Below are 112,589 nucleotides of genomic sequence, written 5' to 3' on the forward strand. Positions count from 1 at the left end.
GGCGGCGGCAACTCCGAAGAGACCGCCTAGCCGGCCTTGGCGAGCGCGACGACGGGGATGGGCCGGCCGGCGCGCTCCTCGTGCTCGGCGAAGAACGGGAACCGGTCCTTGACGGCCGCCCACGTCCGGTCGTAGTCGTCACCCTCGAGCGGCGTAGCCCGGGCCTGGAACGTGCGGCCGGGCACCTCGACCGTGACCGTCGGGTCGGCGAGCAGGTTGCGGTACCACAGCGGGTCGGCGGCCGCGCCGGCGTTCGAGGCGACCACCAGGTAGCGGTCCGGCTCGTCGATGTACATCATCGGGCTGGTCCGGCGCCGGCCGGTGCTGCGGCCGACCGTGGTCAGCAGGAGCAGCGGCCGGTCGCCCATCGAGCGCCCGCCGTCGGCCCGGAACTCCTCGATCAGCTTCGCGTTGTGGGCCAGCAGGTCGTCCGGCATCGTCACGGCGGTTCTCCTTCCAGGTAGAGCTGGGCCAGGCCGCGGGTCGTCTCGGCGAGCATCTCGCGGAGCGGCGGGGGCGCCAGCACCTCGACGTTCGCGCCGAGTTTCAGCAGCTCGGTGTGGCCGTGCTTGATCGACTCTATGGGGACCTCGGTGACCACGCGCCCCGACTCGTCGGGCTCACCGGCCCGCTCGCGGGCCACCCGGGACATCTCGGGCGGGAAGACGAAGGCCATGAAGCGCAGGGCGTCGGCCGTCATCCGGATGGTCGCGGTGCCGGTGTAGACGCTCCGCTCGTACCGCTCGGTCCACTCCTGCCAGAACGTGGCCAGGTCGAAGCCGGGCGGCCGGACCGCGGGCAGGTCGAGCACCTCGGCGTCGAGCACGCTCGCCACCCGGTAGGCGGTGATGCGGCCGTCGGGAGCGGAGGCGCGGGCCGCCACCAGGTACCACCGACCGGCCTTGAGCACCACGCCCAGCGGCGACAGCGTCCGGCTCACCTCGCGCGGGGCCTTCCACCGCCGGTAGCGCACCGACACCTGCCGCGCGTCCCACACCGCGCCGGCCAGCGCGGCCAGGTGGGGCACCGGCTCGTCGGCCCGGAACCAGCCGGGCGCGTCGAGATGAAACCGTTCGCGTACGCCGTCAGCCCGCCCCGCGAGCTCACCCGGCAGGGCCGCCCGCAGTTTGAGCTCGGCCGCCGCCAGCACCGACTTGAGCCCCAGCTCGGCGGCCGCGCCCGGGATGCCGGCCAGCACCAGGGTGGCCGCCTCGTCGCCGGTCATCCCGGTGAGCCGGGTCCGGTAGCCGTCCAGCAGCTGGTAGCCGCCGGCCGGCCCGCGGTCGGCGTAGATCGGCACCCCGGACCCGTTCAGCGACTCGACGTCGCGGTAGACGGTCCGCACCGACACCTCGAGCTCCTCGGCCAGCGCCTGCGCGGTCATCCGCCCCCGGGTCTGCAGGAGCAGCAGGAGGGAGAGCAGGCGGCCGGCGCGCATGGCCCGAACGATAGCGCCGATGACTGACAGTGGGTGTCAGTCATCGGCGCGGTGGCACGGGACGGTCAGAGCCCGATGATCCGGTTGAAGATCTCCCGGTAGCCGCGCAGCTCGACGCGCAGCTTCTCGGTGTCCTCGGTGCTCTCGCCGCCGAACTGCTCCTTCTGGCTCCGCAGGCTGGCGGTCAGCTGCTCCACGGCGTCGTCGACCAGGGTGGCCGCCTCGGCGGTGGCCTCCTTGGGGCTGTCCACGAACCGCAGCTGCACGTCGCGCCACCGGTCCTGGAAGGCCTTCGCGTCGCCGGCGTCGAAGATCGTGGTGACCGCGGGCGCGTCGACCTCACCGGGCTTGGCCGCCGTGTCCGTGCCGGGCGCGTCCGGCGCGACCGGCGCGCCGGGCACGGCCGCGGTGGTGGCGGCGGGCACCGGCTCGGGCTCGGCGACGACGACCGCGGTGTCCGTGGTCGTCACCTCGTGGGAGACAACCTTGGGGTCGTCGAAGTCGCCGCCGTCCCGGAGGGTCGCGCCCTTGCCGTCGGTGGTCTCGTCCGCGTCGGCCACCTTGGGGTCGTCGAAGTCGCCGCCGTCGCGGAGCGTCGCGCCCTTGTCGTCGGAGGTCTCGTCGTCGTCGGCCCGGTCGCCGGCGGCGGTCGGCCCGGCCCAGCCCTTCTCGGCGCTGTCGGTCGTCGGCTCGGCGACGGTGTCGGGGTCGGAGTCGGCCCGGGCGTCCGGCGCGGTGTCCGCCACCGCGTGGTCCGGCGGCGTCGGGTCCTCGATCAGCGGCTCGTCATCGGCGTCCCAGCGGTGGCTGCCGCTGGCGTCGGGTGCGGTGGTGGCGTCCGGGCCGGCGTCGTGTTCGGGGGTGCCGTCCGGCGTGGACGACCACGGTGAGTTGCCGCGTTGCTGCGGCAGCGCGACGGTGTCGGCCGACTCGGTGGCGTCATTGTGGGAGCCGCCACGCTCCTTGACGTCGACGTCCTTCGGGTCGGTCTCGTCCTTGTTCTCGTTCGTGAAGAAACGCATCACCGGCTCCTCAGCGGCTGGTGGCGTCCGGGCGCGGGCCCGTGACGTCGCTGTTGTTGACGGTCTTGGTGGTGGTGGCCGGCTGCACCGGCTCCTCGCCCAGCAGGTCGGCGAACAGCGCCCGGTAGTGCACCAGGGCCTGGCGCAGGTCTTCGGTGCTGGCCTCGCCGTTCCGGCTGCGGGTGCTGATGTCGTGGGCGTCGCGGTAGTGGCTCAGCGTGCGGGCGTGCTCGACGGAGAGGTTGGCGAGCTGGTCGTCGTAGTCGGCGGTCGGGTAGCCACGGTCGGCGACCAGCCGGGTGACCAGGTCGTCGGCGGTCGCCACGGCTTCGCCGGGGTTGTCGACGAACTGGATCTGCACTTCTTCCCAGGACTCGCGGTAGCGCGCCGAGTCTTCCGGGCTCAGGTCCTTGAGCTCCAGCTCGGCGTGCCGCTTCTGACGCTCCTGGAGCTCCTTCTCGGCGTCGGCGCGGTTGCCCGTGTCGGCGACGACGCGGTCGTATTCGGGCCCGAAAGTGCTCTGCAGCTTGCGGCGGCGGGCCGCGCGGACGGCGAAGACCGCGACCACGGCCAGCACCAGCAGGACGATGACGAGGACGATGACTTGTCCACCGGACATGGGCTCCTCCTTCTTCGCTCTGGGTATTCCCACTCAGCGGTGGTCGTCAATCCCGTCCAGCCGATGCGTTTACTTGACCTGTTCCAGAAGGAGATGGTCGGATGTCCCGATGCCGACCGCCTTTGGTCACGGACCGTTGACCAGCCACTTCGGACGGGTGACGCCGTAGTGTCGGGTTCATGCCAATCGCGCGGTGCATCCGGACCAAACGCGCGGTGCGTCGGTACAAAGCGGCGATACCGGGCAAGGCGCGGGTTCCTCGCTCCGCGTCGATTTCGTATCCTCTGCCGAGGTGCACGCTCCAACTTCAGGACGGAGTGCCGGTCCATGCCGTACCCGTCGGGCGGAGCTAGATGAAATCCCGGTACTGGTCGATCCGGTCGAAGATCATCGCGCTGGTGGTGGTGCCGCTCACGGCCCTGCTGGCGCTGTGGGTCTTCGCCACGGTGCTCACCGTCGGGCCGGCGTTCAACCTGCTGTCCGCGCAGACGCTGCTGGACACCGTCGGCCGCCCCGGTGAGGTCCTGGTCGGTGAGCTGCAGAAGGAGCGCCGGCTCGCGGTCATCCAGCTGTCCGGCGAGGGCAACGCGGTCACCCCCGCCCTCGCGGCGCAGCGGGCGGCCACCGATCGCGCGGCCGCCGACTTCCGGCGCTCGGCGGGCGGCGAGGACGCCGAGAACGCGGCCAGTGACACCCTGCGTACCCGGATCGACCAGGTTTTCGCCGACCTCGACGGCCTGCGCGCCAACCGCGCCCATATCGATGCCCGTGAGGTCGACGTGGTCGGCGCGCAGAACCTCTTCAACGGGATGATCGACGCCGGCTTCCTGATGTTCTCGGCCACCGCGTCGTTCGGCGACGACACCGTCGACCGGCAGATCCGCGCGCTCATCACGGTGGGCCGGGGCCAGGAATATCTGAGCCGCGCCGACGCCCTGCTGGCCGCCGGCAACACCCGCGGCCGGTTCGAGGCCGACGTGCACGACGACCTGGTCGCGGCCATCGTCACGTCCCGCTTCCTGCTCGCCGAGGGCATCGCCGACCTGCCGTCCAGCGACCGCACCACCTACCAGGTGCTGAGCAACTCGGCGTCCTGGAAGAAGCTCGAGGAGATGCAGTACACGCTGCTCAACCGGGCCCGGCCGGACGGCGCGCCGCCGGTCGCCGACGAGGTCTGGAAGCCGGTCTACGACACCGGGGCCCAGCAGCTGCGCGCCTTCGAGATCAACGCCACCCAGGCGCTGGCCGAGCGGTCCACCCCGGTGGCCGTGCGCGTCCTGGTCCGCCTGGGCGTGGCCGGTCTGCTCGGCCTGGGCGCGCTGGTCATCTCGATCATCGTGTCGATCCGGGTGGGCCGGTCGATCGTCGGCCGCCTGGGCCGGCTCCGCAAGGAGGCCCTGGAGTTGGCCGGCGAGCGGCTGCCCTCGGTGGTGCGCCGGCTCCAGCGCGGCGAGCCGGTCGACGTCGGCATCGAGACCCCGCCGCTGGAGTACGGGCGGGACGAGATCGGCCAGCTCGGGCGCGCGTTCAACGAGGTGCAGACCACCGCCGTGCAGTCGGCGGTCGACGAGGCCGCCGTACGCAAGGGCCTGAACGAGGTCTTCCTCAACATCGCCCGCCGCAGCCAGACGCTGCTGCACCGCCAGCTCGCGATGCTCGACAAGATGGAGCGGCGCGAGACCGAGCCGGACGAGCTCGAAGACCTCTACCGCGTCGACCACCTGGCCACCCGGATGCGGCGGCACGCCGAAGACCTGGTCATCCTGACCGGCGCGGTGCCCGGCCGGGGCTGGCGGCAGCCGGTGGCGGTGATCGACGTGATCCGCGGCGCGATCAGCGAGGTCGAGGACTACAAGCGGGTGGACATCACCACGGTGGCCGGGGCCGCGGTGGTCGGCCGGGCCGTCGGCGACGTCATCCACCTGCTGGCCGAGCTGCTCGAGAACGCGGCGTCGTTCTCGCCGCCGCAGACCCGGGTCCAGGTCACCGGCAACCTGCTGCCCAACGGGTACGCCCTGGAGATCGAGGACCGCGGCCTGGGCATGTCCCAGGAGTCGCTGGACGAGGCCAACCACAAGATGATCGAGCCGCCCGACTTCGACCCGTCGGACAGCGCCCGGCTCGGTCTGTTCGTGGTGGCGCGGCTGGCCCACCGGCACGGCATCAAGGTGTCGCTGCGCCCGTCGGCGTACTCCGGCATCGTCGCCGTCGTGCTGGTCCCGGGCGAGCTGATCACCGCCGAGCCCACCCCGCCCGGCCTGATGCCGCCGGCGCCGGTGGCCGGCGCCACGGCCTGGGAACACCCGGCCGCCGCCCTCCAGTGGGAGGACGTGGAGGCCACCCAGCCGGTGCCGCTCCAGTCGCCAGGCCCGGTGGTGCCGCGGCAGCGCGGCGCGTCCGAGCCGATCTCGTCGGCCGGCCCGCCCTTCAGCAGCAGTTCGGTCGCCGACGGCCTGTCGCCGGAAGGACTGGTACGCCGCCGGCGCAAGGCCCGGCCGGCCGCCGACGAGCCCGCGGCGGCACCGCCGGGGGAGACCACCAGGGAGGGGTTGCCCAAGCGGGTCCGTCAGGCCAATCTCGCGCCACAACTGCGCGAGGCGGCACCGGAGGACGACGCCGACACGGTGCCCACCCGGTCGCCGGACGAGATCCGCAGCATGATGTCCGCCCTCCAGCGCGGGTCAACGCGTGGCCGTCAGGCCGCCGCCGGCATCGATCCGGAACCCCGCCCACCCGCCCTCGACAACGCTTTGGATGAAGCGGCTACCGTCAATCTCCCGGTGGTACGCGACGAGAAGGACGCATAAGTGGCACAAGCGAAGCAAGGCGCGAACCTCACCTGGCTCCTCGACGAGCTCCTGGAGCGCGTGCCGCCGGCGAAGCAGGCTGTGGTGCTGTCCGCGGACGGGCTGATGATGGGCTCGTCAACCGGCATGGCCCGGGACGCGGCCGAACACCTGTCCGCGATGGCGGCGGGCTTCCAGAGCCTCGCCAAGGGCGCGAGCCGGCACTTCCGGGCGGGTCCGGTGCGGCAGACCGTGATCGAGATGGACAGTGCCTTCCTCGTCGTCACGGCCGCCGGGCAGGGCGCCTGCCTGGCCGTGCTGGCCGCCAGCGACGCCGACCTGGGCGTGCTGGCGTACGAGATGGCGATGCTCGTCACCCGGGTCGGCGAGTTCATGCAGGCGCCGACCCGGTCACCGCTGGACGGGTGACGATGGCCGATCCGCTGCGCGCGCCGCACGACTGGCTCGACCGCGAGGCCGGGCCGGTGGTGCGCCCGTACGCGGTCACCCAGGGCCGGGTGGCGCCGTCGGCGACCGAGTACGACCTGGTCGCCTTCGTCGAGTCGACCGGCGCGGCCGACGCCGCGCCGGGCATGCACCTCCAGCCCGAACACCACGCGATCGTGTCCGCCTGCTGGGACCCGGTGACCGTGGTCGAGCTGGCCTCCCGGCTCGACCTGTCGATCGGTGTTCTGCGTGTCCTGCTGGGTGATCTACGCTCGGCGGGTCTGATCTCCCTGTCCCAGCCCGCGGCGGCCGAGCAGCCGCCCGACGTCGACGTTCTCAAGGCGGTTGTCCATGGTCTCCGAGCGCTCTGACGGCTCGCGTGTCCCGGTTGCGCTCAAGATTCTGATCGCCGGTGGTTTCGGTGTCGGCAAGACCACCCTGGTGTCGTCGGTCAGCGAGATCCGGCCGTTACAGACCGAGGAGGTCCTGTCCGGCGGCGACGACGCCGACGACACCGGTCTGGTCGAGGGCAAGACCACGACGACGGTGACGATGGACTTCGGACGCATCACGATCACCGACGACCTGCTGCTCTATCTGTTCGGCACGCCCGGCCAGGACCGCTTCTGGTTCCTCTGGGACGAGCTGTCGCAGGGCGCGCTGGGCGCGGTGGTGCTGGCCGACACCCGCCGGCTGGCCGACTGCTTCCCGTCGATCGACTACTTCGAGCAGCGTGGCACCCCGTTCGTGGTCGGCGTGAACACGTTCGACCAGGACAAGCGGTTCACCCCCGACGCGGTGGCCGGGGCGCTCGACCTCGACCCCGGTGTGCCGGTGGTGCTCTGCGACGCGCGTGACGCCTCGTCGGCCCGCAACGTGCTGATCGAGCTGGTCGAGTACGTCGCCCGTAAGCAGCTGACCAGCGCCGGCCGCCGGTAGCCGGCCGGTGGAGCTCCTGTACGTCGGCAGCTACACCGGCGAGAGCGGCGGCCGGGGCGAGGGCATCACGCTGCTCCGCCGCGACCCGGCCACCGGCGAGCTGTCCGGCGCCGGCCTGGCCGCCCGCACCCGGTCGCCGTCCTTCCTGGCCCGGCACCCGGTGCTGCCGGTGCTGTACGCCGCCAACGAGCTCGAGGCCGGCACGGTCTCGGCGTTCGCGGTCGGTCCGGATGGCGCGCTGACGCCGCTCGGGGCGGCGGGCACCGGCGGCGGACACCCGTGCCACGTGGCGGTCACCCCGGACGGCCACCATCTGGTCGCGGCCAACTACACCAGCGGCAGCGTCTCGGTGCACCCGCTGGACGCCGAGGGGCGGCCGGGCGAGCGGACGGATCTGGTCCATCTCGAGGGTCAGGGCCCCGACCCCGAGCGGCAGAAGGGCCCGCACGCGCACATGGTGTCGCCGGACGCGACCGGCCATGTGCTGATCGCCGATCTCGGCTCGGACCGGGTCTGGCGGGCCCGTCTCGACCCGCTGAGCGGTCGCCTGCTCGATCTTTCGCCCGCGATCGTGACCGCGCCCGGCTTCGGGCCACGACACCTTCTGCGTACGCCGGACGGCGCCGTCCTGGTCGCCGGTGAGCTGTCGGCCGAGCTGAGCTGGCACCGGCCCGGTCCCGGCGGCCTGGAGCCCGTGGGCGCCGTCCCGGCCACGTCGGCGACCGGCGAGGCGTACCCGTCGGAGGTCACCGGTGGCCCGGACGGCCGCTTCGTCTATCTGGCGACCCGCGGCCCCGACACCGTGACGGTGTTCGGCTGGGACGGCGAGCGGGCCACCCGGCTCGGCGAGACGCCCACCGGCGGGGTGTGGCCCCGTCATCTCACGGTGGCCGGCGACCACCTCTATGTAGCCAACGAGCGTTCACACACCGTGACGATCTTCCACATCGACGCGGCCGACGGGTTGCTCCGTGACCAGGATGCGCCGACGGCTGTGCCGAGTCCCACCTGCGTGCTTCGCTGGCTTCCGATCTAACCTTTACGGGCGCTTAAGTCGTCTACGGGTTGCCACGGTCCGATCACATTGAGTTGAAATCGTGACAGTAATTTTCGATGTGAGTAACTTTCGTCCGAACGTGTATGGCATTCGGTCTCTCCTATGCGCAGTATGGAGCCCGTGTCAGGACGCCATCGCCGAAACTTCAATCTCAGGGGCGCCGGGGTCATCGGAGCCGCGATGGCGATCATCGTCGTCCTCACCGGTTCCTACTTCGGTTACCAGCAGCTCACCGACAAGGGGTGTACCGGTCAGATTCCGCTGAACGTCGCCGCCGCCCCGGAAATCGCCGGGGCGATCGAACAGGCTGCCCAGCAATGGGTGACCGACGGCGCCAACGTCAACGGGACATGTGTCGCCGTCAACGTCTCCGGGGTCAACCCGGCGACGATGGCCGCCGCCGTGGCCCGCGAGCACGGTGTCACGATCAACGGGCTCGGCAACGCCCCGCAGTCGGTGACCGTGCCGGACGTCTGGGTCTCCGACTCACAGACCTGGCTGCTCCGCCTCAAGAAGGAGGCGTCGGGCTTCACGCCGTCCGACGGCACGCCGATCGCGCAGAGCCCGATCGTGGTGGCCATGCCCACCCCGGTGGCCGAGGGCCGGTTCGGCTGGCCCAACCGCAAGCTGACCTGGAAAGACCTGCTCGGCAAGATGCTGACCGACACCAACATCCGCACCGGCATCGTCGACCCGAACCGGGACGCGGCCGGTCTGGCCGGTCTGCTGGCCCTCGGGGCCTCGGCCGGTGAGGGCGCGCAGGCGCAGCAGGCCAAGGTCGGCGCGCTCCGCGCGCTGGCTCTGGGCAGTTCGGCGCTTCGTGACGACCTGCTCCAGAAGTTCCCGCGGTCGGCCGGTGAGGCCGATCTCTCGAGCTCGCTGAGCGCCGCGCCGCTGTCCGAAGAAGACGTGATCGCGTTCAACGCCGAGCAGCCGGCCGTGCAACTGGCCGCGCTCTACCTCGACCCGTCCCCACCGGGACTGAGCTACCCGTTCGCGATCATGCCGGGGGTCGACCTGCAGCGGCAGGCCGCGGCCACCGGCCTGCGCGGGCAGCTGTCCGGCGCGAACTTCAAGAATCTGCTGGCCAAGGCCGGTCTCCGCGGGCCGGACGGCACGGTCGGCGACGGCTTCAGCATGCCGGTGGGCGCTCCGGCGGCCAGCAAGGCCGCTTCGGCCCCGGCCGACCCCTCCAAGGGCGGCGCGGCCGCGTCCGGCGTCGACGCCGGCGCGATCAGCCAGGCTCTGGGTAGCTGGTCGGCGATCACGCTGCCCGGCCGCGCGCTCGCCGTGTTCGACGTCTCGGGCTCGATGAAGAAGCCGGTGCCGACCGCGCGGGGCCTCAGCCGCGCCGCCGTCACGCAGAAGGCCGCGCAGCAGGGTCTCAGTCTCTTCGACGACAAGTGGTCGGTCGGCGTGTGGGTGTTCTCCACCGACATGGTCGGCAAGCGACCGTACAAGGAGATCGTGCCGATCAGCCCGCTCACCTCGTCGCGTCAGGAACTCCTCCAGGCCACCGGGGCGATCGTGCCGAAGGACGGTGGCGACACCGGTCTCTACGACACCGCGCTGGCGGCCTACAAAGAGGTCCAGAACGACTGGGTCGACGGCCGGATCAACTCGGTGCTGCTGTTCACCGACGGCGAGAACGACAACCCGGGCGGGCTCGAGCTGCCGCAGCTGGTGGACGCCCTGAAGAAGGCGAACGACCCGAAGCGCCCGGTCCGCATGGTCATCATCGGCATCGGCGGCGAGGTCAACCGCAAGGAGCTGGAGGCGATCACCAACGCGACCAGCGCCGGCGGCGTCTTCATCGCCCCCGACCCGGCCAAGATCAGCGACATCTTCCTCGAGGCCATCTCCAGCCGGAACGGCGCCAACGGGTAAAAAGTTACGAACTGCGAGCCGCTGCGGGACCGAGCGGAGCGAGGCCATTCAACTCAGCCATTCAGCTCAGCCGGACCAGTCCAGGACGACGGCCACGGCGTCGTCGTCCAGGTCGGCCTCGCCGAGGTGGATGCGCAGGTCGCCGAGCAGCGACCGCACCGCCTCGAGCGGGGCCATCGGCCCGATCCGGCGCAGGAAACGGCCCAGCGCCACGTTGCCGTAGGCCGCGGCCTCGGTGATGCCGTCGCTGACGACCAGCAGCCGGTCGCCCGGGCGCAGCTGAACCTTCTCGGGGTGGTACTCGGTGCTCTCGAACATGCCGAGCGGGAACTGCGCCTCGAAGTCCTGGGTGCGGGCCTCGCCGTCGCGCAGCACCATCAGCGTCGGTGAGCCGGCGTCCACCGCGGTCAGCTCGCCCGACCTGAGGTCCAGTTCCAGGAGCAGGGCGGAGACGTGCCACGCGCCCGCGTGCTGGGCGAAGATGGCCTGGTCGGCGAGGGCGGCCTGGTCGGCCAGGGGCAACCCGGCCCGGCGCGCGTTGCGCAGGGCGTAGGTGGCCAGCGAGGTGAGCAGCGCGGCGGTCATGCCCTCGCCCATCCCGTTCAGCACGGCCAGGGACAGCCGCCCGTCGTCCTCGGCCCAGTCGAAGCTGTCGCCGTTCACCGCGTACGACGGCTCGAGCTGTCCGGCCAGGCCGAACGAGGGCCGGATCCGGCACCGCCCGGGCAGCAGCTCCCACTGCATCTCGGCGGCCAGGGTCAGCCGCCGGGTCCGCGCCGCCATCGTGTAGCGGTCGGTGCCGACGACCGCCGCCTGGAGCTCGTGTCCCAGCGCGAGGGCCAGCTCGGCCAGCTCGGCGCGGTCCTCGGCCGGGTCGGGGGCGGGCCGGCAGCGGAGCACCCCGATCCGTTCGCCGCGCACGTTCACCGGCAGGTGCAGGACGCTGCCGGCCAGCACCTCGGTCTGGTGGTCGAAGCAGCGCCAGGCCGGATCGCCCGGCCGGGTCACCGGCGCGCCCCCGGCCAGCGGCAGCAGGGCGGCCAGCCGGTAGTCGACGAGCAGCAGGTCCGCGTCCTCGATGCCGTACTCGGCCCGGAGCGCGTCGGTCATCGCCTCCACGACCCGGTCGGCCGGAGCGCCGGTCAGCGCCCGCCGGACGGACACACTTCGCCTGGACACGGTTTCATCCCTTCGGCTGCGTGGACGGTACGGGTAGTGTCCGAGGCACCATGGGCGAACACCATGGGCCGGTCGTACCGGACCCGATGCGCGCCGCGGCGCTTGATGACGCCGCGCAAACCTTGCTGGCCACCTGGGAGGCGGCCCGCGAACAGAGCACGCCCCGGTTGTCCGCGGCGCAGTTGAACGCGCTGATCGTGGTCGAGAAGGACGAGGGCATCAATCTGCGTACGCTGGCCGGCCGGTTACGCATGATTCTGTCCTCGGCGAGCCGGCTGTGTGACCGGTTGGTGGCCGCCGGCCTGGTCGATCGGGCGCCCGGGCGCATCGACCGTCGTGAGATCGCGCTGTACCTGACACCGTACTCGCGGCAGCTGCTCGACGAGCTCCGCGCGTCCCGGCTGGCGCTGCTGGGCTCGGCGCTCGACCGGATGTCCCCGGCGGGCCGGGCGGCGCTGGTCCGCGGCCTGTCCGAGTTCGCGGTGGCCGCCGCGGAGAGCCCGAGCGACACGTCCCGGCGCACGGCCTGAAACTACGTCGTCCGGGTCAGGAATGTCGCGGGGTCGTCGAGGATCGACCGGATCACCGACTCGGCCGCGCCCCGCATGGCCGCGTCGGCGCCCAGGGCCGCCGCCCGCAGCGTGACCGGGGCCAGGCCGGCGGTCAGCACCCGCCGGCCCAGTTCGTGCTCGATCGACGGCCGTAACCGGGGGAGCAGCGGGCCGTAGATGCCGCCGAGCACGATGGTGTCCAGGTCGAGCAGGTTGATCACGCCGGCCAGCGCGATGCCCAGGGCGGCGCCGGCCTCGCCCAGGTCGGCGTCGTCCGGCAGGCCGGCGAGCGTCGCCGCGCCGGCCGCCCGGAGCAGCGCTTCCTGGCCGGCGTACTGCTCGAGGCAGCCCCGCGCCCCGCACCGGCAGGGCCGGCCGTCCGGATGCACCGGCAGGTGGCCGATCTCGCCGCTCCAGCCGCGTACCCCTCGGTAGAGCGCGCCGTCGAGCACCAGGCCCGCGCCGATGCCGATCTCGCCGGACACGTAGCCGAAGGTCGGGCGGCCCCCGGCCGCGCGCAGCTCGCTCAGCGCGGCCAGGTTGGCCTCGTTCTCCACGGCCACCGGCAGGCCCAGCGCCTCGCTCAGGTAGCGGCCGGCGTCGACGTCCTGCCAGCCCAGGTTGGGGGCGACCCGCACGATCCCGTCCGCGGAGACCAGCCCGGGAACGGCCAGCGCGGCGCCGGACACGCCGCCGGCCGGGGTCAGCCGGACGAGCCGGGCGAGCGTCTCCTCCCACGAACTGCTCCGTTGGTCGGCGTGCGCGACGACCCGGTGGCGGACCTGACCGGTGAGATCGATCACGCAGGCGGCCAGGTAGTCGACGTTGATCTCGAGGCCGAGCCCGAAGGCGCCGTCCGGGGCGAGCGCGAGGCCCGCGGCGGGCCGCCCGGCGCCGGACCGTGGCGCCGGCTCGCGCTCGACCAGCAGCCCGCGGACGATGAGGTCGTCGACGAGCGCCGAGACGGTGGCCCGGGTGAGCCCGGTGGCCGCCGAGGTGGAGGCCCGTGAGATCGGATTTTCGCTGGTCGCGACGGTTTGCAGGACGAGCGCGAGATTATGGGCGCGGACGCTGGACTGGCGCACGGGGACCGTCGAGGAGGCCTGGATGCGCGCGGTCACGCCCTTGACATTGCCATACCGCGCTCAAATAATTCAACCATTGAACAAATCCACGACGTTTCCCGGAGGTAACCGTGTCGCTCCAACCCACCCGCGAGGACAAGTTCTCATTCGGCCTGTGGACCATCGGGTGGCGGGCCCGCGACGCCTTCGGTGAGGCGTCCCGCCCCAAGCTCGACCCGATCGAGGGTGTGCACAAGCTCGCCGAGCTCGGCGCGTACGGCATCACGTTCCACGACGACGACCTGGTGCCCTTCGGCTCGGACGCGGTGACCCGGGACGGGATCATCGCCGGCTTCAAGAAGGCGCTGGAGGAGACCGGCATCGTCGTCCCGATGGTGACCACCAACACCTTCGAGCACCCGCTGTTCAAGGACGGCGCGTTCACCAGCAACGACCGTTCGGTCCGGCGGTACGCGCTGCGCAAGATCCTCCGCCAGGTCGACCTCGCCGCCGAGCTGGGCGCCAAGACCTTCGTGCTCTGGGGTGGCCGTGAGGGCTCCGAGTACGACGTGGCCAAGGACATCTACGCCGCCCTCGACCGCTACCGCGAGGGCCTCAACCTGATCGCGCAGTACTCCGAGGACAAGAACTACGGTCTCCGGTTCGCCATCGAGCCCAAGCCGAACGAGCCTCGCGGCGACATCCTGCTGCCCACCGCCGGCCACGCCATCGCCTTCACCCAGGAGCTGGAGCGGCCCGAGCTGTTCGGGATCAACCCCGAGGTCGGCCACGAGCAGATGTCCAACCTCAACTACACCCACGCCATCGCCCAGGCGCTGTGGCACGACAAGCTGTTCCACATCGACCTCAATGGCCAGCACGGCCCCAAGTTCGACCAGGACCTGGTCTTCGGTCACGGCGACCTGCTCAACGCGTTCTCCCTGGTCGACCTGCTCGAGAACGGCAGCTGGGGCGGCGGCCGAGGCTACGACGGCCCGCGCCACTTCGACTACAAGCCGTCGCGCACCGAGGACTTCGCCGGCGTGTGGGACTCGGCGGCCGCCAACATGCGGATGTACCTGCTGCTCAAGGAGCGTGCCGCGGAGTTCCGGGCCGACCCGGCGGTGCAGGAGGCGCTGGCGTACAGCAAGGTCAAGGACCTGTCCACGCCGACCCTGAACCCCGGCGAGACGTACGCCGACCTGCTGGCCGACCGCAGCGCCTGGGAAGACTTCGACGCCGACGCGGCCGGCGCACAGGGATACGGATTCGTGAAGTTGCATCAGCTCGCCATCGACCACGTTGTCAGGGCAAGCTGAGCTCATGAGTTTGATCGCCGGAATCGACAGCTCCACCCAGTCCTGCAAGGTCGTGATCCGCGATGCCGAGACCGGGAAACTGGTCCGGCAAGGACGCGCGAGTCACCCGGACGGCACCGAGGTGCATCCGGAGGCCTGGTGGACCGCGCTTCAGCAGGCCATCGAGGAGGCCGGCGGGCTCGACGACGTCGCCGCCGCCTCGGTCGCCGGCCAGCAGCACGGCATGGTGGTGCTCGACGAGAACGGCGAGGTGGTCCGCCCGGCGCTGCTGTGGAACGACACCCGCAGCGCCGGGGCGGCCTCCGAACTGATCAAGGAGCTGGGCGGGCCGCAGGAGTGGGTCGACGCGGTCGGCATCGTGCCGGTGGCCAGCTTCACCCTGACCAAGCTGCGCTGGCTGGCCCGCAACGAACCCGAGAACGCGGAGCGGGTCGCCGCCGTGTGCCTGCCGCACGACTGGCTCACCTGGAAGCTCAGCGGCGCGACCGGGCTCGACACGCTGCGCACCGACCGCAGCGACGCCAGCGGCACCCTCTACTGGTCCGCCGAGCACAACGCGTACCGTCCCGACCTGCTCGAACTCGGCTTCGGCCGGGCCATCCGGACGCCCGAGGTGCTCGGCCCGACCGGCATCGCCGGACACCTGCCCAACGGCGCGCCGCTCGGCCCCGGCGCCGGCGACAACGCGGCGGCCGGCCTCGGCGCGGGCGCCCAGCCCGGCGACGTGGTGATCTCGATCGGCACGTCCGGCACGGTCTTCGTGTCCAGCGACGTGGCCCCCAACGACCCGACCGGCACGGTGGCCGGGTTCGCCGACTGCACCGGCCGCTTCCTGCCGATCGTGGTGACGCTGAACGCGGCCCGGGTGCTGGACGCGGCGGCCAAGCTGCTGGGCGTCGACCACGACGAGCTGTCCCGCCTCGCGCTGTCCGCCCCGGCCGGCGCCGACGGCCTGGTGCTCATCCCCTACCTCGAGGGCGAGCGCACGCCGAACCGGCCGCGGGCCACCGGCGCCATCCACGGCCTCACCCTGCGTACGTCCGACCCGGCGCACCTGGCCCGGGCCGCCGTCGAGGGCATGCTCTGCGCGCTCGCCGACGGCCTGAACGCGCTCGAGCGCAACGGCTCCACGGCCAACCGGATCGTCCTGGTCGGCGGCGGCGCGCGCAGCGACGCGGTCCGCCGGATCGCCCCGGCCCTGTTCGGCCTGCCGGTGCTGGTCCCGCCGCCCGGCGAATACGTCGCCGACGGCGCGGCCCGTCAGGCCGCCTGGGTCACCGCGGGCGGGGCGGCGCCGCCGTCGTGGTCGGCCGAGACCCCCGAGGTGTACGAGGACACGAGCGTCCCGCTCATCCGCGAGCAGTACGCGGCCGCCCGCGACGCGGTGATCGACCGGAGGGACGGCTAACCTCTTCCCGTGACCTTGCGAGGCGGGACGGCGCATCGCGCGTACAGCGTGGTCGTGTTTGTCATCCTCGCGTCGCTGGACAACGTGGCCATCGGGCTGGTGCCGCCGCTCTACGGCTTCATCGGCTCCGACCTCGGCGTCGGCGAGGGCCGCATAGCGCTCGCCACCACGGTGATGTTCCTGGTCAGCGCGGTGGCGGCGATCGGCTTCGCCTACATCGGGGACCGCACCGACCGCAAGCCGGTGCTGCTGATCGGCACGGTCGTCTGGGTCGCCGGCACGGTCTGGTCGGGGTTGTCGGAAAGCTACCCGGCCTTCCTCGGCTCCCAGGTGCTGGCCGCGTTCGGGCTGGGCGCGGTCGCCTCGGTCAGCTTCGCCGTGGTCAGCGACCTGATCTCGCCCAAGCGCCGCGGCCTGGTGATGAGCTTCTGGGGGCTGTCGCAGGGTGTCGGCACGATCGCCGGGACGATGGTCGGCGGGCTGCTCGGCCACGACGACTGGCGGCGGCCGTTCCTGGTCACGGCCGGTGCCGGGGTGATCGCCGGGCTGGCCTACCTGTTCACCTACAACGTGCCGCGCGGCGAGAGCCAGCCGGAACTGGCCGGCATCGACTACGACGAGCGGATCCACCACGACCACCTGCCGGTGATCCTGCGCCGGCGTACCAATGTGTGGCTGATTTTGCAGGGTTTCTCGGCCCAGGTGGCGTTCGGGTCGCTGGTCTGGCTGCCGGTGCTGTTCCGGGCCCGGGCCGAAGACCAGGGCTACACGGCGAGTACGGCCGTGCTGGTCGGCAGCATCTTCGCGACCATCTTCCAGGCCGGCGGGGCGCTGTCCATCCTGGGCGGCCTGGCCGGCGACCGGTTGCAGCGGCGCACCCCGCGCGGGCGGGCCCTGGTGTCGGCCGTGGGCATCCTCGCCGCCGTGCCGTTCTACGTGGTGCTGTTCTTCGTGCCGATGCGGATCAACGTCCCGGACGGCGCCGGGTCGGGCGAGATCATCCCGGCCGTGCTGAAGAACGTCTTCACCGAGCCCACGGTGGCCGCCTGTCTCGCCACCGCGATCTTCGCCCTGGCCCTGACCTCGGCGAACTCGCCGAACTGGTTCGCCATGATCGGTGACGTGAACCCGCCCGAACACCGTGGCACCGTCTACAGCCTCGGCAACCTGGTCAACGGCTTCGGCCGGGCCGGCGGCAACGCCCTGGTCGGTGTCGCCTTCCGCGGCCTCTCCGGCGCGTTCCCGCCGCCGCTCAACTATGCCGTCGGGCTGGCCGCGTTCCAGTTCTTCTTCATACCCACCGGCGTCATGTACTGGCTGGCCAGCCGCACCGTGGCCAAGGACATGGCGGACACGCACGAGGCGCTGCTGGCCGCGCGCGCGTCCGCCCTGTCGCCGTCAGACGGTGAACCAGACGGTGACGTCGGTGGGGACCCGGCCGTCGGCGTCGAGGGGCTCGCTGCTCAGGAGGACACCCGCGCCGACCGGTAGCGCGACCGGGCTCTCGTCGAAGTTGGTCAGCACCCGCACGTCGCCGTTCCGGAACGAGCTCGAGTCGTCCCAGGTCATCGTGCCGGTGCCGAGGGAATACGACCGCCGCAGGCGCAGGGCCGAGCGATAGAGCTCCAGGGTCGATCCGGGTACGCCGACCTGACGGTCCCGCGCGTACTCGGCCCAGACCGGCGGCTGGGGCAGCCAGCTGTGGTCCGAGGGGCCGAAGCCGTACGACGGGGCGTCCGCCTCCCACGGGATCGGCACCCGGCAGCCGTCCCGGCCGCGCTCGGCGCCGTTCGACCGGAACCAGGTCGGGTCCTGCCGAGCCTCGTCCGGGATCTCGGTGGCGTCCGGCAGCCCCAGCTCCTCGCCCTGGTAGAGGTACGCCGACCCGGGCAGCGCCAGCATCCGCAGGGTGGCCGCGCGGGCCCGGCGCAGGCCGAGGGCCGCGTCCGGCTGCGGGTCGCCGGGGCCGATGCCGCTGAGCTGCTTGAGCGGCTCCCGGTAGCCCAGCCGGCTGGTGTGCCGGAGCACGTCGTGGTTGGACAGCACCCAGGTGGTGATCGCCCCGACGGTGGCGTTGGTGGCCAGCGACTGCTCGATCACCTCGCGCTGGTCGTCGGCCGTCCAGGCGGCGAACAGGAACGGGAAGTTGAAGGCCTGGTGCATCTCGTCGGGCCGCACGTACCGGGCGATCCGCTCGACCGGCTGCACCCAGGCCTCGGCGACCAGCATCCGGTCCGGCCCGTACGAGTCGAGCACCGCCCGCCACTGCCGGTAGATCTCGTGCACGCCCTCCTGGTCCCACATCGGCGGCAGGTTGTCGGCCGGCGGCACCGACCACGGCCCGAAGTCCGGGTAGTCCCAGTCGGCCAGGTCGCGGTCCTTGACCAGCCCGTGCGCCACGTCGACGCGGAAGCCGTCCACGCCCCGGTCCAGCCAGAACCGCAGGATCCCGACGAACTCCTCCCGGACCTCGGGGTTGTCCCAGTCGAGGTCGGGCTGGGTGACGTCGAACAGGTGCAGGTACCACTGGCCGGGCGTGCCGTCCGGCTCGGTCACCCGGGTCCAGGCCGGCCCGCCGAACGTGCTCCGCCAGGTGTTCGGCGGCTCCTCCCCGCCCGGTCCGCGACCGTCCCGGAAGAGGTAGCGCGCGCGTTCCGGGCTGCCCGGCGCCGCGGCCAGCGCCGCCCGGAACCACTCGTGCTCGCTGGACGTGTGGTTCGGCACCAGGTCGACGATCACCCGCAGGCCCCGGGCGTGCGCCTCGGTGATCATCTCGTCCGCGTCGGCCAGGGTGCCGAACAGCGGGTCGACGTCGCGGTAGTCGGCCACGTCGTACCCGGCGTCGTTCTGCGGGCTGGTGTAGAACGGCGACAGCCAGATCGCGTCCACGCCGAGTTCGCGCAGGTCGGCGAGGCGGGACGTGATGCCGGGCAGGTCGCCCATGCCGTCGCCGTCCGAGTCGGCGAACGATCGGGGATAGACCTGGTAGATGACGGCGTCGTGCCACCAGAGGTGGGTGTCAGCAGGCATTGACCCACGCTATCCGGCCAGGCCCGGCCCTACCCGTCGAGAATCGCGGCGAAGCGTTCCTCGGCCAGATCCAGCTGGTCCAGGATGTGGTCCTTGGCGGGCAGGGAGAGCGGGGTGTCGGGCCGTCCGACGAGCTCTCTCAGCTTGGGTACGAGCGGCCGGTACTTCCGGGCCGACCGTTCGGCCTTGGCCGGCGTGGTGTGCACCACGCCGACGCCGTTGTCGGTGAAGTCGGACACCTTGATGACGCGCGCCCACGGGTCCCGGTCCAGGCTGGCGGCCACGTGCACCCGGTACTGCTCGTCCCGGTCGCGCTCCGGGTCGTACTCCGGGTTGGTCACCGACCGCACCAGCTCGGCCACCCGCGGGTTGAACCGCCGGGCCAGCTCGGCCACCGCGGCGTCGGTCAGCGGCGCGTGGCCGAGGTCGGCCGGCAGCCCGGACAGCTCGGCCGGGTGGTCCTCGACCGCGTCGTGCAGCAGCGCCGCCATGAGCACGTCCACGTCCCGCACCCCGTAGTACCGGATGATCCGGATCGCCACCCGCAGCAGGTGGTTGAGGTAGGGCTCGCGGACCCGCCGGTCCTCGGCGTGCAGGGTGGCGGCCAGGTCGAGCGCCCGGACGAGCTGCTCGCTCTCGTCCGCCGGGAAGCTCTCCAGCTCCAACCGGAACCGGTCGCGCAGTCCCGCCTCGCCGTACACCTCGGTGATCGCGTGCAGTGGCATCGACAGGAGCATGCGCGTGGCCATGCCGAGTAGATATACCAGCGATGGTCAGGAAGCGGTGGTCACTTCGGTGGCCTTCTGCGGGGCCGGCCGGGTCGGAACCGGGCGGGGCGAGGGCCGGCTGCGGCGCATCGGCATCGCCGAGGCCTGCTTGAGCGACCACGGGTTCTCGGCGTGCACGCCGCGCTTGGGCATGCCGGCGCCGTCGGTGAAGACCTCCTCGGTCATCGCCTGGAGCGCGCTCAGCGCCATGGCCAGGATCGTCGCCGCGGTGACCACGGTGATCGGCACGATCATCAGCAGTGGCCGGATCCCGCGGACGCCGCCGGCGGCGACCGGCTCCAGCTCCACGCTCGTCGCCGCCATCGCCGTGTAGTGCATGCCGCATACCGCGATAGCCATCACCACGGCCGCCCCGGTGATCGGCGCCCAGCCCTTGACCGACTGGGTGAACCACAGCGCCGTGGTCGCCGCGACCACCGCGATGATCCCGGACGCCACCACCAGCGGCATGCTGAAGACGAGCCGGCCGGAGACGTGCAGGCCGGCCATCCCGGTGTAGTGCATGGCGACGATCCCGGCGCCGGTGAGCACACCGGCCACCACGGTCTTGCCGAAGCTGCGCCGGCCGTGGCCGACGACCATCAGGCCGACGCCGACGGTGAGCACGCACAGGCCCAGGCTGACCATGGTCAGCACCATGTCGAAGCGCACCGGGCTGGCCGGCACGTCGAAGCCGAGCATGGCGGTGAAGTGCATCAGCCAGATGGCGGCGCCGCCGATCGCGAAGGCCGCGATCATCAGCCACCGGTTGCGGCGCCCCCGGGAGCAGGCGGCCCGGGCACGGTCGGTGCACATCAGGCCGAGGAAGGAACCCAGGAAGGCCAGCAGGAACGCGGCTATCGGGTTGAAGGCGCCGTACGTGAAGTGATGAACCTCAGCCACGATGTGTGCACCTCGCGAATACGTCGAGTGGACTTGTTCGCGGGGTATTCAGTCACTTATCGGTACACATCCATCGCACATCGTGTGCGGGTGACACGGAGCCGGAACGCAGGGAACCGGGGCCACCGTATGGCCACCTCGGGGGAGTGGAGATGGCCATACGGCAGTCCCGGTTCGGGGTTTGCCGTTAGTCAGGGGATAGGGACAAGGGTTCCGGGGCGGGATCAGGTGAAGAGGCTGACGCCACCGGGGCCGACGAGCAGGCCGACGATGATCAGCACGACGCCCCAGAGGATCTGCCGCCGGAACAACGCGAGGATGCCGGCGACCACGAGGATGACTGCGATAATCCAGAGCAACAGGTCCATGCTCAGCGGATACCCGACCCCGGAAAAACGGAAACCTCACGCGTGCACAAGTGTCGCCTGGATCTCTTCCGAGAGCAGGCGGTAGACGTTGTAGGCCTGCTTGATGACCGGGTGCGCCACGTTGCGGACGGGTACGCCGCCCGGCGTACGCCCACGTTCGGTGCCGTGGTGAGCGTGCCCGTGCAGGGCGAGCGTGGCGCCGGCCGCGTCGATCGCCCGGCCCAGCTGGTACGACCCCAGGAACGCGTGGATCTCGGGCGGCTCGCCGGCCAGCGTCTCCGGCACCGGGGCGTAGTGGGTGAGCGCCACCAGGGCGTCGCACGTCACGCCGGTCAGGGCCGCCTCCAGCCGGTTCGCGGCGTCCTCGCCGGTGCGGACGAAATCCTTCATCTCGCGCTCGCCGAAGTTGCTCGCGCAGGCCCCGCCGAACCCGCCGCCGAAGCCCTTCACCCCGGCCACCCCGAGCCGGTGCCCGTTCAGCTCCAAAACCGTCGAGGCGCCCTCGAGCACGGTGATCCCGGCGTCGGTGAGCACGGTGGACACCGCGTCGGCCTGGTCGCTCTGGTGGTCGTGGTTGCCGAGCACGGTGACCACGGGCACGGCCAGCCCGCCGAACTCGGTCACGAAGCTGCGCGCCTCCTCGACCGTCCCGTGCCGGGTCAGGTCGCCGGCCACCAGCAGCACGTCGGCCACCTCGGGCAGCTGTTCCAGCGCGGGGCGGTAACGCCCGACCACGTCGGCGTCGACGTGCACGTCACCGACCGCCGCGACCCGGATCACGAGATCACCTCGGCGTCGGCCGGCACGGTCGTCCGGGTGATCCCGATGTCGCAGGTGATCTGCACGTCCGGGAACCGGGAGGTGATCCGGCGGCAGATCTCGTCCCGCCGCTCCGGGCTCTCCACCTCGCCGCCCAGCACCACGGCCTGCTCCCGGCGTTGCACCGTGATGCCCTGCTCGGCCACCCGGTCGTCCTCGGCCAGCAGCCGCTGGATCTCCGCCTCCAGATAGTCGTCCACCTGAGGTGTCATGCGTTCCCCCCGTTGGTCGTCAGCGCGTCGGGCACCACGTCCAGGCGGTCGAGCAGGACGAGGAACGCCTCCGCGTACGGCGACTGGGCGGTCTCCTTGCGGACCCGCTCCCAGTCGATCTGCTCGCGCAGCGACCGCGCCACCGGCAGGCCGGTCGCGAAGTCGCAGTGGTGCTGGGTGTAGCTGAGCAGCTTGTGCACCATCAGCTGGGTGGCCGAGATCACCGGCATGGCGATCGCCTCGACCGGCCGGGTCACCGAGTCGGCCAGCGTGGCGTCGGTCACCGGCGACTCCACCGGGCGGTAGATCAGGTCCACCATGCGGCCCTCGTCGTACACCTTGACCAGCCAGTCCTCCGGCGGCTGCTCGGTCTCGAAGCCGACCGCGGCCAGCTCGTCGAGCGCCCGTTCCTTGTCCTGCTCACGGATCAGGAAGTCCACGTCGTGGTCGCTGGAGTGGCCGCCATGTGCGTACACCGCGAAGCTCCCACCCAGCGCGAACGGGATCTCGGCCTGCTTCAGCACCGACGCGACCCGTTTCAACGTGGTGGCGAGTCCTTCGTCCACCCGGTGCGGCATGGCATCTCCTGTCGTCGTGATGTGCGGCTTCAGTCGCATTCTGGTACCCCGTGGAGCCCTCGGTGGAACGGAACGCGTGACACCCCTGAGTACCGTCGATGGTGTGCCCCTGAACTCACCGTTCCCGCGCTCCGTGGCGCTCATCGGGATCGACGGCTCCGGCAAGACGACCCAGGCCCACCGGCTGGCCGAAACGCTGGCCGCCGAGGGGTTGCGGGCGTCGTACCGGCAGAACGCCGGTGGCCGGCACTTCGTCGCCCGCATCGCCAAGTGGTTCGGCCGCCCCGACGCCGAGGCCCTGGTCGGCCGCCGCGCGATGCTGGTGATCGAGGCGGTGCTCCGCTGGGGCGCGATCGTCCGCACGCTGTTCTTCCAGGCGTTCACCGGCGAGACCGTGGTGATGGACCGGTACGCCTACTGCCAGTACGCCAGCATGCGGTCACATCACGCCAAGCCCCGGGCCGAGCGCCGCGCCCGCCTCGCCTACTGCCTGTTCCCGCCGCCCGACGTCACGTTCCTGCTGGCCGTCAGCCCCAAGGTCGCTCAGGAGAGGATCGATGCGCGGGGGTACGACCGGGAGGAGCTGACGTTCCTCCAGGACGCGGACGCGGCGTACCGGTCGCTGCCGGAGTTCCCGGCCTTCGTGGTGATCGACGCGGACGGCACCCAGGACGAGGTGGCCGCCGCCCTGCGCGCCCACCTGCCCCTGGCCGCGGTGGCCGCGATCCCGCACCCGCGCGCGTCGGCTCTGCTGGCCGGCTCCCGCAGCGCCGTGCTGGCCTTCGGTTCCCTGCTCGCCGGCGTGGCCGCCATCAGCTACCAGCTCCTCGAAGCTTTCTAGGCCTGGCCGTAGACCGGGATTGTGGCGCCGCTCATGGGGGTGGAGTCGTCGCCGGCCAGGAAGAGGATGACCTTGGCGATTTCGGCGGGGTTGACCCACTTGCTCCGGTCGCCGGGCATCCCGTTCCGGTTGGCCGGGGTGTCGATCACGCTCGGCAGCACGGTGTTGCAGCGGACGCCCTGCCCCTTGTACTCGACCGCCACCGCGTTGGCGAAGGCCAGCACCGCCGCCTTCGCCGTCACGTAGCCCGCCGCGCCCGGGAACGGCGCCACCGCGGCCCGGGACGAGACGCAGACCACCGAGCCGCCGCCGTTGGCCACGAGCACCGGGAGCGCGGCCCGGGTCACCAGGAAGGTCGGCCGCACGTTGGTCCGGATCATCGCCTCGAAGTCGTCGACCGCCGTCTCGTGGACGCGTCCGCCGCCGGCGTACCCGCCGACCAGATTGACCACCGCCGACAAGTGCGGTCCGGCGGCCGCGATCGCCGCCTCGACGTCACCCTGCGACGTGAGATCCGCCACAACCGCCTCGGCGCCGGCCGGCAATCGCTCCTGTGAGCCGGCTCGCACCGGGGCCACCACGCGCCACCCGGTTTCCAGGAAGGTCGAAATCACGGCCGTCCCGAGCCCGCCGGTGCCGCCGGTGATCACTGCCGTCCGTGCCATGAGAGAGCCCTTCTCCTTGTGTTCTCTGTCACGTCATGCCATCGAATCGACTCGACGGGGCAGTGGTTTACCGAAAGGATGGTCACCCGTACGGAAGTCACCCCTCCGGGCGAGTGAACTGCGGCGCAGCGTGGCGCATTGTGACGGTGGTCCCGTTCCGTCACGCCTTTGCGGCGGCGTTTGCGTCAAGCCACGTGGCAACCGGCCGATCCTGCGTATGAACCCTGCTGGCAACCAGGACGTACAGGGTAGTGACGAGCATCGCAGGGCAGGTCGTGATGCCCGTCGCTGCGACCGACGAGGGGCCGATGGTGTGATGAAGTGGGCAATGGGTATGCGAGCTGTCACGCATCCAGCGCCGGGTGCGGCTCCGAATGACTCCCCGATGGCGTTCTTCAGTAAGTACGCAACGGGCTCCCAGCCAGCGCTCAGACTGTCGTGACACTTTCGACTCACCAGCCGCCGGCCGTTTCACCAGCCAGCACGGCAAACGGAATGACTGCGGGGCGCCATCTGTTGTGCAGGTGGCAGTTCGGCAACGCACCTTACTGCGGACGTTACGGGGAGGAACCAGATGGACGCAGGTAACGCCCGTAACTGGGTTAGCGAAGGCAATGAGGGGACCGTGGGCAACGTGGAGAAGAACACCGTGATGCGGACCGATGAGGTCGCCGAGGAGCGCGACCTCGTTGGAGTCTATCTGCACGAGATCTCCAGGACGCCGCTGCTCGACGCCGCCCGGGAGGTCGATCTCTCGAAGGCCATCGAGGCCGGCCTGTACGCCGAGCACCTTCTGGAAGAGGGCCAGCCCCGCCGCGGCACCAGCCGCGAAGAGCTGGAGCGCGTGGTCACCGAGGGACAGCGGGCCAAGGATCTGTTCATCCGCGCCAACCTGCGGCTGGTCGTGTCGATCGCCCGGCGGTACGTCCGCTCGGGCATGCCGATGCTCGACCTGATCCAGGAGGGCAACACCGGCCTGGTCCGCGCGGTCGAGAAGTTCGACTACGAGCGCGGCTACAAGTTCTCGACGTACGCGACGTGGTGGATCCGTCAGGCCATCAGCCGGGCCATCGCTCAGCAGGAGCGCACCGTGCGCCTGCCCGTGCACCTGGTCGAAGACGTCAACCGGATGCGGAACGTCACCCGCCAGCTCGTCCGCGAGCTCGGCGCCGACCCCGAGCCCGACCAGATCGCCAAGGCGCTCGGCGTGACCGTCGAGCGGGTCGGTGAGCTCACCCGCTGGGCGCAGGACACGGTGTCCCTGGACACCCCGGTCGGCGACGACGGTGACACCAACCTCGGCGACCTGGTGGCCGACAGCGACGCCCCGTCGCCGGAAGAGATCGTGCTGACCGCCCTGGAGCGGTCGCGCATCGAGGGTCTGCTCAACCACCTCGACGACCGGTCGGCCGGCATCATGCGGGCCCGCTACGGCCTGGAGGACGGCCGGGAGCACTCGCTCACCGAGGTCGCCTCCCGGTTCTCGCTCTCCCGCGAGCGGATCCGTCAGCTCGAGATCCAGGCGCTCGGCCGGCTGCGTGAGCTGGCCCGGGCCGAGGGCCTGCAGGCCGCCTGACCGATCAGGTCATACAAGAGGGCCGGTTCCCCGCGAGGGGAACCGGCCCTTTCACTGTGCTGAGTTACTTGACCCGGCCGTACCCGGTCGGAGTCATCGAGTTCATCGAGCGCTTCGTCACCGGCTCGCCGGTACGGTAAGCGTCGATCATCATTCCGCCGCCGACGTAGAGGCCGACATGGCCACCGTTGCGGAAGAAGATGAGGTCGCCCGCCTTCAGGTCACCCTTGCTGATCGGGGTGGTGGCGCTGATCTGGGCGGAGGCCTTGTGGGGCAGGCTCTTGCCCGCCGCACGCCAGGCCGCCGAGGTCAGCCCCGAGCAGTCGTAGCCGTTCGGGCCGTCGGCGCCGAACTTGTACATCACGCCGATGGCGTTGTACGCGAAGGACACCGCCTTGCCCGCGGAGCCGGCGATCTGCGGGATCGGGCCGCTGTACTTGCTGCCCGACTTGGTCGGCGTGCCGTACGCCGCCGTCCGCATCGCGTACAGCTTCTTGATGTCGTTCTCGATCTTCTTCTTGCGCTTGGCCAACTCGTTCAGCTGCGCGTTCTGCTTGTTCTGCGCGGTCTTCAGGGCGGCCTGACGCGTGTCGTAGTTCTGCGTGGTCGCCGTGTAGTTGTCGATCTTGCGCTGGCGATCGCGGGTCAGCTGGTCGAGCATGCCGATCCGGTCCATCAGGGTGCCCGATCCCTCGAGCATCACGTTCATGGCGCCGATGTCACCCTGCTGGTAAGCCTTGTTGGCGATCTGGCCCATCTCGGCCTGGGCGACCTTGAGGACCTCCTTGGCCGGGCCCAGCGACTTCGTCAGCGCGACCTGATCGGCCTTGGTCTTGTTGAGATCGATCTTCATGCCGTTGTACGACTCGACGACATCCTCGAGATCGTCCGATGCCTTGGCGATCTTCTTGGTGATCTCGGTCTTGGACGGTTCCGCGTGAGCGGCCGTCACGGCCGGCCCGGTCAGCGCCAGCGCCATGAGGGCGACGGCCGCGATCCGGAACCTCGTGCGGGCGTGTGACAACGCTGAGAGGCCTTTCTTCCGCCTGTGCCGCCTACCGGGTTAGCTGACGGGTTCGGGCGGGAAGAAGGCCCTACCGCGGTGGTGCGCGGATTCACCCCGAGAACTCGGTTCCCCGGTTCGTCACGATGGGCCCGGGCGCGGCCGGATGGGGGTGACCGCGTCGAGGCCGCCGTGCAGACTCGGCAGCGCCGGCTCGGCGCCACCGGAGGGTGTGGCTGCGGACCGAACCAACCGCATTAACTTATCGATGGATCTCCGAAAAGCAAGCTCGGCAAGAAAACCTTAAGCCAATGAATGCGCGGCGTAATTCTAGGAATTCAGCGCGTGATCCCCGGACGCGGAATCGGACTTTTCGGGATTGACGCTGATCCAATTGCGCGTCACTTTCCGCTCGGCCCAGAAGGACAGGAACGGGATGGTGCCGGCCAGCATCACCAGCAGCATGCGGCTGAGCGGCCACTGGGCGCGGCGGCCGAGGTCGAAGGTGGCCAGCACGTACAGGATGAAGAGGAAGCCGTGCGCCGGGCCGACGCCCGCGACCACCGTGTCGTTGTCGGCCAGGTACTTCAGCGGCATGCCCACGAGGACCAGCACGATCAGGACCACGCCGACGATGTAGGCGATGATCCGGTAACGGGTGAGAGCTCCCTGCACGGTGCTTTCCTTACTTCCTGGGTCCGGGGTAGTCGCCGGGGCGGGCGCCGGGATGGGCGTTGAGCCAGGCGAGGTAGTCGTTGTAGGCCGCCAGTTCCGGGTCGTCGGCGCCGGGGTCGGGCGCCGGGCGGGACGGGACCCGGACCGGGCGGCCGACGGTAACAGCCGAATCTGGGAGCTTTTCCCGTTCCGGCGCCGGCTCCGCCGCCGGTTTCGTGGCCAGCCGAACCTCGCGCCACCACAGGAACGCGACGAAGCCGGCGAAGACCGGCCACTGGAACGCGTACCCCCAGCTCAGTGCGTTTCCGCCGGTGGCGCGGGTGTATTGCCACCAGCCCAGCAGGAGGAAGGCCACGATCAGAACGAGCGCGACCACATGGCGGAGGATCCACGCCGGGGTCAGCAGCCCTTTCATGACTGTCAGGGTAGTCGCGCGGGTTTCAGGGCGACCCGCGCGGGCAAGGCTGAACGGTATGAGCGACCAGCCTGTGGAGATCTCCGAGATCGGCATCGACCCGGCGGGACTGGGTGACGACGACCTGATCCGTGAACTGGCCAGCCTGCACCGGACCCGGCTGGACACCCTGCGGTACGGGCCGGACGCCGCCCTGGACAACCACCTGCGGCGGACGGCGGAACTGGAGACCGAGTACCTGGCCCGGCACCCGGGCCGTGAGGTGGATCCGCATCGCCTCACGCAGGACTTCTGACGTGTGTCCTGGGTCACAATGCCTGCTGGAATCAGGGCGGGCGACCGACAGTTGAGAACAGATGTCGGTGTGTCCAGTGTCCCCGGGCCTCACCCATTGCCTTCACGGAATACCGTTCGGCTGGAGCCGTGTTGAGCCACTCGCCGAGAGGCGACATGCACACCGACACCTATGCGCCGCCTCCGAGGTTCTCGGGGGCGGCGCATTATGTTGGGCCGGTTGTGGGTACCCGATCTTCATGAACGATCCTCGTACCGAAGAGCGCGCCGCCGACCTGCTTCCCGAGGAGCGCGCCGCCGGCAGCGCCGACCCGGAGGCCCAGGCCGCGGCCATTCTCGCGGATTCGGACGATCGGGAGCACAATTCGGACCTTTCGCGGGAAAACCGCACCTCGGCAGAGACGGTCGCACCAGCCGAAAGGGCTGAAGGCACCCGGTAGAGGCACAAAACTTTCGTGTCCACCTCAGGACGTGGGAGGATCCGACGCGTGCCCGCACCCCGACGGAGCGCTGAGCGCGCCGGTCAGCGGTCCACGCCGCCGGCGGCCGCTTCCTCCGCCCCCAATCAGACCCGACGCACAGCCCGTCCCCGCCACCCGGGACAGGGCGCCGGCGCCCCGAACGCGGGCCCGGTCCACCACACCGAGACGGAACCCGTCATCGCCGCCCACCCCAACGCCCCAGCCATCGGCCCGTCCCTGCCCGCTCCGCGGGACGCCGCCGATCCCGCCCCCGCCGAGGTGGCCCGGCCCGGATCGGCCGTCGTCATCCCCTCCGAGGTCGTCCGGCCGGGCGCCGGGGGCCTGGCGCTGCCGCAGACGAGCACGGTCGAGGTGGCCGGGCTCCTGCACGAGCTGTCCGAGCGGCTGCTCTCCGCGGACGACGTGGCCGGGGCCTTGGAGCGGCTCGCCGTCTTCACCGCCGGGACGATCCCCGGCGCGGTCCGCTGCTCGGTCGCGCTGATCACCGAGGGGGAGGGGCCGAGCCTGACCGCGTCGGGCAGCGACGGCCGCGGGGTCGACGACTGCCAGTTCGAGACCGGCGAAGGACCCGTCCTCGAGGCGGCCCGCACCCGCACCCTGGTGCTCACCCAGGACCTGCCGAACGACCCGCGCTGGCCGGCGCTGGGCGACTCCGCCCGCGACGAGGACGTGCACGCCGTGGCGGCCATCCCGCTGGACGTGCGGCGGACGTCGGTCGGCGCGCTCAGCATCTACGTCCGGCAGGCGCAGAGCATCCGCCCCGAGCTGCTGCTCACCGCGATGGCCATCGTCAACCAGGCCGAGATCCTGCTCAGTGAGCTGTCCCGCCGCGCGGCGCTGAGCCAGGGCGCCACGGTCGACCGCGCCATCGGCGTGATCATCGCGCAGCGCGGGTGTGGCGTACGCGAGGCCTACGACGTGTTGCAGGAGACCGCGCAGCGCCTCGGCATGGACCGTCAGTCGGTGGCCGAGCGCCTGATCGCCGCGGCCGCGCGCGACCGCTCGTAAGCAGAAGGGGCGCGGATCGCTCCGCGCCCCTCGATCACTCGTTCCCGCTGTCAGCGTTTGGCGCTGTGCGTGGGTTCGTGCTGTGTGTCCGGCGCGCGTTCGCCCGACTCGTGCGAGCCGCCGCCCGACTCCGGCGTGCCCGGGTCGGCGCCGGTCGCCGCGGCTGCCTCGGCCGCGTCGGCGTCGGCCCGCTGCTGCTGGGCCGAGCGCTGGGCGAGCGGGATCTCCGGCAGGAAGAGCACCACGATCAGGCCGATGATCATGACCGAGAAGGCCAGCAGGAACACGATCTGGATGCTGTCCGAGAAGCCGACCTTGAACGGGTGGGCGATCACGTCGGGCAGCGTCTTGAGGAACGACGTGTCACCGAGGTCGCCACCGCCGGCGGTCGCCTTCTGCAGGGTCTGGGCCGCGCTCGGGTCGGCGGCCAGGGCCCCCTGGAACTCCGGCGTGGCCTGAGCCGACTGGAAGGCCGTGCTGATCTTGCCGGGCAGCACGTTGAACAGCACCGACAGGAACACCGCGGTGCCGAGCGTGCCGCCCATCGAGCGGAAGAACGCCACCGAACTCGTGGCCACGCCGATCTCGCGGGGGCTCACCGCGTTCTGCACCGCGGTGATCATCGGCTGCATGTTGCCGCCCAGGCCGAGGCCCATCAGCACCATGATCAGCATGGTCCGCCAGAGCGGGGTGTCGGCGTCGATGGTGGCGAACAGCCCGAGCGCGGCGACCATCAGCGTGCTGCCGATGATCGGGAAGATCCGGTACCGCCCGGTGCGGGAGATGAGCTGACCGGCCAGGATCGAGCCGGACATGATGCCGAACACGAACGGGATCATCTGCAGGCCGGCCATGGTGGCCGAGGAGCCCTTCACGATCTGCAGGTACAGCGGGACGGTCATCAGGCCGCCGAACATCGCCATGCCCAGGATGGTGCTGGCGATCGAGGACACCCCGACCGTACGGTTGCCGAACAGCCGCAGCGGCAGCAGCGCCTCCTCCTTGTAGGCCCGCTCGGCGAGCACGAAGGCGACCAGGCCGACCGCGCCGATCACGTAGCAGAGGATCGCCCGGCCGGAGTCCCAGCCCCAGGTGCGGCCCTGCTCGGCGACGATCAGCAGCGGCACCAGGCCGACGATCAGGGCGAGGGCGCCCGGCCAGTCGATGCGGTGGATGACCCGGGTGTGCGGCAGGTGGAGAACCCTGGCCACCACGATCATCGCGGCGACGCCGATCGGCACGTTCAGGTAGAACACCCAGCGCCAGCCGTCGATCCAGAGCAGCTTGTCGGCGCCGGCGAAGAAGCCGCCCAGGATCGGGCCGATGACGCTGGCGGTGCCGAACACGGCGAGGAAGAAGCCCTGGTACTTGGCGCGCTCGCGGGGCGGGACGATATCGCCGATGATGGCCAGGGCCAGCGACATCAGGCCGCCGGCGCCGATGCCCTGGATCGCCCGGAACGCGGCCAGCTGGTACATGTTCTCGGACAGGCCGCAGAGCATCGAGCCGACGATGAAGATGCCGATGGCGAAGAGGAAGAACGGCCGCCGTCCGTAGATGTCGGACAGCTTGCCGTACAGCGGTGTCGAGATCGTGGACGTGATCAGGAATGCCGTGGTGGCCCACGCCTGGAGGTCGAAGCCGTTCAGGTCGTCGGCGATGGTCCGGGTGGCGGTGGCCATGATCGTCTGGTCGAGCGCGGCCAGGAACATGCCCATCATCAGGCCGCCCAGGACCGTGAGGATCTGGCGGTGGGTGAAGTCGGCCGACCGGGCGGCGGGGCCGCCCGCCGGCGCGGTGCTGATGTTGCTCACGCGATCTCCCGTGATGTCGCGGCCGAGTCACTGCGCAGGAGCGCCTCGGCTGAATTGTTGAATTCGGCGAACAGGCCGGTGAACAGGTCGGCCCGTTCCGGCGGCCAGTCCTGCATGACCCGTCCGACCAGGGCCGTGCGGGCCTCGCTCAGCCGCCTGCCCGCGACCCGTCCGGCCTCGGTGGCCGCCAGCCGGGAGACCCGGCCGTCGGCGGGGTCGGCCTCGCGCCGGGCGAGGCCGGCCTTGACCAGCTGCGCCGCCTGCCGGCTGACCGTCGACGGGTCGGCCTGCTTGATCTCGGCCAGGTCGGTGACCCGCATCGGGCCCCGGTGACAGAGCGGGAACAACAGCATCAGCGCGGAGAAATCGGCGCCGAGTTCCCCGACATTGAGCATGCCCTTCACGCGAACACCCAGTCGGGCGAATCGCACAAGTTCGCCGGCGAGGCGGCCGGCCGCGCTCTGGTCCGTTTCCATAGTTGCGTGCAGCCTACAAGTTGTTGGTTGGTGAACGCATTGTGTTCCGCATCTCCCAGATGATCGCGGTCAGAGTCTCCGTCTCCTCCAGCGCGGGCGGAACCGGAACCTCGTACTGCGTCACGTGCTCGAAGAGCCGCGCCGGGAGAAAGCCCCGGTCGGCGTCACCGACCAGCACCCGGGCGCCGGCCCGCCGGGCGGCCAGCAGCGTCGCGGTCATCTGCTCGGCCACCCGCCCGGTGTAGAAGACGTCACCGGCCAGGACCACGTCAGGCTGCCCGATGTCGCCGGCCAGCGCGACCCGATTTACCTCCGCGTTACGCCGGGCCGCGGCGGCCGCCTCGGGATCGGCGTCGGTGGCCGCGACGGCGGCCGCGCCCGCCTTGGCGGCGGCGATCGCGACCAGTCCCGAGCCGGTCGCCACGTCGAGCACCCGCCGGCCGCGGACCACCTCGGGATGATCCAGGACGTAGCGGGCGAGACCTTGCCCGCCGGCCCAGGCGAATTCCCAGAACGGTGGCGGCCGGTCGCTGTCGAAGTCGCCCTCGAACAACCCGCGATGCGGCGCGGCCAGGTGCAGGGAGATCTCCGGCGTAAGGGGTACGGGTGTCAGCACGCTGCTGATTCTCCCGTGACGTGAGGGGGTTCCCTCGACCGAAAGACCTGTTATGACGACCGGTCGGCCTCATCCGTTCGGCGGGCGGGCATCCGAGTCGATCCCGGTGCGTGGACCGGATAGGACTGTTCATACGGCGAGCAATCTTGATGCGCGAACATAGACTGCGGCGACTACGTTTCCGCGGGGGTCCGATTCCAAAGATCGTGTACGAAGGAGGTGGCGGATGAGTGACGGGTCGATCACCGTGCTCGTCGTCGACGGCCACCAGACCTTCGCCGACCTGCTCGGCGTGGCCCTCGACGGCCAGGCTGACCTGCGCTGGGTGGGCCACGCGCGGACCGGGCAGGAGGCGCTGAGTCTGGTCGGCGAATTGCGTCCGAACGTCGTCCTGCTTGACCCGGAGCTGTCCGATTCAGACGGAATAGCCATCGCCGAGCTGCTGCGGCACCGCTATCCCGACACCAGAGTGGTGATCCTCACAGCAAGCAATGAGGCGGCTCTGGTGGGCCGGGCGACCGCCGCGGGCGCGGCCGGCTTCCTGACCAAGAACGGACCCCTCGGCGACGTGCTCAACGCGGTGCACACCGCGCATGGCGGCGGCATGACCGTCTCCACCGACATCCTCGCCCGGCTGCTGCGCAGCACCGCGCCGGTGGCGGGTCCGCGCCCGGGTGGCCTGACCGCCCGGGAACACGAGGTGCTCGAGCTGATGGCGGCCGGTCTCGACCCGCGGGCCATCGCCCGGCGGCTGGGCATCAGCGTGCACACCTGCCGTGGTCACGTGAAGGCGCTGCTCGGCAAGCTCGGCGCCCACAGCCAGCTCGAGGCCGTGGCGGTCGCCCGCCAGCGCGGCATCATCTCGTAGCCGGGATTTCTGCGCTGTCCGTGCACCTTCGGATGGCGGCTGACCTGCGATGAGTGACGGAGAGTAATTCACCTCAACACTCATCCGCGGCGGGCCGCCATCCGTACCACACCCCGGAAGCGCCTCGGCGAAGCATCGTCGGCGCCGACGCGATCGGGAGGACATCGCGTGGAACGTTCACCAGCCGATGAGGCCATGGCGTCCGATGTGGCCGTGGCTGATCTGCCGTTCAGCTCGGGCGCGCACTGGGCCAACCGTGACAGCCTGCGCAATACCGGGGAGCAAGCGATGTTCCGACGTCCACCGGCCGCGTCCTCGTTCTCTTCTTCCGAGGATCCATACCGCACCTCGTCCGCCGAGGATCCGTACCGCCCGTCTTCGCCCGAGGCCGCCGGCTCCGCGGAACAGCCCTGGGACGCGTTCGGGACCGACACCGGTTCGCACGCCACCGTCTCGGACACCGGGTCGCGCAGCCGCGCCTCCTTCGGGATGACCGACGAGCCGATCAGCGGGAACTGGTTCGGCCGCGACCCGTCGCCGGTCTCCCCGGCCGCGCCGGCGCCGGCCTTCCCGGCGCCGGTCCAGCCCGAGCCGATCGCGGTCGAGCTTCCGGTACGCCTGCCCGAGCCGACGACGCACACCGGCAACCACCGGCAGACGCAGATGCCGCTTCCCCCGCAGGCGTCGCCGCGGCCGACCTACCAGGTGGCCGACTACGCCGCCGCCGCCGAGGCGGGCGCCGGGTTCTTCAACGAGGCCCAGCACCACGAGATCCGCCCGCACCGGGCCACTCCCGCCGGGCACCACCAGCAGGGTCCGCCCCGGCGGTCGAAGGGTCTCGCCGTGGCCACGGTCACGCTCAGCGCCCTGGTGCTGCTCGGCGGCGTCGCGGCCGGCGTGCGCTACTTCACCGGGGACGACAAGAGCCTCGGCTCGGTGCTCCAACTCGGCAACGAGGTCAGCGACAAGCCCGACTCCTCGGTCGCCACGGCGCCGCTGGGCCGGCGCACCAGCGCCACCTTCGAGCTGGTCGCGGCCACCCGCAAGGCCACCGTGAAGACGCAGGATCTGGGCGACGAGTTGTACCGGATCTCCGCGCTCGGCCAGACCGGCGCCGCGCCCCGGCCGGCCATCGTCGGCGACAAGGTGCAGCTGTTGCTGGAGACCCAGGGCGCGGCCGCGCCCGGCAACGTCGAGATTCTGCTGTCCAACAAGGTCACCTGGGGGCTGCTGTTCACCGGCGGCGCCGACGAGCAACTCGTCGACCTCACCGGCGGCAAGCTCAGCGCGATCGACCTGACCGGCGCGAGCCGCCGGGTCAACCTGACGCTGCCCCCGCCGCAGGGCACCGTGCAGGTACGCATCACCGGCGCGATCGAGGACTTGTCGCTGTCCTCCGGCAGTCCGGTGCGGGTGCGGGTGGACGGCGGGGTGAAGACCGTCGCGGCCGGCGAGCGGACGCTGAAGAACCTCGAGCCGGGCTCCACCCTGACGCCGAAGGACTGGAAGGCGGCCAATCGCTACGACGTCTCGGCGGAGTCCCGGCTGACGTTGCTCACCGTGAAGGACGCCGCGTAAGCGCGAACTTCAGGACAGTACGCGCAGGCGTACCGTCTGCTCCATCGCACGAAGCCGGTCGAGAACCTCGTCGGAGTAACCACCGCTGATGTCGGTGATCAGGTAGCCGTACTCGCCGCGGGTACTCAGCAGCTGACCCTCGACGTTCACCTTGTGCTCGGCCAGGATGCTGTTCACCTGGGCCAGCACGCCCGGCGTGTTGATGTGCACGTGGACGACGCGGCTCATGCCGGCCTGCTGGGGCAGCGCGACACCGGGCAGGTTGACGCTCAGCGTGGTGTTGCCCTCTTGCACGAAATGAACCAGTTTGTTGGCCACGAAGTCGCCGATGTCGGACTGCGCCTCCTCGGTGGACCCGCCGATGTGCGGGGTGAGGATGACGTTGGGCAGGCCACGCAGCTCGGAGACGAACTCGTCGCCGCGGCCCTTGGGCTCGGACGGGAAGACATCCACCGCCGCGCCCGCGAGGTGGCCACTGGCCAGCGCGTCACGCAGGGCCAGGTGGTCGACCACGATGCCGCGGGACAGGTTGAGGAAGATCGAGCCCTTCTTCATGCGGCCGAACTGCTCGGCGCCGAAGAAACCGGCGTTGCCCGGGCGGCCGTCGACATGCAGGGTCACCACATCGGCGGTAGCCAGCAGTTCCTCCAGGCTGGCGCAGCGGTGGGCGTTGCTCAGCGCGAGCTTGTCGGCGGTGTCGTAGAAGGACACGTGCATGCCCAGGTTCTCGGCCAGCACCGACAGCTGGGTGCCGATGTTGCCGTACCCGACGATGCCCAGATTGCGGCCGCGGATCTCGTGACTGCCGTCGGCCGACTTGTCCCAGACGCCGGCATGCATGCCGGTGTTCTTCTCGGTCAGCCGGCGGGTCAGCGCGATGATCTCGGAGACGGCCAGCTCCACCACCGAACGGGTGTTGGAGAACGGCGCGTTGAACACCGCGGTGCCGCGCGACGCGGCCGACACCAGGTCGATCTGGTCGGTGCCGATGCAGAACGCGCCGATCGCCACCAGGCTGTCGGCCGCGTCGAGCACGGCCGCGGTGACCTTGGTCTTCGAGCGGATGCCGAGCAGGGCCACGCCCTTGACGCGTTCGATCAGCTCGGCCTCGTCGAGGGCGGAGCTGACCGACTCGACCTCGTAGCCCTCCGCCTCGAGCCGCGCGACCGCGTCGGCGTGGATGTTCTCGAGCAGCAGGACTCGCACCATGGCTCCGATCTCAACAGGGAACTTCCAGGGTAGTCGTGTCAACCTTTGAGATGCCGCCGCATCCAGGGGAGGAGTGCGTCACCCTGGGCGCGCTGGAACGCGCGTACGGTCGGCAGGCCCGGGGGCGGCGGCAGGCGGGACTGGTCCAGGAAATAGCCGACAGAACCCACCACCACGTCCACACCCTCGGCCGGCCGCACCGCGTCGCCGTCACCGCCGTGCACCTCGACGTTCATCGCGAGCAGGGTCAGGTCCAGCCAGTCCGGGCCGTTGCAGGCGTGCGGCCAGTCCACGAACCAGACGTCGCCGGCCGCGGTGATCAGCATGTTGTCCGGGCGGATGTCGAGGTGGACCAGGGTGTCGCCGGTCAGCGAGGCCAGGCCGCGCCCCGCCGTCGCGACGAGATCGTCCAGCCGGGGCCGCAGCCAGGGGTCGAGGTCGGCCGGCGGGTCGGCCGCGATGCGGCTCCACCCGCCGAAGTCGGTGGCCAGGGTCTCCGCGGCGGTGCGGCCGCGCGGGAACGGCGACGGCGTGAGGGAGCGGGCCAGGTCGGTCACCGCGCTCACGGCCGCGTCGAGTTCGTCCTTCATCCAGGGGGTACGGGGGTGCCGGCCGTCGATGTCGTCGAACACGAGCACGACCCAGTGGCCGTCGTCGAAAGTCCCTCGCAAGCGGGGCGCGTTCGTGGACGCGGGCAGGGCGGCGCAGATCTCCGCCTCCTGCCGGGCCAGCTCGGCCGATCGCGGGTTCTGGTCGGGGCTGACCGCCTTCACGAACGCACGGTCACCGGCGGCGGTGGTGACGCGGTCGGCCGTACCCGGGGAGAAACCGCCGCTCTGGGAGACAGCCTCGGTGACCGGGCTCTTCAGGATCGCGGCCACCGCCCCCTGAACCTCCCCGGGCAGATCGCGCCAGCCGAGGCGTACGCCGCCGATCGCCGGGATCATGCCTCTCACCTCCGTTTGTGGTGCCGGGTCCCCAGATGAGAGAACCCTGGCAGTCCCGTCTCGATTACGAAACGGGTTTTCCCAGGTCACCCGGGACGGCCGGAAAGTGTCACAGCCCGATGGCAAGGTGTCTGCCATGAGCGCACCCGCCATCGAGACCGACGCACTGGTCAAGACCTTCGGCGACAACCGCGCGGTCGACGGGGTCGATCTCAGCGTGCCCGCCGGAACCGTGTACGGCCTGCTCGGTCCCAACGGCGCGGGCAAGACCACCGTGGTCCGCATGCTGGCCACGCTGCTCCGGCCCGACGGCGGCTCGGCGCGGGTCTTCGGCCACGACGTCGTGCGCGAGGCCGACGCGGTCCGCGCCCAGGTCAGCCTGACCGGGCAATACGCGTCGGTCGACGAAGACCTGACCGGCCACGAGAACCTGATCCTGCTGGCCCGGCTGCTCGGCTACCGCAAGACCGAGGCGCGCGCCCGGGCCGGCCAACTGCTCGAGGCGTTCGGCCTGACCGACGCCGCCGACCGGCAGGTGAAGAAGTACAGCGGCGGCATGCGCCGGCGGCTCGACATCGGCGCCAGCATCCTCAGCACCCCCGAGCTGCTGTTCCTCGACGAGCCGACCACCGGGCTCGACCCGCGCAGCCGCAACCAGGTGTGGGACATCATCCGCGTGGTGGTGGCCAACGGCACCACGGTGCTGCTCACCACCCAATACCTCGACGAGGCCGACCAGCTCGCCGGGCGCATTGCGGTGATCGACCACGGCAAGGTGATCGCCGAGGGCACGCCCGGGCAGCTGAAGTCCTCGATCGGGGCGGGCACGGTGCATGTGCGCCTGCGAGACGCGGAACAGCGACCCGAGGCCGAGCGGGTGCTCTCCTCGACCCTGGGCTCCGCGGTGTCGCTCGACGCCGACCCGGTCGCCCTCACCGCGCGGGTCGACGCCGCCGAGCCCGCGTCCCGGGCCCTGGCCGCGCTGGCCGCGGCCGACATCGTCGTCGACGAGTTCTCCCTCGGCCAGCCCAGCCTGGACGAGGTCTTCCTGGCCCTGACCGAGGTGAAATCATGACCACCACAGCCGCCGAGGCCGTTGCCTACAAGCCGTCGCCCGAGACCCTGGCCGCCGTGCTCACCCGTGGCGACCGGCCACGCCGCCCGAGCGCCTGGTCGGCGTCGGTGACGTTCGGCTGGCGGGCGATGCTGAAGATCAAGCACGTCCCCGAGCAGCTGTTCGACGTCACGGCGTTCCCGATCATCATGACGCTGATGTTCACCTACCTCTTCGGTGGTGCGCTGGCCGGCTCGACCGGCGACTACCTGCAGTTCTTCCTCCCCGGCATCATGGTCACCAGCGTCGTCATGATCACCATGTATACCGGCGTCGGCCTCAACACCGACATCGAGAAGGGCGTCTTCGACCGCTTCCGCACCCTGCCGGTGTGGCGCCCGTCCGCCCTGATCGGCATGATCTTCGGCGACGTGATGCGCTACCTGCTGGCCGCCACGGTCATCCTGGCCGTCGGCCTGATCCTGGGCTTCCGCCCCGCCGGCGGCCCGATGGGCGTGATCGCCGGCATGGTGCTGCTGGTCATCTTCTCGTTCGCCTTCTCCTGGGTGTGGACGATGTTCGGCCTGATCCTCCGCTCCGAGAAATCCGTGATGGGCGTCAGCATGATGGTGCTGTTCCCCCTGACCTTCCTCAGCAACGTCTTCGTCGAGCCGCGCACGATGCCCGGGTGGTTGCAGGCTTTCGTCAACATCAACCCCATCACCCACCTGGTCGGCGCCGTCCGCTCCACGATGGAGGGCAGCTGGGACATGAGCGAGATCACCTGGACCCTGATAGCCAGCGCCGTCCTGGTAGCCGTCTTCGGCACCTTGACCATGCGCTTCTACAACCGCAAATGACCCCCGCCCCGCACCACCCCGCCACCCCTTCCCGCCGCGGCCGTCCAGCCGCCGCCGGCGTTCACGCCCCCTCCGCCGCGTCTTCTGGCCGGGCGGCTGATGTCGAGGCTGGCCGAGCCGCTCTGCCCGCGCTTGATATCACCGAGTGGCAGGCTCAGCTGCTGGCCGCGGCCGAGGAGTCCAACCGCGCCCGGGCGGCCCGGGCGGCGGAGCGGCGCGAGAAGGCCGAGCGTCGCAAGGCCGGCATGGCGTCCCGTCACGCTTGGCGCCAGCTTCACCTCGACGCCCGAGCAGCCGACGCCGATCGGCGTCCCCCGCACTGACGTCGAGCCACTCCGCAATCCCGCGCGACGGATCGGCCGCGGTGGCTGGTCCAGGCGTGCCAGGTCGGCGCCGCCAGCGCGGCGCGGCTGGTGTCCGGTCCGCGGTGCGGCGCGTGTGTCAGGTTCGCGGCGCGGTGCAGGGCGGTGTGTCAGGTCGATGCGGCCCGATCGGGGCGACAGCTGACCAGCTTGCGGTTGGTGCATCGAGACTGCTGGGGATCGGCGGGCGGCTCACGTGGCCTGTTGATGGCCACGTGAGCCGCCCTGGTCGCCGACGCCCCCTCCGCGCCGGCGCCCGTTCTTGGCCGGCCGCCGTTCTTTGTCGGCGGCTCGGGGCGTCGGCGGGGCCGGCGGGGGAGCTGGCGTGCAGGTTTGGTTTGGCGTTCCCCGCGCTTGAGCGTCTATGCCTCGTGGGGTCTTTGGGCGATCAGATCTGCCCCGATGGGTGGTCTTCGCCTGGGCGGATCTTGTGCCTGGCCGGTGGGGCTTCTTCGCCGACACCTTCCTGATCTAGGACGACGGGCTGCTCCTGGTCAGGTCAAGCGGGAGAGCGGGGAAGTGGTTCGTTCGAGGGTGGGGGTGGAGGGCGTGTGGGCTGTGGGTGGGGAGGCTTCGCCTGGCTCTCGGTCAGTAGGGCGGTGACCGGTGACGTGCTCGGGGGATGGGGTGGTGGGGCGGGGCGGACGCGTTTGGGCGACGGGTTCTGGAAGGGCGGGGTGGAAGCGGATGGTGGCTTGAAGGTCTGCGTTTGGGGTCGCGGCGGGACATTGAAGAGAAGGGGATCAGGGCCGCTATTGCTATTGCCAGGAAGAGGCGGGCGTTTGTCCACAGGGGAGTTCCTAGGGCCGTTATGGGGAGGAGCATTACGGCCAGGACGGTGATGGGCCACGCGGCTTGGGACGGGGTGATGCGCGGTAGGCGGCCGCTTATCGGCGACCATGCGCTCAAGCGTGATTTGAACGTGCCCGGCGTCGACCTCCCGTTCGGCGTGGCGTCCACGATTCGGCCGTTGGGCGCCGGGGCGGCTGGCGGCTGCTGGGTGGTGGTGGGGGCAGGCAGTCCGCGGGTGGTGGTGGGCGCCGGCAGTCTGCGGGTGGTGGTGGTCGGCATTTCGCGGGTGGTGGTGGGCGCCGGCAGTCTGCGGGTGGTGGTGGTCGGCATTTCGCGGGTGGTGGGGGCCGGCGGTGGTGGGCTGGAAACGCCGGTGGTCTGAGGCTGGGGAACGCGGGTGGTCAAGGGGAGGAAGGCGGCCAGGACCAGCCAGGTTTGGTGGTGGGTCCAGGAGACGGGGGAGAGGACGACGCTGGCGGCGCCGGTGATTGTTGTTGCGGTTAGCCAACTGTTGTTTCTGGCTGCTTGGGAGGCTCGGTATAAGGCTGCGGCGGCTATGGCACCGCCGACGGTGATGGTTATTGCTGTTCTTGGGTCTGGGGGGAGGTCCAGGCGTAGGAGCATGCCGTTCAAGGACTGGTTGCCTGGTGAGGTGATGTGTCCTAGGCGGCTTACGTGGAAGATCTCTTCGGTCCAGAAGCGCCAGGTGTCTGTGGGGGCGGCAATGGCGGCTGCGGTGGTGCAGGCGGCGAAGGTTGCGATGGCGCGTAGGGCGGCTCGGCGGTTGGCGGCCAGGAACAGCATCGGGATGAAGATCAGAGGGGTCAGTTTTATGGCTGCGGCTGCTCCGATCAGGACGCCGGACCACTTGGTTCTTCTCAGCGCCAGGAGGTCGGTGGCTACCGCGGCGGTCAGGAAGATGCTCACCTGGCCGAAGCGGATGTTTGAGCTGAATGGCGCGGACAGCGTCAAAGCCAGGGCCGGCCAACCTGCGTTTCTGGTCAGGAGATTCGGGGTGGAGGCGGTGGCTGAGAGGGAATGGGCGGCCAGGAAGGCCAGGGCGGCGACCGTTGCGATGGTGGCTGCGGTCCAGAGGAATTGCACTGTTGCCACGGGGAGGTCGGCCAGCGGGCGGAACAGCAGGGCCGCGAATGGTGGGTAGGTGAAAGGCGCGTCGCCTCGGATGAAGTCGTAGAGGCTGGGGGAACTCACCGCGCCCAGATAGACGTGGAGGTCGGACAGGCGGTCTTCGACGGGGCGGGACAGGGCGGCCCAGGCCGTCACGGCTGCTGCTGTCAGTGCTCCGGCCCAGGCCAGTTGACTGCGTCCCATGGTAGGAACTCTACATAGGGGGTCGGCGGCGGGCTAGGGCTGTGGTGAAGCCGTTATGTGGGAGTGGGTTCGGTCAGGCGGAGGGTCAGGGCGGCGGCCAGGAGGGCGGTGGCGGCCAGGCCCGCGGGGTGGGTGGCGAAGCCGAAGCCGAAGACGGCGGAATGGTCGAGGACGCGGTGGGCCAGGGCTGTGGGATCGGCTGCGGCCAGGAGGGTGGCCTGGCAGGCGGCGACCGCGGTCAGGGCTGCCGTGCCGCCGAGTGTCGCCTGGCGCCGGGGTGAGCCCGCGGGACCGAGCGCGATGGTGACGGCGCGGCGGGCGAGGGCGGTGGCGCGGCGGGCGGCGGCGCGGCGGGCGGCGGCGAGACCAATGAAATCGCGGTCGGCGGTGGCGCGGCCGGCGGAGGGGAGGCCGGTGGAGGCGCGGCTTTGGGGTTCTGTCGAGGTGGCTGCCTGGATGCGGCGGGAGAAGGCCAGGGCCAGGACGAAGACCGTGCAGAGGAGCAGGGGTGCGGTCAGGACGGTGGCGTTGCCCAGGAGTACGGCTGAGGCGTGGGTCGGGGCGGCGTCTGCCGGCAGGAGTGCGGCTGGGCTCAGGACTGGGCCGAAGGCGGTCGTGTCGGCGGGAAGCAAGGAGAGCGGGAACCACAGCGGGGCCGACCACGGGCTGATGCCGAGGGTGTGCGCGGCGTTGAGGGAGCCGGCGACCGTGGCGGCGATCAAAGAGATGACGCTGCCGGCCAGGAGAGTGGCGACGCCCGGTCCGCGGAAGGCGGTGGCCGGCCGCCGGGATGCGCGGCGGGACGTGGGCGAGCCAGCGGGGGAAGGGAGTGCGGCGGCGCGGCGGGTGGAGAGGAAGAGGGTGGTCAGGAGGGTTGTGGACCAGGTTGCTATGGCGGGGGCCACGTCTTGGAAGCCCATGAAGGGCATGACGGATACCGCGTTGCCCAGGAAGAGGAAGGCGAAGAGAGGCGGGGTGATCAGGGCGGTGGCCGCGAGGGGGGAGAGGCGGGTTCGGGTGGCCGCCACGGCCATCAGGGCTGCCGCGGGGAGGATCAGCCAGGGGGCTGTGGTGTGGACGGCGTTGCTCAAGGTGGCCGCCAGGAGGGTGGCGCCGGCGGCGGTTGCCACGGTTGTTGTGCGGTGGGACCAGGACGGGCCGTCTGCTGTCGGTGCCACGGCGAGACTGCCCGCGTACATCAGCATTTGAAAGCGCGATGAGCGCAGGACGGACAACTCAGCCTGCCACTCACGCAGCAGGTCCGCGGCGATGTCGGGGGGCCAGCGGCGCGCGGCCACGGCCAGCAGAAGAAGGCAGAGCCTCATGCGGGGGACTCGCCCAGGACGGGAGCGCCCGACATCTGCTGTCGCATCGCCGCCACCTCGCGCCGGGCGGACGTCGCACCCTCGGCGGTCAGCAGGTAGTAGCGGCGGGCGGGGCGGCCCTCGGCGGCCGGATCGGTTTCTTCCCAGCGCGACTCGACCCAGCCGGCGCGTTCCAGGCGGACCAGGATCGGGTAGAGCGTGCCGCTGGGCAGGCCGGTCGCCTGCATGAGTTGCAGGCCGTAGCGCTCGGCGCCGCCGGCCGCCAGCAGCGCGGCCACGACCTTGAGCACCGACGCCGTCATCCTGGGCATGTACGCACACTACATAGGGTCGGCCACCCGCGGAAGGGTCACCGTGACCACCAGGCCGCCGTCCGGCCTGGCCATGGCCCGGGCCTCGCCGTTGTGGGCCCGCGCGACCGCCCGGACGATCGACAGGCCGAGGCCGGCGCCGGGGGAGGCCAGGCGTTCCGTGCCGAGCCGGCGGAACGGCTCGAACAGGCCCTCGACCTCGTACGGCGGCACCACCGGTCCGCTGTTGCCCACCTCGACGAACGCGTTCGGCCCGTGCGTGCCGGTGACCACGCACACCCAGCCGCCGGGCACGTTGTGCCGCAGACCGTTCTCGATCAGGTTCTGCACCATGCGTTCGAGCAGCACGGGGTCGCCGTGCACGGGCGCCTCGGCCAGCTTGGTGTCGGCGGTGTCGGCCACGTGGTCGGCGATGTCGGCCAGGTCCACGTAGGAGTGCGCGGCCGGCTCCCGCTCCGACTTCGCCAGCATGAGCAGGCCGTCGATCAGGCGGCCGTGCCGGTCGTTGATGGCCAGCAGCGTGTCGCCGAGCTGGCGCATCTCGGGCGGCACCCGCTCGGGGGTCAGCGCGACCTCGAGCAAGGTCCGGTTCAAGGTCAGGGGGGTACGCAACTCGTGCGACGCGTTCGCGATGAACCTCCGCTGCCCGTCGAAGGCGTGGTCCAGCCGGGTCAGCATCAGGTCGAACGTGTCGGCCAGCCGTTTGATCTCGTCGTCGGGACCTTCCAGGGCGATCCGCTCGCGCAGGCGGCCGTCGGCGGCGGGCGCGTCGGCGATCCGGCGGGCGGTGGCGGTGATCCGGTTCAGCGGTTGCAGCAGCAGGCCGGCGATCAGCCAGCCCAGCGCGATCGCCGCCGCGGCGACGATGACCAGCGCGAGACCGCCCTGGGTGAGCAGCGTGTACACCGTGCTCTCCCGCGCCTCCTCGGTGAACCGCTGGATGACGGTGGTGTCGCCGCCGACCAGGCCGGGGTCCGGGATCTTCGCCCGCACCATCAGGTTGGAGGGCAGCTCCCGGGACACCAGCACCGCGGTGACGCCCAGCAGGATCAGACCGGCGAGCAGGAACAACCCGCCGTACACGAGGGTCAGCCGGAGTCTCATCGGATGCGGTACCCCACTCCCGGTTCGGTCAGCACCACGGCGGGATCGCCGAGTTTGCGGCGTAGCTTCAGGATGGTCATCCGGACGGCGTGCGTGAAGGGGTCGGCGTTCTCGTCCCACGCCTTCTCCAGCAGCGACTCGGCCGAGACCGCGGTCCCGTCGGCGCGCAGCAGCTCGGCCAGCACCGCGAACTCCTTGCGGGACAACGGCACATAGCGGCCGTCCCGGAACACCTCGCGCCGGTGCGGGTCGAGGCTGATCCCGGCGCGGCGCAGCACCGGGGGAGCGGCGGCCCGGGACCGGCGGCCCAGCGCGGCCACCCGGGCGATCAGCTCGCGCAGCTCGAACGGCTTCGGCAGGTAGTCGTCGGCGCCAAGTTCGAGCCCGTCGACCCGGTCGTCGACGCTGCTCGCCGCGGTCAGCATGATCACCCGCATCGGCCCGCCCACGTCGGCGATCCGGCGGCACACCTCGTCGCCGTGCACCACCGGCAGGTCGCGGTCGAGGACCACCACGTCGTAGTCGTGCACATCGGTGCGTTCCAGGGCGGCGCCACCGTCGTAGACCACGTCCACGGCGTGCGCCTGCTGCCGTAGTCCGGCCGCCACCGCGTCGGCCAGCAACGGCTCGTCCTCGACCACCAGGATGCGCATCCCCATATGGTGACCCACGGTTACGTCATCCGGGCGTCACCGTTTTCGCTGACGCCCGGGAAATGCGACACGTCCTTGACTGGGCGGCATGCGAAGAACACTGCTTCTCATCCCGGTCCTGGCGCTCGCGGCCTGCGCGCCGCCCGCGCAAGATCCTTCGGTGGCGACCGCGAACGGCGGCGCCACCCCGACGGCCAGCGCCGCCGCCACCGGCAAGGACGGCGGCTTCGACCCGACCAAGCTCGCCAAGTGCATGCGGGAGAACGGCGTCCCGGACTTCCCCGACCCCGAGGTGGACGGGGGTCGAATCTCGATCAAGATGCCCGAAGGCGTACGCCGGGAAGTCGCCGAGAAGGCGATGCAGGCGTGCAAGCAGTTCCAGCCGAACGGCGGCCAGCCGGGCAAGGCCGACCCGGCGATGACCGCGAAGCTGCGCGAGCTGTCCAAGTGCATGCGGGCCAACGGCGTGCCGGACTTCCCGGACCCCAGCGCCGACGGCGGCATCGAGATCAAGAACGACAAGGACGGCGGCGGCATCGACCCCGAGAGCGAGTCGTTCAAGAAGGCCGAGGAGGCGTGCAAGCAGTTCCGGCCGGAACCGCCGGACGGCAACGGCCAGAAGGACGTCGAGCAGAAGGCGGGTTCGTGAAGCGGGCGGGGGTGGTCGTGGCCGCGGTCGTCACCGTGGGCGCGGCCACCGCGGCCGCCGTCATGGTCGGGCTGCCGGAGGCGGAGGGCGGCAGCGGCGGCGAGACGGACGCGATGCCACCGGCCACGGCCTCCGTCACGCGCGGCACGCTGATCGACCGCGAGGAGAAATCCGGCGATCTGGGGTACGGGGACACGACGGCGATCTCCGCCCGGTCGGACGGGACGCTCACCGCGATCGCCGCCGCGGGCACCACCCTGACCCGGGGCCGACCGGTGTACCGCCTCGACAACAAGCCGGTCGTGCTGCTCTACGGGACGCTGCCGGCGTACCGGACGCTTCGCTCCGGTCTGGACGGCAACGACGTCAAGCAACTCGAGACGAACCTGTGGGCGCTGGGCTACCGCGGCTTCACGGTGGACAAGGAGTACACCTCGGCCACCGCCGGCGCCGTCGAGGAGTGGCAGGACGACCTGGGCCTCACCGAGACCGGCACGGTCGAACCGGCCCAGGTCGTGATCGCCCCCGGGCCGGTCCGCGTGGACAGCCTGAGCGCCGCCAAGGGCGACCTGGCCCAGCGCGGCGCCGCCCTGCTCAACCTGACCTCGACCACCCGCGTCGTGGAGGTGCGGCTCGAGCTGGCCGACCAGCGGCTCGCCAAGGTCGGCGCGGCCACCCGGATCACGCTCCCGGACGACAGCACGGTGGCCGGGAAGATCACCAAGGCCGAGACCGTCGTCGTGCCGGGCGAGGGCCAGGAACCGGACAGCACCGCCATCGAGGTCACCGTCGCCTTCGCCCAGGGCAAGCAGCCGAAGGGCCTGAACGAGGCCGCGGTGTCCGTGGCGTTCACCGCGTCGCAGGCCAAGGACGTGCTGACCGTCCCGGTGGGCGCGCTGCTGGCGCTGGCCGAGGGCGGCTACGGCGTCGAGGTGGTCGAGGGCTCGGCCACCAAGATCGTCGCCGTCAAGGCCGGCATGTTCGCCGACGGCAAGGTCGAGATCACCGGCGACGGGATCGCCGAGGGCACCGTCGTGGGGGTTCCGGCATGACCGGGCCGGCCGTCGTCGAGCTCGAGCGCGTCTCCAAGACCTACGCCGGCGGCGTCACCGCGCTGGACGACGTCAGCCTCCGGATCGAGCGCGGCGAGTTCGTCGCGATCGTCGGCCCGTCCGGCTCGGGCAAGTCGACGATGCTCCACCTGATCGGCACACTGGACCGGCCCTCGTCCGGGTGGGTCAGCATCGACGGGTACGACGTGAGGGTGCTGTCCGACCGACAGTTGTCGGCCCTGCGCGCCCAGCGGATCGGCTTCGTCTTCCAGCACTTCCACCTGGCGCCGGGCCGGGACATCGTCTCCAATGTGGCCGACGGGCTGCTCTATTCGGGCGTACCCGAGAAGCAGCGCAAGCTGGCCGCCGAGGCCGCCCTGGTCCGGGTCGGGCTCGGCGACCGTCTCACCCACCGGCCGCACGAGCTCTCCGGCGGCGAACGGCAACGCGTGGCGGTGGCCCGGGCGGTGGTCGGCGAGCCGACGCTGCTGCTCGCCGACGAGCCCACCGGCAACCTCGACTCGGCGTCCGGCGCGTCGGTGATCGAGCTGCTCACCGAGCTGCACGCGGCCGGGACCACGGTCCTGGTGATCACCCACGACCTGTCGATCGCGGGCTCGCTGCCGCGGCAGGTGCCGATGATGGACGGGCGGGTGATCGCATGATCGTTTTGAGAAAGATGCGGCCGAGGGACGTCCTGCTCGTCGGCGCGACCGGTCTGCGGGCCCGGCCGACGCGCGCGGTCCTGTCGGCGCTGGGCATCGCGATCGGCATCGCGGCCATGGTCTCGGTGGTCGGCATCTCCGCCTCCAGCGCCGCCGACCTGGACCGCAAGCTGGCCGCGCTCGGCACCAACCTGCTGACCGTGGGGCCGGGCCGGACGATGTTCGGCGACGACGCCTACCTGCCCGACGAGTCGGTCGCCATGATCGGGCGGATCGGCCCGGTCCGGCAGGTCGCGGCGACCGGCGCGGTGCCGGACACCAAGGCGTACCGCAACGACCGGATCCCGGCGGCCGAGACCGGCGGTCTTTCGGTACGCGCGGCCGGCCTGACCCTGCCGGGCACGGTCGGGGCCTCGCTGCGATCCGGCGTCTGGCTCAACGCGGCGACGGCGCGATACCCGGCGACGGTGCTCGGCGCCGAGGCGGCCACCCGCCTCGGCATCGGCCGCGTCGGCGTGAACGTGCTGCTCGGCGGCCGTACCTTCACCGTGGTCGGCATCCTGGAGCCGGTCCCGCTGGCGTCCGAACTCGACAGCGCGGTCCTGATCGGCTGGCCGGTCGCGCACGACCTGCTGGGCTTCGACGGGCACCCGACCACGGTCTACACCCGCGCCGACGACGCCCAGGTCACCGCGGTGCAGGCGGTGCTGGCGGCCACCGCCAACCCGTCGGCGCCGAACGAGGTCGAGGTGTCCCGGCCGTCCGACGCGCTGGCCGCCCGGGAGGCCACCGACCAGACGTTCACCGCGCTGCTGCTCGGCCTGGGCGCGGTGGCGCTGCTGGTCGGCGGCATCGGGGTCGCCAACACCATGGTGATCTCGGTGCTGGAACGCCGCTCCGAGATCGGGCTGCGCCGTTCGCTGGGCGCGACCCGCGGCCAGATCCGCACCCAGTTCGTGGCCGAGTCGCTGCTGTTGTCCCTGCTCGGCGGCATCGGTGGCGGGGTGCTCGGAGCGGTGGTCACCTCCGGGTACGCCGTGCTACAGGGCTGGCCCGCGGTCGTACCCGTCTGGGTGCTCGCCGGCGGCGTCGGCGCGACCGTGCTGATCGGCGCGCTGGCCGGGCTCTACCCCGCGGTCCGCGCGTCCCGGCTCTCCCCGACGGAGGCCCTGGCCAACGTGTGATCGCCGGCGGGATGGGCGACATCCGGTTCGCCGAGTTCCTTGAACTCGCGGCGAACCGGATGTCCGGTCAACGCCACCAGCCGCAATGTGGCCCGTCCGCGGGGTGGGTGGCCAGCGTTCAGAATCGAAACATTGACGAAACGCACTGTTCATACCTACAGTTTCAGCACGAGAGAGCGCTCTCTCTGACGGCTCAGGCCGGTCGCAATCAGTGGAGGCGTGATGGAACCAAGCGGTCCTCTCCGGTCTTTCCGGACTCTCGTTCTGACGGTCGCCGCGGCCGTCGTGGCCGGCGTCGGAGCGGTCGCCCTCAGCGGCACGGCCGACGCGGGCACGGTCGGCTCGGGAAGCTACACCGAGACCCTGCCGGCCGGCGCCAGCCTGCCGGTCGGCTGCGGTGACCTGGCCACCAACCCGCGCCAGTTCATGACCGCCAACGCGCCGGCCGGCCCGGTGCCGACCAACGACTGGTGGTCGTCGCTGGTCTACAAGAAGTTCGACTGCGCGTACAGCGAGAACCTGCACGCGCACCCGACGAGCTACGACACCACCTCGGGCGGGCTGGGTTTCTCGTACAACACCACGCCGCAGATCAGTGGCTCGTCCACCGGTGTGGGCGAGTACCACTACATCTACCAGGAGGATTTCACCGCCGGGGTGGCCGGGCTGAACGCCCCGCGGACCCTGGTCGACTCCTGGACCGACTGGACCGTCACCCCGTACTGGAGTGACGGCACCCGCACCATGAAGGCGACCATCGGACACGGGCTGCCGTTCGCGTACTTCCAGGTCACCGGGGGCAACGCGCAGATCACCGCGAAGAGCACCCCGACCATCTGGTCCAACAGCGGATCGCGGATCGGCTACTCGGTCGCCGGCAAGGACTACGTCGCGTACGCGCCGACCGGCGCCACCTGGTCGGTCAGCGGCAACGTCATCACGTCCACGCTGGGCGGCAAGGGCTACTTCTCGATCGCGGTGCTGCCGAGCGGCGTCGCCGACAAGGTCGCGCTGGCGACCAGCTACGGCGCCTACGCGCACAACCACGTCACGGGCACCCGGGTGTCGTACTCGTACAACCAGGCCACCAGCCGGGTCAACACGACGTACGCCTACACCACCACCGCCCGCGAGGGTTCGGGCAGCGGAACCGTCATCGGGCTGTACCCGCACCAGTGGCGGGCGTTGACCGGGTCCACCCCGATCACACCGACCTACGTCACCGCCCGCGGAGCCATGAAGGTTCTGGTGGGCGCTTCCTCGTACACCACCTCGGCGGTCTTCAACGGGGTTCTGCCCGAGGTGCCCGCGGTGGCCGACAGCGCCGGCGCCGACCTCGCCACCCTCAACGGCTATCTCGACCAGGTCAAGAACAACCCGGTCAGCCCGGTGAACAACGACACCTACTGGACCGGCAAGGCCCTCGGCATCGGCTCGCGGATCGCGGAGATCGCCGACCAGCTCGGCCGCACCGACGTACGCGACACCGCGCTGGCGGCCATCCGCACGCAGCTGAACCAGTGGCTCACCGCCACGCCCGGCGAGACGCAGAAGCTGTTCTACTACGACCGGAACTGGGGCACGCTGATCGGCTACCCGGCGTCGTACGGGTCCGACGCCGAGCTCAACGACCACCACTTCCACTACGGCTACTACATCGCCGCCGCGGCGACACTGGCCAAGTTCGACCCGTCATGGGCCGCGAACTCGGCGTACGGCGGCATGGTTGATCTGTTGATCCGCGACGCCAACAACTATGACCGCGGCGACAACCGGTTCCCGTACCTCCGCGACTTCGACATCTACGCCGGGCACGACTGGGCGGCCGGGCACGGCGCGTTCTTCGCCGGCAACAACCAGGAGTCCTCGTCCGAGGGGATGAACTTCGCCAACGCCCTGATCCAATGGGGACAGGCGACCGGCAACACCGCGATCCGCGACGCCGGCGTCTTCATCTGGACGACCCAGTCGGCCGCGATCAACGAGTACTGGTTCGACACCCGCAACGAGAACTTCCCGGCGGCGTTCGGCCACGGCACGGTCGGCATGGTCTGGGGCGACGGCGGCGCGTACGCCACCTGGTTCGCCTCGGCGCCCGAGCAGATCCACGGCATCAACATGCTGCCGGTCACCGGCGGGCACTTCTACCTGGGCAACGACCCCGCGTACGTGCGGCGTAACTACGCCGAGATGGTCACCAACGCCGGCCACGAACCGGCGCTCTGGCAGGACATCGCCTGGCAGTACCTGGCCCTCGGCGACGGCGACGCGGCGCTGACCAAGTTCCGGGCCAACAGCGGCTACACGCCGGAGGAGGGCGAGACCAAGGCGCACACGTTCCACTGGATCCGCAACCTGGCCGCCCTGGGCACGACCGACCTCACCGTCACCGCGAACCATCCGCTGGCCCGGGTCTTCACCAAGAACGGCGCCAAGACGTACGTCGCCTCCAACATCACCAACTCAGCGCTCACGGTGACCTTCTCGGACGGCCGGGTGCTCGCGGTGCCCGCCGGTCGGACGGTCGCCAGCGGGGCCCTCTCGTGGTCGGGCGGCAACGCCACCGGCGGAGGGATCACGCCGCCGTCGGACCCGCCGTCGGACCCGCCGTCGGACCCGCCTTCCGATCCGCCTTCCGATCCTCCGACGGACCCGCCTTCTTCCCCGGTGCGTCATCTGCAGGCCGGCGGCGCCCTGACCGCCGAAGCCGGGAGTGCCGGCACCGCTACCGTGGCCAAGTCGACGGGCGCCAACGACAACCAGCCGCACTCGCCGACCACGTTCACCGCGACCGGGCTCAACCTGGCCTACCGCTCCGGCGGCGCGACCGCCTTCGGCCTCTCGGTGGACTCGGCCACCTCGGTCGGCAACGCCACCCAGGTCCGCGTCTCGTACGACCTGACCGGCAACGGCAGCTTCGACCGGGTCGAGACGTTCCGCTACTTCGCCACCGACCCGGTCACCGGGTGGGAGCGGTACTCCGAGGCGGCCGGCCAGATCACCACCACCGGGGCCTTCGGCAACCTGGCCAACGGGACGGTCAAGCTGGAGATCTGGAGCGCCATCGGCTCGGCGCCCAGCACGGTGTCGCTGGGTGCGCTCTCGACGGTGACCCTGCCCTATCAGTGACCTGACGCACCCTGAACCCGCGATCGTGGGTTCAGGGTGCCTCGGTCAGCGCCCGCGTCACCTCGGCGGCGTCGAATCGGGCCGGGTCGAAGTCCTCGGCCGACGTAAGCCCGAGCCAATCCAGCCGATCCGAGTGTTCCGGGTGGGAGGGGTCGGCGAGGATGTCGACGAGGTCGGCATATCCCCAGACGCCTCCGCAGTCGTCGGGCGGGGCGGCTCGTCGGCCGGCTGTGCAACGCGGGTACGGCACAGCCTTGCGGTCGAGGAGTTTCTCCACCACGATCTCGTGCTCCCAGTTGTCACCGAAGTCGTAGAGGTACTCCACCTCGTCACCGAGGGCCGGTGCGATCTGTTCCAGCGTCACCGGCTTCTCGGCGCGGTGGCCCAGCTCCCGGTCGGCCTGGCCGAACGCGCCATATGGCGTCCGGAACACGTGCAGGTGGCTGTCTTCCCAGCCGAAGGCCCTCTGGATGATGTTGTGCAGGTCGGTCAGGCCGGTGTCGCCGGGCAGTTCCAGACGCCGCCAGATCGGCGGCTTCGCGCCACGCAGACCGACCTTGATCTGATAGATCGGAGCCGGCCCGTCGGACTTCTTCCGCTTCGCCGGCAGCTTGCGGTCGGCCGTGCGGCGCGGCCCTCGGGCGACCGGCATCCCGATCGCTTCCACCGGACCCGATCGGTCATCGTTGCCGTGCCCGGCCGGTGGGCGCGACGGCTCAGGAAGATCACTCATCCGGGTACGCAGCACGACGGCCAACGTGTAATAGTCGGGTCCGTCCTCCGCCGTGTCGTCGTCCAGGCCCAGATCACCGTCTTCCAGGTCGTGGTCCGCGCGTGCGTCGAGAGCGCGTTCAACCTGCCAGCGGAGCTCGGCGGGATCCAGATCCTCGGCGTCGAGCGGCCCGGCCTGGATCTTCTCCGTCAACTCAGCCATCGCCTCGCCCGGAAACAGCAGAATGTCAACCGCCGCGTCACAGTCGGTGTGGTCGACCTGAACGAGGAAACCGTGCGAGCGCCCAGCCCGCTCGAAGGAACACAGCAGCATCGACCCCACGCCGGCCGGGTCACCGTAGCGACGACAGATTCCCGCCCGGACCGGTTCGTCGAGCTCTTTCAGCCAGGCCGGCGCGGGCAGTCCGCCGTCCACAAGACGCCGGACGGCATCCGCGGCCCCCGACTCGCTCTCCACCGCGCCGATCGCGGCCAGCACGCCGACGGACTCGGCAGTGGACAGCTGCGCCAGCGCCGGAACGATGCCGTCGGCCAGCGACTCGGTGAACTCCTCGCCGGCCATTCGTCCCGCGGCCACGAAGCTCGCCCCGAACAGCTCCGCATCCAACGGGTCATCAGCCCCGAGGATCTCGCCGGCACTCGCCGCCAGATCATCGATGAAGGCTTGCGGATCGAACTCCGCACCCGAACACTCAGGGCAGTCGCATTCCTCCGGAACGGCGACCACCGGGCGAACAACCCGCAGATCGGACCGGCGGGACCTTGCGTTCTTCCGACCACGGCTCACAGGACTCACCGGACCATCCTGCACCCTTCGCTCTCAAGACCTCATCGGGCTCACCCGGCCGATGTTCGGAGAGGTCCGGTCGGCGCGGCTAGTGCGACGGCGGTGAGCGCGTCGACGAGTGCATCGAGGTGCTCGCCCACCATCCACGTCTCGGCCTTGATCACCGCAAGACCGTCAACGATCCCTCGTGAGCTGCCGTCCGTGCTGGGAGCAAGGGAGCGTCCGTAGGGCCGGGCTGGGCCGCTGAGAATAACTCCAGCGTCCTGCCGGAGATTGCTCGCGAAGCGGCAGAAGCCGCCGCTCGCCTGGCAGCAGGACCGATTCCCAAGAAAGAAGAAAGAGCAGCTCAAGGCTGCTCTTTTTGAGCGCGCCCGGCAGGATTCGAACCTGCGACCGACGGATTAGAAGTTCCGGGTGGTACGTCCCGACCATAGTTCCCCGGTCCGAAGGGTGCCTATCAGTCCTGGTAGGCAACCCTCCGGGTCCTGATCCGTAGCCAAGGCTCATGGTCAGTCCGCGGGCGTCCGGGCTCACATCGGGCTCACCTGACCCGGCGACTCTTATCCGAGCGGCAGACCCATGTTGCTCATCAACTCGGTTGCGGATGCAGTGAGCACGGTGGCCAGAGAACTATTGGCTGCCGCGCCCAACCCGGTCAGCGCTCGGCTCATGAAGGTCTTGACCTTACTGGCGTCCGGGGTGCTGCTGGCCAGTTCGCCGTCGATGCTTTCCAGGTTCGCGCGGACCTCATTCTCCTGGACGCTGGGCAGGTTGAGAACGGGAAGGGCGTCTTGGATTGCTCGCAGCATGTTCTTCAGTTCGTCTGCCGCCAGGCCGCTGTTGGTGGATGCCGTCTGTGTGACGTGTTGACTGTCCCAGGCCACGTTGCCCGAGACCGGCCCGTTGAAGGTCACAGTGTTCTGGGCACCGTTGTTGCCGGCTTGGTGCCGCAGGTAGTTGCTCACGGATCCTCCGAACTGTTCAGCACAGTCAATGCCTTGAGGCGTGGTCAGACGGGGACGGGCAATGACGCCACCCCATACCTTGAAGCCGGTGATGAGCCCGACGCTCTCCAAGTAGCCGACTGCCGCGTCCAGATCCTCGGTGCTGATCGGAAGGCCCTCGAAGAGGAACGCAGGGTTTTGCGAGATGGGGTGGACGTCTGGCGCCTCGTGGTTGGGCCTGCCGTGAAGCCACCGAATGACAGCATCGCGAGCAGCGACGTTGCGGCGGATCGGGTCGTTTCGGCGTGCTCGTCGGCTCTCGACGTCGACGCGGCCGGCGTGAGTGATGACCATCGACGTGCCTTCGAAGCCCATCGACTCGGCGAGCTTGATTAGGCCAGCCCGGTCCAGGTCCCGGAAAAGATCACGCCAGACTGGCTCGCTCTCGGGCGTCAGTTCATCAAGTTCGATGACGTCGAGTACGGACGGCATAGTGCCAGTCGCGTCCAGCGTGAAGTCATAGAGGGCGTCGAGCACGCGTATGCGACGCAGATTGGTTTCGACCATAGAAGTACCTCGGGTGTCAGTCGGAGATGTGTCAGTACCAGCGGCTATCTGCCGGGCGGCAACGCTGAACGGCTCGCCGGTCTGAGCCTGACGAGCGCGGATGGCGCGGCGTCGGCTGCGGTCGCGTGAGCTGGGAGTTTTGGCCATCGTGATCTTCCTCCAACGGAGTCCCCCACGCCCCTCCGCGAGTCACGGTGGTAAGCGCACGCTGCGTCACAGACGGCTTGTCCTCGGTCGTCGATCGGCGGCGGCGTGGGCGCCCTCGTTGATCGACTCGGAGTCAGGCCAGCGTGTTGGCCGAAATCAACGATGAGGTCGGTCGACCACTCGGCGCAAGATCGAGCCGTCATGGTTCACCCGATTGAGTGCCGTGGGGGGCCCGCTCTAGCGGCGCTCAGCGTTAGTTCGCAGGTGTGTACGCCATGGTCCTTGCGATGTGCGCTGTAGCTAAAGACGACCGGACCCGAGAAATCTGGCTTCAGTAGCTCGCTCTACAAGCCGCTCCCATGATGAGTGCTGGATCAGGGTCCGCGGCCGATGAGGCAAGGGTCACGGCCCCATCCCTGATGCCATGGAGCTCGCCGCTCGTGGTCACCTGCGGCAGCGGGTGGCAAACCTATTGCGCTTCCCTTCGCTCAAGCTGCCGTTCAGAATGTTCGACGACCGAACGGCAGGAGAACGACATGCAGCACATTGATCAACTAGGAATATTTTGGCTTGCTGATCACCCGGACGACACTCTCAGCGGCCGGCTGATCTTTGATCCGGCAGACCGTGCAGTGCGGCTGACGCTCATTGGCGCTTTCAGTGCCTCGTCAGCCGAGGACTCAAAACTCCGGATACTTGGCTGGGTCGGCACAGATCAAATAACGATCGAGAATGCCTATCATGCTGGTCGAAGCGCGCGTTCGCCTGGGCTGGAAGAAAGTTATTACAGAGCTAATCAGATGTTCAAGGGCCACCACCTGGAGGATGCCGAGCTCCACTTCGCGTCGACCCGTTTCGTCCTGGCGGACTTGAGTAGTTGGATCGGAGCTAAGGGATCAAAATTTGATCGCGTGACGGACGACCGCGGCAAGACTACTTACAAAATTGACTACGCGTTACCGGAGTCGAGCGAGGCCAGCTTCTCGCGCGGTAGAGTCTCTATTGTATTCGGCGCGACTTTCGAAAATGAAGCCACGGGAGATGTTGCTATCAAGCAAAGCGTGGCTGTCCGAATTGATTACGGCGCTCAGCAACCCATCAGGACGATCCGGAAAGACGTAAGCCGGATTCAAAGTCTGGTGATTCTGTGTACGGGTGCGTCGACCATCCTGGATAGCTTCGTCGTAAGTCGACCAGAAATTAAGGATAGGATGCTGGATGGTTCAGAATCAACTCACAGTAAGCTCATCGAGGTACTGGCCGCGCCTATCAACTACATCAGCACAGAAGAGCGCAAGCCTCAACCTGTGCATCGAATGCTTCTGACCTACGGGGAGCTTGGCGGCACTCCGGCCGTCGCGCGTTGGATCGATGAGTCAAAGGCATTCGAACGGCCACTCGAGTACTTCGTGTCTATTAGGCTTGCGAAGCAAATGTACGCGCAAAACCGGTTCCTCAACGCCACATTCGCCGCGGAGGCATTCCACCGCATTACCGTTGGGGGAAGCCGCAGCGCTGATTCGGATTTTCGGCGGATACTTGATGAGTGTGTTCGTGCTGTGCCGCAACACCATCGTGAATGGCTGGAGAGGGAACTCGTCCACAACGATGAGCCGACTTTGCGGCAGCGCTTGGTGGCACTCGTGAAGGAAGCCGACTCCTGCATCCGCCCAATTATTGGTAACAGTAAGCGGAGAGCTCGCTGGGCATTTACATGCTCACAAGTGCGCAACGAAGTGACCCACATCGGATCGCGAGTCGACAAGATCGATGGCGAGGACCTTTTCTTTCTGGCGGAGTCCGTATACGACGTCGTCAGAATTTGCTTGCTGCTTGTTGCCGGAGCCCCGGTAGAGGTACTTGAGCGTAAGGCAGCAAGTTACGCGACCACGTGGTACAAGGATCGCCTGTGGGAGAGAGTCGAAAAACTGCGGGAGATGCTTATGGCTGGTGCGTGAGCGCGCCCGTATGCCACTTTCACACCGCTATCGCGGCGTACCGACCTCTGCGCCTATGTGAGTTCCCTCGGTCGGGAACCCACATGGTGTGTGTTCGCAGTATCGATCCATAAGCCGACGGACGGTTGCCTAGCTCTTTTCTAGAACGTTTGGGCGAGACTCGTCGCTCGATGACGTTGCCTCTTCGAATTCACGCCAATTTGCAGATATGCTTATAACTGGGCCATCGCTTGTTTGCGCGTATTCAAATCTCTGGAAATAGTAGTCGTATTTCTTGCTATCTAGAGGGTGATGTTCCGAGAGGTTGCAAACCAGGAGTTCGGTATCTTCTAGTATTCTTAGCTGTCTTTGCGTCTCGGCCGGCGGGGCTTCCTGGCCGGCAAAGAATGAGTTTTTTACAATCAGGCCAATGACCCAATGAGAGAAATCAAATCGAGGGTCAGACTCTGGCTTTGTTACTAAGCCGAGTATCGAGTCGGCTCTGATGTCTTTCCGCTGCATCTGAAGAATTGTGACCGACTCTGACTCGCGCGGCCGAAGGTATAGGTTCTCATGTACACCAATTGTATTGCATAATTCGAGAAGGGGTCTGGTGTCGAGAGGATGTCCTTGGAACTGGAACGATATATTCACGCTCCGTACCTGCCGTGAGTGGTGTGTCGATATGGTCGCGGCTATGGTGTAGAAGCCACCGTCGCACACGTCTGTGTATAGGAATTCCTCGCTGTCATGAGCCTTTTCTGTCTTAGCTCTATATTCCCAATTCTGGAGCTCGGCAACGAATTCATGCGCGCCCCATCCATGCCAGTTCCGGCGTGCTTGCTGGATGCTCCACCGGGCCTCAGGTGTGACCCAGCCGAGATCGGCTGCCGTCCTTAACAAATTCTCTACGCCTTCGGCGTCGTGTACTGGTGGACTGATGTCTAGAGTTACCCCAACGCCGCTGGCGATGACCCAATCAATATCCGGTAGGTCGTGAGTAAAGACGAATTGGCCAAAACGACCAGCGCACTCGACTAATTGTGTTCGGCTGCTGTCGGACCACAGCACCTCATATTCCGTGCGGGGTAGCTGCACCAACCGCTTTTGGTTCTTCAAGGTAGGCTCATCCAGAAGAACTTCACCGTCCGTAATTAATGCTTGACGCTTGCGCCACAGAAGATCTGAAAGGCTACGGAATCCGGAAGCCACTTGTTCCAGCTCGCGACCGGAAATTAAGAGAATTGCCTGACTCCTATTTGCCAGGACCTCGGTCAGGACCGGCTCGGTAAATCCCTCGTAGCTTAAAAGAATCCCGACGGCGTGGGTATCGACTCGCCGAAGTCTGGACCTAAGTGAGTCGACATCGTCGATGTTCGCTTTATCGCTTCGCCACTTGCACTCGACCAAGTAGATGTCTCCGACCTTGATCGCAATAAGATCTGTTTGTCGCGGGCTGGCGGATCCAGGATTGAGTTGGACGCGAAAGTGTTCGCGCCGGAAGAGTGCCGCTGTGATCGTTTCCAAATGTCGGCCGCGTTCCGCTGGGCGAGGGTTGTGTTGTGCGGATAGGAGAAGCTCTCGCAAATCGTTGTTGTGCACGTGCAGCTCCGTGTCGAGAGTCGGTGGTTTGCAGCCCAGTCGGACGCAGGACTCTATCGCACGTGCAGGCAATCTGCCGCTGACACTAGGCATGATCCGCACCTCGACCGCAGGTGCCCCTTCGGCCTTCTTGGAGGTGCCGTGCGCGATCTGCCGGTGTCCCCTCGGCTAGAGAGTTGATCCGTAACCGCGTTAGGTGTAGACCGTGAGGCACTGTCAGGTGGCGATATGGGTGTCACCGCATAACAACAGGGGGCTGCGGGTGGATATAACGTAAGGCGGGTGAGAAGTGACTTTGTGGCTGCGCTTTGCCGACGTTTACTGTAGGTCGAACTCGCCGTGACGTATGCCGTCTATGAAGGCTACCCACTCATCTAGAGAGAATGTCAGAGTGCCGCTATTGCGGTCCTTGGTGTCTCGGACAGCTACCAGGTCGGGGAGGTTGGTGGCTACCTCTACGCAGTTGCCCTCGCTGCCACTGCGGCTGGACTTGCGCCAGATGGCGCCGTCGAGGTTGGGCTTCACTGCGACCACTCCCTCAGCCTCTGTCGGATCAGGTGGTTGGAGCCTGGTTGATCGAGTGCCACTCTATCGAGGTCGGCCCAGATTCTTGAGTAGCTTTCGACCTCGTTGGGCTTGTCCAGGTAGAGGGCTCCGGTGGGATGCTCCGAGTAGATGGTGGTGGGCTCGGGGCCGCGCACCGGTGTCTCCTCCGGGAAGTCGAGGATGACGAAGGATCCGTGGAAGGCCCGGTGTGGGCCGGCGGCCAGGGGCGCCACGCGGATGGTGATGTTGGGGCGCTCGGACAGCGTCAGCAACGTCGTCAGCTGGTCGACCATGATCTCTGGGCTGAAGCCGCGTAGCAGGGCCGCCTCGCTCAGGAAGATGTCCAGGTCGGGAGCTCTTGGATCGCGGCGGGTCAGGATCTGCTGGCGTTGCAACCGGATGGCCATGCGGCGCTCGATGACGTCGGACGTGGGGTCGTTGACAATGCCTCGCGAGATGATTGCGCTGGCGTAGGGAGCGGACTGGATCAGTCCGGGGATCACCTCAGCCTCGTACTGCCGGAGGCGGGATGCTGCTGCCTCCATGCCGAGGAACAGTTCGAACCACTCGGGGATGTCGGAGTACGTGTGCCACCAGCCCTTGGACTTGGTCTCGCGGGCCAGCGTCTTCAGCGCGGCGGTTAGCTCGCGGTTGGCGCCATAGAGCCGGCACATCGCCTCGACGTCGTTGGGGTGGATGGGGACCTGGCCTGTCTCGTAGCGCCACAGGCGAGGTTTCGACCACTCCAGGGCGGTGACCACCTGCGTCACCGTCAGGCGGGCGCCCTCCCGCAAGTCTCTGAGCCTGCGGCCGAGCTGACGGCGAGGGACGGTCGATCCGATGTGCTCATTCGTCACCGTGTAACTCCCTCGCCGGTCGGCACGTAACCAGGTTCCAGGTCTCCGCGTAACGCTCATCGGGCGTTCGGACTCTTCTCGGGCCATTCTGCCGCGTAATCATTGCGCGAGGTAGTCCCACGACTAACCATCGATGTCCACGACCGTCACATCGCTCCTGGAGATGTCGGCGGGATGACTGAGTGGAGGGTCGATGGGAATCGGTACGGTGGCGGCGGCGCTGGTGCTCGGCTTCTTGGCCGGCGTGCTCGCCTTCAAGACGAAGAGTCGATGGTGCCCTCGGTGCGGCACGCTGACGTTCGTCGCGCTGCCTGAGTGTCACGGCGGCGAGACGTCCAAGCTGCCTCCGGCATCGTGACCGCCGCGGAGATGGCCGTCGTCGAGCACCAGCCTCGTCGGCCGGGCTGGCGTTGCCGTACCTGCGGTGATGAGTGGCCGTGTCTTGAAGCGCGGATCTGCTTTGTCGTGCAGTCCCTTACCTGTCGCACCGCCGTCTTCGTCTACCTCGCATTGTGCTTGGCGGAGGCTGCCGCGGACTTTGCCGAGTCATGGATCGTGCCGGACTTGTACGGGCGGTTCTTGGGCTGGGCCGGCACCAACGAGAGGACTTCGAAATGATGCGGGATGAGCTGTTGCAGCGGATCGCTGCTCTGCCCGAGGACGCCGACGTCGGGGTTCAGATCGGCGAGGAGCATCTCGACATCGCGGAGGTCATCGTCTGGGGCGAGGACCAGTTCGGTGCGCTCAGATGCGATGCCGCGGATTTACGCGACGTGTTGATCTCGTGGGGACTTCCCACACAGGCGCACCGTTCGTAGGGTCGGGTTCGGGTTGACCGAGGACAACACCCGTCAACCCCCGTCATCTCCCGCGCGCGCGTCGTCGGACGTAGCGTGGCGGTATGAGCACACAAGGATCTCGCGGCGATTGGTGGCGCGGTGCCCCTCAGTGCCAAACTTTCTCAAGAAATTTTGGCCCGGACTGGGGACCGCTTTTGCGGACGTAAGCGTCCCGTTCTGGATTCATCAATCGCTGCCGGACGGCCATTTCCGTAAGTGAAGTCCGTGCCCCCACAACGGCACTTGCGGCATTCGAAATTGGGCTTACTCTGGCTCCAGGGCCACGGTGCACAGTGCCTTCGATGCTTGTCTGATGGGGGATCGGTGTGGTCGATTTGCAGACGGCAACGGTTGGGCTCGTGTCCCGCTAGTTGCGGCGTGATGTCGGCAGTCCACAGTGTCCATAGTCGGTGCGGCTGATCTGGCTGAACGTGGCGTTGTGGCTGTGCCGGTGGTGTTGTGCTTCCGCCTTTTGGGCGGGAGGGGACGGCCGTAGGCCGCACGCCCCTCCCCGCCCGACCCACCCATTCCCATCTCTTCTCGATTCTTGCGTCGATCTAAACCTGCCTTGATCAAGTAGGGAAACTCGTACGCATCATCGGCTTCTGAATACGTCGACCATTCGCCACATGTAAGCCCCGCTGAGTGAGTCGAGAACCGAACCATCGCAACTAACCGCGCTGCCGGAGTGGCAGCCGCAATCCCTTTTGAAGGAGCAACTTCCGTGAACTCCATTCCTGTAGATCTGACCCGGCTCGTCGGCGTGCTCTGTGTGTCGGCTCCGGAACGAAGGACTGATCTCGACGGTGCGATCCGAAAGGATCGCGAAGGTAACGAGCTGTGGGTCACTGGCATTGCGGTACGCCGGGCTGGGACTCGCAAGGCATCCGTGATTGACGTGCAGACCGCTGTTCAGCCTCAAGGTGTGGCTGAAGGAACGCCGGTTGGCTTCACCGAGCTGGACGCTCAGCTTTGGGAGATCGAAGGCCGACATGGACTCTCTTACCGAGCAGCGTCGGTCTACCCGGCGAAGCTGGCCACCGGTGCGACGGAGGGCTCGCCGAGTCCCACGCCACGCCCTGGTAAAGCGAGCACGTCATGACCGGCTGGACCCTGGTGGATGCACCAGATCCGGCGGTGCCCTCCATCTGGTCTATCCCTGAGCCGCTGAAGGCTCTCCTCTTCGGCGTACTCAAAATCGGGGCGGTCGTAATCGGCGCCCTGGTCATCACGATCGTGATGGTAGCTATCATCCGGAGGATCGCGCCTCGGGTCTACTGGTGGACCTTCGGCTGGACGCTGCTGCGGATCCGGATGGCAATGACGTGGCGGCAGTTGATGCTCAACGCCGATCTGACGGCGACTGATCGGCCCAACACCGGGCTGCTCGGCGGCCTGGTCGTCAAGGGGCGGCCGGCGGTTCCGCTCTTCCCGGTTCTGATGCGGTTCCGGCCCAGGTCGTTCGGCGCCACGGCCCGGATCGGGATGCACGCTGGGCAGACGCCCGACGTGTTCATCGAGGCAGCCGAGGCCATGGCTCACGCGTGGCGGGTCCATGCCGTGAGGGTCACCGCGACCAAACGCGGGTCAGTCAACCTGACGATCCTGAACGATGATCCGCTCGCTATTGATGAGGGTCAAAGAAGTGCTGGGCCGCATCCTCAGCCGAGTGATGTGCCTACTGCGGTGCCGGCTGATCTGCGGGCCGACGTCGGCTATCGCGAGGATGGCCTTGCATGGGTGCTTGACCTGGTTGCCTTCCCGCATTGGCTGATCACGGGAGCTACCCAGTCGGGTAAGTCCACGCTGATCAACGCCGCTGTCGCTACCTGGGCAAGTCGGCCCATCGCCTTGGTCGGCATCGACTGCAAAGGCGGGATGGAACTGGCGCCGCATCTCCAACGGCTCTCTGCACTCGCGTGTGATCGGGAAGAAGCCGCGGAGGTTCTGACGAAGCTCGTTGCGGAGGCCACCGATCGGATGCGGCTGTGTCGTGAGCATCGGGCTCGCAACATCTGGCAGCTACCGGCTGAGGTCCGGCCGGTGCCGGTCGTGGTCATCGTTGACGAGCTTGCGGAGCTGTATCTCGTCGCCGGTCGGCACGAGAAGGATGCGGCTCTGCGAGCGACCACCAGCTTGCTGCGTCTGGGCCAGCTCGGTGCGGCTCTCGGTATCCATCTCGTGGTCGCCGGGCAGCGGGTCGGGTCGGACCTCGGTCCTGGCGTCACGGCGTTGCGGGCGCAGTTGGCCGGCCGGGTTTGTCTCAAGGTCAATGACTCTGAGTCGGCCAAGATGACGCTTGAGGATCTTTATCCCGACGCGGTCGAGGCGGCACAGGCGATCGGCGCCGACGAAAAGGGTGTCGCCATCACCACTGCCGACGACTCGGGCTGGGTGCGTGCCCGTCCATCTTTCTTCGTCCGGCTGAGCTGGATGCGGTCATCGAGAACAACGCCGGGCTGAGACCGGAGATCACCAGCCTCTGAGGTCGGCGACTAGAGCAAGGAGGTACCGCATGACGAGTTCTCGACGTGCCCGGTCGCATACGGACGCGGCCGGGCGGCGCGAGCGATTGCTGCGCGCTGAACCCGTTGTCGGCCATGCCGACCTCGTCAGCAGAGGAATCTCATGTCATCCGAACCTCGGGAAGGCTTGTCCTTCACAGATCAAGAGCTTCTGACTACCGCTACGCATCCCGACTTCCGGGCGTGGCTCAACCGGATCCGGCGGATCGGTGGCTGCCAGGACCCGGTCCACCTGATCGGTCACACGCTCACCGCCGAGCCCGGCACCGGCCGCCTGGTCGGCGCCCTCACCTCCGACTCTCAGCCGTACGGCCGGCTCACCATCGCTTGCGGCAACCGGCGTCTGTCCCGCTGCGAGCCGTGCGCCCGGCTCCATCAGGGCGACACCTACCACCTCATTGCTGCCGGGCTTGCCGGTGGCAAGGGCGTCACTGACGCGGTCAGAGGGCATCCCCGTGCCTTCGTCACGTTCACCGCGCCGAGCTTCGGAGCGGTCCATCGCGGCGGGCCATGCAACGGAGCCTCCAAATGCCGTCATGGCGCCAACTGCGTTGTGAAGCATGGCGAAGGGGACCTTCTCGTAGGGTCGCCTCTGTGTTCGCACTGCTACGACTATCCGGCTGCGGTGCTGTTCAACGCACATACCCGCGACCTGTGGCAACGGCTTCACCGCAACCTCTACGAAGACCTCGCGACGCAGCAGGGTGTCTCCCGGACGGCTATGCGCAAGGCCGTTCGGTTGTCGTACGCGAAGGTGGCCGAATGGCAGCGACGCGGGAGCGTCCACTTCCACGCCGTCATGCGGTTCGACGGCCCGGCTGGTCCTGCCGACCCGGTGCCGGCCTGGGCAACCCTCGGGCTGCTGATCCGGACCGTCCGGTCGGCGGCCCAGCGAGTCACGTACAACGTCCCTGACACAGACGTGGTCCTTCGGTTCGGGTCGCAGCTCGACATCCGGCCGATCGCGCCCGGCCGCGCCGGCGAAGAGCTGACCGAACGTGCGGTGGCGTCCTACATCGCCAAGTACGTCACGAAGCCCGAGGTCTCCGGCGTCACCGTGGACCGGCCGATCAGGGACCTCACAACAGTTCAAGTCCTGCCGGTCACCGAGCACTCGCGGAAGCTGATCCACACCTGCTGGGTCCTCGGGCTGCGGCGATGGGCGCACCAGCTCGGCTATCGCGGTCACATCGCCACCAAGAGCCGTCGCTATTCGACCACCTACACGGCGCTTCGAGCGGCTCGGGCCGAGCATCGAAAGGGCGGTGAGGCGCCAGCAGCCGACGCCCTCGTCGAGAAGGCATGGGCCTTCAGTCACTCCGGGCACACCGCAGGCCAGGCGATGTTCGCGGAGGGCATCGCCGACGACCTGCACGAAGCTCGTCAGGCGGCGCGGGAGGAACGGCGATGAGCGCCGGCTGGACGGCCGAATCAGTCCGAGCCCTTGGCCTGACCACCGATGTCGAGACCGCCGGGTCGATCCTCGGCATAGGCCGGAGCAAGGCTTATGACCTGGCAAAGAAGGGCGAGTTTCCGGTACGGGTGATCCGGGTCGGCCGCACCTACCTCGTACCGGTCTGGGCGATCCTCGAGCTACTTGGCGTCAGCCGCCCACCCGGGCCGGTGCCGGCCGGCCAACACGTCATCCACGATCAGCGCGACCACACCGGCGGTGGTCAGGTCGGGCCGTAGCGCCTTGAGCCGCTCGACCTCAGACACCGAAAGCCTGATCTTGACCTGCTGATCCCGCTTCTGGCCGTCGCCAGGTATCGGGGGCAGGCCCTGGGCGGCCTCGACCACGCGCCGTCTTCTCATCGTCCACCGTCCATGCCGCGCGACATCGAGAAGCGGTACCTTAATTGGTACCACTTCTCGATGGGGAGGTAACTCTTGCGAGGATCAGTATTCCGCCGATGCGCCTGCCGAGATCCAGGGACCGGCAAGCAGCTCGGTCAGTCATGTCCAAAGCTCACCCGGCGTCGCCACGGCACGTGGACTGTGCGACAGGAACTACCGCTCACCGCGCAGGGCGATCGGCGAACGTTCCGCCGATCCGGCTTCACGACGGCCACCGAGGCGCAGAACGAACTCAACCGGGTGCGCGCGCTGCTCGGGATACCCGACCCCGATGACCCTGACGGCCAGCAGCGCCTGGGCGACTTGCTCGAACACATCGCCTCGACCCGCGCGCCGGTACCCGCGGTCGAGGAGGTACGCAGGAAGTTCCGGAGCGGCCAGTCGCTGACCAGCCGACTCACCGTCGGCGAGTTGCTGGACCTGTGGATCGCCGGCCGGAAGATCCGCCGGAGCACGATCAAGCGGTACGAGGGCGACATCCGCGTCCACCTCAAGCCACGCATCGGCCACATCCGGATCGACCGCCTCCGGGTCGCTGACCTGAGCGAGATGTTCAACGCGATCGTCGAGCAGAACATCGAGATCACCGAGGCCAACGCCATGCGTCGCGCCGCGATCGATGAGCTGAAGACGATGCGTGGAAGAAACGCCCGAGCGGCTGCCCGCGCGTCCGTTAAGGAGATGCCACCTTTCCGGCGCACCACCGGCCCCACGACGCGTCTGCACATCAGGGCGACGTTGCGGGCCGCTCTGAACTACGCCATCACCCAAGAGTGGATCACCTTCAATCCGGCGGCCCACGTTGAACTCGACCCAGTCTCCCGCCCCAAGGCTCTGGTCTGGACAGACGAGCGGCTGGAGAAGTTCACCAAGACGGGCGTGCGGCCGTCGCCTGTGATGGTCTGGACTCCCGCCCAGACCGGCGCGTTCCTCGACTTCGCCGCCCACGACGAGCTGTATGCGCTCTTCCATCTCGTCGCGCTCCGGGGTCTACGCCGGGGTGAGGCTTGCGGGCTCCGTTGGGAGGACGTCGACCTCCGCGCAGGAGCCCTCACGGTCGCCATCCAGCTCGTGGACAACGACGGAGAGGTGCAGGAGAGCGCCCCCAAGAGCGACGCGGGAGACCGGCCAGTCGCTCTGGATGCCGAAACTGTCTCCACCCTTCGCCAGCATCGGGCGCGGCAACAGAAGGCCCGGCTGAAATGGGGCGAGGCATGGGTGGACAGCGGCCGAGTCTTCACTCGGGCGAACGGAAGCTGGGTGGAGCCGAACTGGCTGTCCGACCACTTCGACCGCCTTGTGCGGCGCAGTGGCCTGCCACCGATCCGGCTGCATGACCTGCGCCACGGCGCCGCGACCCTTGCCTTAGCGGCCGGCGTCGACATGAAGGTCGTCCAGGAGATGCTCGGCCACGCGTCCTACACGCTGACCTCGGACACGTACGCCAGTGTCCTGCCCGAGGTCGCGCGCGAAGCGGCCGAAGCCGCCGCCCGCCTGGTCCCTCGCACACGCGGGCTCACGTCGGGCTCACAGAGCCTCGTGGTAACAGATGACCCGGCCGCTCCCGAGGGAAGCCGAAAGAAGAAAGAGCAGCTCAAGGCTGCTCTTTAGGAGCGCGCCCGGCAGGATTCGAACCTGCGACCGACGGATTAGAAGTCCGTTGCTCTATCCGCTGAGCTACGGGCGCACGACGGCTTAGCTTACCTACACCGAGCCGTCGGTGAGGCCCGGCGGCATCCTAGTGTGGCCCACCCACCGCGGCCGTGTCACCAGGGAAATGCCGGCGGGCGTCACTCGCGGCTGCCCAGGGCCTTGACCGCGGGAACGCCGAGCAGGCGGCGGACCGGCAGGATGGTTGTGGTCATGGCCAGCAACGTGGCCCCGCCCAGGATGGCGGCCCAGCCCAGGGGCGGCACGTAGGGGAGGAAGGAGCCGGTCAGGGCGTGCACCACCACGGTCAGGGTGACCGCCGCGATCACGCCGCCGATGGCCAGGGCGACGCCCAGCAGGGCCGCCTGTTCGGCGTTGACCATGCGTCCTACCTGGCGGCGGGTGGTGCCGGCCAGGCGCAGGGTGGCCAGCTCGCGGCTCCGGGCCAGGGCGGCCAGGATCATGGCGTTGGCGGCGGCCAGGGCGGCGTAGCCGATCATCACGGCGACCAGGAGCTTGTTGAGCCAGGCGCTGGTGGCCATGTCGGTGGCGAGTTGGCTGGTCAGGGCGTCCACGGGCACGGCGCCGGGGATGGGGGCGTCAGCGCGGATCAGCACCTCGTCGAACGGAGCGGGGGCCAGGGTGCGCTGGTCCAGGATCACGTCGCCGAAGGCGAGACCTCGGGTGTAGATGGCCGCCACCCGCAGGCGAGCGGGGGTGCCGTCGCCGAGCCAGATCTCGGGGCGGTCGCCCACCTTCCAGTTGTTGGAGGACGCCTGCAGTTCGGAGACCGCCATGCTGTCGGGGGCCAGGGCGGCCAGGTCGCCCCGCACGACGCCGAGGTCCATGGTGTCGGCGGCGCCGGCGGAGGTGATCGCCCGGGCGGAGACCGGCTCGGCGCTGTCGAAGATCTTGATCAAGACCGAGGTGTGGCGTACGCCGGTCACGGCGGTCACCCCGGGCCGGTTGCGGACCTCGTCGAGGTCGGCGGGACCGGTGATCGCCTGCTGGGCCAGCAGGCCGTCGCGGGTCTGGGTGACGGTGGCCCGCTGCAGGTTGTCCTGGAGGAACCAGACCGAGCCGCCGAACCCCACGGACAGCACCAGAGCGGTCAGCACCGTCGCCATGCCGCGGGAGTTGGCGCGCAGGTTGGCGGCGGCCAGGTAGCCGCTCGTACCCGCGAACATCTTGAGAAGCGGGGCCAGCAGCCGCGCCGCGCCGCTGTTGATCCACGGGGCGAGCAGGGCAACCGCGGTGACGAAGAGGTAGAGCATGCCGAGCGCGCCGGTGATCGCGGTCATGCCGCCGGTGCCGGCCGCGAAACCGCCGGCGGAGAAGGCGCCGGTCAGCGTGACGACGCCGACGACGGCGCGGACCATGCCGGGCTTCGACTGTTCCACCGCGGCCTCGCCGAGCGCCTCGGTGGGGCGGATCGCGGTCGCCCGGCGGGCGGCGACGACGGCCGCGAGCATGGCGACCAAGGTGATGAGGAGCGCGGCGGCGAGGGCGGCGAAAGGGCTGGGCCCGATGGGTACGGACGCCGGCACGAAGCCCCGCGACAGCAGCTCACCGTGCAGCCAATCGGTGGCGAGCAGGCCGGCGGGCAGCCCGAGCGCCACGGCGACGCCGCTGATCAGGCCGGCCTCGGCGACCAGCATGCGGCGCACCTGGCCGGGGGTCGCGCCGATCGCCCGCAGCAGGGCGAGGTCGCGGCGGCGGTGCCGGACGGACAGGCCGATGAGACCCGCCACGACGAAGATGACCAGCAGCACCACGTACCCGCCGAACGACGCTCCGACCTGGACCAGCAGGTCAAGGGCCGTGGTGGCGGCGGAGCTCTCGGCCCGGCCGCGGTCGGCGCCGGCGAAGGTGCGGGCGGAGGCGGAGGCGGCGAGCCGGTCCAGGGTGGCCCGGTCCACCTCCGGTCCGGCCTTGACCAGGATCGCCTCGACCTGGCCGGGACGGGTCGACGGGATGGTCGCCACCGCGGTCACGCCGGGCACGGCGCGCACCTGGTTCACCAATGCCGCGGGAACGGTTCCCGGCTCCGGTAGGCGTACCCGGGAAGTGGTGGTCTCGCCGTCGAACTCCTTGTCGGTGAAGGTGATCTCGGTGCGGGCGACGACGATGTCGGCGGCCGCGTAACGCTGCGGTGCGGGTTGGTGGCGGAGGCCGGCGTCGACCAGCGAACCCATCGCCATCAGGATCAGCACGCCGAGCGTGAGGGCGATCAGGGTGGCGGTGGCGCTGCCGGGGCGGTGGCGCAACAGGCGCAGAGCAAGCTTTGTCATCGGTCAGCCCACCGGGGCCAGGGCGCGGTCGATGCGGCCGTCGCTCATGTGCAGGGCCTGATCGGCGTACGAAGCGGCGCCGGCGTCGTGGGTGACCATGATGACGGTCTGGCCGTACGCGTCGACGACCGACCGCAGCAGCGTCAGCACCTCGGCCGCGGTCCGCGAGTCGAGGGCGCCGGTCGGCTCGTCCGAGAAGATCACGTCGGGGCGGGCGGCCAGCGCGCGGGCGATCGCCACCCGCTGCTGCTGGCCGCCGGAGAGCTCGGCCGGGCGGTGCCGGAGCCGGGGGCCGAGACCGACGCGCTCGACCACCTCGTCCAGCCAGCGCCGGTCGGGGCGGGCGCCGGCCAGACGCAGCGGCAGCTCGATGTTCTCCCGCACGGTCAGCGCGGCGATCAGGTTGTAGCTCTGGAAGACGAAGCCGATCCGGTCGCGGCGCAGCTTGGTCAGCTTGGTCTCGGACAGCCGGGACAGCTCGGTGTCACCGATCCAGACCCGGCCCGACGTCGGCCGGTCCAGCCCGGCCGCGGTCTGCAGCAGCGTGCTCTTGCCGGAGCCCGACGGCCCCATCACCGCGGTGAAGGTTCCGCGGGCGAAGCCGGCGTCGACGCCGGCCAGGGCGGTCACGGTCTCGCGTCCGGAACGGTAGGTTCGCACGAGCTGTTCCACCCGTACGGCATAGGTCGTTGACATGCTTCGACGCTATTTTCGGCGCCGGTTCCGGAACAGCCCGCCAGCTACCCGACGGTGGTACCGCTGGCACTACTCCGATCTTCCGGGGCCGGCGGCACCTCGATCTCGGGCTCGCCCGGCGCCGGCAGGAATGCGTCCTGCCAGCGGGCCAGCTCCCGGAACACCTCGGTGCGGACGTGCTTGCCGGACAGCGTCAGGTCGTGCATGCCGCCGTCGAACCGGGTGATCGTCACGTGCGGGCCGAGGCGCGGCGCCCAGCGGGCGATGTGTTCGACATCGAGGACCGCGTCGGTCAGGCGTACGTCATCATCCCAGTCCTTGCCCCGGAAGGTCCGCGTCGAACACGCCACCAGGACCGGCACGTCGATCTGCAGCCCGCGCCGCAGCCGCGACTGACCGCGCGTGATCGCCTGCAGCCAGCCCGCCGTCACCGGGAACCCGAGCACCGGTTTCCAGTTGAGGTCGTAGGTCCACTCGCCGCGCTCGGTCGCGTGCAGGCTCTGGCCGTAGAGACCCAGGGCCTTGACCGGAACGATCCGGTACGGGGTGCGCTTCGCGCTGGTCGCCGTGATCGCGGCCATGAGCGGGCGGCGTACCAGCCACGGGCTGTTGAAGTCGAAGAACGGGCTGTTCAGGAACAACCCGTCGACCAGGCCCTGACCCTGCCGCGCGTGCGCCCACAGGGACGTCGTGAGGCCGCCGGTGGAATGTGCCACCACGAGCAGTTGGTCGTGCCCGTCGACGCTGCGGATGATGCGGGCCGACTCGTCCAGCTCGGGGAAGTAGTCGGTGAGGCTGCGGCAGAAGTTCGGGGTCTGGTGCGCGAGCAGGCTGCGACCGTATTTACGCAGGTCGAGCGCGTAGAAGTCCCAGCCCCGCTCGACGAAGAAGTCGGCCAGATGGGTCTGGAAGAAGTAGTCCACGAAGCCGTGGACGTACAGCACCGCGCGGCGGCTGGGGTTCGGCTGATCCGTACGCCGGCGGACCAGCGTCGCCACGACCTTGCCCTCGTCGTCGGTGCCCAGGTCGATGGTGTGCCGCTCGTACGGCGGTCCCAGAACGTCCGTTTCCACGTCACCCAGGCTAAACGGGTTGCCGGGTTATCCACAGTCTTTCGTTGTCCACAGGCCCGGCTTTCGATCTTGGCCGTTTCGGTTCAGTTGCCGCACAAGCGCTTCTCCGATCAGAAAGGCCCATGATCATGTACGACACACCCATCGTCGTCGTCGGCAACGTGCTGACCGCGCCCGAGTGGCGGCGCACCACCAAGAGCAACACCCTGGTCGCCAACTTCCGGGTGGCGTCCACCTCCCGCCGCTACGACAAGGACAACAACCGCTGGGTCGACGGCGACACCCTCCGCGTACGCGTCAACTGCTGGCGCCGCCTGGCCGAGAACGTCGGCGCCTCGGTCGCCGTCGGCGACCCGATCATGGTGGTGGGCCGGCTCTACACCCGCGACTGGATCGACTCGGAGAACAACCCGCGCACCTCCTACGAGATGGAGGCCATGGCCGTCGGCCACGACCTGGCCCGGGGCCGCACGAAGCTCTTCCGCACCCGCCCCGCCGGCGTCACGGCCGCCGAAACCCCCGAGTCCGACGGCGTGGTCCGGGGCGAGGCGGCCCCGTCCCTCGACGACCAGCCGGTGACCCTGGGCGACGGCATCCCCGCCGACACCACCGAGCCGGCCTTCGTCGAGCAGCCGCCGGCCCTCGACCCGGTGACGGCGGCCGTCCTCCCCGGCGGCGGCATGGAGCCCTTCGAGAAGGACACCAAACCGTCCGACGAGGGCGACGGCGACGACGACCCCGAGCCGCCGACCCCGCCGTCCCCGTCCCCCGCCCCGTCGCCGGCCGCGGCCGAGATCGAGATCGAGGTCGAGCGCCTCGAGGAGGAGGTGAACCAGCGCCGCCCGCGCCGCAGCCGCCGCCAGCCCATCCCGGCGTAACCGCCGCCTAGACCGCCGCCGCCCCGGGCAAACGCCCCCGCACGCACCCGGGGCGGCGGCACCTTCGGGGCGGCCGCCCGAACCCGGCAATCTCGGGCGGCCGCCCCATCGTTTGGCGTGGTGTTGACGGCAGGCCCTCGACCTCCCACAGCGACTCTCCTGAAGTGTCGGTCACGCCACGATGAGTGACCTGTCCTGGAGGCTGCTGTGCCGGAGCCTCGGCCTGGGCGAGCGTCTTCGCCGAGATCGAGCGGGCCGATTCTCCGATCGCCGAGGCGTATTCGACGCCGTTGATGCTCTCGATCGCCCGTGAGGTGTACGGGCGGGCCGGCCGTGATCCCCGCGAGCAGCTCGAGGCCTCTCTGGACTCGCGGCTCGCGGTGGAGAACAACCTGCTGGATCGGCTGGTTGACACCGCCTACGCCCAGCCGGACGGACCGCAGCCGCCGGAGCGGTCGGCCGGGCGATGGCCGAGGGAGAAAGCGTCCCGCCATCTGGCGGTCCTGGCCCGGTACCTCTACGACGCCCAGGAGCGCGACCTGCGCTGGTGGGACCTCGCCGACCGCATGCTGTCGGCCGGGACCGGGGCTCTCCTGGGCACCGCCGTCGGCCTCCTGATGGTGGTCGCGTCGCTGGCGTGCTTCGCGATCGGTGGCGGTGGGGCGGGCTCGGGCCTATGGGCCAGCGCGCTGGTCGGCTTTCTGTTCTTCGTCCTGATCGTGACAAGGTGGTCGTTGGAGAGCGCGCCGCCCGGACGCTTGCCGGCTCGGCTGTTCTCCGTGGCGGCGTTCCGCGAGGCGTTCGCCGTGGCGCCGACGCCGAGCGTGCTGATGTGGATCCCCGTTGGCGCTCGGCTCCGGGGTGGCGACAATGGCGATCGACGGCTGGTCGATCTCCAGCGGCGAGCTGTTCCTCGGGTCGATGGGGCTGGCGCTCGCCCTGCTGGTGACGTTGACTTTCGCGCTGGTGGCCTACCGATGGCTGCTGGCCGTGCCCGCCGCCGCTCGCCTGGACTCACCGCGGGAAGTGCTGCGCCAGGACCGCACCTCGGCACTGGTGAGCGCGGTCGTGAGCGGGCTTGTCTTCGCTCTGCTTCTCATGCCGCTGGGACTGACCACGGCCGTGCTGGGCAGCGCCGTCTACGGCTGGTCGACCGGCGGAGCGGGCTGGCTGCAGAACGCCTCCCTGACGGAGATCGCTGGGGCCCGCCTGGTCGATGTCGTGCCCGGCTACTTCTCCACCTGGGCGATCGTGGTGTGGCTGCTCGTCGTGGTGCCTGGACTTCTCGTCGGCACCTATCTGCTGTTGTCCCGGGCATGGTTCCGCTTCCAGATCGCGCGGTTGGTCCTGGCCGGCACCCGGGTGTTGCCGTTGCGGGTGCTCGGACTGCTCGAGGATGCCTGCCGGCGCAAACTGCTACGGCAGTCCGGCGGGGCCTACCAGTTCCGGCATCTGCGGCTCCAGGAGCGGCTCGCGGACGATCAGTCGGCCGCCTACCGCGCTGAGCTGGAAACGGCACGGCGGCGGGCCCGGCGGCGGCACCGCATTCTCGTGCCGGCGCTGATTGGAGCCTTCCTGGCCAGTCTCGTCATTCCGCTGGCGGTAGTGCCCCGCGACGACGCCGACAAGGTGTTGCGACTGCCCTACGGCCGTCTTGCCGAGAGCCTCGTGATCAGCCCGGACGGCGAGACTCTGGCCACCTCGTCCGCTGATGGCGTCCGGCTGTGGCGACTGGACCAGGCCGGCGACGAGGACCACGAGCCCTATTTCGTCGGAACCGCCGGCGACAACGTCCGCCCGTACTTCAACCCGAGCGGGCAGTTGTTCTTCGTCCGCGACGAAGTCTCCTTGTCGCCCGGCCCTGACGCGGATGCCGAGCCCCGCGTTCGCGTGTGGCGCTGGGCTGCGCGCGGCTGGGAGCAGCTCGGCGCAGCTTGGCCGCCCGAGAGCGTGGTGCTTCTCGACAACGGAGCCAAGGTCGGCCTGCTGTCCGCCGGCGACGGGCGGGCGAACGCGACCCTCAACGTCTACTCCGCCGACAGCGAGAGTGCCCTCTCGATCCCCGGCCGTTTCGCCGTCGATCTCGGCGACGCTGATCCGCCCGAATACGACGCCGACGGCGCACCCATGGATCTAGTCGGGCGGCGCTTCGTCCTGAGTGGAAGTCACGATGGCTCCCTCACCGTGTGGGACACCGCCGGCGACCCGCCTTCGCGGAGGACGATCGCGCAGCCAGGTGGCGGACCGAACGAAGCGATGGTGGATCCGGCGGGCAAACGCGTGGTGGTGCGCACCAAGAACGGTGCGAAGCTTTTCGACCTGGCGAGCGGGACGTCGGTCACGCTTCCCTTCCGCGAGACCAAGTCCGAGCTCCGCTTCGATCCGACCGGCACGTGGCTCGCCGGCTCGAGCGGAAACCGGGAGAACGACGACGGCGACGATTTCACGGTAACTGTCTGGAACGCGGCGGACAGCCGGCAACGGCGCTCCTGGCCACTCGGCGGGGACGTTGTCGACTTCGACTTCGTCCCTGGCGCGCCCACGCTTCTGGTGAAGACCGCTGAGCCAGAGTCGGACTACAGCACCTTGCAGCTACTGCCGGTGAACGGCGGCCCTGCGTCGCCGCCGGTGACCGGTGCCACGGGCTATTCCCTGTACCAGACCCGGCCGAAACCGATCCTGGTCGTTCCGCGCTTCCGGTCGGGCCCGTCGGGCGGCCAGCAGGTCGACATCCTCGATGCGACCTCGGGGAGCACGAACCACACGATCGCCTTTTCCGGCGACCTCGAACAGGCCGACGGCTGGACCCCCGGGTCCGGTGCCGACGAGGGCCAGCCACCCCCGATCGTCGCCACCACCGCGAACGGCCGCATGGCATGGAACGCTGTGACGGGGCAGAAGCTGGGCCCCGACGGGCGGGTCGACTGGGTGGACCACCTTGAGAACCCGCTCGGCACGGTCATCGCCGGGAGGAGCGACCGCGGCCTGGCGGTCTACGACGCCAGGACGGGCGTGCTCATCCGGCGGCTGGTTCGGTCAGTGCCGCCGCCGTCGCCGAGCGAGGACGACACCAACACCGACTTCGGCCCGATCGGGGCACTCTTCAGCGCGGACGGCCGGTTCCTCGCCACGCCCGCGGCGCACGACGCGATCCAGGTGTGGGATCTCGCCGACGGCGACGCGATCGAGCTGAAAGGGGCACAGCGGAAGACTGGCGACGTTCGTCTGGGGCTGCGGGAAGACCTGGGACACGTTGATCAGCGCGGGTATGGCGGACTCGACCGTACGGCTGTGGAGGTTGTGACCCCGGTGCGGACACCCACGCCGCGACACCCACGAGCTTCGTCATCTTGACCGCGCCGTTGGCCAGGTTGCCAACGGCTCCGGTCGTGGTGAGGTCGGTGGCGAAGGTAGCGGAACGCACCCAGCCGTAGGTCAGCTTCTTCCACCTAGGCAAGTACTTGCCTGGGTGGAAAGCGACTGCTACTTTCCTAGTAGGAAACTTGTTGCTAGGAGGGAACATGAACGAGCACATCCACCCGGACGACGCGGCACGATCCTTGGCCGAGGTTCGGCGCCGCAAGGAACAGATCGTTGCGCTGTCCCGGATTCCCGGCTGGTTCCGCTGGACCGTCGCGCTTCTCGCGGTCGTCCTGGCCGCCGGCCTCGACAGCCGAAGACCCCTGCTCATCGGCGTTGGCACGACCGTGTTCGTACTCGGCCTGTTGATCGCCCTGGGTGTGATCTTCGGGCGCGGCTGGAGCCGGGCCACCCCCCGCCACGACCTTCTGGGTCCACGCGCGGGGCTGGTCATCGTGGCCTTCGTCGGTCTGGTCCTGCTGGTCAACCTGCCGACGACGTTCCTTCTGCAGGCCGCCGGCTCGCCACTTCCGGCGACGGTCGGCGCGGTCGCCGGCGGGGTGGTGATGATTGTCGGCGGCCCGATCGTGGCCCGCTACCTCCGTCGGCTGGCCGACGACGGCCGATGATCCCGCCCAAGTTCGACGAGCTCATCCACGCCCCGACCCGACTGTCCATCGTGGCGCTGCTGGCCGCCGCCGAGGACGCGGAGTTCCGCTTCATCCGTGACAGCGTCGGCCTGTCCGACTCGGCGCTTTCCAAGCAGCTCACCACCCTGGAAGAGGCCGGGTACGTCGAGATCCGTAAGTCCTTCGTCGGCAAACGGCCTCGCACGTCCGCGCGGCTCACCACGGTCGGCCGGGCCGCCTTCGACCAGCATGTCAGCGCCTTGCAGCAGATCGTGGCCCAAGCGGGCCGCACCGTACGCCCGGACGGCGCAACCCAGTGAGTGGCGCCGCGTGGCCGAGGCCACGCGGCGCTTCACGGTCACGACAGCCGGATCAACGATCTTCACGCTGCCGGCAGGCTTCCGCCCCGGTTCGTCAACGACGCAGCCGGACCAGCGACCTACGCCGTCCTTTCCGGCGTGGTCATTCTCTACATCCTCTTCCAGGCCCCCGCCACCTGTGCCGCGATCAACCGAATCACCCAGCGCACCGGCGAGGTCGACTACTGCCGCAACAACTGCGGCGGCATGCTGCTGGGCTGCCACGTCCGCCAGCACAAGTTCCAGAAGTTCAAGACACTGTGGTGGCAGCAGAGCTGGCGCAACAAGACCAGGGGCATGCTGTCCGGCGGACCGGCCGTCTTCGCCACCATCGCCACCACCATCGCCACCATCATCGGCACCATCATCGGCACCATCACCGGCATCTTCGGCATGGTCCACGACCTGGTGTGAAAGCTTCGCCACCCTGGGTGTCATATCGGTGCCGACACAGCACTGCAGGCGTTGGAACGCGACCTTCCTCGCGTCGTCGACGGACGCCTCAATACCGCCAGCAGTCACCTGCGAGAATCCTGCCGCACCGCCTCACCCTCGCCATCGAAGAATCGCCATGCGGCCCACCAGGTCTGAAGTCTGAACAGGCCTGAACAGGCCAAGGCAACGTGCCCTTCCTCTGTTCGGCGTTCGGAGGCGTCAGGCTAGTCGCAGCCGAAGCCGTCGTTGTCGCGGTCGAGGTCGTAGACGTCGGTGCCGATCACCTTGACCACGCCGTCGACGTAGGACGGGCCGTTTCCGCTGCCTCCGGCGCAGTCGACGTCGCTGTCGATGGGGACGCAGGCGCCGGAATAGTTGGGGTCGCAGTCGGGCTCGTCGGATCTGGTGCCTACCGCTATCACCCTGGTCGTCGGCTGCTTGGTGACCTTGGAGCTGATCAGGCGCTTGGCGGTCTGGGCGCCGTCGGTCAGGGTCAGCTCGTAGGTCAACGTTCGCACCCCGGCGACACCCTGTTTGCGCACCTCCTTGGTGCCCTCGGCCATGTCCGGATCAGTGGTGGTGCGTGTCTTGAACGGGATCGCCCGCTTCTCCTGGACGGTGCGTTTCCGGACGGCAGGAGTGGCCGGCGCAGTTGTGGTGGGCGGGGCGGGGACCGTTGAGCTGGGGACGGTTGAGGTGGTGGGCGGGGCGGGGGTGGTGGAGTCGCGGGGCTGAGTGAGCGGCGCGATGTCGGCGGCCTCGTCGCGGTCGGTTGCCGGGGTCGCGGAGGGGATTGGGTCGAGGGCCGCTCCGATGGCGCCCACGCCGGTGACGCCGCCGCAGCAGAGGACGAGCGGGCCGGCGACGAGGACGGCGACACGCTGGAGCGGGCTGAGGCGGGCCCACAGCCGGCGCACGGAACCGCGGCGCGGGTGGGACGGCTGGTAGGTCACCTCGTCAGGGTGGCCCTGGGCGGGGCGGCGCAGCATCGCTTGATCGTCCACAGGCGACTCGTCCGGCGTGGGCCGAGTGGCTGGTTCGGATCAGCCGGGTGGCCTGATCGAGACTCGTCCTACGATGAGCGCATGGTTCGACGGCTCGGGTGGTTGCTGGTGGTTTCGCTTGTGGTGGGGGGCTGCGGGAACGAGGAGCAGCCGGATGCCGCGCCGTCGGGCGGTCCGGTGGTCACGCCGGCGGTCAGTTCGGTGGCGCCCAGCCCGACGGTCAGCGCCGGCCCGGCGCCGCAAGGGTTCAAGGCCCGGGACGTCGATGATCTCGGGAAGCTGTGTGGCATGCCGAAACGGCAGGCGGCGGGGGCGGCGGCGTTCGCGGGGCCGGGGCCGTACCCAACGGTGGTCTTCAGTAAGGACGCGGGCGAGAAGGCGTACTCGCGGGTCGGCCTGGAGCGGAAATATCAGCTGGCCTATCCCGAGGACGCGAGCCTGCTGGCCTGTGTCACCGGCAGCAAGGGCAAGCGGGTGGGGCGGTGCAGCTACCACGACGTGGCGACGGATGACACCTTCGTCACCACTGTGGACGGGCAGCGGTTCACGGTCGAGGTTTTCGCGCTGGCCACCGGCAAGCGGATCGCCCGGAAGACGTTGACGACGGCCGGCTCCTGCCCGAAGAGCCTGGTTCCGAAGGCTGGGGTCGATCAGACCAAACACGTCTACGCGACGTTGTCGTCCGAGCAGATCGAGGCGGTCGTGGGGCCCTACTACAAGGGCTGACGGGTCATGGTGACGTCGATCGGGTCCTCGGACTCGTAGCGGAAGCCGTGCCGTTCGTAGAGGCGGCGGGCGGGGCTGCCCTGGAGGACGATCAGGCTGACCGTTGCGTGGCGAGCGCGGGCGAGGGTGGCCTCGAGAATGGCGGAACCGAGGCCCTGACCCTGGTGTTGAGGGGCCAGGTAGAAGTGCTCCAGCCAGTGGCGGTCGGCGGCCGGGCGCAGGGTGATGGATCCGGCGAGAGCCGCGGCGATCTCGATGATCGAGGTGTGGCTGGGGGTGAACGCGTCGCGGAGGCGTTGGCGTACCCGGTGATCGTCGTAGCGGCCCAGGCGGGTCAGGTCGGCGCGCATCACCTCGGCGCGCAGGTCGGCCAGCGGCTCGATGTCGGCGGGCTCGGCGGGACGTAAGGACCAGGTCACGGGTGGGAGTGTGCCAGCCGGAGGGCGTTGAGCCGACGCCGGCGACCTCAATGAGGTTGCCGGGCGGACGCGGCTGTCACGGACTCGAGGCCCGGCGGCAGAATGGCCCGGTGATCTCCGCACCCGACGCCACCGGCCTGGTCGCGGGCTATCTGCTCGATCTCGCTCTGGGCGATCCGCGCCGGTGGCACCCGGTGGCCGGGTTCGGGCGGGCGGCCGGCCTCCTGGAGCGGAAGGTCTATGCGCCGCGGCGCCGTAACGGGGTGGTGTTCACGGCGGTGGCGGTCGGGGTTCCGGTGCTCGCCGGGGCGGGGCTGGCCGCGCTGACCCGGAGACAGCCGGTGGCGCGGGCCGTGCTGGTGGCCGCCGCGACCTGGACCGTGCTCGGCGGGCGGACGCTTCGCCGGGAAGCGACGACGATGAGCTCTCATCTGGCGAACGGCGATCTCGACGCCGCGCGGGGACGGCTCGGGCATCTCTGCGGGCGCGACCCGAGCGCGCTGGACGAGCGGGAGCTGGCCCGGGCCACGGTCGAGTCGGTGGCCGAGAACACCTCCGACGCCGTGGTCGCGCCGCTGTTCTGGGGTGCGGTCGCGGGGCTGCCGGGGCTGCTGGGCTACCGCGCGGCCAACACGCTTGATGCGATGGTCGGGCACCGGTCCGGCCGGTACGCCCGGTTCGGCACCGCCTCGGCCCGGCTCGACGACGCGCTCAACCTGGTGCCCTCGCGGCTGACCGGGCTGCTCACCATCGCGTTCGCGCGGGACCGGAAAGAGGCTTTCCGGGTCTGGCGGCGGGACCGCGACGACCATCCTTCGCCCAACGCGGGGCAGTGCGAGGCGGCCATGGCGGGCGCTCTGGGCGTACGCCTGGGTGGGCGGAATGTCTATTTCGGTCGCAGCGAGACGCGGCCGTTCCTGGGCGACGGCCCCAAGCCGGGCCATCGGGACGTGGCGCGGGCGGCGCGGCTCTCGGCGGCGGCCGGTGGGGTGGCGGTCGGACTGGCGGCCGGGTTGCGGCTAGCTTTCAGGGGTGGACGGGGGAGGACTGCTGGTGGCCGGGACCACCTCGGACGCCGGGAAGAGCGTGGTCACGGCCGGCATCTGTAGGTGGCTGTGGCGCAACGGTGTGCGGGTGGCGCCGTTCAAGGCGCAGAACATGTCGAACAACTCGGTCGTGGTCGCCGGGCCGGACGGCCGGGGCGGCGAGATCGGCCGGGCCCAGGCGATGCAGGCGGCGGCCTGCGGGGTGGCCCCCGACCTGCGCTTCAACCCGGTTCTGCTCAAGCCGGGCAGCGACCGGTCGAGCCAGGTCGTGCTGCTCGGCGAGGCGGTCGACACGGTCACCGCGGGCAACTACCGGTCGATCAAGCCGAGGCTGGCCGAGGCCGCGTACGCCGCGCTGGCCGAGTTGCGCGCCGAGTACGACGCGGTGATCTGTGAGGGCGCCGGCAGCCCGGCCGAGATCAACCTTCGGGACGGCGACTTCGTCAACATGGGCCTGGCCACGGCCGCGGACCTGCCGGCGGTGGTGGTCGGCGACATCGACCGCGGCGGGGTGTTCGCCGCCCTGCACGGCACGGTCGCCCTGCTCAGCGAGGCCGACCAGGCGCGCGTCGCCGGCTTCGTGATCAACAAGTTCCGTGGCAGCCGGTCCATCCTGCGGCCCGGCCTCGACATGATCACCAAGGTGACGGGCCGGCCGGTGCTCGGCGTCCTGCCCTACGAGAGCGATGTTCAGGTCGATGGAGAGGATTCGCTGGCGTACGGGCGGCTCCTCGGCCGCCCCGGCCCGCCGCACGGCACCGAATGGCTGCGCGTCGCGGTGATCCGGCTGCCGCGCATCTCCAACGCCACCGACGCCGAGGCGATCGCCGCCGAACCGGGCGTGCGGGTGCGGATCACCACCGAACCCGCCGATCTGCTCGACGCCGACCTGGTCGTCCTGCCCGGCTCGAAGGCGACGGTCAGCGACCTGGCCTGGCTGCGCGCGACCGGCCTGGCCGACGCGGTGGTGAGCCACGCCGGACAGGGCAAACCGCTGCTCGGCATCTGCGGCGGCTTCCAGATGCTCGGCCGGGCCATCCACGACGACGTCGAATCCGGCCTGGGCACGGTGCCCGGCCTGGGCCTGCTCCCGGTCGAGGTCACTTTCGGCCGGCGAAAGACAGTTCGACAATCGCGGGGGTACGCCCGGAGCACGCCCGTGACCGGCTACGAGATCCGCCACGGGTACGTGTCCGGTGACGACGCCGCGCAGCCGTTCCTCACCTACGCCGACGGGCGGCCGGAAGGTGCCGTGGCGGCCACCGTCAGCGGCACCCACTGGCACGGCGCCTTCGAATCCGACGAGTTCCGCCGCCTCTTCCTCACCACGGCGGCCCGGCAGGCGGGCCGGACCGGCTGGCGACCGGCGCCGGGAACGAGCTTTCACGGCGTACGCGAAAAGGCCCTTGATCTTCTCGGCGACCTGATCGAAGAGCATCTGGACACTGCCGCCCTGTGGCGCCTGATCGAGAACGGCGCGCCGGCCGGGCTGCCCGTGCTGCCGCCCGGAGCGCCGTGACCAGCGAACGCTTCGCCGACCTGGCCGTCGCCGTGCATGCCGTGCTCCCGCGCCTGGGCCGGACCCGGCTGGTCGCCGTGGACGGACCGAGCGGCGCCGGCAAGACCTGGTTCGCCGACCGGCTGGGCCAGGCGACCGGCGCGCCCGTGGTGCACACCGACGACCTCCTGGACGGCTGGGACGACCAGTTCGCGTTCTGGCGCCGGCTGGAGGAATCAGTGTTATCCCCGATGCGCCGGGGGGTGGCCGCGGAATACCGTCGCTACGACTGGACGTGCGGACGCTTCGGCGACGAGGTCGTCCGGGTGGAACCCCCGGACGTGCTCATCGTGGAAGGCGTGTCGTCGGCGCGCGAGGTGATCCGGCCCGAGCTGAGCCTTGGCGTGTTCGTGAGCGCGCCGCCCGAGCTCTGCGTGGCCCGGGTCGTCGAGCGCGACGGGGGACACGACGTTGCGTTCGCGGCGTACCTTGACCGGTGGCGGCGTGCCGAAGCTCGGCATTTCGCCGCCGACGGTACGGCCACACACGCCGACCTGCTGGTCGACGGTGCGGTGAACGGTGACGACGAGCGGTACGAACGACTCTGGCGAAGCTCGCCGGGGTAGGTGACGATCAGCCGCGGAGACCGTGGCGAGGGAAGCGGGTGGACGATGACGACCGAGGACGACAGCCGCCCAGCCCGGCGCCGGGTCACGCTCACCGGGATCAGCTCCCGGGCATGGGAGCACCCGGCCGACCGTGGCGCACTGACCGCCCTGCGCGAGCTGCGCGGGTTCGACGACGTGGTGAAGGCGTTCTTCGGCATGTGGAACGAGCGGGCCTTCCGGCTCGCCTTCCTGGCCAACGCCATCCGCGTCGACCACCGGCAGTACCCGGCGGTCTACCAGCGCTTCACCGAGGCGGCGACCACGCTCGACGTGGCCGAGCTGCCTCAGCTCTACGTGTCGCAGGACCCGATGATCAACGGCCAGGCGATCGGCATCGACAAGCCGTTCATCGTGATCACCACGGGCGCGGTCGACAAGCTCGACGAGGACGAGCTGCGGGCGCTGCTGGGCCACGAGATCGGCCACGTACGCAGCGGTCACGCCGTCTACAAGACGATCATGATGATCCTGACCAAGTGGGCCGCCAACCTCTCGTGGCTCCCGATCGGGGCGATCGCGCTGCGGGCCATCATCGCGGCCATGTTCGAGTGGTGGCGCAAGGCCGAGCTCTCCGCCGACCGCGCCGGCCTGCTCGCCGGGCAAGACCCGTCCGCCTCGATCCGGCTGCTGATGAAGCTGGCCGGCGGCGGCGACCTGACCCAGATCGACACGGCGGCGTTCCTCGAGCAGGCGGCCGAGTACGAGAGCGGCGGCGACCTGCGCGACAGCTTCCTCAAGCTCGGCATGACCCTGTACTCCAGCCACCCGGTCCCGGTCGCCCGGGCCGCGGCGCTGCGCAAGTGGGTCGACTCGGGGGAGTACGCCGCGATCCTCGCCGGCGAGTACCCGCGCCGGGACGGCGACGGCAACGCCTCGGTCACCGACGACGTCAAGGCGGCGGCCAGCTCGTACCGGGAGACCTTCAAGGAGTCGCAGGACCCGCTGGTCGGGCTGCTGCGCAAGTTCGGCGACGGCGCGGCCGACCTGGCCGGCTCGGCCGCCCGCAGCGCCCGCACCTGGGGCCAGCCGCGGAGCGACCGGCCGGAGGGGGAGACCCCGCCCGCATAGGGCTGCGCCCGAAATTGGAAAGGTTCTAGAGTCGGGGCATGAGCCTCTCTGACGATCAACTGCGCGCCGCGGTCGGGCGCGAGATGCCCGGGGTGCGCGCCGACCTGGAGCGGCTGGTCCGCATCCCCAGCGTCGCGTTCCCCGGCTTCGATCACTCGCACGTGCAGCGCTCGGCCGAAGCGGTGGCCGAGCTGCTGCGCGGCTGCGGCCTCGACACGAAGATCGTCCGTGCGGGCGGCGGCCATCCGGCCGTGATCGGTCGCAAGCCGGCGCCGCCCGGCGCGCCGACCGTTCTGCTGTACGCCCACCACGACGTCCAGCCGGCCGGCGACCCCGAGCTGTGGACCGGGGAGCCGTTCGAGCCCGAGGAACGTGACGGCCGGCTCTACGGCCGGGGCGCCGCCGACGACAAGGCCGGCGTGATGGCCCACGTCGCGGCGTTGCGGGCGTTCGGCGACGACCTGCCGGTGGGCGTGACGGTCTTCGCCGAGGGCGAGGAGGAGTACGGCTCCGAGTCGCTCGACGCGATCCTCCGCGAATATCAGGACGAGCTGCGCTCCGACGTGATGGTGATCGCCGACTCCGGCAACTGGGACATCGGCGTACCCGGCCTGACCACCTCGCTCCGCGGCATGGTCAGCCTTTTCGCCGAGGTGAAGGTGCTGCGCAGCGCGGTGCACAGCGGCATGTTCGGCGGCCCCGTGCCGGACGCCCTGACCGTGCTGGCCCGGCTGATCGCCACCCTGCACGACGAGACCGGCGAGGTGGCGGTCGACGGGCTGGTCGGCCGCGAGGGCGCCACCATCGACTACCCCACCGACCGGTTCCGGAGCGAGGCCGGGATGCTCGACGGCGTCCAGCTCACCGGCACCGGCACGATCACCGACCGGATCTGGACCAAGCCGGCCATCGCGGTGCTCGGCATCGACGCGCCCGGCTCGGTCGAGGCGGCCAACGCGCTCCAGCCCTCGGCCCGAGCCAAGATCAGCGCGCGCCTGGCGCCCGGCGACGACCCGGTCAGCGCCTTCGCCGCCATCAAGTCCCACCTCGAGAAGCACGTCTCGTGGGGCGCCCACATCGAGGTGACCCTCGACGTCGACGGCGAGCCCTGCGTGATCGACGCGACCGGCCCGGCCTACGACGCGGCCCGCGCCGCCTTCCGCGACGCCTGGGACGGCACCGAGCCGGTGGACATGGGCGTCGGCGGCTCGATCCCGTTCATCGCCACCTTTCGCGACCTCTTCCCGGACGCGTCGATCCTGGTGACCGGCGTCGAGGACCCGCATGCGGCGGCCCACGCGCCGGACGAGAGCCTGCACCTCGGCGAGTTCCAGCGCGTCTGCCTGGCCGAGGCCTTGCTGCTCCGCAACCTGGGCCGCCAGTAGCCGGCGGCGTCCTTCGTCGCACCACCTGCTCTCCGCTACCTTGGCCGCTCTGGTCGCATCACCCATCCGGCCTTTCCATGCCCGGATGGGTGATCTGGGCTTGCTTGGGTGATCATCGCGGCACTAGTATTCGAACATGCGTTCGAATGAGTCGATCCTCCGTCTCCGTGCCGCGGTGAGTGCCCTCGTCGATGTCGACATCTCCGCCTGGGACGACACGTCCCTCAACGACCACCTGGCCGAACTCTCCTCGGCCCTCTGCGAGGTCGACGCCGAGCTGAGCCGGGTCGCCGACGCGATCCGAGCGCGTGGGTTCCGGGTGGTCGAGCCGATAGCGGCATGAGCGCCGGCCCGTGAACAGGTGCCGCCGCCTGCTCCGCTCCGGCCGCCACTTCTTCGTTCCCGACCGGTTTTCTGACCCCGATTGAGACCGCCCGGCCGTTGTCCCCGGCCGGGTTTGGCGGGGCCGCGTGTCCCCGCGGCTTCCGCCTCATGGGTGGCCGGCCCGTCCACCTGCCCACGAGCGGACCGGCCACCCACCCCGAACGCCCGCGAGCCGTTGTCCTTTCCGGCTCCGGGCCCGACCCGGATCGTCCGGGCCTTCGATCCGGGCCGAACGCGGTCCGGTCCCGGCCACTCAACGGGGGAGTGCGCCGGGACCGGCCCGCGCCCCAGTGGTCTTCGAGCCGAGGGCGGCTTTATGGGCCTCGTTCGCCGCCATAGTGTGCGAGAATCGCACACTATGGCAGACATCGACGCGCGGACCTTAGGGGAGCGCATCCGAGATGCCCGTAAGCGAGTGGATCTGAGCCAGGACGACCTCGGGAAAGCCGTGGGCCTCGAGCGCACTGTCGTCAACAAGATCGAGTCGGGTGGTCGCAAGGTCACCGCACTCGAACTGTCCGACATCGCTGCCGCGATCGGCGTACGTATGTCCACCTTCTTCGAAGAGCCCGTCCCGGCGCTTGTCGCGCATCGATCCAGCCAGGGCCTTGATACCACGGACTCTAAGATTGACGCCCTCTTGGCCGAGTTCGCCGGCGAGGTCGAGTTCGTCGCCTCACTCGGTGTCGACGAACTGGGACTCGATGCCGCTGCCGCAGTCGCGCAGGCAGGCATAACACGACCGACGACCACCACAGAGGCTGAGGCGCTTGCTGGGAGAGCGCGTGAATTGATGGACCTTACGCCCGAGGAGCCGATTCGCCGGCTCTCGGAAAGCGTTGCCGGAGTGGGGCTGCTGGCTTTCTCCCGCGATCTTGGCAAGGACACCGCCGATGCCGGCACGATCCTGTTGCGTCGTGGCGGTGTGAGCCTGGTGAACAGCCACATGAAAGTCGGCCGTAGGCGGCTCGCATTGGGGCACGAGCTCGGCCACTACCTGATCGCGGACGACTACACCGTCGACTGGCGAGTGGCTGATCACTCTGATCAGGTCGTCCCCATGGAGTCGCGCCTCGATCGTTTCGCGCGCGCCTTGCTCTTGCCGCGGACGGCCGTCGAACGGAAGTGGAGCGAGAAGGTTTCCGACTCAGGGGTGCGCGGTGCAGCTATTCGGATGGCCAGCGAATTCCGGGTTGACATGGCCACGCTTGCGACTCGGCTGAAGGAGTTGGGGCTGGCCGACGGCGGCACAGCCAACTCAGTGCGTGAATACCGCACCACGAAAGCCGACATCGTTGAAATGAATCTGAACGTCCCCCTCGAGAGCTTGGGAGGAACGACGGTTCCCCGGCCGTTCACTCTGGCCGTACTCCGGCTGGTGCGGGACGAGCGGATCAGCCGGGAGCGTGCACTGGACCTGCTCCAGGGAACCTTCGACGAGGTGGACCTGCCGGAGATCCGCGACCGGCGACCCGATGAGATCTGGAAGTTCGTTTCGTGACGGTGCCCGAACAGGCTTTGGTGTTCGACACGGGTCCCATGCGACATTTCGCGATTCAGGGTTGGCTCGGAGTCTTGCGCTTTCTCGCCGGAGAGCGTCCGGTGTATATACCGGACAGCGTCGAACGCGAGCTCGACCAGGCTATCGAACATGTTTCCGCGGCCCGCGCCGTGCTCGATGCTGGCTGGATCCAGGTCTACCGGTCGACGAGTAGTGACTTCCTCAAGGCGTTTGCCCGCTACGCCGATCGGCTCGTGGCCGACGGAAAGAATGTGGGCGAATGCGGGGTGCTGGCCATGGGGCAGATCTTCAAGTGTGAGGTGGTGATCGATGACGCGACACCACGCAGCGTCGCAGAAGAAGATGGTATTCAGGTCACGGCCACCGTTCCCTTGCTCTGCGATGCGATCCGTGCGAGGAAACTAACAACCGTGATGGTTGAAGCGCTGGCTGACGACCTCCTGGAGAGTGAGTACTTCCTGCCCTTTGGCCGCGGTGGTTTTCGGCAACACGTGATGGAGAACGGCCTTCTGGACTACGACGAGCTCTGAACCACGTTCCTTTCGACCTGCGCCGTCGGCCCGAAGCCTGCGGCTGAGAGCGTCTCGGCGGTCGTCCATGTCGCGAAAATGTCGTAGGGAGCTGCCAGGATGACCTGGTGCTTTTCGTGGATGTGGCGGCTACGTCGGCGGCGGTGAGTGCGACCTCGGGGCGTAAGGCCAAGGTTGAGTTGCTTGCCGAGGCGCTTCGGCGGATGGGGCCGGACGAGCTGGCGGCCGGGTCGGCCTACCTGGCCGGGGAGTTGCGCCAGCGGCAGACCGGCGTGGGTTATGCGAGTTTGCGTGACCGGCCGCCGCCCGCTGAGGCGGCCACGCTCACCGTGGCCGCGGTTGATGCGGCGATCGCTGAGATCTCGGTGGTCGGCGGGGCCGGGTCGCAGGCTCGGCGGCGGGAGTTGCTGGGGGCGCTGTTCGGTGCGGCCACGGCCGATGAGCAGCGGCTGCTGGTCGGGTTGTTCGGTGGGGAGTTGCGGCAGGGCGCGCAGGCCGGGTTGCTGGCCGATGCGATCGCCAAGGCCGCGGCGGTGCCGCTCACGGCCGTACGCCGCGCATTGCTTCTGTCGGGAGACCTCAAGCAGGTCGCGGTGGCGGCGCTCGGTGGGGGTGCGGCGGCGTTGGGCGAGTTCAGCTTGCGGGTGGGTACGCCGCTGACGCCGATGTTGGCCCAGAGTGCGCCCGATGTGGCCGCCGCGCTGATCGCGACCGGGGTGCCGGCGACCGTCGACGTGAAGCTGGACGGGATCCGGATCCAGGTGCATCGCTCGGGTGATGAGGTGGCCGTCTTCACGCGGAGCCTCGACAACATCACCTCGCGGCTGCCCGATGTGGTGGCGGCGGTGCGGGCGTTGCCGGCGCGCGAGATCGTGCTCGACGGTGAGGCGATGGCGCTGGATGCGAGTGGGCGGCCGCGGCCGTTCCAGGAGACGTCGAGTCAGGCCGCCACCCGGGGCGCGAAGGGTGAGAGGCCGGCCGGGGCGGTGCTGACGCCGTGGTTCTTCGACCTGCTGCATGTCGACGGCGCCGATCTGCTCGACGAGCCGGGGCGGGTGCGCTGGGCGGCGCTCGCCGACGCGGTTCCTCGGGAGTTGATCGTGGGCCGCCGGGTGGTCGAGACCGAGGAGCAGGCGGCCGAGGCGTTCGCGGCGGCGCTGGCGGCCGGTCAGGAGGGTGTGGTCGTCAAGGCGCAGGAGGCGCCGTACGACGTGGGGCGGCGCGGGTCGGCCTGGGTCAAGGTGAAGCCGCGGCACACGCTCGACCTGGTGGTGCTGGCCGTCGAGTGGGGACACGGGCGGCGCAAGGGGTGGCTGTCCAACCTGCATCTGGGCGCGCGCGACCCGCGTACCGGCGGATTCGTGATGCTGGGCAAGACCTTCAAGGGGCTGACCGACGAGTTGCTGCGCTGGCAGACGCAGCGCTTCCAGGAGCTGGCGACCGGTGACAACGGCTGGGTCGTCACGGTGCGGCCCGAGCAGGTGGTGGAGATCGCCTTTGACGGGGTGCAGACGTCGCCGCGCTATCCGGGTGGGGTGGCTTTGCGGTTCGCGCGGGTGCTGCGCTATCGCGACGACAAGAAGGCGGAGGCGGCCGACACGATCGACATGGTCAAGGCTATCGGCATGCCACCGGCCTGATCGCTCGGCGGGCCGGTTCGGCGGTCCGGGCGGTCCCGGGTTGGATCAGATGGCGGCCCGGGTGGTCGCGGGTGGATCAGATGGCGGCCAGGGAGCGGACGTAGTTGACCTGGTGGTGGATGGCGGCCACCTGGGACTGGTCGGTGACCGGGATGCGGGCCACGTACTGGCGGGTGCCGTTGGTGACGGTCACCTGGACCGTGCCGCGGGCGATCGTCTCCTTGACCAGCAGGAAGAGCAGGCTGAAGACGGTCAGCACGCAGAAACCGGCGACCGCGCAGATGATCGCCCACTGGGGGATGCGCTGTTCGTGGTGCCAGTAGTCGTGGACCTGCCAGTTCGAGCCGGCCAGGGGGATGTCTCCGGCCGGAGTGTGGATCACGGTCGAGGTGACGCGCATCTCTCCGACGTGGACGATGACCGGGCCGGGCGGGAGCAGGTCGGCCGGGGTTTGATAGGGCTGCACCGGCTGTTGCGGATAGGCGCCGGCGGCCGACTGGCCGGTGATCGGCGCGGTGGGCGCAGCGGGATACCCCGACGTGGACGCACTGGGGTAACCGGAAGCCGGCGCGGCGGGATAGCCCGATGTGGGATAACCCGATGTCGGCGCGGCGGGATAACCCGAAGAGGGCGCACCGGGCTGACCGGACACCGGCGGAGCGAGTGGATCCGGCTGGCTGGAGACCGGATGCTGCGGCGCCGGGGCGTTCGGCGGCGGCGGCGGTGGTGTCTGCTCGCCCCAGGGATCGCTCGGTGCGGAGGTCACTCCTGAAGACTACCCAGCGCACACCAGCCAACGCAGTCCCCACTCAGGAAGGACGCGGCAGGTGAGAACGTCACTCGGGCCGACGCGCCGCGGGCACCACGGCCGCCGCCGAGCCATCGGAAGCGGCCCGATCGGAGGCGGCCCGGTCGGCCTCGGAGACCCGGTCGCGCGCGGCGCCAGGCGTGTCGCCGTGTGCCTCCTTGCGGGCCTGCCAGGCGAAGGCCAGCAACGCCATCAAGGCGAACAACCACCACTGGACCGTGTAGCCGCCGTTCTGCCACGCGTCCTCGTGGTCGATCGGGATCGCGGTGAAACCGGGCTCGGGTGACGACGCGAGGAGGTAGGCGCCGTACAGCGGGTACGGCATCTCGGCCGCCAGGCGGGGCAGGGACACGCGGCGGGTGTCGAGCCGGCCGTCGCGGTGGCCGATCGGGGCCGGCTTGCTCTCCGAGCGGTGCACCTGGCCGACCACCGTGACCATGCCGGCGGGGGCCGGGGGCGCCACGGGCGCGGCGACCGCCCCGCCCGACGCGGGCGGCACCCAGCCGCGGTCGATCAGCACGGCGGTGCCGTCGGCGAGGACCAGGGGGGTGAGGATCTCGAAGCCGACACTGCCGTCGACCGTACGGCCGCGGGCTTGAACCTCGTGGGCGGGATCGTAACGCCCGGTGACCGTGACCTTGGTCCAGGCGAGCGCCTCGCCGGGGTTGGGGCCGGTCTTGCCGGGGGCACCCGGACGGGTGAGAAGCGATGTGAGCGGAACCGGTGAGCCGGTCGCCGCCGCGTCGATGCGGTCGTTGATCGCGCTGCGTTCGTGGTACCGGTGCAGCTGCCAGTTGCCGAGGAACACCATGACCACCGACGCGGTCACGGCGAGCGCCGCGGCGGCCAGCCAGCGCGGCGTCAGCAGGAACCGATACACCCTTGCGAGGCTACCGGGCACCCCAAGATCGCAGCGCGGGGGAGCGGTCCGGGTAGGGTGCGAGATCCGCACCGGAGACCGGAAGGGGGAACTGGCAGTGACCGCTCAGCCGCGACTCGTCGTGAGCGCGCCCGCCTCGGGGCATGGCAAGACCGCGATCGCCGTCGGCCTCCTCGCCGCGTACGCCGCCCGCGGGGTGCCCGCCGCCGGGTTCAAGGTCGGTCCGGATCACACCGATGCCGCGTACCTGGGCATGGCCGCCGGACGCCCGGGCCGCAACCTCGACCCCCGCCTGGTCGGCGCCTCCCACATCGCGCCGCTGTTCGCGCATGGCGCGGCCGGCTCGCGGATCTCGGTGATCGAGGGCGCGATGGGCCTGTTCGACAGCTTGACGGGGCAGCCCGAGATCGACGGCACGGCCGCGGTGGCCGCCGCCCTGCGCGCCCCGGTCGTGCTGGTCATCGACGTGGCGGCGATGGGTCACTCGGTGGCGGCGCTGGTGCACGGCTTCCGGATGTTCGACGAGATGGTGCATCTGGGCGGGGTGATCCTCAACCGGGTCGCGTCGTCCCGCCACGAGCAGCTGCTGGGCAGCGCCCTGGATGATCTCGGCATGCCGGTGCTGGGCGCGCTCCGGCGCGGCGACCTGCCCAACGTTCTGCCTGGCCGGGCCCAGGGTGTGGTGCCGGCCATGCATCGGACGGCCGACGCCTCGCGGGCCATCCAGCTGCTCGGTGAGGCGGTCGGCCGCGGCGTCGACCTCGACCGCATGCTGGCGCTGGCGTCGACCGCGCCCGCGCTGCCCGGTCCGGTGTGGTCGCCGGCCGAGGCGGTCGTGGCGCCCACGCCGGGCGGTCCGCGTCCGGTGATCGCGCTGGCCGGTGGCCCGGGCGCGACGTTCTCCTACGCCGAGACCGCGGAGTTGCTGGTCGCGGCGGGTGCGGAGGTCGCGGTGGTCGATCCGTTGCGCGATGAGAAACTTCCGGCGGGGGTACGCGGACTCGTTGTCGGCGCCGGCCTTCCTGAGTCGTACGCCGGTGAGCTGTCGGCCAACCGCCGCCTCGCCGCCGAGGTCGCCCAGCGCGCCGCCGACGGCATGCCCGTGATGGCCGAGGGCGCCGGCCTGACCTGGCTGGTCCGCGACCTGGACGGCCTGCCGATGTGCGGCGTGCTCGACGCCGGCGCCCGCACCGGCGACCAGGTGGTGGCCGGCTACCGCGAGGCGACCGCGCCCGCCACCTCGCCGCTGGCCCCGGCCGGCGCCCGGATCACCGGTTACAAGCAGGTCCGGGCGATCGTCACGCCGCGCGCCGGCGAGCAGCCGGCCTGGATCTGGTCGGGCACGCCGGAGGGGTTCGTCTGGCGCCAGGTGCATGCGTCCCAGCTGGGCATCCACTGGGCCGGCGCGCCCGAGATCGCCCGCCGCATCGTGCTGGCCGCGGCCCCGCGTCCCGAGATCACGAGCCAGCCGATCGAGCGGAAACCGGGACCGAGGGAGGAGAAGACGGCGGAGCTGACCGTCCGGCCGGCCATCGAGGCCGAGGCCGACACAGCGGATGTCGTGACACGTCCGTAACCTGAACAGAAGCCCTCCACACGTAAGAGAAGGAGGCGGACGCGTGGCCGACCAAGTTCCCCTGGACTTCGACCCCCCGGTGCGACGGCTCCGGGCCCTGCTGCTCGGCGTCGCCGACGAGGACCTGACCGCACCGACCCCCTGCCCCGACTGGACGGTCGGCGACCTGCTGCACCACATCATGGGACTGTCGTACGCGTTCACCGCCGCCGCGCGGAAGGCGACCGACGTGCCCGGCACCGACGGCCCGCCACCGGCGCCTTCCGCCGCCGACCTGCCACCACACTGGCGCAGCCGGATGCCGGTCCTGCTCGAGGAACTGGCCACGGCCTGGAAGGATCCGGCCGCCTGGACCGGCACCGCGATGGCCGGCGGCGTCACCCTGCCGGGGGCCGAGATGGGCCTGGTCGCGATGGACGAGGTCGTCACGCACAGCTGGGACCTGGCCCAGGCGACCGGTCAGGAGATGGCCGCCGACCCGCGGATCCTCGAGGCGTTGCTGGAGTTCCTGTCGCGCGGTCCGGACGAGGGCGTGCCCGGCATGTTCGGCCCGGCCGTCACGACGGACGACGAGGCCTCGCTGCTCGACCAGGTGGTGGCCCGGGCCGGCCGCGACCCGCTCTGGCAGCAGACCGGCCGTCGCCGCCGCCCGGGCTTCACCGCGCAGCGGCAGGGCGACGACTCCCCGACGAGAACGGCGGCGAGCTAGCGACCCCGGTTCCGGCGGTTCGAGCCGTTCGACCCGTCGGAGTCGTCGGAATCGCGGGAGCCGTTGCGGCGATCGTTGCCGGCGCCCGAGCGGCCGCTGCCCACCAGCTTCCCGGAGGGCGCGGCGAACTTCGCCTTCGGCTGGCCCTTGAGCGCTTCCTTGAGCGTCTCGGCCACGGTGAACTTCGAGATCGTGCCGCGGCCGCTGCCGACCACGTTGTCGGGGTTGTCCGGGTCGGCGACGAACCCGGCCGCCGCCAGCTGAGGCGTGAACCCGCAGAACCAGGCCGTCTTGTTGCTGTCGGTGGTGCCGCTCTTGCCGGCCACCGGCCGCTGCATGGTCGCGTGCACCATCGGCGAGGTCTCCCAGCCGCCGCACTCGCCCTTGGCCGCGCCGTAGCCGGTGACGCACCGGGCGGCGTCGGTCGCGGCCAGCGCCACCTCGCGCTTGACGGCCTGGTGGCAGCGCGGCTTGGCGACCTCGACACCCTTGTATCTGGCCTGTTTGCCGTCCATCCCGGCGATCGAGCGGACCGGCAGCGGCTCGCAGTACTTGCCCTGCGCGGCGAGCGTGGCGAAGACGTTGGCCATCTCGACCGGGGTGGCGTCGCTGACCCCGAGGGTGAAGGCGCCCCAGCCGTCGGCGCGGTCGGGCGTGGCCATCGTCCGGTCGATGTCCGTACGCCACTTGAGCCCGAGCCGCTCGGCCATCCGCACCGCCTTCTCCGAGCCGACCTTCTGCTCGAGCCAGACGAAGTACGTGTTCACCGACTTGCCGAAGCCGCTCCACATGGTCTGCCGGCCGCTCATCGACTTGCTGGAGTTCTTCGGGCACCAGTGCTTGCCGCAGGCCGACGGGCCGGGCGAGGTGAAGTACTTGGACCGGAACTGCGGGGGCGCGTTGAACGACGTGGACAGGGGCAGGCCCTTCTCCAGGGCGGCGAGCATGGTGAAGATCTTGAACGTCGACCCGGCCTGGTAGCCGGCCATGTCGCCGCCGCCGAGCAGCGGGTTGACCGTGTTCGGGTAGTTGCCCTTCAGGCCGTCCTTGCGTTTGGCCCGGTCGGTGTGCCGGCCGTTGCCGCTCTGGTCCAGCGAGTACGTGCGGTTCACGGCCATCGCCTTGATCTGCCCGGTGCCGGGCTGGATCAGGACCTCGCCGTGCGCGTACTTGCTCTTGCGTTCCTCCTTGTCGAGCACGTTCTTCATGGCGGACTTCTGGATCCGCGCGTCCAGGGTCGTGACCACCTTGTAGCCGCCGCGGCGCAGCGACTCCTCGCGCTCGGCCGGGTCGACGCCGAAGGCCGGCTGCTCCAGCCACCAGCTGCGGAAGTAGTCGCAGAAGAAGCCCCAGTCGTTGTGCTTGGCCGAGACCGACACGCAGTCGTTGGGCGGCGAGCTGAGCTTCAGGACGATCTTGGCCTTCTTCGCGGCGGTGGCCTGGTCGGTGGTGATCACGCCCATCTTGAGCATCTGGTCGATCACGTAGTTGCGCCGTTCGGTGGCCGCACGCTGGTCGTGGACCGCCGGGTCGTACGCCGAGGGCGCCTTGACCAGGCCGGCCAGCAGCGCCGCCTCGGTGAGCGTGAGCTTGCCCGGCGACTTGGAGAAGAACACCTGAGAGGCGGCATAGACCCCGTACGCGCGGTGCCCGAAGTAGGCCGAGTTGAGGTAGCGCTCGAGGATCTCCTGCTTGCTGTGGCGCTTCTCCACCTCGATGGCCAGCCGCATCTCGCGCAGCTTGCGGGCGGTGGTCTGCTCGGTGGCCTCGAGCGCTTCCTTCGGGGTCTTCGCGCCGTCCCGCAGGGCCATCCGCACGTACTGCATGGTCAGCGTGGACGCGCCCTGGGAGACGCCACCGGCCTGCTGGTTGGCGACGAACGCGCGGGCCACGCCCTTGGGGTCGACCCCGTGGTGCTCGTAGAAGCGGGTGTCCTCGGAAGCCACGATCGCCTGGGTGATGTACGGCGACATGTCGGCCAGCTCGGTCGGCTTGCGGTGCTCCTCGTAGAAGGTGGTCAGCAGGGTCTTGCCGTCGTTGGCGTACACGTAGGTGGTCTGCGCCGACGGGACGACCGACAGCTCCTCGGGCAGGCTCTGCAGCGCGTCCGAACCGGCCTTGATCCCGAAGCCGGCCATCGCGGCCAGGGGGTAGGCGAGACCTGCGACGACGACCCCGGCGATGAGTCCCGCGCGGATGAGGGGGGCGATCCGGCCGGCTGCGGAGAGGGGTCGATTCGTCACTCTTCGACGGTATGGCAATAAGCCTCACATACGCATCAAACGGCTGAAGTGAGAGCGACATCCCGGTTCCGTCATGCTGATCCCATGACGTACGACCTGGGCCATCACGGTGACAGCGAGGTCGGCGCCGGCCTGATCGACCTGGCCGTGAATGTCCGCCGGGCGCCGATGCCACGGTGGCTCGCCGATCCCGTCGCGGCCTCGCTGACCGGGCTGGCGGCGTACCCGGACCAGGGCGAAGCGATCGAGGCGGTCGCGGCCCGGCACCGCCGTGACCGGGGCGAGGTCCTGCTCACCGCGGGCGCGGCCCAGGCCTTCGTGGTCATCGCGCAGGCGTTGCGCGGCGCACGCCGGCCGGTCGTGGTGCATCCCCAGTTCACTGAGCCCGAGGCGGCGCTGCGAGCCGCCGGGCACGAGGTCGAGCGGGTGCTGCTGACCGAGGCCGGCGGCTTCCGGCTGGACGCGCGGCGGGTGCCCGAGGACAGCGACCTGGTGATCGTCGGCAACCCGACCAACCCGACCTCGGTGCTGCACCCGGCGGCCGAGATCGCGAAGCTGGCCCGGCCCGGCCGGGTGCTGGTGGTGGACGAGGCGTTCGCCGACACGACCTTCCGGCCGGGCGTCGCGGGGGAGCCGGAGTCGCTGGCCGAGCGCCGCGACCTGCCCGGCCTGGTCGTGCTGCGCAGCCTGACCAAGACCTGGGCGCTGGCCGGCCTGCGCATCGGCTACGCGCTCGCGCCCCCAGAGTTGATCAGGAGGTTGCGGTCGCACCTCCCGCTCTGGCCGGTGTCGACACCCGCCCTCGCCGCCGCCACCGTCATCGCCAGTGACCGCGCCGTCGCCACCGAGCGTGCGATCGCCGAGGAACTGGCTGCGGAGCGTGCGCACCTGGTCGAGGCGCTGAGCAATGTGCCGGGTATCACGATCGCCGGCGAACCGGCCGCCGCATTCGTCGCGATCAGGCTCGCCGGTGCTGACAAGATCCGTCTTGAGCTGCGCGAACGCGGCTGGGCGGTGCGCCGCGGCGACACCTTCCCGGGCCTGGGTCCCGATTGGCTCCGAATGGCGGTGCGCGACACTTCCACCACGGACGCGTTCATCGAGGCGCTGAACGACGCGATCAAGACGGGCGCGGCGAGGTGAGCCGCAGTGAGGAAAGCCGCGGTGAGGCAGCCGCAGAAGAGGGAGCCGCAGTGAGCCTGGAGAGCACCGTCGCCGCCATCCGCCCGGCGGACGAGGCGGCCATGGCCGCGGCCCGGGACCGCCAGGCCCGGCTGACCAAGCCGGCCGGGTCGCTGGGCCTGCTGGAAGACCTGTCGGTCCGCCTGGCCGGCCTGGCCGGCGAGTGCCCGCCGCCGCTGCCCGAGCCGGCCACGGTGGCCATCTTCGCGGGCGACCATGGCGTACACGCGCGGGGTGTCTCGCCCTGGCCGCAGGAGGTCACCGCCCAGATGGTGGCCAACTTCGTGGCCGGCGGCGCCGTGGTCAACGCCTTCGCCCGGCAGAACGGCGCCGACGTGCTGGTCGTCGACGTCGGCGTGGCCATCCAGCTGCACGGCGGCCGCAACCTGCTCGACGTGAACATCCGGCGCGGCACCCGCGATCTGACCGCCGAGCCCGCGATGACCGCCGCCGAGACCCGGCAGGCCGTCGAGACCGGCATCTCGGTCGCCCACGCGCTGACCGACGGCGGCGCCCGCTGCCTGCTCACCGGCGACATGGGCATCGGCAACACCACCCCGGCGGCCGCGCTGATCGCCGCGTTCACCGGCCGCCCGGCCGCCGACGTGACCGGTCGCGGCACCGGGATCGACGACGAGACATACGCCCGGAAGGTCGGTGTGATCGCCGCCGCCCTGACCCGGCACGGCCCCGACCCGGCCGACCCGCTCGGCGTGCTGGCCGCGGTCGGTGGCCTGGAACACGCCGCGCTGACCGGGTTCCTGCTCGGCGCGGCCGAGCGCCGGGTCCCGGTGATCGTCGACGGCGTGATCGCCGCGTCGGCCGCCCTGGCCGCCGCCGCCCTCGCCCCGGACGCCGTCGCCGCGATGGTCGCCGGCCACCTGTCCGTCGAGCCCGGCGCCGCCGTCGCGCTCCGCCACCTCGGTCTGACCCCGCTGCTCGACCTGGGAATGCGCCTCGGTGAGGGCACCGGCGCCCTGCTCGCGCTGCCGATCGTGGCGAGCGCGGTGCGGGTCCTGCACGACGTCGCCACCTTCGACTCGGCCGGGGTTTCGGAGAAGTGAACAACCTGTACCCCATGGCCCTGCGCCTCGACGGCCGTCGTGTGCTCGTCGTCGGCGGCGGCGCGGTGGCCACCCGCCGGATGCCCGCCCTGCTCGCGGCCGGCGCCGTCGTCGAGGTGGTCTCGCCCGAGCTGACCCCGGCGCTGCGTGCGCTGGCCGACCAGGGCCGCCTGAGCTGGAACGAACGTACTTTCGCTCCCGAGGACGTCCGCGGGGCCTGGCTGGTGCAGGTGGCGGTCGACGATCCGGTGGCGGCGGCAGCGGTCAGCGCGGCCGCCGAGGAAGAGCAGATCTTCTGCGTACGCGCGGACGACCGCGACGCGGCGACGGCCTGGACCCCGGCCGTGACCCGGCACGGCGAGATCACCGTGGCGGTGACTGACAGCGGCGACCGGCGCCGCGCGATCGGCGTCCGTGACTCGGTGGCGACCGCGCTGGAGTCGGCGACCGCGACCGAGCCGATGCCGGCCGGCGTGGCCCTGGTCGGCTCCGGCCCCGGCGACCCCGAGCTGATCACCGTGCTGGGCCGGCGCCTGCTGGCCGCGGCCGACGTGGTGGTGGCCGACCGGCTGGTGCCCGGCCCGCTGCTGGCCGACCTGCGCCCGGACGCCGAGTTCGTGGACGCGGCCAAGATCCCGTACGGGCCGTCGGCGGCGCAGGAGGAGATCAACCGGATCCTGGTCGACCGGGCCAAGGCCGGGAAGTTCGTGGTGCGGCTCAAGGGCGGTGACCCGTACGTCTTCGGGCGCGGCGGCGAGGAGGCGATCGCCTGTGCCGAGGCGGGCGTCCCGGTGCGCGTGGTGCCCGGCGTGACCAGCGCGGTGGCGGCGCCCGCGCTGGCCGGCATCCCGGTCACCCAGCGCGGGGTGGCGCACGAGTTCACCGTGGTCTCCGGGCACGTGCCGCCGGACAGCCCGGCGTCGCTGGTGGACTGGGCGGCGCTGGCCCGGATGCGCGGGACGGTGGTCGTACTCATGGGCCTGAAGAACCTGCCCTTGATCGTCGAGGCGCTGATCAAGCACGGCCGGGCGGCGGCGACCCCGGCCGCGGTGGTGCAGGAGGGGTCGACCGAGGCGCAGCGCAGCCTGCGTGGCACCCTCGGATCGATCGCGACCCAGGTGGTCGACGCCGGCATCCGGCCACCGGCGGTCGTGGTGATCGGAGAAGTCGCCGCGATCGTGGCGTGATTCCTGTGACTGAGGGGTAACTCACTGAAATGGAGCCCAGACCACAGATGACGGTGACGGGCGTTGTCCTCGACGCTCCGGACGCCAACGAGTTAGCGGCCTTCTACCAGCGCCTGCTGGGCTGGTCGGTGATCCAGGAGGATCCCGGCTGGGTCCGGCTGGCCGCTCCGGCCGGTGGCGCCGGCCTCTCGTTCCAGACCGAGACCCGGTACGTACGCCCGGTCTGGCCGGCCCAGGCCGACGACGCCCAGATGAGCGTGCACCTCGACATCCAGGTGGACGACCTGGACGAGGCCGGGGCCCACGCCGAGAAGGCGGGCGCGACCAAGGCCGACTTCCAGCCGCAGGAAGACGTCCGGGTCTACCTCGACCCGGACGGCCATCCCTTCTGCCTGTATCTCTAGCTGTTCCCCCGGGACAGGTCGGCCGCGATGTCCAGCTCTTCCAGGAAGTTCTTGGCCCACGCGGCCACATCGTGAGTGCGTAGGTGGCGCTGCATGGTCCGCATCCGGCGCTTCTGCTCGGTCGGCTCGGCGGCCACCGCGCGCAGCAGCGCGTCCTTCACGCCGTCCGGGTCGTGCGGGTTGCACAGGAAGGCCTGCCGCATCTCGGTCGCGGCCCCGGCGAACTCGCTGAGCACCAGCGCGCCACCGCGGTCGGCCCGGGAGGCGACGTATTCCTTGGCCACCAGGTTCATGCCGTCTCGCAGCGGCGTGACCATCATGATGTCGGCGGCCGCGTAGAGCGCCGCCAGCTCGGCCTTGGGCATCGACTGGTGCAGGTAGTGCACCGCGGGCACGCCGACCCGGCCGAACTCGCCGTTGATCCGGCCGACCTCGCGCTCCACCCGTACTCGAAGGGTCTGGTAATGCTCGACCCGCTCGCGGCTGGGCGTGGCCACCTGCACCATCACCGCATCGCCGACCTTGAGCTTGCCGTCCGCGAGCAGTTCCCGGAACGCCTTGAGGCGCAGCTCGATGCCCTTGGTGTAGTCGAGCCGGTCGACCCCCAGGATGATCGTCTCGGGGTCGCCCAGCTCGGCCCGGATCTCCTTGGCCCGGGCCTGCACCTTGGGGTCGGCGGCGAGCCGTTCCATGTCCTGGGTGTCGATGCTGATCGGGAAGGCGCCGGCCTTCACCTTGCGTCCGTCGACCTGGATCGACTGGCCCTCGTAGCGCAGGCCGAGCAGGTGCCGGGCCAGCCGCACGAAGTTCTGCGCGGCCAGCCGCTGCTGGAAGCCGACCAGGTCGGCGCCGAGCAGGCCGCGCAGCACCTCGGCGCGGAACGGCATCTGCATGAACAGCTCGATCGGCGGGAACGGGATGTGCAGGAAGAAGCCGATCCGGAGGTCGGGCCGCAGCTCGCGGAGCATGGCCGGCACCAGCTGGAGCTGGTAGTCCTGCACCCAGACGGTGGCGCCCTCGGCCGCCACCTCGGCCGCGGCCTCGGCGAACCGCTGGTTGACCACGCGGTAGGTCTCGCGCCACCGGCGCTTGTAGACCGGCGTCTCGACGGCGTCGTGGTAGAGCGGCCAGATGGTGGCGTTGGACTGGCCCTCGTAGTAGCGCTCCAGTTCCGCGTTGCTCAGCGGCACCGGGTGGATCCGGATGCCCTCGAGCTCGAACGGCTCGGGCGCGTCACCGTCGCCGCCGGCCCAGCCGATCCAGGTGCCGCGGTGTTCGGTGAGGACGGGGTGCAGCGCGGTGACCAGACCACCGGGACTGGGCCGCCACTGCCGCTCGCCGTCATCGGTGATCACCTCGTCGACGGGCAGGCGGTTGGCGACAACGACGAAGGAACTTCGTTCGGCCACGCTGGTGCACCTCCGGGTCGTAGCTAGTTCCCACCGGAGAGCCTACTGTGCGTAGCTGAATGCGGAGTCCCCGCTTGTGGCGTCCGGGTGGCATTCTGTTCCGGTGAGCTCGTCCGATGATCTTCCCCCGCCGCGGCGGCCACTGTTCTTCCCTGTGGTCATTGCCACGACGTTTCTCTGCATCATCGGCATCTCGGTCGGCATTCTCCTCGCCAACGAGCGCGACCGCCGCGAGGCGTTGAATCAGGTGAACAACAACACCCCGAGCGTCGTCGGCTCCCCACCGACCGAAGCGCCGCCCGAGGAGCCGAGCCCAGCGCCGTCCCTCGACGGTGAGCCCTGCCGCGAGGAGACGCTCGCCGCGGCCGCGAAGGCTGGATACCCCGGACCGCTGGCGATAGTCCTGCACCTGCGGACCAGAACTTCCGACGTCTACATCTGCCGGGACGCCTCGGACCGGTACTTCTACCACGCCAACAACGGCGGCAACGACGAGTGGATCGAGGGGGAGACCGCGCTCTTCGTGAGCAGGGTCGAGCGCCGGCCGGACGACTTCCTGGCCGTCGCCAACAACGGCACCACCCTGTCGGTCACCAAGAAGCGGCTCCTGATCACGTTCACCGACGGCCGCAAGGAGACACAGAAGGCGGTGTCCTAGGAATTCCGGGGAGGGTCGGCGGGGTTGTACAACCGGTGCCCTGGGAGGATGGGTGCCCACTGCTCACAATGTCGTCGACACGGAGGTAGGCCGCACCGTGGCCCAGTACATCTACACGCTGGAGAAGGCGCGCAAGGCGCACGGCGACAAGGTCGTTCTCGACAACGTCACGCTGAGCTTCCTGCCCGGCGCCAAGATCGGCGTGGTCGGCCCGAACGGCGCCGGCAAGTCCACGCTGCTCAAGGTCATGGCCGGGCTCGAGACGCTGAGCAACGGCGAGGCCCGGCTGATGCCCGGCTACACCGTCGGCATGCTCGCCCAGGAACCGCCGCTCAACGAGGAGAAGACCGTCCTCGGCAACATCGAGGAAGCCGTCACCGAGACCAAGGCCAAGCTCGACCGGTTCAACAAGATCGCCGAAGAGATGGCCACCGACTACACCGACGAGCTGATGGAGGAGATGGGCAAGCTCCAGGAACAGCTCGACAACGTCAACGCCTGGGACCTCGACTCCCAGCTCGAGCTGGCCATGGACGCGTTGCGCTGCCCGCCGCCGGACGCCGACGTCACCCAGCTCTCCGGCGGTGAGCGCCGCCGGGTCGCGCTGTGCAAGCTGCTGCTCGAGGCGCCCGACCTGCTGCTGCTCGACGAGCCCACCAACCACCTCGACGCCGAGAGCGTGCAGTGGCTGGAGCAACACCTGGCCAAGTACGCCGGCACGGTCATCGCCATCACCCACGACCGGTACTTCCTGGACAACGTGGCCGGCTGGATCCTCGAGCTCGACCGTGGCCGGGCCATCGGCTACGAGGGCAACTACTCGACGTACCTCGAGAAGAAGCAGCAGCGTCTCTCGGTCGAGGGCCGCAAGGACGCCAAGATGAAGCGGCGGCTGTCCGAGGAGCTCGAGTGGGTCCGCTCCAACGCCAAGGCCCGGCAGACCAAGAGCAAGGCCCGGCTGGAGCGGTACGAGGAGATGGCCACCGAGGCCGAGAAGACCCGGAAGCTGGACTTCGAGGAGATCCAGATCCCGCCGGGCCCGCGCCTGGGCAACACCGTCATCGAGTCCAACGACCTGGTCAAGGGCTTCGACGGGCGGATCCTGATCGGCCACCTGTCGTTCTCGCTGCCGCGCAACGGCATCGTCGGCATCATCGGCCCGAACGGCGTCGGCAAGACCACGCTGTTCAAGACCATCGTCGGGTTCGAGAAGCCCGACTCGGGCGAGGTCCGGGTCGGTGAGACCGTGTCCCTGTCGTACGTCGACCAGAACCGCTCCGGCCTCGACGGCAGCAAGACCGTGTGGGAGGTCGTCTCGGACGGCCTCGACCACCTGATGGTCGGCAAGGTCGAGATGCCGTCCCGGGCCTACGTGGCCGCCTTCGGCTTCAAGGGCCCCGACCAGCAGAAGCCGGTCAAGGTGCTGTCCGGCGGCGAGCGCAACCGGCTCAACCTCGCGATGACGCTGAAGATCGGCGGCAACGTGGTCCTGCTCGACGAGCCGACCAACGACCTCGACGTCGAGACGCTCTCCAGCCTCGAGAACGCGCTGCTCGACTTCCCGGGCTGCGCGGTGGTCATCTCCCACGACCGGATGTTCCTGGACCGCGTCGCCACCCACATGCTGGCCTGGGAGGGCACCGACGAGGAGCCCGACAAGTGGTTCTGGTTCGAGGGCAACTACGAGGCGTACGAGAAGAACAAGATCGACCGCCTCGGTGCTGACGCGGCCCGCCCGCATCGGGTCACCTACCGCAAGCTCACCCGTGACTAGGTTCGTTCATGACGTGGCCGTTCGCTGGTCCGACATGGACGTGTACGGCCACGTCAACAACGCGCGCTTCCTCACGCTGTACGAGGAGGCGCGCGTTGCCATGTTCTTCCTCGGCGCCCGCGAGAGCGGCCTGACCTCGTTCGAGGAGGGCATCGTCATCTCTCGCCACGAGGTCGACTACGTGCGGCCGGTCGACTTCGGTCAGGCGGTCCGCATCGAGATGTGGATCTCGCAGTTGCGCGCGGCCAGCTTCGTGGTGTCGTACGAGCTGTTCGACGAGGGCGTGCTGGCCGGCCGGGCGAAGTCCTGGTGCGTGCCGTACAACCTGGCCGAAGGCTTCCCGCGCCGGCTGAGCGAGGCGGAGCGCGACTTCCTCAAGCCGTACGCCGAGCTATGACGCTGTCGGGCATCGCTGACGCCGGCGCCTTCCTGGCCCGGCTGGTCCGGCTGGACAAGGCCGCCCCGGTGCGCCTGCGGCCGGCCGGTCCCCGGGTCGCGATGTGGGCCCGGCTGCCGTGGGACGTGCTGGTCACCCGCGAGGTCGACGGCACGGTCGAGGACGACATCACGGTGTCGGCGGCTGAGTTGCTGTCCCGTTTGTCGCGGTCGGACGATTCGCTCCCGGCGCGCCGGGACGCCGACTGGCGCTGGCCCGTCCCGTCGGCCGGTGGCAGCGTGGTCGAACACGTCGCCGTGGCCGAGCTGAGCCGGCTCGCCATCGCCGCGGCCGGGACGTTGCGCGAGGTCACCGGGGGTGGCCTGGGTCGCGCCGTCGGATCGCGCATGGTTCGTGACGCTCTGCTCGACCACGTTGCACTGGTCGTCACGCCCGCCGACGGCGTTCCGGTGGAGATTCCGCAACGACTCGTCCAGGCGACTTCGCGGATGGGATTTCTCGGACCGGCCGATGTGGAGGGTCCTGATGCGAGAGTGCTGGTGTCGGGACGCTGGGTGGGAGTTTCCGCACCATATGGAGTTGCATGGCTACAGCGGGTCAAGAAACTGACCGTTATGCCTATCTCGACTCACCCGAAAGGGTGATGGCGTATCGGTCAACCGGTCGCGCCCTCCGGTTGGGGGGATGACCTCCGAGATCTGTACGGGTAGCGTCGCTGCCCGGGGTCCCCGCTACGTCCGGCGGCCGACCTGCTGGGGAGCGAGGTGCAACAACGATGCCGTGGTGGTCATGGCGTCCCGGCTCGTCCGGGGGTGACCGGCCCGAGGCCGGTGGCGAGGTCGCGTTGCAGAGCAGCGTCCGCGTCGGAGTACCCGCCCAGCGTGATCCCGGGCATTCGGCTCCACCGGCCGAATTGTCCACGATCGACGAGGGTGACCAGGTTCAGCCGGTAACGCTGACCCGCATCGGCAAGGCCCTCGACCTGCTCGACATCCGGTTCCTCGCCGACGGCGGCGGGTCGCTGCTGGCCATGTGGGAACGGCACGCGGTGCTGTTCACCCTCGAAGGGCCCGATGACGAGATCCTCGTGATGCGCGCCCGGCCCCACTCCACCGTCCCGCCCGACTGGGCCGACCGGGCCTACCGCGTGGTCAACGAGTGGAACCACACCCGCCGGTTCTGCAAGGCGTATGTGGGCGACCCGACCGAGCGGGGGCAGCTGCCGATCTACGCGGAGCTGCAGGTTCCGCTCAACTCGGGCGCCCACGACGCCCTGCTCGTCGAGATGCTCGACTGCGGCGCCGCCGTCGCCACGTCCTTCGTGGACTGGCTGCACGACGAGGGCGCCCTGCTGTAGGGCTGTCCGGCCGCCCTAGTTCAGCGGGAACATGCCCACTCGGCCGTGGTACTCCTTGCCCAGCTTGTCGGTGTCGCTTCCGACCAGGAGGCCGTTGCTGGTGGGGATCAGGGCGCGGACGCCTACGCCGCGGGAGCGGGTGGGGTCCCAGGGGAGGGCCTTGCCGGTGGTGGGGCTGACCGCGCCGATGCCTTCGCGCTTGACCGCGCCGGGGCCGGGACCCTTGGCGTCGCTGCCGTACGGGTTGTCCAGGTAGCGCTGGTGGCCGCCCAGGTAGACGGCGGCGCCGGTCACCGCCACGGCGTAGAGGGAGTCGCCGCCGGTGCGCTGGACCCAGGTCGGGTTCTGCTTGCCGGGCGCCACCTCGAAGCGGGCGGCCGAGTCGCAGAGCTTGACCGCGGACGAGGCCCGGCCGGTGGCCGCGACCACGAAGTATTTGCCGTCGGGGGAGAACTTGACCTGGCGGAGGTAGGTGTCGAAACCCTTCATGCACTCCGGCTTGTAGGCGTCGGTGTACCAGCTGGAGAGGGAAGCGGTGGCGCCGGCCACGTCGAACAGGGCGATCTGGGTGCGGTCGGCGGTGCCGGACTTGAGCAGGGCGCCGACCGCGATCAGCTTGCTGCCGTCGGCGGTCACGTCGAAGTGCTCGACCCGGGTGCGGTCCAGGCCGGGGGCGGAGAGCTTGGCGTCGAAGCCGGCGTCGACCGCGCCGGTGAGGGCGTTCATCCGGGCCAGGCCGGCCCGCGGGGTGCCGTTGATGGCCGAGAACGTGCCGCCGGCGTACAGCCACTTGCCCCGGACGGCCAGCGCCCGGGCGTCGCCCCAGTTCTGCTTCGCGGTGAAGCTGCTGAGCCGCTGGCCCGAGGCGAGCGAGACGCGGGCCAGGCCACGCTGGGCGGCGCCGCTGACCGTCTTGAACGCGCCGCCGAGGTAGACCGTGTTACCGGCGCCGGGCGCCAGGGCGTACACCGCACCGTCGACGGCCGGCGCGAACGGGCGGACCGCGCCGTCGTTCAGGCCGTACGCGAACACGTTGCGCCGCGCGTACGTCTGCGTCTTGGCGCTGTTGGTGACCTGCGTGAAGCTGCCGCCCACCACGACCGTGTCACCCACCACGGTGATGGCCCACACCGTGCCGTCCTGCACATGCGGGGTGTAGTCGACCGGATTGACCGAGACGACCTTCGGTTGGGCCAGGTCGGCGGCGGCCGGTGCCGCGGTGGCGGCCAGACCGGTGACGGCCAGCAGGGCGGTGGCGGCGGCGGACAGGCGTCGGCGCATCTGAGCGGCTCCAGGGTCGGGTAGTGATCATTCGATCAACGACCGACCCGCCGCCCGGGATGCTCTCAGGGCGTGTCTCGTGGATCAGCCAGGGCTGCGACGTGGCCCAGAGCGCGCCTGACGGCACCCACGACACACCCACATCCGACACCAGGATGAGGGCGCGCCGTGCGCGACGCCAGCCACACTCTGGACCGCGCCTCGCACTTGGCTGACCCGCGAGACACGCCCTACTCGGCGTTGACCATGAATTGCGCGGCCCGCTCCAGGTAGTCCCAGAGGGCCGAATGGTGGGGCTCGGGCAGCCCGAGCGAGTCGACCGCGTCGCGCATGTGGGTGATCCAGGCGTCCCGGGCGGCCGGCGTCACCTGGAACGGCGCGTGCCGCATCCGCAGCCGCGGGTGCCCCCGGGACGCCGAGTAGGTGTTCGGGCCGCCCCAGTACTGCATCAGGAACAGCGTCAGCCGGTCGGCGGCCGGGCCCAGGTCTTCCTCCGGGTACATCGGCCGGAGCAGCGGATCGGTCGCCACGCCCTCGTAGAACTTGTCGACCAGGCGCCGGAACGTGGGCTCACCGCCGACCGCGACGAAGAAGCTGGCCTCTTCGACGGGTGGTTCCTTGGACGCTGGGGTGAGTGGCAACTCTCGGGGCGCGGTCACCCGTCTATGGTGCCAGCCGCCTCGCGCAACCGCGGACGGGCCGGAGCCGGTGGCTCGGCCGCCGTCTCCACCTGGCTGCCGGCGCCCGGCCAGCGGTACGCCTGTGCCAGCATCAGCCCGGCGCCGGCCACGCTCCACAGGCCGACCACCACCGGCACCGGCGCGTGATCGGCCAGAACGCCGGTGAGCAGCACCGCGCCGCCCTGCGCCACCTGCAGGCCCTGCTGCATCACGCCGAACGCGCGGGCCCGGTAGCCGTGTGGCAGGCAGAGCACGAACTGGGTGTTCAGGGTCGGGATCAGCCCGCCCATCGCGGCGCCGGAGAGAAGTGTGAGCACCACCACGATCGGGACCGGCGGGGAGGTGACCGCCGGGATCAGCATCAGCGGCGCGAGCACGGCCAGCGGCCGGATCAGCCGGTGCCGGGTGGCCTGGGTGATCAGCCGGCCGGTGATCAGGCCGCCGATCACGAAGCCGACCGGGCCGGCCGCCATGATCATGCCCTGGCCCAGGCCGCGGCTCACCGAACCCGGGTCACTCTGCGCGGCCCAGGCCGCGGCCAGGCCCTCGGGCACGATCGAGAACGCCGAGATGGAGAACGCGAGCAGCGCGATCGACCGCAGCATCCGGCTGCCGAAGACCAGGCGGAACCCTTCCGCGGACTCCTTCACCAGGTGGGTGCGCTGTCCTTCGGGCACGGCCGGCGGCCGATGCCGTACGCCGCCGGCGACCAGCAGCGCGGAGGTGACGAACAGCAGGGCGACGATGCCCATGGCCAGCCGCGGGTTGGCCGCCGCGGCCACGGTCGCGCCGACCAGGTAGCCGGCGACCTGCGCGGCCTGGATGGTGGTGGCGTTCGCGGCCATCGCCACGGCCATCCGTGACCGGCCCAGCATCAGCGGCATCAGGGCCGAGCGGGCGGCCTGGATCGGCACGCCGGCCAGGGTCACGGCGAAGAGCACGGCCAGGATGGCCGGCCACGGCACGCCGGGGATGACCAGGATCAGGATCAGAGCGGTACGCGCGAGGTCGCCGAGAACCATGGCCGATCGGTACGAGTGCCGTTCGGCCAGCGCGGCCAGCAGCGGCCCGAACAGCAGCCACGGCAGATAGCTGGTGGCGAAGGCGGCCGCGGACAGCAGGACCGAGTCGGTGCGCTGGAAGACCAGCACGGTCACGGCGGCCCGGGCCAGGTAGTCGCCGATCCAGGAGGCGATCAGCGCCAGGTAGACGGCGCGGTACTCGGACACGGCGAAGACGTCCCGGAAGGTCACCGGTCGGTCGACGGACACCCGGCCCCCGCTCTGTCGAGAAGTAGTCCGCGCGTACATGACGCTGCACGTGCAGATGCTCTGTGCGGGATTCTGCCCGATCGGCCGACCGGTGGCTAGGGCGTACGGCGGTAACACGCCACGAACGGGCGAGATCGGACATCACCCGTTCGCCGTACGTGGTGGTAAGAACATCTGCCAGTGACGGCTCAGGCCACGGCCTGGTTAGTTGGGGCCGCCGGTCTCGCTCGCCGAGTTGTAGGGCGCGGCGGGCCGGGGGAGCAGTCGCGAGGCGGCGATCCGCCCCGAGATGCCGGAGTTCTCCAGCGCCTCGCTCAGCGCCCGGCGCAACTCGCGCTGAACCGCGATCTGCCCGTCCGCGGTCGTCTTGGCGATGGTCCGGATGGTGGCGCCGTCCACCGTGATCGTCTCCACGCCGACCACGTCCGGTGGCTCGAGGAACTCGGTGGCGTGGTCGGGGTCCTCGGCGACCCGCACCGCGGCCGTACGCATGACCGAGATCGCCTCCTCCGAGTTGACGAACCCGATCGGGATGTCGATCACCACCATCGCCCAGCCCTGGCTCTTGTTGCCCACCCGGAGAATTTCACCGTTGCGTACGTACCAGAGCACGCCCCGCGCGTCCCGCACCGTGGTGATCCGGAGCCCGACCGACTCCACCACCCCGCTGGCGTCGCCCAGGTCGACCGAGTCACCCACGCCGTACTGGTCCTCGAGCAGCATGAACAGGCCCGCTATCAGGTCCTTGACCAGGCTCTGGGCGCCGAAGCCGAGGGCCACGCCGACGATGCCGGCGCTGGCCAGCAGCGGCGCCAGGTTGAACCCGAACTCACCCATCACCAGCAGGGCGGCGATGGTGAACACGATCGCGGTCACGAAGCTGCGCAGCACCGACCCGATCGCCTCGGCGCGCTGCCGCCGGCGTTCCGGGATGAACGTGCCCTCTTCCGCCGCCGGCGTGGTGCGTTCCTTCAGCGGCTTGAGCAGGGCCGGCATCGAGGCGCGTGAGGTGCTGGTGGTCAGCCGGCGGATGGCCCGGTGGATGAGCCAGCGGACCAGCATCGCGATCAGGACGATGCCGATGATCCGCAGCGGCTTCAGGATGATCAGGAAGCTGCTGTTGGCCAGCCACTGGTTGCCGGTGAACTCGTAGACCTGGCGGCACAGGGCGTCGGCGTTACAGCCGTCGGTGATGTCCTTGATGCTGGGCGAGAAGTCGACGCCGGGGGTGGACGGACCGGGAGAAGGGGCTAAGGGCAGCACGGGAGACCACCTTAACGACCGTGGTTGAACCCGTCCCCCGACCAGGGGACCTCAGACGTTTACCGCCCGGCCACAGATTGTGCTCGCAATTCCGTCATTCATCAGGGACTATTGGGCGCACGGGTACCGGAGATCGCCGGGTTCCCTGGCGTTACTTCCAGCACACGTCTAGGTCGGGAGCGGTGAGCAGCAACACACCTGAAAGGTGCTAACGATGCCTGACATACGACCCACAGTGGGCTCCTCCGCGTTGGTGTTGAACGCTACCTACGAGCCCTTGTGCGTCGTATCGGTGCGTCGAGCGACCATTCTCGTGCTGACCCTGAAGGCCGAGTGTGTCTCCGACGGCGATGGCTTGCTCCACAGCGCCCGTCACACGCTTCCCGTCCCGTCGGTGGTCCGGCTGACGCGCTACGTGAAGGTTCCGTACCGCACCCACATCGGCCTCTCCCGCCGCGCGATCTTCGCCCGTGACGGCGGCCGCTGCGCCTACTGCCGCGGTTCGGCCGAGACCATCGACCACGTCTTCCCGCGCAGCCGTGGTGGCCTGCACGCCTGGGAGAACGTGGTCGCCGCGTGCGCCAAGTGCAACCACAGCAAGGGCGACAAGACGCCGGCCGAGCTGGGCTGGCGGCTCCACCACGCGCCGGCCGCCCCCCGGGGGGTGGCCTGGCGGGTGCTCGGCCACCGCACGCCCGACCCGCGCTGGGCCGACTGGCTCGACCTCCCGAGCGTCCCCGAGGCCGAGGCGGCTTAGGCCGTGTCTCGTGGATCAACCAGGGCTGCACTTGGCCGACCCACGAGACGCGACCTGGGCGCCCTGGCTCACCGGCCCTTGGTGCCGGTCAGGCTGGCGAACACCACGATGTTGTCGCTGTACCCGCGCTTGCCGCCCAGCCAGGTGCCGCCGCAGGTGACCAGGCGCAGCGACGGCCGGCTGTAGTCGCCGTAGACCTTCTCGACCGGCAGTTTCGCCTTGCCGTAGTTCTCCACCGAGTTGATCGTGAACAGCGCCACCTCCCGATCGTCCCGGAGAACCTCGATGACCTGGCCGGGCTTCAGCTTGGCCAGGTCATGGAAGACCGACGGGCCGGTGCGGGTGTCGGCATGGCCGACGATCATCGCCGGGCCGAACTGGCCCGGGGTGGGTCCCTCCCGGAACCAGCCCGCCTCGTTGTGGCGTTGCACCGGCGGCACGTCGACCGACCCGTCCTTGGCCAGCCCGACCTCGAGGAGCGGCGCCTCGACCTTGATCGCCGGGATCGTCACCCGCAGCGGGCGGCTCGGCTCCAGCACCGGGAAGGCGCGCGGCGGCGGCTTGTCCGGGCCGCGGAACCAGCCGCCGATGTTCAGGCCGGTGGCGTTGCCCAGGCCCATGCCGACGCAGAACAGCCCGATGAAGACCAGTCCGCCCGCGATCCAGCCGATCGGCAGGCGCCTTCGGCGTACGGCCGTGCGGGCCGCGGGCGGCTGGAACCGCACCGGCTCGATCGGCGGCGGAGCGGCCACCGGGAGCCGCGGCCGCGGGACGACGACCTCGGCCGGGCGCTTGCGGCGTACCGAGTCGGGCAGCCGGGCCGGACTCAACCCAGCCGCCGGCGGCGCGCGGCGAACACGGCCAGCGCGATACCGGCGGCGATCGCGCCGGCTCCGCCACCGATCATCAGCGGCGCCTGCCGCCCCGGCGCGGTGCCGCCCCCGCCGGTCGCCGGGCCCTGCCTCGGCTCGACCCGGGCCACCACGTGCAGGACGGCGGTGGCGGACAACTTGTCGGGGCAGCGCAGGGTCACCCGGTAGTCGCCGGGCTGGATGGTGCGGCCGATGCGGGTGGTCGCGGTCAGGAACCCGAAGCTCGGCTTGACCTCGATCGATCCCCAGGGCTCGGCGGCCACCACGGCGGCGGTCAGGTTGTCGGTGCAACTGGCGCGGAGGCCCACCTCGTCGCCCGCGCGGACGGTGCTCGGGTTGGTCTCGACGAAGACGGCGGCCGCCGCGCCGGCCGGCGAGGGTGTGGCCAGGATCAAGAAACCGGCTGCCGCGAGCGCGGCCAGGACGGATCTGCGCATGGGCTCCCCCTCCGACACGATCGGTTCAAGATGGCGCGTGAGGGTGATTTTCGCACCTCGAGGCGTGTTCCGCGTAGATCCCGACGGCATGAGATAGCGGGAAGACACCCGACGCCTTGGGAGAACCCGCTCTCCGCTACCGTGAAGGTGTGTCCGTGTTGAACACCGTGCTGGTCTACGCGCTGATCCCGTTCGCGGTCATCGCGGTCGTGGCGACCCTGGCGCTCTCCGGGAGCGGCAAGGGCCGGCCCTCGCGCCGCTACCGCCCCGGCCGGCCGTACGACTTCGCGCCGACCTGGTTCCTGTCCGCCCCCGAGCGCACCGGCCCGGCGTCGTCGGCGCCCGCGATCGAGGCCGGCGTCATCGAGGACTCGTCCGGTCAGCCTGTCCGCCCCGGCCCGGTTGGAGGCGCAAGTGACCGCTGGTGACCAACACTCGTCGACCACGGTCGAGCGCTCGACCACGGGCGTCGACGGTCCCGAGGGCCAGTCGCGCGGGCCACACCCGTCCAGTTCGGTGGAAGCGCCCGGCGGGCTGACCCTGACCGAAGACCCCCACAAGTCCGAGCCCACGGTGGCCGCGCTGGAGGGTCCGTTCACCACCCGCCAGCTGCTGCGCCTCGACGAGGCCCTGCGGGTGGCCGACCAGCAGACCGGGCTGATCTTCAGCGTGTACGTCGGCGACCTCACCGAGCCGGTCCGCGAGGCCGCCCAGGGGCTGCACCGCCAGATCGAGGGCGCCCCGCGCGCCGTGCTCGTGGCGGTCTCACCCAACCAGCGGGTGCTCGAGATCGTCACCGGCAGCGAGGCGCGCAAGCGCATCTCCGACCGTGACGCCAAGCTGGCCGCGCTGTCGATGGCCGCGTCCTTCGCGGGCGGCGACCTGGCCGGTGGCGTGCTCGCCGGCCTCGACCAGCTGGCCACCCACGCCGGCAAGCATTAGATCCAGCTCGACGGAGCGACCCCGACCGGGAACGGCGCGCTGAGACGCACCAGCTCCAGCGGGGCGATCGTCCGCTCGCACTCGTAGCCGGCGTTCGTCAGCGTGTGTGCGTGCAGGACCGGGCCGTCGGAGACCCGCCAGAAATGCGGGATGCCGGCCTCGGCGTAGAGGGACGGCTTGAGCAGACGGTCGTAGCGGCGGCTGGACGGGCCCTCGACCTCGACCACCAGGGCCACGTCGGACGGGTCGGCCCAGACCGCCCCGGACGACTCCGGACGCAGCACGGTCACGTCGGGGATCAGATGGCTCGGCCCGGCCGCGACACCCAGCCGGGCGCACACCCACCAGCCTTCCGGTGCCGCGCCACGCAGCGTCGTCACCAGGGCGCGCACGACGGCCTCGTGTGGTTCGTCGAGCGGCGGCGTCACGTGCAGGCTGCCGTCCACGATCTCGTAGCGGTGCCCGTCCTGCGGGAACAGGTGCAGGTCGGGCTCCGTCCACGGGCCGTCGGGCGCGGTCCAGCGGACCAGGGAACCGGGGCCGGTCGTCACCCACCCAGCGTACTCACGCTGGGTGGTGACGATGTGACACTTAGCGCTCCGCGATATCCCTGGAACGAGCCTTGATGGCGCGGACCACGCCGTCGCGGCCCTCGGCGACCAGCCGGCGCAGCGACGGGTTGTGACCGTCGGCGGCCAGCCAGGCGTCGGTCAGCGCCACCGTCTCCTCGCTCACCTGGTAGGCCGGGTAGGCCATCATCACGAACTCCTGGGCCGGCTCGCTGTCCGAGCGCTTCCAGACGTTGTCGACGACCTCGAAGAACAGTGGGGCGTACTGCTTGGTCAGCTCCACCTGGGTGGCGTGCTGGAAGCCCTGGAGCAGCGAGCGGTGCAGCCAGTTCGGCAGCTCCTCGTCGCTGGTCAGCCGGGCCCACACCGACGCCTTGTTCTCGGCCGTGGGCAGCAGCGCCCGGGCGTACGCGGCCTCGCGCTCGCCGCTGGCCGTGCGGTCGCGGTCGAGCTCGGCCCCGATCTGCTCGTCGGTGGCCCGGCCCTTGGCCGCCAGCGCCTGGAGTAGCGACCAGCGCAGCTCGGTGTCGATGGTCAGGCCCTCGGGCACGCCCTCGCCGGTCAGCCAGCCGCTCAGCGTGGCCAGATCGTCGGCGCCCCGGCCGGACGCGAGGTACGCCCGCGCCCAGGCCAGTTGGAAGCCGCTGCCCGGGGTGGCCGCGGCCAGCGCCGTGCGAGCGGTCTCGGCCAGCCGGGCCCAGCCGGTCGGCGCCCACTCCGGGTCGGCGTACATGACCAGCGCGGTCTGGGCCTGACGCAGGGTCGCCGTGGTCAGGTTGATGTCCTTCTCGGCGGGCAGGCCGCTGCACACCAGCGCCACGTAGTCGCGGGTGGCCAGCTCGGCGTCGCGCACCATGTCCCAGGCGGCGGCCCAGCACAGCGCCCGGGCCAGCGACGAGTCGAAGCCGGCGATGTGGTCGACCACGGTGGCCATCG

111 protein-coding genes, 1 tRNA gene, 1 pseudogene and 1 riboswitch (1 of these 114 running past the window's edge) are annotated in these 112,589 nt (G+C 69.9%); of the genes and pseudogenes, 62 read left to right on the forward strand and 51 right to left on the reverse strand.

Features of this window, described 5'->3' with window-relative positions; all coding sequences use genetic code 11:
• Positions 1-26 precede the first annotated feature (26 nt).
• The 4 genes from AB0O15_RS40520 to AB0O15_RS40535 form a co-directional block, all read right to left on the reverse strand.
• Positions 27-437 carry a nitroreductase/quinone reductase family protein gene (locus AB0O15_RS40520; RefSeq protein ID WP_364331189.1) on the reverse strand — a complete coding sequence of 137 codons (411 nt, stop codon included), beginning with the start codon at positions 435-437 and terminating at the stop codon, positions 27-29.
• Between the two features lie 2 nt (positions 438-439).
• Positions 440-1,438, reverse strand: coding sequence for a WYL domain-containing protein (locus AB0O15_RS40525; RefSeq protein ID WP_364330873.1), 999 nt, complete (start codon positions 1,436-1,438; stop codon positions 440-442).
• A 65-nt stretch (positions 1,439-1,503) separates the two neighbouring features.
• Positions 1,504-2,460, reverse strand: coding sequence for a hypothetical protein (locus tag AB0O15_RS40530; RefSeq protein ID WP_364330876.1), 957 nt, complete (start codon positions 2,458-2,460; stop codon positions 1,504-1,506).
• A 10-nt stretch (positions 2,461-2,470) separates the two neighbouring features.
• Complete coding sequence (locus tag AB0O15_RS40535; RefSeq protein ID WP_364330879.1) at positions 2,471-3,079, reverse strand: hypothetical protein; 609 nt, start codon at positions 3,077-3,079, stop codon at positions 2,471-2,473.
• 353 nt (positions 3,080-3,432) lie between these two features.
• On the opposite strand from AB0O15_RS40535, the gene AB0O15_RS40540 reads away from it, so the two are divergent.
• The 6 genes from AB0O15_RS40540 (at position 3,433) to AB0O15_RS40565 (ending at position 10,195) form a co-directional block, all read left to right on the forward strand.
• Positions 3,433-5,886 carry a nitrate- and nitrite sensing domain-containing protein gene (locus AB0O15_RS40540; RefSeq protein WP_364330881.1) on the forward strand — a complete coding sequence of 818 codons (2,454 nt, stop codon included), beginning with the start codon at positions 3,433-3,435 and terminating at the stop codon, positions 5,884-5,886.
• Positions 5,887-6,294: a roadblock/LC7 domain-containing protein gene (locus AB0O15_RS40545; protein WP_364330884.1), complete on the forward strand. Its 408-nt coding sequence runs from the start codon at positions 5,887-5,889 to the stop codon at positions 6,292-6,294.
• A gap of 2 nt (positions 6,295-6,296) precedes the next feature.
• On the forward strand, positions 6,297-6,683 hold the full coding sequence (locus AB0O15_RS40550; RefSeq protein WP_364331192.1) for a DUF742 domain-containing protein: 387 nt from the start codon (positions 6,297-6,299) through the stop codon (positions 6,681-6,683).
• Positions 6,664-7,251, forward strand: a complete 588-nt coding sequence (locus AB0O15_RS40555; RefSeq protein WP_364330887.1) for an ATP/GTP-binding protein — start codon at positions 6,664-6,666, stop codon at positions 7,249-7,251. Before AB0O15_RS40550 ends, AB0O15_RS40555 begins: the two co-directional genes overlap by 20 nt.
• A 7-nt stretch (positions 7,252-7,258) precedes the next feature.
• Positions 7,259-8,287 carry a lactonase family protein gene (locus AB0O15_RS40560; RefSeq protein ID WP_364330889.1) on the forward strand — a complete coding sequence of 343 codons (1,029 nt, stop codon included), beginning with the start codon at positions 7,259-7,261 and terminating at the stop codon, positions 8,285-8,287.
• A gap of 201 nt (positions 8,288-8,488) precedes the next feature.
• Entirely contained in the window at positions 8,489-10,195 is a 1,707-nt protein-coding gene (locus AB0O15_RS40565) for a VWA domain-containing protein (RefSeq protein ID WP_364330892.1), read from the forward strand.
• A 66-nt stretch (positions 10,196-10,261) separates the two neighbouring features.
• Here the strand turns inward: AB0O15_RS40565 and AB0O15_RS40570 are convergent, their stop codons facing one another.
• The gene (locus tag AB0O15_RS40570; RefSeq protein WP_364330894.1) at positions 10,262-11,374 is read right to left on the reverse strand and encodes a PP2C family protein-serine/threonine phosphatase; all 1,113 of its coding nucleotides are present in this window, start codon (positions 11,372-11,374) and stop codon (positions 10,262-10,264) included.
• A 50-nt stretch (positions 11,375-11,424) separates the two neighbouring features.
• Here AB0O15_RS40570 and AB0O15_RS40575 point away from each other — a divergent pair, with 50 nt between their 5' ends.
• Positions 11,425-11,904, forward strand: a complete 480-nt coding sequence (locus tag AB0O15_RS40575; protein ID WP_364330897.1) for a MarR family transcriptional regulator — start codon at positions 11,425-11,427, stop codon at positions 11,902-11,904.
• 2 nt (positions 11,905-11,906) lie between these two features.
• Here AB0O15_RS40575 and AB0O15_RS40580 read toward each other — a convergent pair whose 3' ends face one another.
• Positions 11,907-13,046, reverse strand: coding sequence for an ROK family protein (locus tag AB0O15_RS40580; protein ID WP_364330900.1), 1,140 nt, complete (start codon positions 13,044-13,046; stop codon positions 11,907-11,909).
• Between the two features lie 74 nt (positions 13,047-13,120).
• Here AB0O15_RS40580 and xylA point away from each other — a divergent pair, with 74 nt between their 5' ends.
• Genes xylA through AB0O15_RS40595 form a run of 3 tightly spaced genes read left to right on the forward strand, consistent with a single transcriptional unit; the run spans position 13,121 to position 17,207 of the window.
• Complete coding sequence (gene xylA / locus AB0O15_RS40585) at positions 13,121-14,308, forward strand: xylose isomerase (protein WP_364330903.1); 1,188 nt, start codon at positions 13,121-13,123, stop codon at positions 14,306-14,308.
• 4 nt (positions 14,309-14,312) lie between these two features.
• Positions 14,313-15,716, forward strand: coding sequence for a xylulokinase (gene xylB / locus AB0O15_RS40590; RefSeq protein WP_364330905.1), 1,404 nt, complete (start codon positions 14,313-14,315; stop codon positions 15,714-15,716).
• Between the two features lie 9 nt (positions 15,717-15,725).
• Complete coding sequence (locus tag AB0O15_RS40595) at positions 15,726-17,207, forward strand: MFS transporter (RefSeq protein WP_364330907.1); 1,482 nt, start codon at positions 15,726-15,728, stop codon at positions 17,205-17,207.
• On the opposite strand, the gene AB0O15_RS40600 is transcribed toward AB0O15_RS40595, so the two are convergent.
• The 7 genes from AB0O15_RS40600 to AB0O15_RS40630 all read right to left on the reverse strand — a co-directional run bounded on the left by AB0O15_RS40600 (position 17,115) and on the right by AB0O15_RS40630 (position 22,393).
• Positions 17,115-18,746, reverse strand: a complete 1,632-nt coding sequence (locus AB0O15_RS40600) for a glycoside hydrolase family 13 protein (RefSeq protein ID WP_364330910.1) — start codon at positions 18,744-18,746, stop codon at positions 17,115-17,117. The two genes, AB0O15_RS40595 and AB0O15_RS40600, sit on opposite strands and share 93 nt — an antisense overlap.
• Before the next feature lie 29 nt (positions 18,747-18,775).
• Positions 18,776-19,495: an HD domain-containing protein gene (locus AB0O15_RS40605; protein ID WP_364330913.1), complete on the reverse strand. Its 720-nt coding sequence runs from the start codon at positions 19,493-19,495 to the stop codon at positions 18,776-18,778.
• A 24-nt stretch (positions 19,496-19,519) separates the two neighbouring features.
• The gene (locus AB0O15_RS40610) at positions 19,520-20,416 is read right to left on the reverse strand and encodes an MHYT domain-containing protein (protein ID WP_364330915.1); all 897 of its coding nucleotides are present in this window, start codon (positions 20,414-20,416) and stop codon (positions 19,520-19,522) included.
• Positions 20,417-20,640: 224 nt separating this feature from the next.
• Positions 20,641-20,784 (reverse strand): GPGG-motif small membrane protein, encoded by a 144-nt coding sequence (locus AB0O15_RS40615; RefSeq protein WP_364330918.1) that lies wholly within the window; start codon positions 20,782-20,784, stop codon positions 20,641-20,643.
• Positions 20,785-20,820: 36 nt separating this feature from the next.
• Positions 20,821-21,564, reverse strand: a complete 744-nt coding sequence (locus tag AB0O15_RS40620; protein WP_364330921.1) for a metallophosphoesterase — start codon at positions 21,562-21,564, stop codon at positions 20,821-20,823.
• Positions 21,561-21,815, reverse strand: a complete 255-nt coding sequence (locus AB0O15_RS40625; protein WP_364330923.1) for a hypothetical protein — start codon at positions 21,813-21,815, stop codon at positions 21,561-21,563. The genes AB0O15_RS40620 and AB0O15_RS40625 overlap by 4 nt, the downstream gene beginning before the upstream one ends.
• Positions 21,812-22,393, reverse strand: coding sequence for a nucleotidyltransferase (locus AB0O15_RS40630; protein WP_364330926.1), 582 nt, complete (start codon positions 22,391-22,393; stop codon positions 21,812-21,814). The genes AB0O15_RS40625 and AB0O15_RS40630 overlap by 4 nt, the downstream gene beginning before the upstream one ends.
• Positions 22,394-22,496: 103 nt before the next feature.
• On the opposite strand from AB0O15_RS40630, the gene AB0O15_RS40635 reads away from it, so the two are divergent.
• Complete coding sequence (locus AB0O15_RS40635; RefSeq protein WP_364330929.1) at positions 22,497-23,234, forward strand: thymidylate kinase; 738 nt, start codon at positions 22,497-22,499, stop codon at positions 23,232-23,234.
• Here AB0O15_RS40635 and AB0O15_RS40640 read toward each other — a convergent pair.
• Positions 23,231-23,899, reverse strand: coding sequence for an SDR family NAD(P)-dependent oxidoreductase (locus tag AB0O15_RS40640; RefSeq protein ID WP_364330932.1), 669 nt, complete (start codon positions 23,897-23,899; stop codon positions 23,231-23,233). The genes AB0O15_RS40635 and AB0O15_RS40640 overlap by 4 nt on opposite strands.
• Positions 23,900-24,473: 574 nt before the next feature.
• Between AB0O15_RS40640 and AB0O15_RS40645 the strand changes: the two genes are divergently transcribed.
• Positions 24,474-25,475, forward strand: a complete 1,002-nt coding sequence (locus AB0O15_RS40645) for a sigma-70 family RNA polymerase sigma factor (RefSeq protein ID WP_364330935.1) — start codon at positions 24,474-24,476, stop codon at positions 25,473-25,475.
• Positions 25,476-25,539: 64 nt separating this feature from the next.
• Here the strand turns inward: AB0O15_RS40645 and AB0O15_RS40650 are convergent, their stop codons facing one another.
• The 3 genes from AB0O15_RS40650 to AB0O15_RS40660 all read right to left on the reverse strand — a co-directional run bounded on the left by AB0O15_RS40650 (position 25,540) and on the right by AB0O15_RS40660 (position 27,568).
• Positions 25,540-26,454 (reverse strand): NlpC/P60 family protein, encoded by a 915-nt coding sequence (locus AB0O15_RS40650; RefSeq protein WP_364330938.1) that lies wholly within the window; start codon positions 26,452-26,454, stop codon positions 25,540-25,542.
• Between the two features lie 58 nt (positions 26,455-26,512).
• Positions 26,513-26,641: riboswitch (cyclic di-AMP (ydaO/yuaA leader) on the reverse strand.
• Between the two features lie 167 nt (positions 26,642-26,808).
• Positions 26,809-27,153, reverse strand: a complete 345-nt coding sequence (locus AB0O15_RS40655; protein WP_364330941.1) for a DUF3817 domain-containing protein — start codon at positions 27,151-27,153, stop codon at positions 26,809-26,811.
• A gap of 10 nt (positions 27,154-27,163) precedes the next feature.
• On the reverse strand, positions 27,164-27,568 hold the full coding sequence (locus AB0O15_RS40660; RefSeq protein WP_364330944.1) for a hypothetical protein: 405 nt from the start codon (positions 27,566-27,568) through the stop codon (positions 27,164-27,166).
• Positions 27,569-27,626: 58 nt separating this feature from the next.
• On the opposite strand from AB0O15_RS40660, the gene AB0O15_RS40665 reads away from it, so the two are divergent.
• From AB0O15_RS40665 to AB0O15_RS40675, 3 genes are all read left to right on the forward strand, one after another.
• Positions 27,627-27,863, forward strand: a complete 237-nt coding sequence (locus tag AB0O15_RS40665; protein ID WP_364330947.1) for a DUF6158 family protein — start codon at positions 27,627-27,629, stop codon at positions 27,861-27,863.
• 238 nt (positions 27,864-28,101) lie between these two features.
• Positions 28,102-28,302 carry a hypothetical protein gene (locus AB0O15_RS40670; RefSeq protein ID WP_364330950.1) on the forward strand — a complete coding sequence of 67 codons (201 nt, stop codon included), beginning with the start codon at positions 28,102-28,104 and terminating at the stop codon, positions 28,300-28,302.
• 48 nt (positions 28,303-28,350) lie between these two features.
• Positions 28,351-29,352: an ANTAR domain-containing protein gene (locus AB0O15_RS40675; RefSeq protein WP_364330952.1), complete on the forward strand. Its 1,002-nt coding sequence runs from the start codon at positions 28,351-28,353 to the stop codon at positions 29,350-29,352.
• A 50-nt stretch (positions 29,353-29,402) separates the two neighbouring features.
• On the opposite strand, the gene AB0O15_RS40680 is transcribed toward AB0O15_RS40675, so the two are convergent.
• The 3 genes from AB0O15_RS40680 to AB0O15_RS40690 all read right to left on the reverse strand — a co-directional run bounded on the left by AB0O15_RS40680 (position 29,403) and on the right by AB0O15_RS40690 (position 32,267).
• Positions 29,403-31,166 carry an MDR family MFS transporter gene (locus AB0O15_RS40680; RefSeq protein ID WP_364330955.1) on the reverse strand — a complete coding sequence of 588 codons (1,764 nt, stop codon included), beginning with the start codon at positions 31,164-31,166 and terminating at the stop codon, positions 29,403-29,405.
• Complete coding sequence (locus AB0O15_RS40685) at positions 31,163-31,561, reverse strand: MarR family transcriptional regulator (protein ID WP_364331195.1); 399 nt, start codon at positions 31,559-31,561, stop codon at positions 31,163-31,165. Before AB0O15_RS40685 ends, AB0O15_RS40680 begins: the two co-directional genes overlap by 4 nt.
• 94 nt (positions 31,562-31,655) lie before the next feature.
• Positions 31,656-32,267, reverse strand: coding sequence for a 50S ribosomal protein L11 methyltransferase (locus AB0O15_RS40690; protein WP_364331198.1), 612 nt, complete (start codon positions 32,265-32,267; stop codon positions 31,656-31,658).
• A 217-nt stretch (positions 32,268-32,484) separates the two neighbouring features.
• Between AB0O15_RS40690 and AB0O15_RS40695 the strand changes: the two genes are divergently transcribed.
• Together AB0O15_RS40695 and AB0O15_RS40700 are read left to right on the forward strand one after the other, a co-directional pair.
• Entirely contained in the window at positions 32,485-33,126 is a 642-nt protein-coding gene (locus AB0O15_RS40695) for a response regulator transcription factor (RefSeq protein WP_364330958.1), read from the forward strand.
• A gap of 168 nt (positions 33,127-33,294) precedes the next feature.
• Complete coding sequence (locus AB0O15_RS40700) at positions 33,295-34,704, forward strand: hypothetical protein (RefSeq protein WP_364330961.1); 1,410 nt, start codon at positions 33,295-33,297, stop codon at positions 34,702-34,704.
• Between the two features lie 9 nt (positions 34,705-34,713).
• On the opposite strand, the gene serA is transcribed toward AB0O15_RS40700, so the two are convergent.
• Together serA and AB0O15_RS40710 are read right to left on the reverse strand one after the other, a co-directional pair.
• Positions 34,714-35,913 (reverse strand): phosphoglycerate dehydrogenase, encoded by a 1,200-nt coding sequence (gene serA / locus AB0O15_RS40705; RefSeq protein WP_364330963.1) that lies wholly within the window; start codon positions 35,911-35,913, stop codon positions 34,714-34,716.
• Between the two features lie 38 nt (positions 35,914-35,951).
• Positions 35,952-36,860, reverse strand: coding sequence for a phosphotransferase (locus tag AB0O15_RS40710; protein ID WP_364330966.1), 909 nt, complete (start codon positions 36,858-36,860; stop codon positions 35,952-35,954).
• A 136-nt stretch (positions 36,861-36,996) separates the two neighbouring features.
• On the opposite strand from AB0O15_RS40710, the gene AB0O15_RS40715 reads away from it, so the two are divergent.
• The 3 genes from AB0O15_RS40715 to AB0O15_RS40725 all read left to right on the forward strand — a co-directional run bounded on the left by AB0O15_RS40715 (position 36,997) and on the right by AB0O15_RS40725 (position 40,310).
• Positions 36,997-37,935 carry an ATP-binding cassette domain-containing protein gene (locus AB0O15_RS40715; protein ID WP_364330967.1) on the forward strand — a complete coding sequence of 313 codons (939 nt, stop codon included), beginning with the start codon at positions 36,997-36,999 and terminating at the stop codon, positions 37,933-37,935.
• Complete coding sequence (locus AB0O15_RS40720) at positions 37,932-38,774, forward strand: ABC transporter permease (protein ID WP_364330968.1); 843 nt, start codon at positions 37,932-37,934, stop codon at positions 38,772-38,774. Before AB0O15_RS40715 ends, AB0O15_RS40720 begins: the two co-directional genes overlap by 4 nt.
• 1,200 nt (positions 38,775-39,974) lie before the next feature.
• Positions 39,975-40,310, forward strand: coding sequence for a hypothetical protein (locus AB0O15_RS40725; protein ID WP_364331214.1), 336 nt, complete (start codon positions 39,975-39,977; stop codon positions 40,308-40,310).
• Between the two features lie 134 nt (positions 40,311-40,444).
• Here AB0O15_RS40725 and AB0O15_RS40730 read toward each other — a convergent pair.
• The 5 genes and pseudogenes from AB0O15_RS40730 to AB0O15_RS40750 all read right to left on the reverse strand — a co-directional run.
• Positions 40,445-41,260: pseudogene (locus AB0O15_RS40730) on the reverse strand (glycosyltransferase 87 family protein); the annotation flags it as partial.
• A 53-nt stretch (positions 41,261-41,313) separates the two neighbouring features.
• Complete coding sequence (locus tag AB0O15_RS40735; protein WP_364330969.1) at positions 41,314-42,585, reverse strand: hypothetical protein; 1,272 nt, start codon at positions 42,583-42,585, stop codon at positions 41,314-41,316.
• On the reverse strand, positions 42,582-42,896 hold the full coding sequence (locus tag AB0O15_RS40740) for a PadR family transcriptional regulator (RefSeq protein ID WP_364330970.1): 315 nt from the start codon (positions 42,894-42,896) through the stop codon (positions 42,582-42,584). The genes AB0O15_RS40735 and AB0O15_RS40740 overlap by 4 nt, the downstream gene beginning before the upstream one ends.
• 9 nt (positions 42,897-42,905) lie before the next feature.
• The gene (locus AB0O15_RS40745) at positions 42,906-44,000 is read right to left on the reverse strand and encodes a HAMP domain-containing sensor histidine kinase (RefSeq protein ID WP_364330971.1); all 1,095 of its coding nucleotides are present in this window, start codon (positions 43,998-44,000) and stop codon (positions 42,906-42,908) included.
• On the reverse strand, positions 43,997-44,653 hold the full coding sequence (locus AB0O15_RS40750) for a response regulator transcription factor (protein WP_364330973.1): 657 nt from the start codon (positions 44,651-44,653) through the stop codon (positions 43,997-43,999). The genes AB0O15_RS40745 and AB0O15_RS40750 overlap by 4 nt, the downstream gene beginning before the upstream one ends.
• A gap of 88 nt (positions 44,654-44,741) precedes the next feature.
• On the opposite strand from AB0O15_RS40750, the gene AB0O15_RS40755 reads away from it, so the two are divergent.
• The 5 genes from AB0O15_RS40755 (at position 44,742) to AB0O15_RS40775 (ending at position 51,332) form a co-directional block, all read left to right on the forward strand.
• Complete coding sequence (locus AB0O15_RS40755; RefSeq protein WP_364330976.1) at positions 44,742-45,302, forward strand: hypothetical protein; 561 nt, start codon at positions 44,742-44,744, stop codon at positions 45,300-45,302.
• Positions 45,299-46,354, forward strand: coding sequence for a peptidoglycan-binding domain-containing protein (locus AB0O15_RS40760; protein ID WP_364330978.1), 1,056 nt, complete (start codon positions 45,299-45,301; stop codon positions 46,352-46,354). Before AB0O15_RS40755 ends, AB0O15_RS40760 begins: the two co-directional genes overlap by 4 nt.
• Positions 46,351-47,019 (forward strand): ABC transporter ATP-binding protein, encoded by a 669-nt coding sequence (locus tag AB0O15_RS40765; RefSeq protein ID WP_364330981.1) that lies wholly within the window; start codon positions 46,351-46,353, stop codon positions 47,017-47,019. The genes AB0O15_RS40760 and AB0O15_RS40765 overlap by 4 nt, the downstream gene beginning before the upstream one ends.
• A complete protein-coding gene (locus tag AB0O15_RS40770) occupies positions 47,016-48,203 on the forward strand; it encodes an ABC transporter permease (protein ID WP_364330984.1) in 1,188 nt (395 codons plus the stop codon). Before AB0O15_RS40765 ends, AB0O15_RS40770 begins: the two co-directional genes overlap by 4 nt.
• Positions 48,204-48,488: 285 nt before the next feature.
• Positions 48,489-51,332 carry a glycosyl hydrolase gene (locus AB0O15_RS40775; RefSeq protein WP_364330987.1) on the forward strand — a complete coding sequence of 948 codons (2,844 nt, stop codon included), beginning with the start codon at positions 48,489-48,491 and terminating at the stop codon, positions 51,330-51,332.
• A 31-nt stretch (positions 51,333-51,363) separates the two neighbouring features.
• Here the strand turns inward: AB0O15_RS40775 and AB0O15_RS40780 are convergent, their stop codons facing one another.
• A complete protein-coding gene (locus tag AB0O15_RS40780; RefSeq protein WP_364330989.1) occupies positions 51,364-52,671 on the reverse strand; it encodes a plasmid pRiA4b ORF-3 family protein in 1,308 nt (435 codons plus the stop codon).
• 740 nt (positions 52,672-53,411) lie between these two features.
• On the reverse strand, positions 53,412-54,362 hold the full coding sequence (locus AB0O15_RS40785; protein ID WP_364330992.1) for a hypothetical protein: 951 nt from the start codon (positions 54,360-54,362) through the stop codon (positions 53,412-53,414).
• Between the two features lie 683 nt (positions 54,363-55,045).
• On the opposite strand from AB0O15_RS40785, the gene AB0O15_RS40790 reads away from it, so the two are divergent.
• On the forward strand, positions 55,046-56,467 hold the full coding sequence (locus AB0O15_RS40790) for a HEPN domain-containing protein (RefSeq protein ID WP_364330994.1): 1,422 nt from the start codon (positions 55,046-55,048) through the stop codon (positions 56,465-56,467).
• Positions 56,468-56,596: 129 nt separating this feature from the next.
• Here the strand turns inward: AB0O15_RS40790 and AB0O15_RS40795 are convergent, their stop codons facing one another.
• From AB0O15_RS40795 to AB0O15_RS40805, 3 genes are all read right to left on the reverse strand, one after another.
• On the reverse strand, positions 56,597-58,048 hold the full coding sequence (locus AB0O15_RS40795) for a restriction endonuclease (RefSeq protein WP_364330997.1): 1,452 nt from the start codon (positions 58,046-58,048) through the stop codon (positions 56,597-56,599).
• Between the two features lie 318 nt (positions 58,049-58,366).
• Positions 58,367-58,582 carry a DUF397 domain-containing protein gene (locus AB0O15_RS40800; RefSeq protein ID WP_364331000.1) on the reverse strand — a complete coding sequence of 72 codons (216 nt, stop codon included), beginning with the start codon at positions 58,580-58,582 and terminating at the stop codon, positions 58,367-58,369.
• The gene (locus AB0O15_RS40805) at positions 58,570-59,451 is read right to left on the reverse strand and encodes a helix-turn-helix transcriptional regulator (RefSeq protein WP_364331200.1); all 882 of its coding nucleotides are present in this window, start codon (positions 59,449-59,451) and stop codon (positions 58,570-58,572) included. Before AB0O15_RS40805 ends, AB0O15_RS40800 begins: the two co-directional genes overlap by 13 nt.
• A 193-nt stretch (positions 59,452-59,644) precedes the next feature.
• Between AB0O15_RS40805 and AB0O15_RS40810 the strand changes: the two genes are divergently transcribed.
• The 6 genes from AB0O15_RS40810 to AB0O15_RS40835 all read left to right on the forward strand — a co-directional run bounded on the left by AB0O15_RS40810 (position 59,645) and on the right by AB0O15_RS40835 (position 64,507).
• Entirely contained in the window at positions 59,645-59,809 is a 165-nt protein-coding gene (locus tag AB0O15_RS40810; RefSeq protein WP_364331003.1) for a hypothetical protein, read from the forward strand.
• A 256-nt stretch (positions 59,810-60,065) separates the two neighbouring features.
• On the forward strand, positions 60,066-60,269 hold the full coding sequence (locus AB0O15_RS40815) for a hypothetical protein (RefSeq protein WP_364331006.1): 204 nt from the start codon (positions 60,066-60,068) through the stop codon (positions 60,267-60,269).
• 745 nt (positions 60,270-61,014) lie between these two features.
• The gene (locus AB0O15_RS40820; RefSeq protein WP_364331009.1) at positions 61,015-61,392 is read left to right on the forward strand and encodes a hypothetical protein; all 378 of its coding nucleotides are present in this window, start codon (positions 61,015-61,017) and stop codon (positions 61,390-61,392) included.
• Entirely contained in the window at positions 61,389-62,753 is a 1,365-nt protein-coding gene (locus AB0O15_RS40825) for an FtsK/SpoIIIE domain-containing protein (protein WP_364331012.1), read from the forward strand. Before AB0O15_RS40820 ends, AB0O15_RS40825 begins: the two co-directional genes overlap by 4 nt.
• 165 nt (positions 62,754-62,918) lie before the next feature.
• Positions 62,919-64,226 (forward strand): replication initiator, encoded by a 1,308-nt coding sequence (locus AB0O15_RS40830; RefSeq protein WP_364331015.1) that lies wholly within the window; start codon positions 62,919-62,921, stop codon positions 64,224-64,226.
• Positions 64,223-64,507: a helix-turn-helix domain-containing protein gene (locus tag AB0O15_RS40835; protein WP_364331018.1), complete on the forward strand. Its 285-nt coding sequence runs from the start codon at positions 64,223-64,225 to the stop codon at positions 64,505-64,507. Before AB0O15_RS40830 ends, AB0O15_RS40835 begins: the two co-directional genes overlap by 4 nt.
• Here the strand turns inward: AB0O15_RS40835 and AB0O15_RS40840 are convergent.
• Positions 64,409-64,630, reverse strand: a complete 222-nt coding sequence (locus AB0O15_RS40840; RefSeq protein ID WP_364331217.1) for a hypothetical protein — start codon at positions 64,628-64,630, stop codon at positions 64,409-64,411. The two genes, AB0O15_RS40835 and AB0O15_RS40840, sit on opposite strands and share 99 nt — an antisense overlap.
• A gap of 183 nt (positions 64,631-64,813) precedes the next feature.
• Here AB0O15_RS40840 and AB0O15_RS40845 point away from each other — a divergent pair, with 183 nt between their 5' ends.
• A complete protein-coding gene (locus tag AB0O15_RS40845; protein WP_364331021.1) occupies positions 64,814-66,283 on the forward strand; it encodes a site-specific integrase in 1,470 nt (489 codons plus the stop codon).
• Positions 66,284-66,286: 3 nt separating this feature from the next.
• On the opposite strand, the gene AB0O15_RS40850 is transcribed toward AB0O15_RS40845, so the two are convergent.
• From AB0O15_RS40850 to AB0O15_RS40865, 4 genes are all read right to left on the reverse strand, one after another.
• Positions 66,287-66,359 (reverse strand) — tRNA-Arg (locus tag AB0O15_RS40850).
• A gap of 103 nt (positions 66,360-66,462) precedes the next feature.
• On the reverse strand, positions 66,463-68,613 hold the full coding sequence (locus AB0O15_RS40855) for an FtsX-like permease family protein (protein WP_364331024.1): 2,151 nt from the start codon (positions 68,611-68,613) through the stop codon (positions 66,463-66,465).
• 3 nt (positions 68,614-68,616) lie between these two features.
• Entirely contained in the window at positions 68,617-69,309 is a 693-nt protein-coding gene (locus AB0O15_RS40860; protein ID WP_364331027.1) for an ABC transporter ATP-binding protein, read from the reverse strand.
• 44 nt (positions 69,310-69,353) lie between these two features.
• Positions 69,354-70,382 carry an alpha/beta hydrolase gene (locus AB0O15_RS40865; RefSeq protein ID WP_364331030.1) on the reverse strand — a complete coding sequence of 343 codons (1,029 nt, stop codon included), beginning with the start codon at positions 70,380-70,382 and terminating at the stop codon, positions 69,354-69,356.
• A 128-nt stretch (positions 70,383-70,510) separates the two neighbouring features.
• Between AB0O15_RS40865 and AB0O15_RS40870 the strand changes: the two genes are divergently transcribed.
• The 5 genes from AB0O15_RS40870 (at position 70,511) to AB0O15_RS40890 (ending at position 76,022) form a co-directional block, all read left to right on the forward strand.
• A complete protein-coding gene (locus AB0O15_RS40870) occupies positions 70,511-71,260 on the forward strand; it encodes a single-stranded DNA-binding protein (protein ID WP_364331033.1) in 750 nt (249 codons plus the stop codon).
• Between the two features lie 870 nt (positions 71,261-72,130).
• A complete protein-coding gene (locus AB0O15_RS40875) occupies positions 72,131-74,614 on the forward strand; it encodes a WD40 repeat domain-containing protein (RefSeq protein WP_364331036.1) in 2,484 nt (827 codons plus the stop codon).
• A gap of 167 nt (positions 74,615-74,781) precedes the next feature.
• Positions 74,782-75,249: a hypothetical protein gene (locus tag AB0O15_RS40880; RefSeq protein ID WP_364331039.1), complete on the forward strand. Its 468-nt coding sequence runs from the start codon at positions 74,782-74,784 to the stop codon at positions 75,247-75,249.
• The gene (locus AB0O15_RS40885) at positions 75,246-75,569 is read left to right on the forward strand and encodes a transcriptional regulator (protein WP_364331042.1); all 324 of its coding nucleotides are present in this window, start codon (positions 75,246-75,248) and stop codon (positions 75,567-75,569) included. The genes AB0O15_RS40880 and AB0O15_RS40885 overlap by 4 nt, the downstream gene beginning before the upstream one ends.
• A 138-nt stretch (positions 75,570-75,707) precedes the next feature.
• Positions 75,708-76,022 (forward strand): hypothetical protein, encoded by a 315-nt coding sequence (locus AB0O15_RS40890; protein ID WP_364331044.1) that lies wholly within the window; start codon positions 75,708-75,710, stop codon positions 76,020-76,022.
• Positions 76,023-76,267: 245 nt separating this feature from the next.
• Here AB0O15_RS40890 and AB0O15_RS40895 read toward each other — a convergent pair whose 3' ends face one another.
• Positions 76,268-77,047: a G5 domain-containing protein gene (locus tag AB0O15_RS40895; protein WP_364331047.1), complete on the reverse strand. Its 780-nt coding sequence runs from the start codon at positions 77,045-77,047 to the stop codon at positions 76,268-76,270.
• 81 nt (positions 77,048-77,128) lie between these two features.
• On the opposite strand from AB0O15_RS40895, the gene AB0O15_RS40900 reads away from it, so the two are divergent.
• Positions 77,129-77,773 carry a hypothetical protein gene (locus AB0O15_RS40900; protein WP_364331050.1) on the forward strand — a complete coding sequence of 215 codons (645 nt, stop codon included), beginning with the start codon at positions 77,129-77,131 and terminating at the stop codon, positions 77,771-77,773.
• On the opposite strand, the gene AB0O15_RS40905 is transcribed toward AB0O15_RS40900, so the two are convergent.
• Positions 77,761-78,192, reverse strand: a complete 432-nt coding sequence (locus tag AB0O15_RS40905; protein WP_364331053.1) for a GNAT family N-acetyltransferase — start codon at positions 78,190-78,192, stop codon at positions 77,761-77,763. The two genes, AB0O15_RS40900 and AB0O15_RS40905, sit on opposite strands and share 13 nt — an antisense overlap.
• A gap of 113 nt (positions 78,193-78,305) precedes the next feature.
• Here AB0O15_RS40905 and AB0O15_RS40910 point away from each other — a divergent pair, with 113 nt between their 5' ends.
• The 9 genes from AB0O15_RS40910 (at position 78,306) to AB0O15_RS40950 (ending at position 87,933) form a co-directional block, all read left to right on the forward strand.
• Positions 78,306-79,301: a cobalamin biosynthesis protein gene (locus AB0O15_RS40910; protein ID WP_364331203.1), complete on the forward strand. Its 996-nt coding sequence runs from the start codon at positions 78,306-78,308 to the stop codon at positions 79,299-79,301.
• A complete protein-coding gene (locus AB0O15_RS40915; protein ID WP_364331056.1) occupies positions 79,225-80,757 on the forward strand; it encodes a cobyric acid synthase in 1,533 nt (510 codons plus the stop codon). Before AB0O15_RS40910 ends, AB0O15_RS40915 begins: the two co-directional genes overlap by 77 nt.
• On the forward strand, positions 80,754-81,362 hold the full coding sequence (locus AB0O15_RS40920) for a hypothetical protein (protein WP_364331059.1): 609 nt from the start codon (positions 80,754-80,756) through the stop codon (positions 81,360-81,362). The genes AB0O15_RS40915 and AB0O15_RS40920 overlap by 4 nt, the downstream gene beginning before the upstream one ends.
• Positions 81,363-81,407: 45 nt before the next feature.
• Positions 81,408-82,472, forward strand: a complete 1,065-nt coding sequence (locus AB0O15_RS40925; RefSeq protein WP_364331062.1) for a M48 family metallopeptidase — start codon at positions 81,408-81,410, stop codon at positions 82,470-82,472.
• Between the two features lie 38 nt (positions 82,473-82,510).
• Entirely contained in the window at positions 82,511-83,857 is a 1,347-nt protein-coding gene (locus tag AB0O15_RS40930; RefSeq protein ID WP_364331064.1) for a dipeptidase, read from the forward strand.
• Positions 83,858-83,993: 136 nt separating this feature from the next.
• Positions 83,994-84,200, forward strand: coding sequence for a hypothetical protein (locus AB0O15_RS40935; RefSeq protein WP_364331067.1), 207 nt, complete (start codon positions 83,994-83,996; stop codon positions 84,198-84,200).
• Positions 84,201-84,599: 399 nt separating this feature from the next.
• On the forward strand, positions 84,600-85,742 hold the full coding sequence (locus AB0O15_RS40940; protein WP_364331070.1) for an XRE family transcriptional regulator: 1,143 nt from the start codon (positions 84,600-84,602) through the stop codon (positions 85,740-85,742).
• Positions 85,739-86,293 (forward strand): hypothetical protein, encoded by a 555-nt coding sequence (locus AB0O15_RS40945; protein WP_364331073.1) that lies wholly within the window; start codon positions 85,739-85,741, stop codon positions 86,291-86,293. The genes AB0O15_RS40940 and AB0O15_RS40945 overlap by 4 nt, the downstream gene beginning before the upstream one ends.
• Positions 86,294-86,400: 107 nt before the next feature.
• Positions 86,401-87,933: an ATP-dependent DNA ligase gene (locus AB0O15_RS40950; protein ID WP_364331076.1), complete on the forward strand. Its 1,533-nt coding sequence runs from the start codon at positions 86,401-86,403 to the stop codon at positions 87,931-87,933.
• 76 nt (positions 87,934-88,009) lie between these two features.
• On the opposite strand, the gene AB0O15_RS40955 is transcribed toward AB0O15_RS40950, so the two are convergent.
• Both AB0O15_RS40955 and AB0O15_RS40960 read right to left on the reverse strand, forming a co-directional pair.
• Positions 88,010-88,699: a hypothetical protein gene (locus AB0O15_RS40955; RefSeq protein ID WP_364331079.1), complete on the reverse strand. Its 690-nt coding sequence runs from the start codon at positions 88,697-88,699 to the stop codon at positions 88,010-88,012.
• Positions 88,700-88,769: 70 nt separating this feature from the next.
• Positions 88,770-89,621, reverse strand: coding sequence for an SURF1 family protein (locus AB0O15_RS40960; RefSeq protein ID WP_364331082.1), 852 nt, complete (start codon positions 89,619-89,621; stop codon positions 88,770-88,772).
• A 97-nt stretch (positions 89,622-89,718) separates the two neighbouring features.
• On the opposite strand from AB0O15_RS40960, the gene AB0O15_RS40965 reads away from it, so the two are divergent.
• Positions 89,719-91,197 carry a cobyrinate a,c-diamide synthase gene (locus AB0O15_RS40965; RefSeq protein ID WP_364331085.1) on the forward strand — a complete coding sequence of 493 codons (1,479 nt, stop codon included), beginning with the start codon at positions 89,719-89,721 and terminating at the stop codon, positions 91,195-91,197.
• A 43-nt stretch (positions 91,198-91,240) separates the two neighbouring features.
• Positions 91,241-91,906 carry a TIGR03086 family metal-binding protein gene (locus AB0O15_RS40970; protein WP_364331087.1) on the forward strand — a complete coding sequence of 222 codons (666 nt, stop codon included), beginning with the start codon at positions 91,241-91,243 and terminating at the stop codon, positions 91,904-91,906.
• Here AB0O15_RS40970 and AB0O15_RS40975 read toward each other — a convergent pair.
• Positions 91,903-94,149, reverse strand: a complete 2,247-nt coding sequence (locus AB0O15_RS40975; RefSeq protein WP_364331090.1) for a transglycosylase domain-containing protein — start codon at positions 94,147-94,149, stop codon at positions 91,903-91,905. The two genes, AB0O15_RS40970 and AB0O15_RS40975, sit on opposite strands and share 4 nt — an antisense overlap.
• Positions 94,150-94,197: 48 nt before the next feature.
• Here AB0O15_RS40975 and cobC point away from each other — a divergent pair, with 48 nt between their 5' ends.
• Genes cobC through AB0O15_RS40995 form a run of 4 tightly spaced genes read left to right on the forward strand, consistent with a single transcriptional unit; the run spans position 94,198 to position 97,986 of the window.
• The gene (gene cobC / locus AB0O15_RS40980) at positions 94,198-95,292 is read left to right on the forward strand and encodes an Rv2231c family pyridoxal phosphate-dependent protein CobC (RefSeq protein ID WP_364331093.1); all 1,095 of its coding nucleotides are present in this window, start codon (positions 94,198-94,200) and stop codon (positions 95,290-95,292) included.
• Between the two features lie 50 nt (positions 95,293-95,342).
• Positions 95,343-96,395 (forward strand): nicotinate-nucleotide--dimethylbenzimidazole phosphoribosyltransferase, encoded by a 1,053-nt coding sequence (cobT, locus tag AB0O15_RS40985; protein ID WP_364331095.1) that lies wholly within the window; start codon positions 95,343-95,345, stop codon positions 96,393-96,395.
• A 14-nt stretch (positions 96,396-96,409) separates the two neighbouring features.
• Positions 96,410-97,582, forward strand: a complete 1,173-nt coding sequence (cobA, locus tag AB0O15_RS40990; RefSeq protein WP_364331098.1) for a uroporphyrinogen-III C-methyltransferase — start codon at positions 96,410-96,412, stop codon at positions 97,580-97,582.
• A 47-nt stretch (positions 97,583-97,629) separates the two neighbouring features.
• The gene (locus tag AB0O15_RS40995) at positions 97,630-97,986 is read left to right on the forward strand and encodes a VOC family protein (protein ID WP_364331101.1); all 357 of its coding nucleotides are present in this window, start codon (positions 97,630-97,632) and stop codon (positions 97,984-97,986) included.
• On the opposite strand, the gene AB0O15_RS41000 is transcribed toward AB0O15_RS40995, so the two are convergent.
• Entirely contained in the window at positions 97,983-99,395 is a 1,413-nt protein-coding gene (locus AB0O15_RS41000; protein ID WP_364331104.1) for a trehalose-6-phosphate synthase, read from the reverse strand. The two genes, AB0O15_RS40995 and AB0O15_RS41000, sit on opposite strands and share 4 nt — an antisense overlap.
• Positions 99,396-99,498: 103 nt before the next feature.
• Here AB0O15_RS41000 and AB0O15_RS41005 point away from each other — a divergent pair, with 103 nt between their 5' ends.
• The 5 genes from AB0O15_RS41005 to AB0O15_RS41025 all read left to right on the forward strand — a co-directional run bounded on the left by AB0O15_RS41005 (position 99,499) and on the right by AB0O15_RS41025 (position 103,581).
• Positions 99,499-100,053, forward strand: coding sequence for a hypothetical protein (locus AB0O15_RS41005; protein WP_364331107.1), 555 nt, complete (start codon positions 99,499-99,501; stop codon positions 100,051-100,053).
• A 97-nt stretch (positions 100,054-100,150) separates the two neighbouring features.
• Complete coding sequence (gene ettA / locus AB0O15_RS41010; protein WP_364331205.1) at positions 100,151-101,827, forward strand: energy-dependent translational throttle protein EttA; 1,677 nt, start codon at positions 100,151-100,153, stop codon at positions 101,825-101,827.
• Between the two features lie 13 nt (positions 101,828-101,840).
• On the forward strand, positions 101,841-102,224 hold the full coding sequence (locus AB0O15_RS41015; protein ID WP_364331110.1) for a thioesterase family protein: 384 nt from the start codon (positions 101,841-101,843) through the stop codon (positions 102,222-102,224).
• Positions 102,221-102,868 (forward strand): hypothetical protein, encoded by a 648-nt coding sequence (locus AB0O15_RS41020; RefSeq protein ID WP_364331113.1) that lies wholly within the window; start codon positions 102,221-102,223, stop codon positions 102,866-102,868. The genes AB0O15_RS41015 and AB0O15_RS41020 overlap by 4 nt, the downstream gene beginning before the upstream one ends.
• A gap of 131 nt (positions 102,869-102,999) precedes the next feature.
• Positions 103,000-103,581, forward strand: coding sequence for a YbjN domain-containing protein (locus AB0O15_RS41025; protein WP_364331116.1), 582 nt, complete (start codon positions 103,000-103,002; stop codon positions 103,579-103,581).
• 15 nt (positions 103,582-103,596) lie between these two features.
• Here AB0O15_RS41025 and AB0O15_RS41030 read toward each other — a convergent pair whose 3' ends face one another.
• The 4 genes from AB0O15_RS41030 to AB0O15_RS41045 form a co-directional block, all read right to left on the reverse strand.
• The gene (locus AB0O15_RS41030; RefSeq protein ID WP_364331119.1) at positions 103,597-104,862 is read right to left on the reverse strand and encodes a PKD domain containing protein; all 1,266 of its coding nucleotides are present in this window, start codon (positions 104,860-104,862) and stop codon (positions 103,597-103,599) included.
• 230 nt (positions 104,863-105,092) lie between these two features.
• A complete protein-coding gene (locus AB0O15_RS41035; RefSeq protein ID WP_364331207.1) occupies positions 105,093-105,503 on the reverse strand; it encodes a globin in 411 nt (136 codons plus the stop codon).
• Positions 105,504-105,517: 14 nt separating this feature from the next.
• Positions 105,518-106,813 (reverse strand): MFS transporter, encoded by a 1,296-nt coding sequence (locus AB0O15_RS41040; RefSeq protein ID WP_364331121.1) that lies wholly within the window; start codon positions 106,811-106,813, stop codon positions 105,518-105,520.
• Positions 106,814-107,017: 204 nt separating this feature from the next.
• Complete coding sequence (locus AB0O15_RS41045) at positions 107,018-107,980, reverse strand: mechanosensitive ion channel family protein (RefSeq protein WP_364331208.1); 963 nt, start codon at positions 107,978-107,980, stop codon at positions 107,018-107,020.
• 310 nt (positions 107,981-108,290) lie between these two features.
• Here AB0O15_RS41045 and AB0O15_RS41050 point away from each other — a divergent pair, with 310 nt between their 5' ends.
• Complete coding sequence (locus AB0O15_RS41050; protein WP_364331124.1) at positions 108,291-108,833, forward strand: HNH endonuclease; 543 nt, start codon at positions 108,291-108,293, stop codon at positions 108,831-108,833.
• Positions 108,834-108,901: 68 nt separating this feature from the next.
• On the opposite strand, the gene AB0O15_RS41055 is transcribed toward AB0O15_RS41050, so the two are convergent.
• Positions 108,902-109,663 (reverse strand): class F sortase, encoded by a 762-nt coding sequence (locus tag AB0O15_RS41055; RefSeq protein ID WP_364331127.1) that lies wholly within the window; start codon positions 109,661-109,663, stop codon positions 108,902-108,904.
• Positions 109,660-110,142 (reverse strand): hypothetical protein, encoded by a 483-nt coding sequence (locus AB0O15_RS41060; protein ID WP_364331130.1) that lies wholly within the window; start codon positions 110,140-110,142, stop codon positions 109,660-109,662. The genes AB0O15_RS41055 and AB0O15_RS41060 overlap by 4 nt, the downstream gene beginning before the upstream one ends.
• Positions 110,143-110,291: 149 nt before the next feature.
• Between AB0O15_RS41060 and AB0O15_RS41065 the strand changes: the two genes are divergently transcribed.
• A complete protein-coding gene (locus AB0O15_RS41065; protein WP_364331133.1) occupies positions 110,292-110,570 on the forward strand; it encodes a hypothetical protein in 279 nt (92 codons plus the stop codon).
• Between the two features lie 106 nt (positions 110,571-110,676).
• Positions 110,677-111,084, forward strand: coding sequence for a DUF5130 family protein (locus AB0O15_RS41070; protein ID WP_364331211.1), 408 nt, complete (start codon positions 110,677-110,679; stop codon positions 111,082-111,084).
• Here AB0O15_RS41070 and AB0O15_RS41075 read toward each other — a convergent pair.
• Both AB0O15_RS41075 and pepN read right to left on the reverse strand, forming a co-directional pair.
• Entirely contained in the window at positions 111,081-111,635 is a 555-nt protein-coding gene (locus AB0O15_RS41075; protein WP_364331136.1) for a Uma2 family endonuclease, read from the reverse strand. The genes AB0O15_RS41070 and AB0O15_RS41075 overlap by 4 nt on opposite strands.
• A 40-nt stretch (positions 111,636-111,675) precedes the next feature.
• Positions 111,676-112,589: the end of an aminopeptidase N gene (pepN, locus tag AB0O15_RS41080; RefSeq protein ID WP_364331139.1), read on the reverse strand. 1,645 nt of this gene lie beyond the right edge of the window; only the last 914 of its 2,559 coding nucleotides appear in the window; its start codon lies off the right edge, out of view; it ends in the stop codon at positions 111,676-111,678.

The sequence above is a fragment of the Actinoplanes sp. NPDC089786 genome (genome assembly GCF_040684855.1).
Taxonomy (GTDB): domain Bacteria; phylum Actinomycetota; class Actinomycetes; order Mycobacteriales; family Micromonosporaceae; genus Actinoplanes.

Coding starts and splice junctions, on each gene's coding strand:
- AB0O15_RS40755 (WP_364330976.1), top strand. CDS start 44,742: ATGCGAAGAACACTGCTTCTCATCCCGGTCCTGGCGCTCGCGGCCTGC.
- AB0O15_RS40930 (WP_364331064.1), top strand. CDS start 82,511: ATGAGCCTCTCTGACGATCAACTGCGCGCCGCGGTCGGGCGCGAGATG.
- AB0O15_RS40565 (WP_364330892.1), top strand. CDS start 8,489: ATGGCGATCATCGTCGTCCTCACCGGTTCCTACTTCGGTTACCAGCAG.
- cobA (WP_364331098.1), top strand. CDS start 96,410: ATGGCCCTGCGCCTCGACGGCCGTCGTGTGCTCGTCGTCGGCGGCGGC.
- AB0O15_RS40640 (WP_364330932.1), bottom strand. CDS start 23,899: ATGGCACGGACGGCAGTGATCACCGGCGGCACCGGCGGGCTCGGGACG.
- AB0O15_RS40710 (WP_364330966.1), bottom strand. CDS start 36,860: ATGATCCCGGCGATCGGCGGCGTACGCCTCGGCTGGCGCGATCTGCCC.
- AB0O15_RS40750 (WP_364330973.1), bottom strand. CDS start 44,653: ATGCGCATCCTGGTGGTCGAGGACGAGCCGTTGCTGGCCGACGCGGTG.
- AB0O15_RS40855 (WP_364331024.1), bottom strand. CDS start 68,613: ATGACAAAGCTTGCTCTGCGCCTGTTGCGCCACCGCCCCGGCAGCGCC.
- AB0O15_RS40685 (WP_364331195.1), bottom strand. CDS start 31,561: ATGCTCAATGTCGGGGAACTCGGCGCCGATTTCTCCGCGCTGATGCTG.
- AB0O15_RS40840 (WP_364331217.1), bottom strand. CDS start 64,630: ATGAGAAGACGGCGCGTGGTCGAGGCCGCCCAGGGCCTGCCCCCGATA.
- AB0O15_RS41060 (WP_364331130.1), bottom strand. CDS start 110,142: ATGCGCAGATCCGTCCTGGCCGCGCTCGCGGCAGCCGGTTTCTTGATC.
- AB0O15_RS40995 (WP_364331101.1), top strand. CDS start 97,630: ATGACGGTGACGGGCGTTGTCCTCGACGCTCCGGACGCCAACGAGTTA.
- AB0O15_RS40735 (WP_364330969.1), bottom strand. CDS start 42,585: ATGAGGCTCTGCCTTCTTCTGCTGGCCGTGGCCGCGCGCCGCTGGCCC.
- AB0O15_RS40935 (WP_364331067.1), top strand. CDS start 83,994: ATGCGTTCGAATGAGTCGATCCTCCGTCTCCGTGCCGCGGTGAGTGCC.
- AB0O15_RS40765 (WP_364330981.1), top strand. CDS start 46,351: ATGACCGGGCCGGCCGTCGTCGAGCTCGAGCGCGTCTCCAAGACCTAC.
- AB0O15_RS41050 (WP_364331124.1), top strand. CDS start 108,291: ATGCCTGACATACGACCCACAGTGGGCTCCTCCGCGTTGGTGTTGAAC.
- AB0O15_RS40630 (WP_364330926.1), bottom strand. CDS start 22,393: ATGCCGCACCGGGTGGACGAAGGACTCGCCACCACGTTGAAACGGGTC.
- AB0O15_RS40825 (WP_364331012.1), top strand. CDS start 61,389: ATGACCGGCTGGACCCTGGTGGATGCACCAGATCCGGCGGTGCCCTCC.
- AB0O15_RS40860 (WP_364331027.1), bottom strand. CDS start 69,309: ATGTCAACGACCTATGCCGTACGGGTGGAACAGCTCGTGCGAACCTAC.
- AB0O15_RS40520 (WP_364331189.1), bottom strand. CDS start 437: ATGCCGGACGACCTGCTGGCCCACAACGCGAAGCTGATCGAGGAGTTC.
- AB0O15_RS41030 (WP_364331119.1), bottom strand. CDS start 104,862: ATGCGCCGACGCCTGTCCGCCGCCGCCACCGCCCTGCTGGCCGTCACC.
- AB0O15_RS40830 (WP_364331015.1), top strand. CDS start 62,919: ATGTCATCCGAACCTCGGGAAGGCTTGTCCTTCACAGATCAAGAGCTT.
- AB0O15_RS40745 (WP_364330971.1), bottom strand. CDS start 44,000: ATGAGACTCCGGCTGACCCTCGTGTACGGCGGGTTGTTCCTGCTCGCC.
- AB0O15_RS40665 (WP_364330947.1), top strand. CDS start 27,627: ATGAGCGACCAGCCTGTGGAGATCTCCGAGATCGGCATCGACCCGGCG.
- AB0O15_RS40555 (WP_364330887.1), top strand. CDS start 6,664: ATGGTCTCCGAGCGCTCTGACGGCTCGCGTGTCCCGGTTGCGCTCAAG.
- AB0O15_RS40870 (WP_364331033.1), top strand. CDS start 70,511: ATGTACGACACACCCATCGTCGTCGTCGGCAACGTGCTGACCGCGCCC.
- AB0O15_RS40835 (WP_364331018.1), top strand. CDS start 64,223: ATGAGCGCCGGCTGGACGGCCGAATCAGTCCGAGCCCTTGGCCTGACC.
- AB0O15_RS40575 (WP_364330897.1), top strand. CDS start 11,425: ATGGGCGAACACCATGGGCCGGTCGTACCGGACCCGATGCGCGCCGCG.
- AB0O15_RS40925 (WP_364331062.1), top strand. CDS start 81,408: ATGACGACCGAGGACGACAGCCGCCCAGCCCGGCGCCGGGTCACGCTC.
- AB0O15_RS40885 (WP_364331042.1), top strand. CDS start 75,246: ATGATCCCGCCCAAGTTCGACGAGCTCATCCACGCCCCGACCCGACTG.
- AB0O15_RS40785 (WP_364330992.1), bottom strand. CDS start 54,362: ATGGTCGAAACCAATCTGCGTCGCATACGCGTGCTCGACGCCCTCTAT.
- AB0O15_RS40540 (WP_364330881.1), top strand. CDS start 3,433: ATGAAATCCCGGTACTGGTCGATCCGGTCGAAGATCATCGCGCTGGTG.
- AB0O15_RS40900 (WP_364331050.1), top strand. CDS start 77,129: ATGGTTCGACGGCTCGGGTGGTTGCTGGTGGTTTCGCTTGTGGTGGGG.
- AB0O15_RS40940 (WP_364331070.1), top strand. CDS start 84,600: ATGGCAGACATCGACGCGCGGACCTTAGGGGAGCGCATCCGAGATGCC.
- serA (WP_364330963.1), bottom strand. CDS start 35,913: ATGGTGCGAGTCCTGCTGCTCGAGAACATCCACGCCGACGCGGTCGCG.
- AB0O15_RS40670 (WP_364330950.1), top strand. CDS start 28,102: ATGAACGATCCTCGTACCGAAGAGCGCGCCGCCGACCTGCTTCCCGAG.
- AB0O15_RS40790 (WP_364330994.1), top strand. CDS start 55,046: ATGCAGCACATTGATCAACTAGGAATATTTTGGCTTGCTGATCACCCG.
- AB0O15_RS40815 (WP_364331006.1), top strand. CDS start 60,066: ATGATGCGGGATGAGCTGTTGCAGCGGATCGCTGCTCTGCCCGAGGAC.
- AB0O15_RS40550 (WP_364331192.1), top strand. CDS start 6,297: ATGGCCGATCCGCTGCGCGCGCCGCACGACTGGCTCGACCGCGAGGCC.
- AB0O15_RS40625 (WP_364330923.1), bottom strand. CDS start 21,815: ATGACACCTCAGGTGGACGACTATCTGGAGGCGGAGATCCAGCGGCTG.
- AB0O15_RS40875 (WP_364331036.1), top strand. CDS start 72,131: ATGGCGATCGACGGCTGGTCGATCTCCAGCGGCGAGCTGTTCCTCGGG.
- xylB (WP_364330905.1), top strand. CDS start 14,313: ATGAGTTTGATCGCCGGAATCGACAGCTCCACCCAGTCCTGCAAGGTC.
- AB0O15_RS40770 (WP_364330984.1), top strand. CDS start 47,016: ATGATCGTTTTGAGAAAGATGCGGCCGAGGGACGTCCTGCTCGTCGGC.
- AB0O15_RS40880 (WP_364331039.1), top strand. CDS start 74,782: ATGAACGAGCACATCCACCCGGACGACGCGGCACGATCCTTGGCCGAG.
- AB0O15_RS41025 (WP_364331116.1), top strand. CDS start 103,000: ATGCCGTGGTGGTCATGGCGTCCCGGCTCGTCCGGGGGTGACCGGCCC.
- AB0O15_RS40615 (WP_364330918.1), bottom strand. CDS start 20,784: ATGGACCTGTTGCTCTGGATTATCGCAGTCATCCTCGTGGTCGCCGGC.
- AB0O15_RS40695 (WP_364330958.1), top strand. CDS start 32,485: ATGAGTGACGGGTCGATCACCGTGCTCGTCGTCGACGGCCACCAGACC.
- AB0O15_RS40645 (WP_364330935.1), top strand. CDS start 24,474: ATGGACGCAGGTAACGCCCGTAACTGGGTTAGCGAAGGCAATGAGGGG.
- AB0O15_RS40720 (WP_364330968.1), top strand. CDS start 37,932: ATGACCACCACAGCCGCCGAGGCCGTTGCCTACAAGCCGTCGCCCGAG.
- AB0O15_RS40660 (WP_364330944.1), bottom strand. CDS start 27,568: ATGAAAGGGCTGCTGACCCCGGCGTGGATCCTCCGCCATGTGGTCGCG.
- AB0O15_RS40530 (WP_364330876.1), bottom strand. CDS start 2,460: ATGCGTTTCTTCACGAACGAGAACAAGGACGAGACCGACCCGAAGGAC.
- AB0O15_RS40810 (WP_364331003.1), top strand. CDS start 59,645: ATGGGAATCGGTACGGTGGCGGCGGCGCTGGTGCTCGGCTTCTTGGCC.
- AB0O15_RS40605 (WP_364330913.1), bottom strand. CDS start 19,495: ATGGCCACGCGCATGCTCCTGTCGATGCCACTGCACGCGATCACCGAG.
- AB0O15_RS40535 (WP_364330879.1), bottom strand. CDS start 3,079: ATGTCCGGTGGACAAGTCATCGTCCTCGTCATCGTCCTGCTGGTGCTG.
- AB0O15_RS40740 (WP_364330970.1), bottom strand. CDS start 42,896: ATGCCCAGGATGACGGCGTCGGTGCTCAAGGTCGTGGCCGCGCTGCTG.
- AB0O15_RS40715 (WP_364330967.1), top strand. CDS start 36,997: ATGAGCGCACCCGCCATCGAGACCGACGCACTGGTCAAGACCTTCGGC.
- AB0O15_RS40600 (WP_364330910.1), bottom strand. CDS start 18,746: ATGCCTGCTGACACCCACCTCTGGTGGCACGACGCCGTCATCTACCAG.
- AB0O15_RS40525 (WP_364330873.1), bottom strand. CDS start 1,438: ATGCGCGCCGGCCGCCTGCTCTCCCTCCTGCTGCTCCTGCAGACCCGG.
- AB0O15_RS40650 (WP_364330938.1), bottom strand. CDS start 26,454: ATGGCGCTGGCGCTGACCGGGCCGGCCGTGACGGCCGCTCACGCGGAA.
- AB0O15_RS41020 (WP_364331113.1), top strand. CDS start 102,221: ATGACGCTGTCGGGCATCGCTGACGCCGGCGCCTTCCTGGCCCGGCTG.